The organism is Trinickia dinghuensis (genome assembly GCF_003367175.1).
Taxonomy (GTDB): Bacteria; Pseudomonadota; Gammaproteobacteria; order Burkholderiales; family Burkholderiaceae; genus Trinickia; species Trinickia dinghuensis.
On sequence record NZ_QRGA01000012.1, the window covers coordinates 1 to 115,343 of the forward strand.

Genomic DNA, 115,343 nt, shown 5'->3' on the forward strand with positions numbered 1-115,343 from the left:
GCTAGGTGCTTCGAACTGCTAGGTGCTTCGAACTGCTAACTGCTTCGAACTGCCAGGTACTGCTGACTACTCGGTCCTGCCAACTGCTACAACGCACTGCCCGAACCCCGGTTTCGAGACCTTTCAGCGATTACCCTGGGTGCTGAGAGGAATTCCTGCAACTTCGATCCAGCTACTGCATCAACTTTTACAGACCACGTCGCTTCGCGAGGGCTCCGTGGATGGAGCTGATGTCTTGCTCCATGGAAAGCAGTGTAGACCCGCCCACCACGAACCAATTGGAGGAAAGGAGTGCGTTTTTGCACTCAATTCGTCCGATAGGGCAGCGCCAAAGCGGTTGCGGGTATTCGGAGGGCGGAGAGATCGACAGCGATGAGCCGAGGCTCATCGCCGATGAAATGAAAATGAAAGATTGAGGGGCGTGCGTTCATGCCGGCGCGCGGACGGAGCGGGCAGCGCGCCTCATCGGCATCAAAGATCTTCGCCGCGGTCGCTTTCGGGAAAAACCGCGCGGCCCTGTGTCAGATCGCGCAGGGCGTCGCGCCCGGCGTCCCGCTTTGTCGCGGGCATACGCAATACAAGGCGTACCGACATCTCATAGGCGCTGCCGACGAGTTCGGCCCCTTCCTGCTCGATCCATCGCCGGACCCGCGCCTCGTCCGCATAGTCGATTTCGATCGTGAGCGCCGCCAGAGCGATTCGCTCGATGCGCCGCGCCTCCTGAAGGGCGCTCGCGATCGCATCGGTATAGGCGCGCACAAGCCCGCCCGCGCCGAGTTTCACGCCGCCGTAGTACCGCACGACGGCTGCCAGCACGCCGTCCAGATCGTGATGGCGCAACACCTCGAGAATCGGCCGGCCGGCCGTGCCCGAGGGTTCGCCGTCGTCGGACATGCCCGATTGCCCGCCCGCGAGCAACGCCCAGCAGACGTGCGTGGCGCTCGGGTGCGCTTCGCGCAGAATGCGCAACGCCTGCATTGCGGCGTCGCGGTCCGCGACAGGGATCGCATGTCCGATGAAGCGGCTCTTGCGGATTTCAAGTTCGGCGGTAACAGGGCCGGCAAGCGTGAAGGTGGGCAAAACGAACTTATCCCCAGTTTATGTTGGCAAAGCTGTGAATAACTTGCTCGTAGGCTATGTAAGTGCTTGATACAAAAGCACCCGGCACTCAAGTTCGCATTTGCGGCACGCTCGTCGACGCGAGATAGCTCGGATCGCGCCGCCATGCGGTTGCCTGCTCGAACGCATAGCCGAGCGCAAGCAGCCGAGCTTCGCTCCAAGGCGCCCCCACGAACGACAGACCGATCGGCAGTCCGCGCACGAATCCGGAAGGCACGGTCAGATGCGGGTAGCCGGCCACGGCCGCGGGCGTCGAAAAGCCGTCGCCGGCGCTGTCGCCGTTGATGAAATCGGTGAGCCAAGCCGTGCCGCCGGTCGGAGCGACGATCGCGTCGAGCCGATGCTCGCGCATCACGCGATCGAGGCCATTGTCTCGCGATCCCTTGCGGCACGCATCGAGCGCGCGCAGATAAGCGTCGCTCGTCAAGCCGCCGAGCGCCTGCGCTTGCGTGAACAACTCCTGCCCGAAGTAGGGCATTTCTTTGTCGCGATGCGCTTCGTTGAAGGCAATCAGATCCGCCAGGTCGCGCACGGGAGCATGAGGGGCGAACGTGGCCAGCCACAGCGGCAAATCATGTTTGAACTCATGCAGCAACACGGCTTGTTCGGCATCGCCGTAATCGACCTTCGGCAAATCGATCGGATCGACCAGTTCGGCGCCGAGCACGATGAGCTGCGCGAGCGCGCGCTCGGTCTCCTGATCGATTTCGTCGTGGCCGGTGAAGAACGCGCGCGCGATCCCAATGCGGGCACCGCGCAACGCGTCTTTGTTCAAGGCGGCGACATAGTCTTCGGGCGGCGGCGCGCCGAGCGTGGCCGGATCGCGCGGGTCGGGGCCGGCCATCGCCGCCAGCAAACGCGCGGCGTCGAGCACGGTGCGGGCGATCGGCCCCGCCGTATCTTGTGTATGGGAAATCGGGACGATCCCGTCGCGGCTCACGCGGCCGACCGTCGGCTTGAGCCCGACCACGCCGTTGATCGACGAGGGCGAGACGATCGACCCGTCGGTTTCGGTCCCCACGGCCATCGGCACGAGTCCGGCCGCAACGGCGGCGGCCGAGCCCGAACTCGATCCGCTCGTATTGCGGTCGAGCGCATGAGGGTTGCGCGTGAGGCCGCCGCGTCCACTCCATCCGCTCGTTGCGCGGGTCGAGCGGATGTTGGCCCATTCGCTCAAGTTCGTTTTGCCGACGATGACGGCACCCGCTTCGCGCAGACGCCCGATCAGATGCGCATCGCGGGTCGCGTGCACGCTGTCGAGCGCCAGCGACCCGGCACTCGTCGACATCGCATCGCCCGTCGCGACATTGTCTTTGACGGCAACCAGCACGCCATGCAAGGGCCCGCGTGTTTTGCCCGCGCGGCGCTCCTCGTCGAGGCCGCGTGCGATCGCCGATGCATCGGGGTTCAATTCGATGATGCTGTTCAAGCGCGGACCCTTGCGATCGATCGCCTCGATGCGGGCGTGCGCGGCGCGTAGCGCATCGCTGGACGAATCGGCCGCGGCGGGTTCCGTGGGCATGAAAGGTTCGGGCTTGGATCTCCGGCTCGGCTTTCCGGGAGTGGTGGCGGAGATTGCCATCGCCCGCTGCGCGGAGGCAGCGGTGGCGAGCAAGCCAATCGAGGCAAAAAAGCGGCGACGTTGCATGGAACGGCCTTTTTAGTTGTGGTTTAGTTATCGTTGTGCGGCAGCCGTGCCGGGGATTCACCGGGCGATGCGGACATTCTCGATGGATGGCGATGCAGGGTGGCTGCGCGGGCCGAGCCCGCTCCGTATGAGGAAAGCGGCGCAAGGTGTGAGATTATCGGGCGCCAAAAGCGAAATTGGCAATTGCGGATTTCTTCAGCAAGATTCCCGTCCATCGTCGGCCGGACGATGGCATGATATGCGCCTGCGTTTCTCAGCCACGCCCCATTCATCTGTTTTGCCCTGAATATGTCCGATCTGATCGTCCATGGCGGCCTCCCGCTTCGCGGAGAGATCACGCCGTCCGCCAACAAGAACGCCGTTCTGCCGATTCTCTGCGCGACCCTGCTGACCGACCAGCCGCTGCGCCTAGTCGGCGTGCCCGAAATCACCGACGTCAAGAAAATTCTCGATATCTTTCGCGCGCTCGGCAGCGAGGTGTCGATGGATTTCTCGACAGGAATCCTCGATCTGCATCATCACGCCACCACGTTCGATCCGGTCAAGCATCATTTGCCCGAGGAGATGCGCTCGTCGATCATGCTCGTTCCGCCGCTGCTCGCCCGTTTCGGCGTGGCGAGGCTTGAAAACGACGTGAAAGGCTGCACACTCGGCGTGCGCGAGATCGATCCGCACGTCGAGGTATTCGAGCGTTTCGGCGCGCACGTCGAGCGCACGCCCGATTCCCTGATCGTGCGCGCGCGCAAGAGCATGGCGGCGAACGATCATTGGCTCGACTACGCGTCGGTCACCACCACCGAGAACTTCGTTTTGTGCGCGGCGAGCGCATCAGGCACCTCGACGCTCGTCAACGCCGCCTCGGAGCCGCACGTGCAGGAGTTTTGCCGCTTCATCGCGATGCTCGGCGTACCGGTGGAAGGCATTGGTACCTCGCGGCTCGTCGTCGAAGGGGGCCACCGGCTCGGCGGCGGCGAGTTCCGCTTCAGCGAAGACTTCCACGAGATCGCGACGTTCTTGGCATTGGGCGCGATCACGGGCGGCGACATCGCCGTCAAGAACAGCGCGCCGGAGCAGTTTCCGCTGATCGACCGCACGTTCGCGAAGTTCGGCGTCGACTTGGTCCATCGCGACGGCTGGTCGCGCGCGCATCGCGAAGGCCCGCTGCGTGTGCGCCGTCCGTTTACGCCGAACATCCTCACGAAGGTCGAGGCAGCGCCTTGGCCTTATCTGCCGGTCGATCTGCTGCCGATCTTCATCGCGCTCGGCGTGCGTGCCGAAGGCAGTGCGATGTTTTGGAACAAGGTGTACGACGGCGCGATGGGGTGGTCGGTCGAATTGTCGAAGTTCGGTGCGCACGTGTTCCTGTCGGATCCGCACCGGCTCATCACGTTCGGCGGCATTCCCTTGACTCCGGCCAAGGTCGAGAGCCCCTATATCATTCGCGTCGCCATCGCGCTGCTCATGGTGGCCTCGAGCATCGAAGGGCGTTCGGTCATCATGAACGCATTGCCGATCCGGCGAGCCCATCCGCGGTTCGTCGAGAACCTGCGCTCGGTCGGCGCGAACGTGGAGTGGACCAAGAGCGATTGACCGGCCACTAGCCGCCTATAGCACCGCACGTGCAGTGCGGTGCAGGCGCGCGAGCGGAGCGCAATCCACGCAGTGGGCGATAGCGGATTGATCGGCTCGGTCGCCCCAAACAAACGATCACTCGCGCGCGCCGAATCATTGCCTATAGCGGTCGAGTCTTTGTCGCCGATCATGAGCAGGGTCGGGGGGGCGATTCGGTCGAACTCGTTAGGGGTAGTCGAACCCTTCGAGCATCGGGCCCTAGCTCGGCGTTGGGTGTTCGATTCGACCGGCGGTTCGCCGGCATGGGCCATCGTGACCGTCGCTGGTGCGAGCGATAGCAGTATGAATGCTTGGGCGGCAGCCAAGTACCGCATCTTCAGCGGGCGCGATCGGGCGATCATCGCGCGTCCTAGTGGTGAGGTCCCGCGATTCTCGCCGATTCTCGCATTCGCCGCACGGCGCTTGCTGCAGCTGGCCGCAAGCGCCGCGATCACCCGCCTCTATATTCGGCCCAATACCACCAGAATGACCACGATGATGACGATGAGCCCGAGACCGCCGCTCGGCCCGTAACCCCAGCCGCGACTGTGCGGCCAAGCCGGGACTGCGCCGATCAGAAGCAGGATGAGGATGATGAGCAAGATGGTGCCTAACATGCCGCCCTCCCTGGGTATGTTTGAATATTCGCGGTTCGAGCCGCTTCCGGTTCGATTCGCAACTTGTATGCCTCGCGGGTTGGTGGCCGTCAGGTGCCCGAGCGGGCGAGGGTTTGGACCTTCGGGCAACGCGCCGCTATAGTCGCAGCTTCGTCGACATTACAAACGGAATACGTTGTGACGGTATATCGCAACATGTGGGATCTTCATTACGCTGCTTGGGCGGGGGACATGCCGTGAATGCGAGCAGTGCGCTTGTTTGGTTTCGCCGCGACTTGCGCTGCGACGATCATGCGGCCTTGAGCCGCGCCCTTGCGTCGGCCGACCGAGTCTGGTGCGCGTTCGTGTTCGATACGACGATCCTCGCCCCTCTGTTGCGGTGCAAACGCGCGGGGCGGCATAGCGGGACGCCCGCCGATCGCCGCATCGATTTCATTCTTGCTGCGCTCGTCGAACTCGATCGTGCGCTGCAAAAGCAGGGCGGTGGGCTGATCGTCATGCATGGCGATCCGACCGATTGCATTCCGCGATTGGCGGAACAGCTTGGTGTCGATACGGTGTTTGCCAATCGCGACTACGAGCCTGCGGCGATCGCGCGTGACGAGGCTGTCGGTCGAAAGCTGAAAGCGGCCGGGCGAGAGTTCGTCACGTTCAAAGATCAGGTGATATTCGAGCGTGACGAGATTCTTAATAAGCAGGGTGGCCCCTATACGGTCTTTACGCCTTATAAGCGCGCATGGTTGCTGCGCCTTGCGCCGGCCGACGTCGCGCCTTACGAGGTCGGCGCCCGGCGCGGCCAGCTTGGCGCGCCGCCGGATTCGATGCGGGCGCAACGGCCTAGCTTGAAGGATCTCGGCTTTGCGCCGAGCGATTTGCCGGCGCTGAAGTTGCCGACCGGCATGAGCGGTGCCGCGCGATTGCTCGACGATTTCATCGAGCGCATCGATCGCTATGACGAGCAGCGTAATTTCCCGTCCGTGAAGGGCCCCAGCTATCTATCGACGCACCTGCGCTTCGGGACGATCTCCATCCGCAGTCTCGTGCGGACGGCGCACGACTTGACGCTCCGGCCGCGCGGCGGCGGAGCAAGTACTTGGTTGTCCGAACTCATTTGGCGGGAATTCTTCTTCATGGTGCTCGCGATGAACCCGCAACTCGCGAGCGGGGCATCGTTCAAGCCCGAGTACGATGCGTTGCGATGGGAGACGGGGCCGCAAGCCGATGCGGATTTCGATGCGTGGCGTGAAGGAAGGACAGGGTATCCGCTTGTCGATGCGGGCATGCGCCAGCTCGTGCAGACCGGCTACATGCATAACCGCTTGCGGATGGTGACGGCCAGCTTCCTTGCAAAGGATCTCGGGATCGATTGGCGGCGCGGCGAAGCACACTTCGAGCAGTGGCTCAACGACTTCGACTTCGCCGCGAACAACGGCGGGTGGCAGTGGGCGGCCTCCACGGGATGCGATGCACAGCCGTGGTTTCGTATCTTCAACCCGGTGACGCAATCGAAGGAGTACGACCCGGAGGGGCGATTCATCAAGCGATATGTGCCTGAACTCGAGGCGGTGCCGGCGAAGTTCGTTCATGCGCCGTGGCTTGCCGCGCCCGAGCAATTGGCCGAGGTCGGCTTCGTGCTGGGGCGCGACTATCCGCCGCCGATCGTCGATCATGCGAAGGCTAGGGAGGTGACGCTCGCTCGGTACCGCGCTACGGGAGCGAGGGGGAAGTCCTAGGGGTGGTCGAGCGATCGGCGAAGAACTTTAAGTTTTAGATTCCAAATCCCCGATCACTGCCGCTAAAAACCTCGCGGCCTCGCCGCCTGTCACCACACGATGATCGAACGTCAAACTTAGCGGCAATATCGCGTGCACGGCCGGCTTTCCATCGCATGCGACAACGGCATCATGCACACGCCCGGCCCCTAAGATGGCCACCGTCGGCGGCACGACAATCGGCGCCGCATATTTACCGGCAATCATCCCAAAGTTTGAGAGCGTGATCGTATTGCCGCGCATTTCCTCGGGCGGAATCTTGCGCGCTTTCACGTCCGCACGCATCCGATCGAGTCCCGCACGTAAGTCGGCCGCGTCTCGATGAGCAACGTCGCGCAATACCGGCACGAACAACCCATCCGGCAAATCGACGGCAATGCCCACGTCGATCTTCATCAAAATGCGCCGTCTCGCGGTGCGCCCGTCGAACCACGAATTGAGCCCCGGCTGCGCGCGACAGCCCGCCACGAGTGCACGAATCAAGCGAACTGTCACGTCCCCGCCAGGCCCCCACGCATCGATGTCGGCGTCGTCGATGACCGTGGCCGCGGCCACTTCGCTTTGCGCTTGCGCCATGTTCTGTGCCATCGCGCGCCGCACGCCGCGCAGCGCCTCGGGCGGCCCAAGCTCCGCCAGCAGCTTTGCGGTGCGTTCGACGTCGCTGGACGTCACGATCCCATCGGGCCCCGTCGGCATCACCATCGTCACGTCGATGTCCAGCTTGCGGGCCAGCGCGCGCACGGCAGGTGTCGCCTTCACGGCCGTCGTGCCGACGCGGGACCCCGTGGGTGCGGCGAAGCTGGCCGCATCTTCACGCACGACATGCTCGCTCGTTTCCATGCGCCCAACCACCGTGCCCGTATCGGCCGCGCCGCCTTCGCCTTCGAAGCCGACCAGCGCCGCGCCCAAATGGACGATATCGCCTTTATTGCCGTAAAGCTTCGCGATGCGCCCCGTCTGCGGCGACGGAATATCGACGATCGCCTTCGCCGTTTCGACCGACACCAACGGTTGATCGGCGCCCACTTGATCGCCGGTCTTCACATGCCATTCGACGATCTCCGCCTCTTGCAGGCCTTCTCCGAGATCGGGCAGCTTGAAAATGTTCATGTTGACGCCTCAAGCGTTTTTCTAACGGCGCTCAAGATCCGCGCGACGCTCGGGATGTACTGTGCCTCGAGCCTAAATAGCGGGACGACCACGTCGTACCCGGTCACGCGCTCGATCGGCGCGAGTAGCGAATAGAGTCCGCGTTCGGCAATCGCGGCCGCGATCTCCGCGCCGAGGCCGCAAGTACGCGGCGCCTCGTGCACGATGACGCAACGGCCCGTCTTGGCGACGGACGCCAAGATCGTGTCGATGTCGAGCGGTTTGAGGGTGGCGACATCGATGACTTCGGCGGCGATGCCGTCCGCGGCCAATTGATCCGCGGCCCTCAGTACTTCCTGAATCATGGCGCCCCACGCAACGAGCGTGACGTCGGTGCCTTCGCGCAGCGTGAAGCACGTGTCGAGCGGCAGTGCTTCGCCGTTGTCTTCGACACTTTGTTTGAACAAACGGTAGAGCCGCGTCGGTTCGAGAAAGATCACCGGGTCGGGGTCGCGGATCGCTGCCAGCAACAACCCATAGGCTCGCGCGGGCGATGAAGGCATGACGACGCGCAGCCCCGGCATATGGGCGAACAGCGCCTCGGGGCTTTCCGAATGGTGTTCGGGCGCATGGATGCCCGCGCCGCAGGGCGAGCGAATCACGAGCGGGCACGTGAGCCGGCCGCGCGTGCGATGGCGCAAGCGCGCCGCGTGATTGAGCACCTGATCGACGATCGGATAGATGAAACCCGTAAATTGAATCTCGGCAACGGGATGCAGGCCCATTGCGGCCATGCCGATCGCCGTACCCGCGATGCCGGTTTCGGCAAGCGGCGTGTCGAGCACGCGCTGTGCACCGAAGCGCGCCTGTAGACCGAGCGTCGCGCGAAACACGCCGCCGTTCGCGCCGATGTCTTCGCCCAGCAGCACCACGGACGGATCGTGCTCGAGCGAATGGGCCAGCGCCAGATTGACGGCTTCGACCAGCGCGAGGTCAGCCATGCCCGTGCTCCTTATCGTTTCCGTGGTTCGCATGGTTTGCATGGTTCGCGAAATGCCGCGCCGTCTCCAACTGCTCGTTCATGGCATGCGGCAGGGACGCATAGAGATGGTCGAACATGGCCGACACATCGGGCGGGGCAACGGCCAGATAAGTTTGCACGGCCGCGTCGACTTTTCGTTGGCACTCCTGATTGAGCGCATCTTCACGCGCTTTGTCCCACGCGCCGAGCGACGCCAGATATTTGCGCAGACGCACGATCGGTTCCGCCAGCCACGCTTGGGCCACGAGTTCGGGATCGCGATAACGCGTCGCATCGTCGGCCGTCGTGTGGTCGCCGAGGCGGTAGCTCAACGCTTCGATCACGGTGGGGCCCTCGCCGCGGCGCGCTTTGTCGAGCGCCTCGCGCGCGGCTTCATGGACGGCGATCACGTCGTTGCCGTCGACTTGACGCCCTTCGATACCGGCCGCGATCGCCTTTTGCGCCAGGGTTTGCGCAGCCGTTTGCTTAGCGCGCGGCACCGAAATGGCCCACTGATTGTTGTTGACGAGGATGACCAGCGGCGCTTGCCAGCCGCCGGCCATGTTCATTGCTTCGTAGACGTCGCCCTTCGACGTACCGCCGTCGCCGACGATCGCGACCGCCGCGCGGGCTTCGCCGCGAAGCCGGAACGCAAAGGCGGCCCCGGCCGCATGGCAGAGCTGCGTGCCGATCGGAACGCAATTCGGAAAATCGTGCGGCGCCGCGGCGAAGCAGCTGCCTCGCTCGTCGCCGCCCCAATAGAGCAGGCTTTCCGCCATGGTGACGCCGCGCAGCAATTGCGCCGCATGATCGCGATAGGAGGGAAACAAAGCGTCCTCGGCCCGCATGGCCGACGCGAGCCCCACGCCGATCGCCTCTTGCCCCACGGAAGACGCAAACGTGCCGAGCTTGCCCGTGCGCTGTAGTGCAACGGCTTTCGCGTCGAACGCGCGCGTCAGCACCATCGCGCGATAGAACCCCGACAACAGGTTGGGGTCCTTGGCGAATTCCGGCAGGGGCTGCGTCGGTACGCCGTCAGCATCGAGAAATTGGGTGTACTCGATTTGAAAGCGGGCGACCGTCGTCATGATCGATATCCTCGATGAGCGTCTCGCATTCGGGCGCTACCTTTGTTCTCCCTCAAACGTTAGTACGTTTGCGATTGAAAACAAGTTGGGGTCATCGCCATGCGCGTGCATGCAGACGGATGCGGCCTCATGCATTGCCACGGGCACATCGGTGCAAGCGCCGGTCAAGCGTCCGCGGCCATGCCCTGCAAGCGCGCGTTGCCGGCATCGCGCGCGGCGGCGCTCGTGGAGTAGGTGTCGTCGGATACGAGCGAGCGTTTGACTTCGCGGGCGGCAAAATCGACGAGCGTGAGCACCCACACGTAGCCGCCCTGATGCTCGGCGGTTTGAACGAATGCGGTGACATCGCCGTTGGCTGTTTCTTTCATCGTTTTCTCCCGACAAGGCCCGCGCGAGCGCGAACGACATCCGATGCGACCAGGCGCGGCGCCCCAAGAATTAGGTAGGCAGCGGACATTCCGCCGAGGATTGCGTGCCGGCGCACGACTAGGATGCGGGACGCTCAATCGATTGTAGGCATCCGAGAGCAAAGCGCGAGACGATCTTTAAGGACCCGATCCGCGGTGCGGCTCAGGCGTCGGGCGCCGGTGCGCTTGGCGGCACACCGAGCAATTGCAATGCCCCCCCGGCCACCGCGGAAAACACCGGGCCTGCAACGGCGCCGCCGTAATACGATCGACTCGTCGGATCGTCGATCATCACGGCGACGATGAGGCGAGGCGCGTCGATCGGCGCGATGCCGACGAACAGCGAACGGTATCGGTTCTTGGCGTAGCCGGTTCCGGCATGCTTCCAAGCCGTGCCCGTCTTGCCGCCCACTCGATAGCCTTCGACGTGGGCGGCGCGTCCGGTGCCGCCCGCGAGGGTCGCGGCTTCCAGCATCGTGCGTAGCGCCGCGGCGCTGGATTCGGTCGTCGCGCGCGCGGCGCCGGTTGCCGATGTCGATGCCGGCGCAGCGTTCTCTTCTTGCGCGATCAGGGCGACGGGCCTCAGCGTGCCGTCGCCGGCCAACGCCGTATAGGCTTGTGCCATTTGCAGCAGCGACGTCGAAAGGCCGTAGCCATAGCCCATCGTCGCCTGCTCGACTGGCCGCCAGCGTTCCCACGGCCTCAGCTTTCCCGCGGCGGCGCCCGGAAACGGCAACGGCGGGGCGAGCCCGATGCCGTACTGGCGATAGGCACGCCAAAGTGTTTCGGCCGGCAGCGTCAAAGCAATCTTGGCTAGCGCGATGTTGCTCGATGTCGCGAGCGCCTGCGCCACGCTGACGGTGCCGTGGTTGGACGTGTCGTGTATCGTATTCGGCCCGATCCGGTAGCGGCCGGGGGCCGTGTCGACGAGCGTGCCGGGATGAACCTTTCCGGCATCGAGCGCAGTCGCGATAGCGAGCGGTTTGATCGTCGAACCGGGTTCGAATGTATCGACGACCGCGCGATTGCGCATCGTGTTTGGGGTGAGTCCCGCGCGGGCGTTCGGGTCGAACGACGGCGCATTGGCCAGCGCGAGTATCTCCCCCGTCCTAGCGTCGAGCACGACGACGCTGCCCGCCTGCGCGCGATGGCGTTCGAGCGCGGCTTTGAGCTGGGCGAACGCGAGTTGCTGGATGCGCCGATCGATCGTGAGCCGGACGGTTTGCCCGGGGTGCGCGGGCACGAGCGGACGCAGATCCGACACGACGCGCCCGAGCCGGTCGCGGATGACTTCCCGTTCGCCCGGTTCTCCGGTCAGCAGTTCGTTCGCGGCCAATTCGACGCCTTCTTGCCCGACGTCGTCGACATCGGTCAGCCCCACGACGTGCGCCGCCGATTCGCCCTCAGGGTAGAAGCGCTCCGACGATGCGACCTGCGTGATGCCCGCTACGCCGAGATCGGCAATCCGGGTCGCCGTTTGCGAATCGACGTGACGCTTCAGTAGAGCGTGGGTGCGTGCCGAATCGAGCCGCTCACGCAGTTGCGTGGGAGAAAGGGCAAGCGCTTTCGCCAGCGGCTCGACGGCTGCGGGATCGATCCGCTTGGGCTCGGCCCAAATTTCATACGTGGTCAGGCTGACGGCGAGCAGGGCGCCGTGACGGTCGACGATGGGCCCGCGTTTCGCTTCGAGTGCGAGCATTTGCCGATGCCGTTTTTCGCCCTGCGCGACGTGAAACTCGTGCTCGACGATTTGTACCCAACCGGCGCGCGCGATGAGACCGACGAAAGCGAGTGTCACCACCGCCATGACGCAGGCCGAACGCTTCGGATGCCAACGGGGGGCAATCAAGTCGTCGTCGGCAAGGGAGCGGGACGAATACGGAGTGGGGTGTCTCCGGTTCGATTCGGTCATTGAGCGGGCGTCGGTGAAGTAAAGCGCCTAACGGCGCGACGCCCGCATTGTAATCAATTGGTAAGAATCATTCCTTACGCCGGCAGCGAGAACCCCGAAATCGCCTCGCGCAGCACGCCCGCCTGATCCTTCAGCGATTGCGCGGCGGCCGCCGCTTCCTCGACGAGTGCCGCGTTCTGCTGCGTCACTTTATCCATCTCGCCCACGGCACGGTTCACCTGCTCGATGCCCGCGCTCTGCTCGCGCGACGCATGGCTGATTTCTTCGAGGATCTCGTTGACACGGCGCACCGATTGCACGATTTCACCCATCGTCGAGCCCGCGTTCGCCACGAGCGCGGCGCCTTGGTCGACCGTGTTCGTCGACGTTTCGATCAACGCCTTGATTTCCTTCGCGGCCGTGGCTGAACGCTGCGCCAGGCTGCGCACTTCCGATGCGACGACGGCGAAGCCGCGGCCCTGTTCGCCGGCTCGAGCGGCTTCCACGGCGGCATTGAGCGCGAGAATATTGGTTTGGAACGCGATGCCGTCGATCACGCCGATGATGTCGCCGATCTTTTGCGAACTCGACGTGATCTCGTGCATCGTGCGCACGACATCGTCGACGACGCTGCTCCCGCGCGTGGCGACGCCCGCGGCCTGTTCGGCGAGCTTCGCGGCCTGCGAAGCGCTGTCGGCGTTCATCTTCACGTTCGTCGTCATTTCATCCATGCTCGACGCCGTTTGGACGAGGGCAGCCGCTTGCTGTTCGGTGCGCTGCGACAAATCGGTATTGCCGGCGGCGATTTCGCTCGCGCCGACGTTGATGTTTTCCGTGCCTGTGCGTACACGCTGGACCGCATGCGCGAGGCCCGATTGCATGTGCGCGAGCATGGCCATCAGGCTCGTATCGTCATTATTCGTGACCGGGATGCGCGCGGTGAGGTCGCCTTCGGCGATGCGCCGAGCCGTGTCGACAGCCACCTCCAGATCGCCGCCGAGCCCGCGGCGCACGCTGCGCAGCACGAGCACCATCGCGGCGGTGGCAATCAGGCCGAGCACGCCGATGATGGCCACCCAACGTATCGTGTTCGAAATGAACGCGGCGTTGAGGTCGTCCATGTACATGCCGGTGAGAATGTCCCAATCCCACGGCGCGAACCGCAGCGTGTACGACAGCTTTGCCACCGGGACCTCGCTGCCTGGTTTGGACCACAGATAATGGACGAAGCCGCCGTTATCCTGCTCGGCCGCTTTGACGATGTCGAGGAACAGATGGTCGCCGGTTGGATCCGTGAAACCGGACAAGTCCTTGCCGATCAATTCGGGCTTGATCGGGTGCATGAGCATGACCGCCTGCGAATTGTTGACGGTGAAGTAGCCGTCCGTGCCGTAGCGCAGCATCGCGATCGCGGCGAGCGCTTGTTTTTTGGCGTCGTCTTCGCTCATCGCGTGCTGTTGAGCCGCATCGTAGTAGTGCTTCGCGACGCTGTCCGCTTGCTGCACGAGCGCGACGAGCTGACCCTTACGATCGTCCATCATCGACGTGCGGTTTTGCCAAACGCCGGCTATGCCGATGAGGATGAGCCCGGCCCATAGCACCGCGATCATCGATCCAAGCCGTTGATTCAGGGTCATTTTCTGCATTAAGTCGCTCTCGATAGGTCGGTCAGTGAGCGGCTTCGTATGACGATTTCTCAATTTCGCATTTTATCGAGGCGAAGCCGCGCGTTGCCGGTCTATCGACTGATGCGGTCAAGCGGCGCAGAGGGAGAAACCCTGATTACGGGCATTTCGTTGGCGTTATGGCAGCGCCATGCCCCGGACATCGGCAGTTTTCCAGCTGTTTTTCAGATGGCTTACCGTTATCGTTGCGACGGGTTCTTGTCCGGCGGGCCCTCCGGGCGTTGCGGCTCGTCGTTGTGGTGGCCGGGCGTGGGGGGAATCACCGGTTCGCCTTCGGGATCGCGCGTCGGGTCGGCGAGGGGATCGGGAATCGGCGCGGTATGCATGCGGTAGTCCATGGCGTATGCGTATCCGTAACAGGGGTGGGCACATCCGAGACGGCGTCGAGGCTTATTTCTTTTATACGCTATCCATCGGTGCCGCGTGCGCCATTTCGGTCCGCCCGCATTGAGATCAAAGGGTGGAGCCGTCTGCCGCACGGGCAGCCGCGGTAAGCATGCAGCGTGCCCGCACAGGCCGCCAAACGCGCGTGGTCTTTCCGCACGATCGCACTTTGCCCTTTGTCCGTTATCAGAGTTGCGCGCCCCTAGATCCCTTCGCCAATATGGGCGGCAGGCGTTCCGCGAGCATGTCGATGGCGACGCGCACGCGCGTAGGCAAATGCCGCGTGCGGCGCCAGGCAAGATGAATGTCGATGCGCGGCCCCGGCGTGTCCGCCAGCACGCGCACGAGCGATCCGCCGCGCACATCGTCCGCGACGAGCCAGCACGGGAGTCGTGCCAGGCCCGCGCCGGCTTTGACGGCAGCGACGATCGTTTCCAAATCGTCGAAGCGAAGCCTCGGTTTTATCGCGATCGTACGCATCGAAGCCGTGTGGTCGGTGAGCGGCCACACGGCTTCGCGCCTGCCCGCGGCATAAAGCACACCATGGTGCCCCGCAAGTTCGGCAACCGTTTGCGGCGTGCCGTGGCGCGCGAGATAGGCAGGACTGGCGCATAGCGTCATGGTCTGCTCGCCCAGCTTGCGGGCGACGAGGTCTGCCGGGGCCTGACGCAACGATCCGCTGCGTAGGACGAGATCGATGTTTTCGTTGACGAGATCGACCACCCGGTCCGTGAAGCTCATCTGCAATTCGAGCTTCGGATAGCGCGAGGCCAATTCGAGCAGGACCGGCGCGACGCAGCGGCGGCCGAACAGCACGGGGGCACTGACATGGAGACGACCCTGCGGCGAAACGCGCGCGGCACTCAGCGCTGCTTCGCCGGCGTCGAGTTCGGCCAGCGCGCGAACGCAGTGGTCGTAAAGCGCTTGCCCGTCGGCCGTCAAGGTTTGACGGCGCGTGGTGCGCAAGAAGAGCCGCGTGCCCATGCGTTCTTCGAGTCGCGCGATGCTCTTGCCGACGGCCGAGCGAGTCAGATGCAGCCGCTCGGCAGCCAGTGCGAAGCTGCCCGCTTCGGCAGCTTGGACAAAGGCGGAGATGCCGGCCAGTCGATCGGTCATGATCGTCCTTCTGCGTGATGAAAGGATATTGGATGTTGAATTGGTTCCTGAATATCTACAATCTAACGAAATTTTGCCGTCACTGAAGAAGTTTCGTCTCCTCTAAGCTTTTCCTCATCGAACCTTGAATGAGGAAGACGAACATGAATCGATCGGCGAATACCAATGAGAATGCGGCCACGGTCCCGGCCCCGACCCCGGCTTCAGCTTCAGCCATGAAGCAATGGACCGTGACCAGCCCCGGGATGCGGAACTTGATGCTGACGACCGCACCGATTCCGGCGCCTGGAGAACACGAGGTACTCGTGCGCGTCGAGGCCGTGTCGCTCAATTTCCGCGACATCGGCGTAATCGAGGGTGAAGAGGGCGCGGCGATGCCGTTCCCCTTGACGCCGGGCTCGGATCTCGCGGGCCGTGTCGTTGCGACAGGATCGCGCGTGACGCGTTTCCAAAAGTCGGATGTCGTGCTGGGCACGTTTTGGGCGGGGTGGCTCGACGGCGATTGGCCGGCCGAGGCGCGCGTGCTCGGCGGCTCGTTGCCCGGTGTGCTGGCGCAATATGTCGTGCTGCATGAGGATTGGCTCGTTCATGCGCCGCGCACGCTCGATGCCGTGCGGGCCAGCACGCTGCCATGCGCGGGGTTGACGGCCTGGTTCGCGCTGATCGAGAAGGGTGGTTTGCGGGCGGGGCAAACCGTACTGGTGCAAGGCACGGGCGGCGTCGCGCTGTTCGGGCTGCAGTTGGCACGCGCCCATGGCGCGCAAGTTATCGTGACGACCGGGAGCGACGAAAAGCGGCGTCGTGCGCTGGCACTCGGCGCATCCTGCGCGATCGATCGGACGGCTCATCCGAGGTGGGACATCCCAGCGCGCGAATATACGGGCGCCCGCGGCGTCGACCACATCCTCGAACTCGCCGGCGGCGACAATCTAGGCCGCTCGCTCGCGGCGCTGCGGCAGGGCGGTCGCATTTCGCTGATCGGCGTGCTGGGCGAGTATGCAATGACGTTTCCGAGCGTCCCGTCGTTTTTGACGAGACCGGTGATACAAGGCGTCGGCGTGGGACATCGGCGCGCGCTCGAAGAACTCGTGAGGGCGGTCGATTCCATCGAACTCGAGCCCGTCGTCGACGAGTGCTACGGCTTCGACCGGTTGCCCGAGGCGCTGGCGCACCTCAAGCGCGGCGCGTTCGGCAAGATCGTCGTCAAGGTGAGCTAGGCATTGCTGAACGCAAAGGCGCGATGCGCCGCGTGCATCGAAGGCGGGGCGCAGTTGAGGCCGAAGTCGAAGCGGAAGCTGAAACTGCGAGCTCGCTATCGTTGGCGGAGCAAGTCGGCATAGGTATCGATGTCGGCCAGCACGCCCGCGTCGTCGACGTCGATCAACGTGACATCCGCGGTTTCAAGGATGCGTCGCGCGCCGACGTCGCCGTCGAGCGACGACAGCGCCTCGCGATGCATGGCGCCGAAGCCGACCGGGTGTCCGCGCCGTCCGCGGTAGAGCGGTGCAACGACCGACGCGCCCGAATCGACGCGCCGTGCGATCTCCTCTATCGTGGCGGGCGCAATCCACGGCATGTCGGCCAGCGCGACGATCCATCCTTCCGCCTCTTCCGTGGCGCGCACGCCGGCGGCCAGGCTCGCACCCATCCCGCGTTCGGCGTCGGCCGAAAATACGACGTCGCATCCCGCGTCGTTGAGTGCGTGCGCGAGCGCCTCGGCACCGGGGCGCACCACGGCGGTGACGTGCGGCAGGATCGTCAGCAACGCGCGGGCGGAGGCGCACGCGACGGGCGTGCCGTCGGCGAGCGGCGCCAGCAGCTTGCTTTGAATGCCCGAGGGATCGAAGCGCGTACCGAGACCCGCGGCGAGCAGCAGTGCCGTGGTGGATGAGGCATAGGTCATAGTGGCGGCCCGTGCTGAGCGGAAACGAAAACGAAAGCGTGGTCGGATTGTGCAGTGCGTCTTCTCGGCGTTGCAAGCGGCATCCGCACATGCGCGTGGGCTGCGCCGCACTAGGCCCGCTCGTGCAACGCGCTCGAGCCGGACTAGGCTCGAGCGTTTGCGAACGATGTGTCGATTGCGAGTCAATCGACGCCGTGAAACACCGCGTCGTCCGGCCCGAGGTAGGCGGGCGGGCGCCAGGCCGCATCGCGCATCGAATGTTGCACGAGGTGATCGACGCCGAGCAGCACCGCGAAAATCGCCATCCGGACCGGAATCCCGTTGTCGGTTTGGCGGAAGATTGCCAGCCGCGGATCGTGATTGAGATCGGTGCTCAGATCGTTCGCGCCGGGACGGCTGTCGCGCGGCAGCGGGTGCATGATCAGCGTGTCGCGTCCGCACGTTGCATCGACGAGCGCCTCATTGATTTGAAAATCGGGCGTGTAGCCTTCGAACGATTCGTCGGTGAAGCGTTCTTTTTGAATGCGCGTGGCGTAGACGACGTCGGCGCCGCGCAGGCCTTTGTCCAGATCGCTCGACTGTTCCACGACGTGGCCGTTGCGGGAGATCTGATCGACGATGTAGGCGGGCATCTCGAGCGTGGGCGGCGAGATCAGCGTGAACTTGATGCCGCGATAGAGCGCGAGCAGTTTCACGAGCGAGTGCACCGTGCGGCCGTACTTGAGATCGCCGACGAGCGCGATATGCGCGCCGTCGACGATCTTGCCGAGCCGCGAAAACTCGCGCTGGATCGTATAGAGATCGAGCAGGGCCTGGCTCGGGTGCTCGCCGGGCCCGTCGCCCCCGTTGATTACGGGCAGATTGGTCGCGCGGGCGAATTCGGCCACCGATCCTTGCTCGGGATGCCGAACGACGAGCGCGTCGACATAGCCGCTCATGACACGGCTCGTGTCGTAGATCGATTCGCCTTTCGCCATCGACGAGAACGTGAAACCCGTCGTGTCGCACACCGATCCGCCGAGCCGGCAGAACGCCGCGCCGAACGAGACGCGCGTGCGCGTGCTCGCTTCGAAGAACAGATTGCCGAGCACCGCGCCTTCGAGCACGCGCGAAATCTTTTGCCGCCGCGCGATCGGCTGCATGACGTCGGCCACGCGAAAGAGCGCTTCTACCGATTCGCGCGAGAACTGATCGACCGACAGCAGCTGCGCCTTGCCTTCGAACAGGATCCGGCTTGCCAGCGGCGCGGAATCTACGCTTTGCGTATATCCTTCGTCGCGCGCGCTGTTGACGACGATCTCGGAGACGAAGCGTCCGACGATCTCGGGCATCGAGCGCGATTCTTGCGAATCTTCGGGCAGAAGCCATGTATCTAAAGCCCGGCGGCTCACGCCGATACGGTTGGCGAATGCTTCGCGCGTCATGTTCATGCGGCGCATCGCGTCGCGGAGGAAGGCTTGCTGGGGGACGGTCATGGGCGGGCCTCGGTCGGGTGGTATATGCGCGCTGCGTATAGTACTTCGCCCGAAGCAGAAGTCAAGAAATACCTGGAGAAACTGTTGGCGGCACGCGCATCGGCCCTGTACACTGCACCGAATGGAAACGAGCCCCGTTTATTTCGCGTTGGTTGCCGCACTGCTCGGTTTGCACAGTCTGTGCAGCCGGGGCGCCGCGCTTGCCGTTTCCAAAGAGAAAAAACAGCCGCACGTCTGACCGGTGCACTGTGCCCGTCGGACGCGCGACGGGACGGCAGCAGCCGCATTTCTTTTTATCTCCAGCCTCCCCGGCGCCTCCCTCGGATTCGATTCGGTCACGTTTCGAGGTGAAGTAATGTCGATTTTTTCCGGTATTTGGATTCCGCTCGTGACGCCGTTTCAGGCGGGCGCGGTCGATCATCGCGCGCTGGCCGCGCTCGTCGCCCGCTATCGCGACGCGGGCGTGGCCGGTTTCGCCGCGCTCGGTACGACGGGCGAGCCGGCGGCGATGTCGGACGAGGAGCAAGACGCCGTGCTTGCGACGATACTGCGAGCGGCGGAAGGCCTGCCCGTGATCGCGGGCGTGTCGGGCAACCAAACGGTTGCGGTGCGCGAGCGCGTCTCGTGGCTCGGCGATCGGCCGATCGACGGCGTGCTGATTGCCGCGCCGTATTACATCCGGCCGTCCCAAGCCGGCATCGCCGATTATTTTTCGACGCTGGCCGAGGCAAGCGCGAAGCCCATCGTCATCTACGACATTCCGTACCGGACCGGTGTGCGGATCGAACTCGACACGCTGCTCGCGCTCGCCGCTCATCCTCGCATCGAGGCGATCAAGGATTGCGCGTGCTCGCCCGAGACGACGCTGGCATTGATCCTCGACGGACGGCTCCGAGTCTTGGCGGGCAACGACGACGCGATGTTCACGTCGATGTGCATGGGGGGAGCCGGTGCAATTGCCGCGACGGCTCACGTGCGCACCGAGCGTTTCGTCGCGATGCATCGGGCACTGGCCCGCGGCGATCTCGAGCAAGGCCGCGCGATTTATCACGAACTGGCGCCGCTGCTGCGCGCGCTGGCGTCCGAACCGAACCCCGCGCCGGTGAAGGCTGCGCTGGCGGCGGAAGGCTGGATCGCCAACGAATTGCGTGCACCGATGATGCCCGCTAGCGAGGCGCTCTCTCGTGAGCTGGCCGCGTTGTTAACGGTGTGACCCATGCAGCGGGCGGGGGCGAGGGTGCCGCGTCGGCTTCGGTCGCCAGCGTGAAGCCTTCGTCCAGCCAGCCCGTGATACCGCCGATCATGATCTTCACGGGGCGGCCGAGCTTCGCCAAACGGATCGCGCCACGCGTCGCGCCGTTGCAGTGCGGTCCCGCGCAATACGTCACGAAGACGGTGTCGGGTGCGTATTGGGTGAGCTTGGAGGCGATGATCTTGCCGTGCGGCAAGTTGACCGCGCCCGGCACGTGCCCCGCGGCGAACAGCGACGGGCTGCGTACATCGAGTAGGACGAAATCGGCCAGGCCCTTGACGACGAGCGCGTCGTGGACGTCGGCGCAATCCGTTTCGAAACGCAGGCTCGACTCGAAGTGCGCGAGGGCGGCTTCGCTGGGCGCGGGTGCAACGGCGATGACGGACGATAGAGTACCCATGATTGCCTCTTTATTGGTGATGAGTTAGCGAGTCGCCGATCGTTCGGATCGCTGACCGTTCGTTTAGGGATCGTCGATGCGTATGGGCATTATTGCCATTCATCGTCACGGAAGGCAGTGGCGTAATCGACAACCTCCGGTAACATCGCGCCATGGACTCTCATCTCGTCGTAGCCGTCGCATACGATCGGCTTTGCACCTTTGAGTTCGGCTGCGTGGTCGAACTGTTCGCGCTGCCGCGTCCGGAACTGGGCGTGGAGTGGTATCGCTTCGCCGTGTGCGCCGCCGAGGACGGACCGATTCGTGCGGCCGGCGGAGTCACGCTGTCCGCGCCGCATACCCTCAAGCTGCTCGATCGTGCCGACACAATCGTCATCCCTGGCTGGCGCGATGCGGACGAGCCGCCCCCCGAGCCGCTGCTGCGCAAGCTGCGCGCGGCAGCGCGCCGTGGAGCGAGGCTTTGCTCTATTTGTTCGGGCGTGTTCGTTCTCGCCGCGGCCGGCGCACTCGACGGTAAGACCGTGACCACGCACTGGCGCTATGCACAGAAGCTGCAAGCGCGATATCCGGCGTTACACGTTGCACCCGATGCGCTCTACGTCGACGAAGGGGCGATAGTGACCTCGGCCGGATCCGCGGCCGGGCTCGACATGCTGCTGCATCTCGTGCGCCGCGATTATGGCGGGGCCGTGGCCAATCGCGTGGCGCAGCGGCTCGTCGTGCCGCCGCATCGCGACGGCGGGCAGGCGCAGTTCGTTCCGCGGCCGATGCCGCCCGAAAACGACGGAGGACGCCTGGCGCGCTTGATCGATTGGATGCGTGCGCACGCGGCGTCGGCGCATACCGTCGAATCGCTGGCGCAGCGCGCGTCGATGAGCGGGAGAACGTTGCAAAGGCGCTTTCGCGAGGCGACCGGATTCGGCCCCTACGAGTGGCTGATACGCGAACGCATCGCGCTGGCCAAAGACATGCTGGAAACGCGGCCGCGCTTGTCGATCGGCGTCATCGCGGAGCGGGCCGGGTTCGGCTCGGAGGAGTCGATGCGCCGGCATTTCCGGCGCATCGCCATGACGAGCCCGGCCGCGTATCGGCTGCAATTTGCGCGCCAGCACGGTGCGCTCAAAAGCGCTTGAATTCGTAAACAACGCCTAGGCAACTGACCGAGGGAAGATCACTCATGAAACCCACTCGCACTATTTCTACCGTTGAGGTTCATACCGGCGGCGAAGCGTTTCGTATCGTCACGAGCGGCTTGCCGCGTCTGCCCGGGGCGACGATCGTTCAGCGCCGCGCATGGCTCAAGGAAAACGCCGACCAGATTCGCCGCGCGCTCATGTTCGAGCCGCGCGGTCATGCGGATATGTACGGGGGGTATCTCACCGAGCCCGTGTCGCCCGGCGCCGATTTCGGCGTGATTTTCCTGCACAACGAGGGGTATAGCGATCATTGCGGGCACGGTGTCATTGCACTATCGACCGCAGCCGTCGAGCTGGGCTGGGTGCAACGGACGACGCCCGAAACGCGGGTCGGTATCGATGCGCCGTGTGGCTTCATCGAAGCGTTCGTGAAGTGGGACGGCGAGCATGCTGGCACCGTTCGCTTCGTGAACGTCCCGTCTTTCCTCTGGAAGCGCGACGTAACCGTCGAGACGCCGACTTTCGGAAAGGTCACGGGCGATATCGCTTACGGCGGCGCGTTCTATTTCTATGTGGACGGCGCTCCGTTCGGCCTGCCGGTTCGCGAATCGGCGGTAGAGCAGCTCATCCGCTTCGGCGCGGAGGTGAAGGAAGCCGCAAACAAGGCTTTCCCCGTACAGCACCCGGAAATTCCGGAGATCAACCATATCTACGGCACGATCATCGCGAACGAGCCGCGGCATCCCGGCTCCACCCAGGCGAACTGCTGCGTGTTCGCGGACCGCGAAGTCGATCGCTCGCCTACGGGATCGGGGACGGGAGGACGCGTCGCGCAGCTGTACCAGCGTGGCGAACTGAAGGCAGGCGAAACGCTAGTGAACGAATCGATCGTCGGCACGGTTTTCAAGGGCCGAGTGCTGAAAGAGACGTCAGTTCAGGGAATCCCCGCCGTAATTCCCGAGGTAGAGGGAGAAGCCTATATCTGCGGCTTTGCCCAATGGATCATCGACGAGCGCGATCCGCTGACGTACGGGTTCCTCGTGCGTTGAGGCTTCGGCGTCGATCGTTATAAGACTCGGGCGTCGATACCGGCCCGCTCGCTTCAGCGAGCGTCGCCGCCCGCTACGGTCGAGGCACGTGCGCCCAACGCAAGCGTGATCCTTTCGATCACGCTATCCCAATCGCCGAGCGTCGGCTGACGGAAAAGGCGCGCGCTCGGATACCAAGGGGTGTCCTCGCGCTCGAGCATCCAGCGCCAGCAGGTATCCAGCCGGTTCAAGATCCACACGGGCTTGTTCATCGCGCCGGCCAGGTGGGCCGTCGACGTATCGACGGAGATGATGAGATCCAGGTTGTCGACGAGCGCCGCCGTATCGGCGAAATCGGTAAGCTGCTCGGTCCAGTCGATCACATGCCGGCTTGCTTCATGGCGCTCGCGCATCGCGCTTAGTTGTTGCACGGCCTTCTCGCCTTTTTGCAGGCTGAAGAATTGCACGCCTGGCACTTCCATGATCGGTGCGAAGCGATCGACGCCGAGCGATCTGCGCGCATCGTTTTTGCGCAACTCCGGCACATGAGGGCGATGGCCGCCAGCCCAGACCAAGCCGACTTTCAGCGCGTTTCGCGGCACCGCTTCCTCGATACGGACCCGCCATTGCGCCGAGGCTTGCGCGTCGGCGAACAGGTACGGCGTATCGGCCGGGATCGTCGATGCGATCGTGCCCAGCGCGAGCGGCAAGCTCAAGAGCGGGCAATGAAAGTCGAACGCGGGCAGCGGCTCGCCGGCAGTCACGAGTTCGTCGACGCCCGCGAGCCCGGTGAGCAAGCGCTTCAATTCAGGCTGTACTTCGAGTACGACGCGAGCGCCTTGCTTCGCCACGAGCGCGGCATAGCGGCAGAACTGCAGCGTATCGCCAAGACCTTGCTCGGCGTGAAGCAGGATCGTTTTTCCCGCGAGCGGGGCGTCGCCGAGCCATAGCGGCACGTCGAACGCGCGCCGGCTTGGCGCGATACGCTTGCGCTGCCAACGCCACTCGTACTCGGCGAAGCCGGCCGCGAGATCGCCCGTTTGCAGCAAGCAGAGCGCACGATTCCAGTGGACCTCGGCGGAATCGGGCGTGAGCTTCATTGCGCGCTCGTAACACGCGAGCGCGTCGGCATGCCGATTCATATCGACGAACGTGAGGCCGAGGTTGTTCCAAGCATCGGCGAAGCCCGGCATTGCGGCCAAGGCGCGTTCGTAACTGGCCTGCGCATCGAGCGGGCGATTGAGATCGGACAGCGCGTTCGCGCGATTGCTCCAGGCCTCGGCGTAGTTCGGATGCAGGGCGAGCGCCCGGTCGCAACTGGCGAGGGCATCCTCGGGCAAGCCAAGGTCGCGCAACGCGCAACTGCGGTTGCTCCATGCCTCGGGGAAATCGGGCTTGGCAGCGAGCACTTTCTCGAAGCTGGCGAGCGCTTCGTCCGGGCGATTCAAACCCGCGAGCGCAATACCGCGATTGTTCTGGGCATCGACGAAACCGCTCTTGAGGGTCAGTGCGCGGTTGGCCGCGGCGAGCGCCGCGTCGTGTCGGCCAACAGCGTTCAGCGCGAACGCCAGATTCGAATGCACGGGGGCTTGCTTCCCGTCGATCTCGAGCGCTCGCATTAGGAACGAGACCCCTTCGTCATAGCGCTTCGCTTGCAGCGCCAACGCGCCCAGCAACTGCAGCGCATCGAAATGACGAGGACGAAGCGAGAGAATCTCGTGATAGACGGTTTCCGCTTCGGCGAGGGCGCCGTTTTGCTGAAGCTCGACGGCCTCGCGAAGCAGATTGTCGATGTGTCGTGGGCTGCCGGGCTTGATCATGCACCGATTATAGCGACCGGATGTCCGCGGTCGGCGTTTGCCCGAACGTGTCGGAGAGCAGGTAGTCCGCGAATTTACCTGCGGCTTCCTCGGGTGACGTCAACTGCCCCGAACGCTTCATTTCGGCGAAGCGCTCGCGCAGCGGGAATCGCGCCTCGTCGATCCCTCGGATTTGCCCTTGCATTTCCGTATCGACGACCCCCGGTGCGACGCTCGCCACGCGCAGTCCGCGCTCGGCATCGAGAGCGGCCGCACGGGCGTGATGATCGAGTGCTGCTTTCGTCGCGCAGTAGATGTTCCATCCCGGGTAGGGATTGCGCGCGGCGCCGCTCGACACGTGGGCGATGCGCCGGTCGGGCACGTTTGCCGTGACGGCCGAGAACGCGCCGGCCAGCATGAGCGGCGCGGCGACGTTCAACGCGACGGCGGAGGCAATATCGGCTGGCGGCTGCACGGCGCTCGGCCCAACGGGGCCGAGCGTTCCCGCATTGTTGACGAGCAGGGCGCGCTCGGCGCCGCTCAGGAACGCGGCGAGTGTGTGCCCGGCGAGCCACTGCGCGAGCTTGCCGCTGTCGGAGAGGTCGAGTTCGACTTCGTCGAAGCGGCCCGGCAATGCGGCCTGATTGGACGCATCGGCCGCCGCCGGTACTCGGCGGGACCTCGCGATGCCGAGCACGTCGATCCCGCGCGCGCGCAACGCATCGACGAGCGCGGCACCGATGCCGCGCGTGTGCCCGGTAACGATCGCCTTGGTGACGGGATGTGAAGTGCCAGCCATATTGGAGACCCTATATCAAGCGGTTTCGAGCGTGGGGTAGTCGACGTATCCCACGGGCCCCGCGGCGTAGTACGTCTCGGGGTTCGGTTTGTTCAACGGCGCATCGAGCTTGAAGCGCGTCGGCAAATCGGGGTTCGCGATGAAGAGCTGGCCCCAGGCGACGGCATCGGCTTCGCCTGCGTCGAGCGTTTGCTGCGCCGTGTCCTTCGTGAACTTTTCGTTCGCGATGTAGACGCCGCCGAATGCTTGCTTCAGCGACGGCCCGAGACGGTTCTCGCCGAGCGACTCGCGGGCCGCGATGAACGCGATGCGGCGCTTGCCGAGTTCGCGGGCCACGTACCCGAACGTTTCTGCCGGGTTCGAATCGCCCATCGTATGCGCATCGCCGCGCGGCGCCAAGTGAACGCCCACGCGTGCGGCGCCCCAAACCGCGATGCACTCGTCCACGACTTCGAGCAAGAGACGTGCGCGGTTCTCGAGCGAGCCGCCGTAGGCGTCGGCACGCAGGTTCGTGCTGTCTTGCAGGAACTGGTCGAGCAGGTAGCCGTTCGCGCCGTGCACCTCGACACCGTCGAAGCCGGCGGCCTTTGCGTTCTCCGCGCCCTTGCGGAATGCGGCGACGACGTGGCGGATTTCATCCAATTCGAGCGCGCGCGGCGTGACGAACGGACGCTGCGGACGCACGAGGCTCACATGGCCGTTCGGCGCGATCGCGCTGGGGGCCACGGGCAGTTCGCCGTTCAGGAAGATCGGATCGGAGATTCGGCCCACGTGCCAGAGCTGCAAGAAGATGCGGCCGCCCGCGGCGTGCACGGCATCGGTCACGATCTTCCATCCGGCCACTTGCTCGTCGGACCAGATGCCGGGCGTGGCGGCATAGCCGACGCCTTGCGGCGTGACCGACGTCGCTTCGCTGAGAATCAGGCCGGCCGAGGCGCGATCGGCGTAGTACTGGGCCATCATCGAGTTCGGCAGGCGTTCGTCGCCGGCGCGTTGCCGCGTGAGCGGGGCCATGATGACGCGGTTGGGCAGCGTCAGGTCGCCGACGACGAGCGGATCGAACAAAGTAGGCATGGCAAGTTTTCCTCATGTGCGCGGCACGCAAGGGCGTGGACCGCGGTACTGTGCAAACGTGAATGCAATCGATTGGACTGCTTGCGAACGTTCGGGCAGAGCGTGGCGTATGCCTTAGCGCTGCCTTAGAGTTCGGTGCGCAGCGATTCCAGAAACGCTTGAATGACGGCTTCGTCGCGCTTGAAAAAGCTCCACTGGCCGATCTTCTTCACCGTCACGAGCCCCGCGCTTTGCAGCGCGGCCAGGTGCGCCGATACCGTCGACTGCGATAAACCGCAGCGCGCGTTGATCTGGCCGACGCAGACGCCGCAATCGAGCGGCAGCTCTTGCTCGGGGAAGTAGGCGCCCGGCTCCTTGAGCCACGCTAGAATCTCGCGCCGCACGGGATTGGCCAGCGCCTTGTGGATGGCGTCGATATCTATCGTCACGGTCACTATCGTCATTGCAAGCGGTTCGGACGATCGGGCTTCGCGCGGGTTGCGGAGAAGCAGCGGATGTCGATCGTCGTTGGTGGAATCTTATATCGCTTTTTTACGATGCGCGTAAAGACCTTGATGGCTAAGGGGGCGATCGCGGAGTGGCACTCGATGGTCCCACGCTTTCTCAGAGGGCGAATGGCAACTCGTGCGCACGCTCGCCGACGGACTCGAGTACTCCAAGGGTTGGGCGCTTCCTGCGGCTCAGCGGCTGCGGTTTGTGCTGGACCTAGCCTATGCGACGGGCCTGCGCGCCAGTGAACTCGTGAACACCACGCTCCGCCATGTGGTCACTGACGAGCGCGGCGATCATTGGCTCAAGCTCATAGGGAAAGGGCACAAGGTTGGGAAAGTGGCGCTGCCGCCGCTCGCATGGGCAGCGCTGACCCGCCATCTTCTGGAGCGACGGCTTCCGGTGACCCCGTCGAGATGGCAGCCTGAAACGCCCCTGATAGCAACCCTGGACGAGGAGGGCGAAGTCGGCATCACAGCAGTTCGGCTATGGGGGATATTGCGGCGTTTTTTTCACGACGCGGCAAAAGCGATTGACAGCGACCATCCCGCGCTCGCAGGCAAGCTGCTGCGGGCCAGTCCGCACTGGATGAGGCACACCCACGCCACACATGCGCTCGCGCGCGGAGCAGAACTGACAACCGTTCACGACAACTTGCGGCACGCCTCGATCTCCACCACGTCGATTTACCTGCACAGCGACGAGGTGAAGCGTGCGCAGCAGATGGCGGGCGCTTTTGGCGCGGGTAAATGAATGCTTGGAAAGGAATCGAGCGCATGCGCCGCCAGGAAACTTTGTTGCTAGGAAATTTTCCCAGATTTCTAGTCTATCCGCCGCGCCACCGGGGGCTCGTCCTAACAAGGAACCGAGGTGCAGACTTTTGTGTGCGCCGACAATAGCTGTGGACTGAAGGAACGCCTCGCGGTCGAATGCGACTCGACGACTGATGCCGAAGAGGTGTCGGATGCGGATGTCGATGTTCAATAGGAAATCGGTTACCCGCGGAGAAATCGAAGGATCGATTCAGGACGTCATGCAGCGCGTGGAAGCGCGGGAGCGCTTGTTGGCGGACCGCGCGAAACTAGCTTTCGCGTAAGTAGGCAACGCGTAAGTTCCTCATGCGTAGGCTACACTGGCCTTGCAATTCGTGGCCGGCTTGGCTCGCGCACCGAAACAAACATTTCTTTTTCATCTGGTCATCATTTGTGGTTCACGCGGCGACGAGCCAACCTTTGTCCGTATCATGAAATACAAATTTTTCCTTTTCCTTCCGGTCAAGCTCCGCGATGCGCTCAAGGTACCCTTTCAGGCCCAAATTGCCGTCTTCCGCCTCGAGATAGATCGCGCACAGCAGACGGCCATCGGTTTCGGGGACATTTCCTTTTCGCTCCCACAGCGCTACAGCCTGTTCGGTCTTCCCTATTAGCGTAGCAAAACGTGCCTGCGACAGTCCGAGCCTTTTCCTAAGAAATCGGAATTCAGCGCCGGTCAAATGTCCTTTTAGCGCGAGCGTGCGGCCGATGACCTTGAAAAGGCCGTCAACGTCCTGCACTGCTGTTGCGACGCCGTAAGGTGTACGCCTCTTGGTATATCCATTTTCGAGCCAGATGTTATCGAGCCCGCTTTCTGTGTAGTGGTACACAATAACCTCTCATCAAAAAACAGTTATCACGACGACCCAATCGCCGTTCTCTGTTCGGTCAAGCGCTGCTGCAACGGAAATTTCGTCCCCTGCATTCAAACGCGTCAGCGTGCATTGCCAATTGCCATGTAAATTCGTATGTGCCGACTCCGATACCACGCCATTTCGCAAACAATCGAACACTTGATCCGCATCGATTTTCCGCTGTCGCATCCGTAGCTTCGAGTGCGGCGTAAAAAAGACGCAGTTCGCGTCATTCGCCGTCTCGCTAATCAGGCGGCGCAAATTCCTGTCGTTCAGGGCAAGCGGTGTAGGTTCATCGGACATACTCAGATCGGCTCAGTGTGAGCCCCATAATATTTACTGGTCGATGCGGAAAAGTCAAGTAAGAAGCCACGTTCATCGCATACGGCGACCCAGGTTCCTCCGGCTATCGCACCGGTGGCACCGTGCCGTGCCGCCGCTTCCCGGGGGAGCGGTTATTTGACCGCGACGATGCGGTTGCAAGTGCCACGATTTCATGTGGCCCGGAGGGACTGTGTATCTTCCTGTTCCACCTTGGAAGCCCAGCCGGACTTGGCGGTTCGCAACAGAATCTTTTGTTTCGTCGCGCGCTCGATCGCATTGATCCGCTCAACAGCGGACGCGATCGGTGCACTCCCCCCCTCATCACACCTCCGTCATTCGAAACTTTGCGATACAGGCGTGGCCGAAATCGCAACGCCAACGTGCGCGACGTGTTTGAACATAGCAACCCGTCGCCGCCTGGCAGCTTGCCATCGGCGCTGTGCCGCAGTTCAGTCGATGCGAAAAATCAGACGATGCCCGAGTTGAGGTCGTTGAGCGACGCGGTACGGCCATGCCAGGGGTGTAAACGTTCTCTTTTCGCATTCGATCTTTCTCGATTTTGATCTTTCCCGATAAATTGGTAAGCTCCAGCGGCGGTGCTTTCAGCAACTGCAGTGCTGAAAGTTTTCACGGGGCCGCTAATGCCGAATAGGTAGACACCTTACGGAACCATGCCCTATGAAGGCAGCGCGGGCTTTGCAACGCGATGGAGACATTCCGAGGAAAAGATGGAGAAGAAGAAAAACGTCATTCCCCCATGCTTTACCAAGCGCAATGAGAGCGCGAATCGCCTGACCGAACTATTCGTGGACGTTGCGCAAGAGCGCCGCATTAAGAACGGCCAACGGCCGGCGGAGCGCGCGGTATTCCGCAAATTGCACGGGGTCGCTCACGGGCGCCTCGAAATGCTCGAGCAGATTCCCAAGGAGTTGAAGGTCGGTGTCTTCGCGCATGACCGCCTCGACGCGTGGGTTCGCTTCTCCAGCGACACTGCGCCCAATTTGCCGGATCTGGCGTCGACGCTCGGCGTCGGCATCAAGTTGTTCGGCGTTCCGGGCCCCAAGGCACTGGGCGAGGACGGCGACACGTGCGACTTCATCATGCAGAACCACCCGGTGTTTTTCGTCGACACCGCGGAGGAAATGGTGGCTTTCACCTACGCGGGCGTCGTCGCGAACGATTATCCGGGCTATCTGAAGGAGCACCCTGAAACAAATCGGATTTTGAAGGCGATGGCCAAGGTAGAGGGGAGCGTGCTCACCGCTAGCTACTGGGCCATTCTGCCGTTCCACGCAGGCGAAAAGCAGTACGTGAAGTACCGGCTGGAGCCGGAAACGCCGCCGGAGAACGTGGCCAATAACGAAAGCGATTATCTGGCGACAGACATGCGCCGGCGTCTTGAGGAGCGCGAGTACCGCTTTCGCTTCATGGTCCAGGTGCGGACGAATGCGAAGTCGATGCCGCTCGACAAGGCAACCGTGGAATGGCCCGAATCGCAAAGTCCGTTTGTCCAAGTGGGCACGCTCGTCCTGCCGCGTCAGGATATTTGCGTCCGCGGGCAGGCGGAATACGGCCAAGCGTTGAGTTTCAATATTTGGCGAGTCCCGGAATCGCAGCGGCCCGTCGGCTCGATCGCCGAGGCCCGTAAAGTCGTCTATGCGGCGGGGGCGCGTGCTCGGCATGAAGCGAATGGCCAGCCGCTCGAGGATCCTTCCGCACCGCGTCCCGCATCCGCATCATCCGCGCCGCTCGACACCTGCATCGTCAAGGCGGTGATCTATCCGTCGATCGGCGTGGCCCGTGTCGGGACCAGCCCCGACGAGTGGTTCGTCGGGCCCGAGGTGCCGAATCCGCTTCCGCATCCGCCCGGCTTTTATCGCGACAAGAAGAAGCGGCTCAAGCGCGAGGCGGCGCGCTTTCGCGTCTACGGCGTCAATGCAAAGGGCGAAATCGTCAAAGAGCTCGATGCGTCCAACGCCAAGATCGAATGGCATGTGCAACTCGCGAACACGAAAGCTGCCTGGTATGGCTTTCAATTGGCCCAGGACATTCCCGAGGCTGCCTCCGCGCCGCCCACGACGCTCCGCAATCCGGGCGTGCAGGGCCGTGCTTCGCTCGCCATCACGCCGAAAGCCTGCAAGGTCAAGGGTGCGTCCGCCAAGCCTCAGTGCTTCGACGACGGCCAATTCATGGGCAAACGCGTCTATCTCGGCGAGATCCGCACGGACGAGCAGGGGAATCTGCTCGTGCTCGGCGGTCATGGCGTATCGGCGTCTTATGACGGGAGCCGGGCGATCACGTTTGCCAACAACGAAGGGTGGCACGACGATGTCTCCGACGGCCCGGTCACGGCAAGCGTCGAATACGACGGGCAATCGCTGATGGTGACCCCCTCGTGGGTCGTGGTCGCGCCACCGAACTACGGTCCGCAACGCAAGTCGGTGCGCACAATGTGGGACCTGATGCGTGACGTCGCCATCACGAACGGCTTGCTGCCCATGCCCGACAGGCCCAGCTTCACAAAGGAGATTCTGCCTATTTTCGAGCGGCTCAACGGATTGCAGTGGGTCAACGCGGGCTTTGCCGCGGGATTCGGCTGGAAGGGCGCGGTGGATTTGACGAGCCCCGAAACGCTGGCCCGCCTCTCGAGCGCGAGCGGCGCGTATGTCGAGCTGCGGCGCACCGTGGCTTTGCAGTTCCGCAACTATGAGGTCGACGCCTGGTCGCCCAAGCCTTGGCCTTGGCTGTATGGGGATGCCATGGCGATACCGGCCGCTAAAACGCCGCGACAAAACTCGATGCTGACGGAAACGCAGCTTGCGATGCTGGAGGAGTGGGCCGAAGGCAATTTCATCGAGGACTACGATCCGAACTCGCGCCCGCCCGCGGATCTGTCCGAAGTGCCGCTCGCGCAGCGCGGCGATGTGCTGACGCAAGCAGCACTCGAATTCTGTCTGGCCGATGCGTTTCATCCCGGCTGCGAGATGACTTGGCCGGTCAGGTCGGCGCGCATGTACATGGCGCCGTTTCGCTTCCTTCATGCGCCCGAGGGATGGATCGCCCCGAATCCGAGCGAGGTCTTCACGAGCGATAGCTTAGGCCTTCCCAACGGCCCCTTGGCCGGCCAACAGGCGGGTGGCATCACCCGCTGGATGGCCGTGCCGTGGCAAACCGACACGGCGAGTTGCCGATCCGGTTACGACAAATCCTACGATCCGTACGTCCCGGCGTTCTGGCCGGCACGGGTGCCGAATCAGGTGCTCACGAAGCAGAACTACGAGATAGTGATGGACGAGAAACGGCCGCTGGGCGAACGGCTCGCCGCGTTCGCCAATCGGGCCGCGTGGGTCGAGCCGCTCGGTTCGACGAGCTACACGCAGCAGATCAACAACATGATCGCCCACTTCGATCGCCTCGGCGTCGTGGAAGTGCGTGAGGGGCCGTCGGATCGAGCGCATTTTCCGGCGGTTGTCGAAGTGGAAGATCAGCACGTTCCCATTCACGACGTCGATCTGGCAGGCCACGTCGCTCACCACGACCGTCATCTGCTTGAAACAGCGGTTCAGGTCGGAACGATGCCGCATGCCAGTGCGGAGTCGGTCGACATCATGACGATTGAGAAAGTGCGCCGTTTCCCTCGCGGGCTGCTAAGTTGAGTGTTCAGCCCGAGCTTACGGCGGATGTGGTGGTGATCGGCGCCGGCCCCGCCGGTTCGATCGCCGCCCTCAACCTTGCGCCGTTCATGCGTGTGCTCGTCGTCGACAAAGGCGGCGAGCACGCCGAGCGTATCGGCGAGAACTTGCCGGCCGCGGCTAATCGTCTGTTGCACGACATGGGGTTGTATGAGGACTTCGTCGCACAAGGTCATCTGCTGTCCCGGCATATGCGCAGCGCCTGGGGCGATTCGGCTATTTGGGAGACGGACGCGATACGCAATCTCGATGGTCCCGGCTGGCACTTGGATCGTTGCCGGTTCGACGCTTGGTTGCGCGCGGCGGCTCGCCGGCGCGGGGCAGCGATCGTCGACGATACGGCCGTGCGAGGCATCGACCGGCGCGATGAGCAGCACGATGCGTGGCGTCTCGAACTGATGCGAGGCGGCCGTGAGCTCACGGCCGACGCACGATGGGTCATCGACGCCAGCGGGCGGCGTGCAGTGCTGGCTCGCCGATTCGGCGGCGGGCGCGAACCGCGCGATCGTCTGGTGTGTGGCTGGATATTCGGGAAGGACACGGCCGAGGTTTCGGAAGAGGGCGACGCGAACGAGTTGCATGCGGAGCGCGGGGGCTGGTGGTACACGTCTTCCCTGCCGGATCGCGGCCGTGTGCTCGCCTTTTATACCGACGCGGATCTTCCGGATGCGTCCAGCGCGCATTCGCGCGATGGGTTGCTGGCGCGGGTCCAGAGCGTTCCCGAGCTTGCCGGTCGTCTTGCCTATTGCGGTTTTCAGCCGAACGAGCGCTACGGATTTTGCGCGGCCCATACGGCGACGCAGGACGCGGTTGCCGGTCCCGGCTGGCTCGCCGTGGGCGATGCCGCGCTGGCGTTCGACCCGTTATCGTCGCAGGGTTTGTTCAATGCCCTCTATACCGGGCTTGCCGGCGCAGACGCAGTCTATCGGCGCTCGGTCGAAGCCAGTGCCTCTGCATTCGATGAGTACCGGCGGCAAATCGAAGGGATTCGGGAGGCATACGTCAAGAATCTGCTCGCCTGCTATCAACTCGAATCCCGATGGGGCGACATGCCGTTTTGGCGGCGCAGGAGAGCGGGGTAGTGGTCGGATGGGCTTCCCCGTCTGCATCGGCGTGTGAAGCCTGGCGCGCCCTTGCTGCCGTAGCGGTAACCGGAGGCGGTATGACGCGGAGTGCGCGGCGCATCCCGTGTCGCTGTAGAGATCTGCTCGCAAGGGGCGAAAGCTTCGCATTCGAAACGACTTTGGCGGGGTGCCATGAGATCGAAGTGATGCGGCAGGCGGCTGCTCGCAGCTAAAAGGTCAATCTCGTCTTCATTGCCCTTGGCACCCAGGATCTGTCGATTGGCCGTATTGTTCAGCGCGTGCTGGGCGGCGGACACAACATCCCCTCGGCGGACGTCAAACGCAGGTACGAGCGTAGTTTGGCGAGCCTCCCCGTGGCCTTGCGCCTGGGCTGATAGGGCATTCCTGATCGATAACGCCCTGGCGCGGCCACGCGTGTTGGTGTCCATCGAGGCAAACAAGCTCAAACGCGTCGCCCGCGATTTGACTGTATGGGCGCGATCGGCGATATCGCCATATGTCGAACGCCCGATCGAGTCCGTGGGTCCCCTGCGGGACTAGATCGACCAGACCCCGTCCGCCGGTCTTGCGCCTGAATGCCGCCGTTTGGGCGCGTCGTACGTGATCGGCAAAAGGCGAGTATCCTGCCCGGTCCGGCCCGTCTCGAGCCATGCTCGCCGACGGCCGTGCGTGTGACGGCTGCTTGCCCGCCCTGCGGGAAGCGCGCTTTTTTCGCTGAAAGTAGGGGACTGAAGATGACAGACGTGACTTACACGAATACGCAACTGCTGATCGACGGCGAATGGTGCGACGCGATCGGCGGCAAGACGATCGACGTGGTCAACCCGGCCACCGGCAAGGTGATCGGCAAGGTCGCGCATGCGGGCATCGCGGATCTCGACCGTGCACTGGCCGCCGCGCAGCGCGGCTTCGAAACCTGGCGCAAGGTACCCGCGCACGAACGCGCGGCCACGATGCGCAAGGCCGCGGCGCTCGTGCGCGAGCGCGCCGCGACGATCGCGCAATGGATGACCCAGGAGCAAGGCAAGCCGCTCGTCGAAGCACGCGTGGAAGTGCTCTCGGCCGCGGACATCATCGAATGGTTCGCCGACGAAGGGCGGCGGGTCTACGGCCGGATCGTGCCGCCGCGCAATCTCGGCGCTCAGCAGATGGTGGTGCGCGAGCCGGTCGGCCCGGTCGCCGCGTTCACGCCGTGGAATTTCCCCGTCAACCAAGTCGTGCGCAAGCTTAGCGCCGCGCTAGCGACGGGCTGCTCGTTCCTGGTGAAGGCCCCCGAGGAAACGCCGGCATCGCCGGCCGCGCTGCTGCGTGCATTCGTCGACGCCGGCGTGCCGGCGGGCGTGATCGGTCTCGTGTTCGGCAACCCGGCCGAAATTTCCTCGTACCTGATCCCGCATCCGGTGATCCGCAAGGTGACGTTCACGGGCTCCACGCCCGTCGGCAAGCAATTGGCCGCGATGGCCGGTCTGCACATGAAGCGCGCGACGATGGAGCTAGGCGGACACGCGCCCGTCATCGTCGCCGAGGATGCCGACGTCGAACTCGCCGTGAAAGCGGCCGGCGGCGCCAAATTCCGCAACGCGGGCCAGGTCTGCATTTCGCCGACACGCTTCCTCGTTCACAACAGCGTTCGCGAAGCATTCACGCGCGAACTCGTCAAACATGCGGAAGGGCTGAAGGTCGGCAACGGGCTGGAAGCCGGCACGACGCTCGGCGCGCTCGCGAATCCGCGCCGGCTCACGGCGATGGCCTCGGTGGTCGAAAACGCACGCGCAACCGGCGCCCGGATCGAGACGGGCGGCGAGCGGATCGGCGCCGAGGGCAATTTCTTCGCGCCGACCGTCATCTCGAACGTGCCGCTCGACGCCGACGTCTTCAACAACGAGCCGTTCGGGCCGGTCGCCGCGATTCGCGGATTCGATTCGCTGGACGAGGCGATCACGGAAGCGAATCGGCTTCCCTATGGCTTGGCGGGATATGCGTTCACGAAGTCGTTCGCGAACGTGCATCTGCTGACGCAGCGGCTCGAGGTCGGCATGCTCTGGATCAACCAGCCGGCCACGCCGTGGCCGGAAATGCCGTTCGGCGGCGTAAAGGACTCGGGCTACGGTTCCGAAGGCGGACCGGAGGCGCTCGAGCCGTACCTCGTGTCGAAGTCGGTGACGGTTACCGCCGTCTGATCGGTGTACTCGGCCGTTTAGCGCCGGTGACAGAGGCGCCCCGCGAGCCGGGGCGCCTTGTTCGCGCGCGATTCGCACGTGTGGTGCGTGCTCTCGCGTCGCGAGCAGGTTCAAATCAATTGGATGAAAGCCGCGTGATTCTCATCATGAAGAGCGGAATCCACCATCATTCGTCTAATTGCGCCACTAAATAGCCCGAAATCGCTCCACATCAAGCGGCAAAATATCACTTCCTAAACACGAAATGATATCGAGGCTGCCGTGATTTCCGCCGACTTGCTCATTGCCTACATCGTCGCGCTCATCGTCGTCTTTGCGATGCCGGGCCCCGACATGGCGTTGATTCTCCAAACGAGCATCGCGCAAGGCCCGCGCAGAGGGCTGACCGCGGCGGGCGGCCTGGGCGTATCACGGGCGACCCACGTGACGCTCTCCGCATGCGGTGTCGCAGCGCTCCTCAAGGAAGCGCCTTGGCTGTATGAAATCGTTCGCTACGGTGGCGCGGCCTACCTCGGCTATATCGCGATTCAAATCTTTCGTTCGCCCGTTTTCGCGGTGCAGGCGAACGGCGAGAGTGCAGCCTCGGCCGAGGCGGGCGGTGCGCTGCGCCAGACGTTCCTCAAAGGCTTGTTGACGAATCTGCTCAACCCCAAGGCGCTCTTGTTCTGTTCCGTTCTGTTGCCGCAATTCATCCGTCCGGCCGCCGGGCCCGTGGTGCTGCAAGTGACGCAACTGGGCATCCTCTTGGTGATCGTGGGAGCGTGCTTCGATGCACTCTACGCGCTCGGCGCCGCGCGCATCTCGACCGTGCTGCGCAAGTATCCGCTTGCGCAAACGCTGCAGCGCTGGACCTTCTCCGCCGCGTTGATCGGCTTCGCCCTGCGCCTTTCGTTCGATTGACGGCTAGCGTCCCGCCGGCTTGGCGGGGCGGGGCGGCGCGCGCCTCGACCCCGATGCCCCGCCGCCCGCGAGACGCCATTTCGGCTAGGCCATGTTTCGGCTAGGCCATCTTCCCCAAGTAATCGAATTTGCCGAGTTCGACACCGTTGTGACGCAGGATCGCGTAGGCGGTCGTCACGTGGAAGAAGAAGTTAGGCAGCGCGAAATGCAGTAGATAGACCTGTCCGACGAACTCGTGCTTGCCGCTCGGCACCGTCAGCGTCACCGTGCGCGATTCGCTGCCTTCCAGTTTCGCCGCATCGAACCCGTCCAAAAAGGCGATCGTCTTGTCGATGCGCGCGTACAGCTCGTCGAACGTCACTTCGACGTCCTCGAACTTCGGCGGCTCGACGCCCGCGAGCCGCGAGACGCAAAATTTTGCCGCATCGGACGCGATCTGCACTTGCCGGGTCAGCGGGTGCATGTCGGGATAAAGCCGGCTCGACAGCAGGACGGACGGCTCGAAGTGCTTCGTCAATGCATGGTCGTGCGCCTTTTGCAGCACGGCGCGCAGGTTCGTGAGGCCGCGCTTGAATACGGGTACTGAAGCATCGTAAATAGACAGAGACATTTCGCGAACTTCCTTCTTTTTTGTCCTTGGGTACTGGGCGTTTTCCGGCGGTCGGACCACGAACGACGGGCTCGGCGGCGCATCTACCGCTTGTTTGCCGCTGCGCGGGCCATGATATGCCGATGCGGCGATGTTTGCTGCAAGTGACCTCGCTTAGCGAGTCGAGCTAGTCCAACCAGTCGAGCTAGTCCAACCGGTCGAACGGTTCGCGCAAGGCGCCGCCGCGATCTTGGCCGAACGGCCGACGTCGCGCTTGCAAGCCCCGCGCACAGCCTTCGATGCACTACACTTTGTACCGTTGTCCGACGAATTCATTAGGGTCTCGCCGGCGATGTTCATTGTCTTGCGGCCGCGAGAACTACTAGGTGCAAGGAACTGCACGGTCCGGGCGGATGTCCGAGCTTTCCACGTATCCATTGCGCGAGGAGAGTCGTAGATGACCAAAGCGAGACAGCAGCTTGTGGGCAGCGAGCGTGCAGCCGTCAAGGATTCGAAGCGCCTAGGGCCGATCGACCCGGACGAAACGCTACGTGTCGTGGTTACATTGCGCCGGCGCGGCGCGCGCGAGTTGGAGGAGCTCGCGCGGCGCGCCGCGCATGGGCAGCAGGCCGAGCCGCTGTCGCGCGAAGCGTTCGCGCAACGCTTCGGTGCCGCGCCGGAAGACTTCGCCAAGCTCGAGGCGTTCGCGCGCGAATATCGGCTCGCCGTCGAGCAGCGGGATCCCGGCGCCGCGAAGGCCGTGCTGTCCGGCACGGTCGAACATTTCCAAGCGGCGTTCGGCGTCGAGCTTTTCCACTACGAGCATCCCACGCTCGGCCCATTTCGCGGGCGCACCGGTCCGATCACGATTCCGGCCGACATCTCCGGCGTCGTCACGGCCGTGCTGGGCCTCGACAACCGCCCGCAAGCGCGCGCGCATTTCCGCCTGCGCACGGGCACCGGAGACGGTCCGATCATGGCGCGCGCGGATTCGGCGCAGGCGTTTACGCCGGTGCAACTCGCGGCGCTCTACGATTTCCCCGATGGCGACGGAGCCGGTCAATGCATCGGCTTGATCGAACTGGGTGGGGGATACGAGAAGTCGGATCTGTCGGCTTACTTCGGCAGCCTCGGCGTGGCGGCGCCACAGGTCGTCTCGGTTTCCGTGGACGGGACGGACAACAGCCCGTCGGGAAACCCGAGCGGCCCGGACGGCGAAGTGACGCTCGACGTCGAGATTGCCGGCGCGATCGCGCCTAAAGCGACGATTGCCGTCTATTTCGCGCCGAACAGCGATGCGGGCTTCGTCGATGCCGTATCGCAAGCGCTGCACGATGCTACGAACAAGCCGTCGGTCTTGTCCATCAGTTGGGGCAGCCCGGAAAGCTCATGGACGGATCAGGCGATCGCTAGCTTCAACGACATGCTGCAGTCCGCTGTCGCGCTAGGCGTCACGATATGCGCGGCCGCAGGCGACAGCGGGTCGAGCGACGGGGCTTCCGACGGGGCCGATCACGTCGATTTTCCTGCGTCGAGCCCTTACGTGCTCGCGTGCGGCGGCACGCACATCACGGCCCGCGCGGGAAGCGCGGCGATTTCGAGCGAGGTTGTCTGGAACGACGGCGCGAGCGGCGGGGCGACGGGCGGCGGCGTGAGCGCCCGGTTCACCCTGCCTGCTTGGCAGGAAGGGCTCGCGGCGGCGCGCGTCGACGGGCCGCCCGTTTCGCTGGCCAACCGCGGCGTGCCCGATGTCGCCGCCGACGCTTCGCCCACTTCGGGCTACGAAGTGCTGATCGACGGCCAGTCGGTGCCGGTCGGTGGAACGAGCGCCGTAGCGCCGCTGTTTGCCGGCCTGATCGCACGCATCAACGCGCTATCGGGCAGGCCCGCGGGTTTCGTGAATCAGAAGCTCTACCAAGCGGCGAGTGCGTTCAACGACATTACGTCGGGAGACAACGGCACTTATGCGGCCGCCGCCGGATGGGACGCTTGCACGGGGCTCGGAAGCCCGAAGGGGCGCAATATCGCCACGGCGTTGGGCGTTTCCGCGTCATCGAGCGCTTAGGCACTTCGGCAGTTCGAACGTAGTGGGTGATCGCCAGCGCGCTTCGGGCGGGGCGCGCCGGCGCTTTAGCAGCAGTTCGTCAACGCAGCCGCGCGCGCTCGAACGCGCGCCGGCCATAACCGATGGAGCGATTACGATGAATTCCGATACGGGCAGCCCGCAATCGACTCACAACGCTCACGCCCCGTCGCCGGGCAGAGCCTCGATGCCGCATGTCTTCCTTCACCGGCGGAACGACCAGCCGTTCAATGACGACGTCGCCTACGGGATGGGCCCAGACGATTTTGTGGTCGACACGAGCGAGGCCGCGGCCGTCACTCACCATACGATCACGATCGGCGGCCGCAGGATCGACTACACCGCGACGGCCGGGCACCTCGTGACGGTGGACGAATCGAGTTCGAAGCCGAACGCGAAGATGTTCTATGTCGCGTTCACCGAAGACGATCAAAAGGAGGAGGCACGGCCCGTCACCTTCTTCTACAACGGCGGCCCGGGCTCGTCGTCCGTCTTCGTGCTGCTCGGCTCGTTCGCGCCCAAGCGCATCAAGACGTCGATGCCGGGCTTTACGCCGCCGGCGCCTTATTCGCTCGAGGACAACCCCGACAGCCTGCTCGACAAAAGCGATCTCGTTTTCATCAATCCGGTCGGAACCGGCTATTCTGCGGCGATTTCTCCGAACAAGAATCGCGATTTCTGGGGTGTCGACCAGGACGCCCGTTCGATCAAGCAATTCATCAAGCGTTTCCTGACGAAGAACGATCGCTGGAATTCGCCCAAGTACCTGTTCGGCGAATCGTACGGCACGGCCCGCAGCTGCGTGCTCGCCTACATGCTGCATGAAGACGGCATCGACTTGAACGGCGTCACGATACAGTCGTCGATTCTCGATTACACGCAAGCGGGCAATCCCGTGGGCGCGCTACCCACGGCGGCGGCCGATGCCTGGTACCACAAGCGTCTCGGCGTCGCGCCCACACCGACCGATCTAGGCACGTTCGTCGAGGAAGTCGCGCAGTTCGCGCGCACCGATTACATTGGGGCGCTGCGCAAATTTCCGCAAACAGACGACGCCGTCGTCGAAAAGCTGTCGCAGTACACGGGTATCGACAAGACGACGCTGCTCTCCTGGAGCCTCGATATCGCCGGCTACGACAGCCGCGGCAATTCGCTGTTTCTCACCACGCTGCTCAAATCGAAAGGCGTCGCGCTCGGCTCCTACGACGGGCGCGTCACCGCGATCGATACGGGTATCGCGGGGCAGATCGATCCGAATTCCGGCGGCAACGATCCGACCATGACGGCGGTGACCGGCGTCTATACGACGATGTGGAACGAGTATCTGAACGAGCAACTGAAGTACACGTCGACCTCCTCGTTCACGGACTTGAACGACCAGGCCTTCCAGAACTGGGACTTCAGCCACATCGACCCGACGGGGGCGCAAAAGGGCAAGGACGCGCAGGGGAACGTCATTCTGTATACGGCGGGCGACCTGGCGGCGGTCATGGCGCTGAACGTCGATCTGAAGGTGTTGTCGGCCAATGGGTTCTACGATTTCGTGACGCCGTTCTATCAAACGGTCCTCGATCTCCAGCAGATGCCGCTGATCGAGCAATCGGTGCGCAACAATTTGTCGGCGCGGTTCTACCCGTCCGGGCACATGGTGTATCTCGACGGCGGGTCGCGCACGGCGCTCAAAGCCGATCTCGCGAAGATGTACGACACGGTGGGCAACGACGAGCCGGCGATGGCGCGCGTTCGCATCTTGCAACAGCGGCATCGTGCATAGGGCGAAGTAAGTAGAAAGCAGAAAGTAGAAAGTAGAGGCAACTGGACTCGACGAGACCAACCAGACGCAACCGATAGAGCGGCAGCACCGAACGGTCTGCCGCTTTTTCATGTGCGCAATGGTAGCGATACTTAGCGCCATCACGGTTCCCTCCACGGACAAATTAAGTTAACGCGAGGTAGGCACGTGTATTGCTTCTGGTGTGCCCGCTATACCTCAGGGTCATGGCAGCCTCGGCGCGCAATGCGCCGTCGCTCATGCCGCGGCAGCGCGTCGCGGCATGAGCGACGGAACTGTCGCGCCTATGACAAACCGTTAGGAGGATTGAGTCCGTGGCGACGTACAAGGAATTACTGGAAAGAAAACAAGAGCTCGACGCCGAGATCGAGCAGGCGCGCAGGGCCGAGGCGGAAGCCGCTCTGGCAACCGTGCGCGAGACCATCGCCGCATTCGGGTTCAGCGCGGACGACCTGTTCGGCACGCGCCGCAAGTCGCGCGGCGCATCGAGCGGCGCACCGCGTTTTCGTCACCCGGAAACCGGTGAAACGTGGGGCGGTCGCGGGCCTCGGCCGCGGTGGCTGAAGGGCAAGGACCCCGAGCAATTTCGCGTGAGGGAGTAGCGGTTCGGGGCTGACTAACCGCGCGACGGACGGTAAAATTGCGCCTCGTTTCTCGTAAGTTTTTCCGGCCAGCGGTTGGCCGTCGATAACAAAATCAGACCTCGAGCCGTGCCGTCATGTCTCACTCCATCTTGCTTGTCGAGGACGACGCTCGTTTGTCCTCGCTCGTCGCAGGCTATCTGCGCAAACACGGCTACGAGGTCCGTACCGTGTTGCATGGAAACGAAGCAGTGCCGGCGATCGTCGAGTACTGCCCCGATCTCGTCGTTCTCGACATCAATCTGCCCGGCAAGGATGGCTTTGCCATTCTGCGCGAGGCGCGCGAGCGCTTCGACGGCGTGATCATCATGGTCACGGCCCGCGACGATCGCTTCGACGAAGTGCTCGGCCTCGAGTTCGGGGCCGATGATTACGTTCACAAACCCGTGGAGCCGCGCGTGCTGCTCGCTCGCGTGAAAGCGCAATTGCGCCGCTCACCTGGACGAGGCGGCGACGCGCACGATCAGCCGGAGTCGTATCGATTCGGCAAGTTCGAAATCAACCGCGCGACGCGCGCCGTCGCGCTGCCCGACGGCAGCGTGCCCGAATTGACGTCGGCCGAGTTCGATCTGCTGTGGGCGCTCGTGCGCAACGCGGGCGAGGTGGCGAGCCGCGACGATTTACTGCGCGAGTTGCGCGGCATCGGTTTCGATGGGCTTGACCGCACCGTGGACGGCTGCATTTCGCGGCTGCGGCGCAAGCTCGGCGACGATGCCGCCAATCCCCAACGCATCAAAACCGTACGCGGCAAGGGCTATCAGTTCAGCAAGGTGGCGTGGGAATGACGGCGATGCGCGAAGCCGCCCCCTTGTCGGCCTATCGCTACTGCAAATGGCGCTGGCTTCGCTTTCGCCGGTCGTGGACCGACACGCGCGCCGATCGCATCCCGAGCTGGTCCAAGCTTTATGTGCGCGCCTACCTGCATCTGCTCGGCCTCGTGACGGTCGTGCTCGCGGGCGCGCTGGTCGTGCTCGCATCCGCGCTCGGGCCGGGCGTGCTGCGCCATGCGATCGCTGCGTCGCCGGGCGGCATTTTGCCGATCGCGGGCATCGCTTGCGCCGTGACGGCCTATGCCGCGTATCGCTGGATTCGGCCGATCTGGCTCGACCTCGTGATGGTGCGCGAGCGCGCCATCGATTTCACGGGCGGGCGTTTCAACACGCGGGCGCGCGAATCGCACAGTGTCTTCATCGGCCCGCTCGCGCGCACCCTCAACGCGCTGGCCGCACGGATGGAGCGGCTCATTGCCGCGCAGCGCGATCTCACCAACGGAATCTCGCACGAATTGCGGACGCCGCTGGCGCGCACGCGCTTTGCGCTGGAAATCCTGCGCGACCCGGGTTCCGCGCTCGAATACGAAAGCGCGATCGCCAGCATCGAGCAGGACGTCACCGAACTCGACGAACTGATCGACATGAGCCTGACTTACGCGCGGCTCGAATACAGCTCGCTCCAATCGAATCTCGAGCCTACGCCGCTCGCCGCTTGGATCGAAGCCCAGGTGCGGGACTCGGCCGTGCTTTATGCCGACAAGGAGGTCGGTTTTACGATCGAGTTGGACGGGGAAGCGCGCGCGGCGATGGACAAGCGCCTCATGTCGTACGCCATGCGCAATCTATTGCGCAACGCCGGCAAATACGCGCACTCGCGCGTCGATATCACGCTGACGCTGTCTCACGGCAACGTCTCGATTGCCGTCGAAGACGACGGCCCAGGCGTGGCGGCCGCGGAGCGCGAACGGATTTTCGATCCGTTCGTGCGGCTGGACCGGCACACGGGCGGCTACGGCCTCGGGCTCGCGATTACGCGTCAGGTGTTGCATGCGCATCAAGGCCGTATCGTCGCCGCGGACCCACGGGTATTGCCGGGCGCGCGATTCGAATTGAGCTGGCCCGCCGGCAGTTAGACGTCGGCGGCAAGCGTCAGGCCGCGCACGACCTCGATCGCGCGTCGATACGTCACGTCGAAGCGCGCGCCCAGCCGCTCGAGCCCGCCGGTCTCGCCTTTCGACGCCGCGGCTTCGATTTCGGCGCAAAGGTCGCCGAGCGGGAGCGCGCCGATCGAGCGCGACGACGATTTCAGCTTGTGGGCGATGGCGCCCGCTTCGTGCGCGCGGCCTTCAGCCAGACGCGCACGCAGTTGATCGGCGAGCTCGGCCGAGCATTGCGCATACTCGACCAGGAGCGCTTGGACGGTTTCCATATCGTCGCCGACGATGTCCTTGAGGACGTTCAGGTCGACGATCGCTTCGACGGCGTCGTAGTCATTGTCATTGTCATTGTCGTTGCCGCTATCGTCGACGTCCTCGGTTTCGTCCACATCGACATCCACATCCATGCCTGCACCCGCGGTCGCATGTCTGCGTCGATCATCGCCGAACGAACCGGGTGCGCCTTTCGCGGCTGCCGGCGGGGCAACTGACCCGGCCCCCGCGGCGTGACTGCCGCGCCGCGACATCGTCCATTGCGCGAGCGCTTGGGCGAGCTGGTCCAGCTTGAGCGGCTTCGTGAGGTAATCGTCGATGCCGAGCGATTTGGCGCGGTTCGCCTCTCCCGTGATGGCGTTGGCCGTCAGCGCGACAATCGGCACACGTGTGTGAGCATCGCGTTCGTGGGCCTGATCCGCGCGAATCGCCTGAGCGAGTTCGTAGCCGTCGCGCCTGGGCATGTGCAAATCGGTGAGTACCAGCGTGTAGGGCTTCGTTCGCCACATTTCCAGCGCCTGCTCGCCGTCGACGGCCATGTCGGCGGCATAGCCGAGCAGCGCCAATTGCCTTGAAATCACGCGCCGGTTGATCTCGTCGTCTTCCGCGACGAGCAGCATGACGCCGTCGTCGGCCGGTGTCAGCGCGACAGCGTCGTGTCCGGGGTCCGCGGCGGCGAGCATCGCGCTGTCCGCGCGGCCGGCGGCGAGCGCGACGGCGTCGACGAGGACGCGTCGGCGCAGCGCCTGCGCGCCGATCGCGACGGTGTTGCCGGTGCGCGTCATCATCGAGAGGGGACGCGATGCTTCGATCAGCACGTCGCCCAAGACTTCGCCGCCGCCCTGGCGCGCGGTGCCTCCGTGCGGCGCGCCCGATGCGATCGTGTCGGCCAAGCAGCGCGCATCGTGCACGAGTATGCGCGGACCGCCGGCGCGCGAAAGGGCTTGCTGTGCGTCGTAGGCATCGGCGGCGATCTCGACGCGTGCGCCCGCGTGACGCAGATAGTCGGCCATATCGTCGCAGCGCCAGTCGGGCGAGGCAACGACGATACAGGCCAGCCCGCTCAAGTCCGTCGGCTTGCGCTGATCGGCGCCGTCCTCGGGATGAAGCGGCAGCTCGACCGTGAACGTCGACCCGCGGCCCGGCTCGCTTTGCACGGCCATGCGTCCGCCCATCAACGCGACGAGCCTGCGGCAAATCGCCAGGCCGAGGCCGGTGCCGCCAAAGCGGCGCGTCGTCGATGCCTCGGCCTGGCTGAACGGCTGAAACAGTTTCGCGAGGGTATCGGTGGTCATGCCGATGCCGTTGTCGCCGACCTCGAAGCGGACCTCTGGCACGGCGCCGTCGATCCGCATCGCCCGCAGCACGACATGACCTTGAACGCCCGCACGGCCCGCCGAGAACTTGATGGCGTTGCCGACGAGGTTGTAGAGAATCTCGCGCAAGCGCGTGTCGTCGAACATCGCGCTGGCCGGCAGCATCGGCGACACGTAAGTGCGCAGCGCGACGCCGCGCGCGTCGGCGACGGTGGCGAGCGACGACGCCAAACTGTCAACGATGTCTTCGATCGACGTCGGCACGCAATCGATCTGCAGCTTGCCCGCCTCGATTTTCGAAAAATCGAGAATGTCGTCGATGATCTTGAGCAGCGCCGAGGCGCAATCGCGAATCGTGCAGGCCATTTCTTTTTGATCGGCCGACAGCGACGAGCGCGTCAAGACCTCGGTCATGCCGATGACGCCGTTCATCGGCGTGCGGATCTCATGGCTCATGGTGGCAAGGAACGCGCTCTTGGCGCGCGACGCGCTTTCCGCGTCGGAGCGGGCCTGCTCGAGCTGCGCCGCCTTGGCGATTTCCCTGTCGTTGGCGGCGGCCAGAGTGACGAGCAGCGTCTTCGTGCGCCGCTCAGTGGCCACGATCAGTATCGTGAGGGCGACGGCGGCGGCCAGCAGCAACAAGCTGCGCGCGCGCCAAGCGGCCAGGTATTCGCTCGTCGAATAGCCGACCGCGACGGCCAGCGGATAGTCCTTCAGCGTGCGATAGCTGATGATGGTGTCGCGGCCGTCGATGAACGAAGCGGTGCGCAAATTGCCCGAACGCGCGTGGGCCAGCGCGCGCCGAAACGGATCGTTCGGCGGCACCGTGGCGCCGACGGCTTGATCGCGGCCCGAACGCAGCGCGCGAACGATATAGTCGTTCGTGCCGACCACGGCGACGACGCCGTTTTTGCCGATACGAAGGCCGTTATAGAGTTCGGTGAAATAGCTCGGATCCACCGAGACGACGACCACGCCTAGGAAGCGCCCGTCGAGCGAGCTGATTCTCTGCGAAAGCTGCAGCGACGCCTTGCCGCTCGCGCGGCCGATGACGGGCCTGCCGATCATCAACGCGGTGCTGGGATTGTGGACGTGAATGCGGAAGTGTTCGCGGTCGGCCAAATTGATCGGCGCGAAGCCGGTTAGCGTCGACGCGCGCAGATACCCTTGCGAATCGAGAACCGCGACCTGGACGAACACATCGAGTTTGAGCAGGCCCGAGCTCACGTAATAGGCGAGCGGAATCGACACGCCGTCGTTCTGCACTTGCCATGAAACGAGCGCGGCCACTTGTTCGGCTTCGCGCATCACGCGCACGGTATGCGCGGACAGCGCATCGGCGAGCGCGGCGGCTCCCGCGCGGGCGCTGCGAATTTCGACGTTCATGTCCCAAATCGTCAACACGCCGAGCGAGAGCCACAGCGACGCGATCAGCAGCACGGTCTGCAGCTTCACGTGTGCGAATCGGCGGCGCAGCGACTTAGGCGGCGAATCGATGGCCTGGGTCGGCGGAGGGTTCGAGGTGTCGAGCGGGGCGTCCATGTTCGATATTCGGAAAACGTGGAGGCAAAGCCGGGAAGCGGGCGATGCGCGCCCGAATGACGTTTATTACGGCGCCCGCCGCAAAAACTTCATACGGATTGTCACGGGTCGGCGTATTGGCTCATTGATATCGATCAAGGGAAAGCGGCGGCCGTTCGCACGGATATTGCAGACCGGCAGCGGTATCGCGTCTCGGCCGCCCCGCGGGGTATGCGCCGGCTTCGCCGCGCTCGCAGGCCTCAGGCCCACAGGCAAAATACTCGGCACTCTCACTCTCACTCTCAATACTCAGTACGTATGTCCGAGCTGGAAGTAGATATTGCGGCGCCCGCCCGGCGCAAGGGCAACGCCGAAATACAGGGGGCCGAACGAGCTCGTGACGCTCGTGAACAACGTCACGCTGCGTTTGAGCGCACCGCTGGCGAATCGGTCGCCTTGCTGCCAAACGTTGCCTGCTTCGAAGCTGACGCCCGCGTACAAGCCTTCGAGCGGCGCCGATTCGAACTGCATGAGTTGGTTCAAATACGTAAGCTGCGCGTAAAGCATCGAGTTGCCCGATAACTGATCGGCCGCGTAGGCGGACAGATGCTGAAAGCCGCCGAGCGTGAACCCGAGCGGGTTCGCCGCGTTCTGGCCGCCGATGTCGCCGCCCGCTTCGACGCTCGCGTTGAAACTGTGCCGGCCGAGGCTGACCGCCCCGATGGCCTTGCCGTAGAGCTCGATGAATGGGCTGCTTTGGCCGAAGACGGAGCGCTCGACGCGCAGTTCCGTGAAGTAGCCGGTACGGGGAAAGAGCGGATCGTCGAGCTGATCGATGACGAGCTTCGCCCGTGCCGAAACCTCGCGCCCGGAGACGTCGGGATACAGCAGCGAGCCGTCGTCGAGCGGGATGTTGTAGACGGCCGAACCGTACGCATGCGAGTAGGCCAGGCCGATGCGGAAATCCCCGAGCCGCGCGAGCGGAAGCCCGAAGTCGACCCCCACCCGCTCGCTTTGCAGGTGGTATTGGGTGAGGCGCACGCCCGTGTCGTCGTCGTAGATGCTCGCGAAACGCCGCTCGAATTCGGCGTACGGCGCGACGTAGTAGCCCATCGACGCCGAGAGCGGCTGACGCAGCTCGGTGTTGAACCGAAGCAGGTCGCTGCCGAGCGTGCTGTCGGCGCGCAGCTCGAGCCCGGACGGCGTCAGCCACGGGCGCCGGTAGCCGAGATTGAGCCTGAAACCGCCTTCGTCCTCCGAACTGCTCGATAGCCCGAGCCCGAACAGAAGAAAGTTGGGCCCCCAGGATTTTTCCTTGGCGTCGATGACGAGGCGGGGGCCATCTGGGTCGTCGATCAGCTGCTGCGTGGCGGTCTCGAAATCGCCCGAGGTGACGAGCGTCTGCAGATCGCGATTCACCTCGAGCGGGTCGTAGACCTCCCCGGGGTGCAAATCGAGGAACTTGCTGACGCGCTCGGCCGGGACGTCGCCGCGGGTATGGACGTCGATATGCGCAAGCCGAACGGGCTGGGGGCGGCGCGCAACGTGTGCCGCCCGATAGGCGGCATATTGTTCGGGCGTCAGGGCAAACCGCCGCAGTTGCGGCAATACGGCGCGCGCCGCGCTGGCGCCGGCTTCGATCGCCTCGTTCGCGCGGGCGAAATCGGAGAAGCTCAAGTTGCCGAGCGCCGGCTTGATCAGCACGTCGTTCGGCGTCAACTGGGCGCGATGCCGGCCGACGTTCTGGTGAATCAGGATGCCGAGCATCTGCTGCATGACGTCGGTCGGCGACGACAGCGCATCGAGCGGACGCAAGGGCGAGCTGATGTCGACGGCGATCAGGACCTGAGCGCCCATCGAGCGCGCGACGTCGGTAGGCAGGTTGTTGACGAGGCCGCCGTCGACGAGCGCGGCGCCGTCGAGTTCGGTCGGCGCGAACAGGCCCGGCATGGCCATGCTCGCGCGAATCGCGAGCGGCAGCGAGCCATGGTCCAGGACGACTTCGTCCCCCGTGCTCAGATTCGTCGCTATGGCCCGATAGGGAATCGGCAGGGTATCGAACGGCGCGTTCAGCGGCAGCGTGGAGGTCCATTCCTGCAGCAGCGCCTGCAGCCGGTTGCCTTGCACGAGGCCCGCGGGCAGTTTCACGCCGTCGGCGCCGAAGCCGACGCTGCCTACGTAAAGCCGCGAATCCTCGCGCTGCGATTGCGGCAAGTCGGCGCGCTTTTCGACGTCGAATGCGATGTCCGCGAGATTGACGTGCTCGAGCCGCGCTTGCATCGCGTCGGCGGTCATCCCGCTTGCGTACAGGCCGCCGACCACGGCCCCCATGCTCGTGCCGGCGATGCAGTCGACGGGGATGCGGCTTTCCTCGAGCACGCGCAGCACGCCCAAATGCGCGTAGCCGCGCGCCCCCCCGCCGGACAGGACGAGGCCGATCGACGGCCGCGAGCCGGGACCGCCTTGGGCGCGGCAAACCGCAGCTTGCGCGTGAGCGCAAACGCGGGCCGTCAGCAACGCAACGGCGACGAGCGCTAGCGTCGCGGTACGGCCGGTTCGTACCGCTCCCCGATTCGACAATGCTCGCCCCATGCCGCCCCAAAAAATACGAAATATTACACAGGTCGTCGCGACTTTCGAATGGGCCGGGCGGTTTTATTACAGCAGCCTTAGTGCCGCCTTAAGGCCGCCGCAATTCGGTTGCGCGTGCAAGACAAGCGTCTACAATCGCCGCATCGGCGTGCGCCCCCATCGACAAAGCGTTTTCATGACGACTGAACCACGGCACGAGAGGGCCAAGGCGTACCACCTCGCGGGAGACCTTCCCGCCGCGCGGCAGTTGTATACCGACATACTCACCGACGATCCGACCGACGACGATGCGTCGTTCCGGCTCGGCATTCTCGAATGGCAGAGCGGCAACGGCGATGCGGCGCTCGCGCGGGTACGAGCGGCCTTGGCCAAGCAGCCGGGGCAGTCGCGCTATCGCTTGGGCGAAGTGCAGATTCTGGTCTCGCTCGGGCGGCTCGATACTGCGGTGCAAGCGTGCCTGCGCCTGCTCGGCGACGAGCCGGATTCGGCCGACGGATGGTTCGCGCTGGCGCAGGCGCTCGAGGCGAGCCGACAGTGGAGCGACGCGGCACAGGCTTACGAAGCCCTGCTCGAACGCGAGCCGGCCCACGCCGATGCGCTCAACAACCTCGGCAATTGCCGGCGGCAACTCGGCCAGTGGCAGGCCGCGCAGGCCGCCTATCGGCTCGCGCTCGCGGCGCGCCCCGGCTTTGCGAGCGCCATGACGAACTTGGGCACGCTGCTGCAATCCCAGGGCTCGCTGGGCGACGCGATCGAACTGCTGCGCAAGGCGGTGGCCGTCGAGCCCCTCGCGGCTACGCACCATGCGAATCTCGGCGTTGCGCTGGCCGCGTGCCGGCGCTTCGGCGAGGCGGCCGACGTCTTGACGCGGGCTCGCGCGCTCGACGCGCTCAGCGCGGATATCGCCTACAACCTCGGTACCGTACTCCATGCCCTAGGCCGTCACGCCGACGCCGCCGCGCAGTACGAGGCGGCAGTGGCGCTCGCGCCCGCGCATGCGGATGCGCTCAACAACCTCGGCATCGTCCGTAAGGAACTCGGGGCATTCGCGGCCGCGGCGCAGGCATTCGAGACTGCGCTGCGGGCGAGGCCGACGTTCGTCGCCGCGCACAACAATGCGGGCAGCCTCGCGCGAACGCTAGGGCGCATGGACGAAGCCGAGACCCACTATCGAGCGGCGCTCGCGTTGCAGACGGATCGAGCGTGCGCCGAAGCGGGTATGGCCGCGCAGCGTTCGGCAACCTACAACAATCTCGGCAACGTGTTGAAGGACACCGGCGCGCTCGACGAGGCCGTCGAGTGCTACCGCCACGCCATCGCGTGCGATGCCGGCAATCTGGTCGCACACTGCAATCTGGCCTACGCGCTGACGTTTCAGCTCGACGACGGTTACGCGATTCTCGCCGAATGCCGCCGGCTGGCGGAGCACCACGAGGCGCCGTTCATCCGTGTCCCGGTGGCCCATGCCAACGCGCGCGTGCCGGATAAACGGCTGCGGATCGGCTACGTTTCGGCGGACTTTCGCGATCACTGCCAGTCTCTGTTCACGATGCCGCTGTTCGCGCATCACGATCACGATGCCTACGAGATCGTCTGCTACTCGAGCGTCGAGCGCGCCGACGCGATGACGGATCGATTGGCGGCCCATGCCGATCGATGGAGGAACGTGCGCGAGTTCGACGACGCGCGACTGGCCGAGGCGATCCGCGAGGACGGGATCGACGTGCTCGTCGACCTGACCATGCACATGGCCGATGGCCGGCCGCTGCTGTTCGCGCGGCGACCCGCGCCGGTTCAGGCCGCGTGGCTGGCGTACCCGGGCACGACGGGGAGCCGCGCGATCGGCTACCGTCTCACCGACCCCTGGCTCGATCCGATCGACGACACCGGCCAAGACGACCGCTACAGCGAGCGCTCGATCCGGCTGCCCGATTCGTTCTGGTGCTATGACCCGCTGTCGGACGAACCCGCCGCGATCGAATTGCCGGCGGCGCGAGCGGGGCGCCTGACGTTCGGCTGCCTGAACAATCCGTGCAAGCTGACGAATCGGACGATACGGCTGTGGGCGCGGGTGCTCGAGGCCACGCCCGGTAGCCGGCTTGCGCTGATGGCGCCGCAAGGCCGAGCGCGGGAGCGGCTGCTCGCCCGGCTGGCGGCCCAGGGCATCGATACGGCCCGTGTGGAGTGCGAGCCGTTCAGGCCGCGCGCGGAGTATCTTCGCACCTACCGCGAGATCGATCTGGCGCTCGATACGTTCCCGTACAACGGCCATACGACGAGTCTCGATGCGCTGTGGATGGGCGTGCCCGTCGTCACGCGCGTCGGTACGACGCCGGCCGGACGAGGCGGGCTCAGCCAGCTTTCGAACCTGGGCCTACAGGCGTTGGCCGCCCATACCGACGACGACTACGTGAACATTGCGACCGCGCTCGCGGCCGACCTCGATGCACTGGCCGCGCTGCGAGCCGAGTTGCGGCCGCGGATGCAATGCTCGCCGCTGATGGACGGCGAGCGGTTCGCCCGCCGCATCGAGCAAGCCTACCGTGCGATGTGGGGGGAGTGGTGCGCAACGCGTGCGCCAGGGGGCGATCCCGTTCAAACGTGTCCGGCCTGAAGCGTGCCGTGGGTGCGTGGATCGGCGGGCGCGTCGGGGACGATTTCCAGGCGGTAGCCATGCCCATAGACGGGCGCAAGCCGGACACCGTTGTCGGGCTTCAATTGCAGTTTCGAGCGAACGCGCGACATGTGCGTATCGAGCGTTCGAGAGATGGCGCTCTGCGGCTGGCCCCAGAGCGTCCCTCCGATATGCTCGCGCGACAGCACGCGGCCCACGTGTTGAAAGAGCAGCAAAACGAGATCGAATTCGCGCCCGGTCAGCTCGATCGGCGTTTCGCCCAAAAAGCAGGCGCGGCTGACCGGATTGATGCGGTAGCGGCCGACCTCGATGATCGACTGCGCGTCGGCATCCGACTCGGGATACGCGCGCCGGCCAAGCGCATCGATTCGAGCCAGCAGCTCGCTCGTGCGGATCGGCTTGATCATGTAATCGTCGGCGCCCGCGGCCAGTGCCGTCACGACATCGGCTTCGAGCGAGCGGCTCGTCATGAACAGGATCGGCACGCGCTCGCTGAGATTGGCGCGCGCCCAGATCGTGACCTGATGGCCCGTCACGCCGGGAACGCACCAATCGAGCAGAATCAAGTCGAATCGATCGCGTTTCAAGCGGCGAATCAACTGGCTGCCGTCGCGAAACAAGTCGCACTCGTGGCCCGCCGCGCGCAATACCTCGCCGATGTGTTCGGCCAGAACCTCATCGTCTTCCAAATAGGCGATCTTCATTTTCTTTCGGGTCTCGCACGCTTGCGTCCGATATGCGCCGGTTTCATGGCGGCATGTCCGACTGGAATTCATTTCGCTCGGATTGTACAGCCACCGCTCAAAAAAATGATTGAATGTAACTTGACAGCGTGCCTGTAATTGACACTTGTTTGCAATTTCACGCCCGCTTTGCGGGTCGGCTCGCTTCGGCTTGATTCGGCTAGATGCCGCAAAATAGCGGGTGAAAACGGAATGAAATGCGACAGAGTGCATTCATCGATGCACGATTGTCTGAAATTCGTTAAGCTCCCGGCTTCGGCGTCGCCGAACCGGTTCGCAGCGGGAAAACGCCGGTAAGAGACGCCGGCCTCATGCCGATACGGAATGCGGCTTTTGTCGCAGTCCTCGCCGCTTCATAAATAAATCGTGCATTCAAAGATACGACAATGCATACCCCATATGCCGTCGCCACGGCTTCGCGAGACGACTCGCTCGATTTTTCAAAAGCCGGGTGCGGCAATGAGGGGCGCGGTTCCGCAATGGCCGTTGTCGCGGCCATCGCCACCGCCGTTGCGTTATTCGGCACGTCATCCGCCGGCGCCCAAACACGATTCGATGCGCGCGCAACCGCGGCTTACGTCACGGTTGCCGGCGATACGCTCTACGAAGTCGCGCAGCGCTATTTGACCGACACAGGAGGCTGGCGCGCGCTGGCCCTGCTCAACCACGTCAGCGCGCCGCGGCGCTTGCCCGCGGGGATGACCCTGCGTTTGCCGCTCGCCTTGCTGCGCCGCGATTCGACCCCCGTCAGCATCGTCGCGTTGAGCGGGCTCGTGACCGCGCGGATGCGCGGCAGCTCGGCCGGCGCGGGCGCGTCGCCTTCCGTGCCGCTGCTGGCCGGGCGCATTCTTGGCGAGAACGACTCGATCAGCACCGGCTCGGACGGCTTCGCCACGCTCGAACTCGACGACGGATCGTATGTCAGCCTCGCGCCGAACAGCCGCATCATGTTGTCGATCTTGCGCAAGATGGCGCTCACCGGCATCGAGGATCACGTGATCGAGTTGCAGCGCGGCGAGGTGAGCAACGAAGTGACGCATGCCAAGCGGCCGGAAGACCGCTTCGAAGTTCGCACACCGTCGATCGTTGCCGGTGTGAGAGGCACGCGCTTTCGCGTCAACGAATTGCCGTCGATGACGGCCGTCGAAGTCCTCGACGGCACCGTGGCGGTCGGTACATCGGCAAAAGCCGGTCAAGACAAGGCGGCCGCCGACAGCGCCGCATCGCAATTCGTCAGTGCCGGCCGAGGCAGCGCCACGCCGAACGGCGGTGCGGTCGGTGTGCCTCAGCCGCTCCTGGCTGCGCCGCGCCTCGTCGATCCGGGGAAGGTGCAGGACGGGAAGGTCGTGACCTTCAATATCGAACCTGCGCCGAGTGCCGGCGGCTATCGCGTCCAGATCGCACGCGATGCCGATTTGCTCGACTTGATCCGCGATGCGCGAGTGCAGGCGCCGAGCGCGACGTTCTCCGACGTGCCGGACGGCACTTATTTCGTGCGCGTTTCGGCGATTGATGCCGGCGGCCTCGAAGGCCTCCCGCGCGTCTATGCGTTCGAACGCCGCGCGAACGAACTCAGCGCGAGTGCCGCCCATCGCGCGGGCTCGCACGAGTACCGTTTCGCCTGGCGTGCGTCGCGGGCCGATCCGGCGACCCGGTTCCGCCTCGTGCTGTCGCGCCATCGGGACCTTCGCGATCCGATCGTCGACGCGGTGGACTTGGCCGAGTCCTCGCTCGTCGTTTCCGACCTGCCGGCCGGAGAGTACTACTGGCGCGCCTTGTCCGAGCAATACGAGGGCGGCCGGTTCTACGAAACGATCGGGCCCGTGCATGCGTTCACCCTGGCCAAGTGAAAGGTGCGCGGATGACATCTGACGAGTCGCTCGCGCCGCCCCATCGAGCCGGCCCGACATGGAGACCGGCGCTGAGCGTCTGGCAACGCTTCATGTGGGAGTGGCTGGCGATCGGGTGCTTCGGCGTTGCCGCGGTGTTCTTCGTTGTCTTCTGGGGCATCGCCACGAACTTCAATCGGCTGGTCTACGATCGCATGCTGACGATGCGCTCTCAGCCCCTCGCGCCCGAGATCTCGGTCGTGCGCATCGATGACGACAGCGTGTCGGAACTCGGCCGCTGGCCGTGGCCGCGTACGCTGCAGGCTCGCTTGATCGATGCCGTTGCCAAGGCCGGAGCGGCCGCGATCGTCTACGACGTGCTGTTGACCGAGCCGTCGGAAGGCGATGACGCGCTGGCGCAGGCACTGCGCTCGGCGCCGACCTACTTGCCGCTGTTCGTCGATCCGCGTGCGCGCGGAGCGGTGGTTCGCCCCGTGCCCGAACTGGCAGCGGCGGCCGCCGGCATGGGCCACATCGACGTCGAGCCCGATTCCGACGGCATCGTGCGCGGCGTTGCCCTGCAGGAGCGCGCGGACGGTTCGAATTGGCCGTACCTCGTCATGCCGTTGCTCGATGACATTCGGAGCGGCAAGATCGCGCTCGCCGACGGGCGCTACCGAGCTCGCCCTATGAGCGCTGGCCCGGCGGCAGGCGCTTCGACGGGAAGCGCCATCGACGAAGCGCCGTCGCGCGTGCTCATTCCGTTTTCAGGCAGCGTGCCGAACGGCGCCCAAGTCTCCGCGCGCGACTTGCTGGACGGCAACTTGCCGAGCGGCGCGCTCGCCGGGAAGATCGTGTTCGTCGGGCTGACGGCCTCGGGCCTGTTGACGCATTTGGCGACGCCGATCACGGGAACGTGGGGGCCGACCTCCGATACGCTGCTGCATGCGAACGCGCTCAGCGCACTGCTCAGAGGGCGGGAGATCCGTCCGGTACGGCAGCGCTGGCTGTTCGTCGTGTCGTTGGCGCCGCTCGCGGCGCTGCTCGCCGGGCTGCTGTTCCTATCGCCTTGGCGTACCTTGCTGCTCACGATCGGCCTAGGCATCTTTTCGCTCGTGCTCAGCGCGGTGCTGCTCGACAGCGCCTGCATCTGGCTCTCGCCGGTGCCGGCGCTGATCGCGCTGGCGGTGGTCTACCCGCTATGGAGCTGGCGCCGGCTGGAAATGACGATGTCGCGTCTGCAGGGCGAACTGCAGCGGCTCGCGGACGACCCCGACGACATGCCGATCATCCCGGTCCGCCCGCGCAACGTGCGCGGCGATGCGCTCGAGCGGCACATCGCGCTCGTCGAGCAAGCGGCCGATCGAATGCAGGACATGAAGCGGTTCGTCTGGGACTGTCTGAACAGCCTGCCCGAACCGATACTGGTTGCCGATCGGCAAGGGCTCATCTGTGTCGCGAACAAAGCCGCGCGCGAATGCTTCGCCCCCTTGAGCGCCCGGCCGCTGGAAGGTCGTCTGTTGACCGAAATGCTCGGCGAGATGACCTTCATCAAGACGATCGCGCCCGAGCCCGTTTCCGATGCGGAGTTGATCGCGCGCTGGCCCGAAGTCCTCGATCCTACCGATCTGGACCGCGTCTGGATCGTCAAGCGCGGGATCGAGGTCCGCGATCATGCCGAACGCGACTATCTTTTGCGCTACGCGCGCTGCCGCAACGCGCGCGGGGAAGCCTCGGGGTACTGGGTCGTGGGCCTCGCCGACGTCACCGCGCTGCATGCCGCGGAACAAGCGAGGGAGGATGCGTTAAGGCTGCTGTCGCACGATATGCGCTCGCCGCACGCCTCCGTGCTGGCGCTGATCGAGGACGAAATGGCCATCTCGCGCTCCGAGCGCGTGCGTACGCTGCTCGAACACATCGAGCGCTATACGCGGCGCGCACTGACGCTCGCCGACGACTTCGTGCAGCTCACACGCGCGGAGTCGCAGGCTTATGTCTTCGAACCCGTGAATCTTGCCGACGTCGTGCTCGATGCGAGCGACGAGATCTGGCCGCAGGCACGCGCCAAAGGCATCTTCGTCGAAACGCATTTCGAAGGCGACGGCCATTGGATTCATGCCGACAGGTCGCTGATGACGCGAGCCGTGACGAACCTGCTGAACAATGCCGTGAAGTACAGCCCGGCCGAGACCATCGTCCACGTGTCGGTGACGAACGGGACGAACGATCGGATTCACTGCCGGATCGCCGATCAAGGCTACGGCATGACGGAAGACGCCCAGGCCCACCTGTTCGAGCGCTTTCGCCGTTTCCGGACGCCGGGGCAGCCGCATTCGCAAGGCGCCGGTCTCGGCATGGCGCTCGTGAAGACGGTGGTGACCCGCCACGAGGGCGAAGTCACGGTGGCCAGCGAACCGGGACGCGGGACGACGGTGACCGTGTCGGTACCGCGCTGGGATGGCGAGGCTTGACGGCCGCGCGGCGTTTCCGGCTCCCTCGCCGACACATCACGACACATGACGATATGACGACATGACGAGCGCTTCAAAATGAAAAAGATCTTGCTGCTCGCCGCCTGTGCGGCCGCGTTGACCGGGTGTGCGGGGACTCGAACCGCCGTGCGGGCGAGTTCGGGGGACGCGTTCGGCAACGGCGCGCGCACCTATGCGCTCGCGAGCGATTCCGCCGCCTCGGATGACGAAAGCCGGCGCTATGCATCGGCGATCGAGCGCCGCTTGACCGAACTCGGCTTCGCGGCCGAGCCGGAGAAGACGGCACGCTATCGTGTCGAGCTGGCGCACGAGACGCGCCCCGCATCCGTCGGCATCGGCTATACCCACTGTGCCGACGATGTTCCGTGCGGAGCCGCGGTGCTGCCGGCCGGCTTCGAATGGCCCGGCACGACGACGTACGTGCATTCGCTGACCCTACGGTTCTTCGACCATGCGGATGGACGCGAGACCTACAAGGTCAGCGCGACGAAACGCGATCGGGATCCCGGTGCGGCGCGCGACATCGACGATCTCGTCGCGAGCGCGCTGGCACGGCTCCCGTTTGCCCCGACCGGCGCCCGCAACGGCCCCACCGATTGGAAGGTGACGCTGCGCCAAGCCGGAACCGACGCCGTCCCTCGCGTCATGGGCATCGCTCCGCTGAAATAGCGGGCTTCGCCTGCGCTCGTACTGGCGGCCATTCTTCCGTAGAATGCGCGATGCGAACCTCCGCGCTCCGCCGGTTCCAGGAGACTAACAATGACTACGACAACGACCACGGTCGGCGATCCCCCGCAAGCCGTGCGGCGTATCACCGGCTGGTATGCCGCGCTTCTGCGCACGGCATTCGCGCTGCTTCCGGCTTATCTGATTGCGTATCTGTACTACTTTCAAGATCCGCATCTGCTGTTCGAAAGCCACGTATTTCACGAAATCGCCATTGCGGCCGCGACGCTCGAGGGCGTGTTCGTCAGCTACGTGACGTGGCAATGCTATCGCCTGTCCGGCGAACCGATCCTGCGCTGGCTGACGCTCGGCTTCTCCGGCTTCGTGCTGATCTATATGCTGCACGGCGCGTTCACACCGCTCGCGCATCACCACATGTGGCTCTTTTTGCTGTACGGCCCTGCGTCGCGTCTGGCGATGGCGATCCTGCTTTTCGTCGGACTGTTGTCCTACGCGGCGCAGGCCGATGCGGTCGAGCGCCGCACGGACCGCTGGCAGTGGGGCATGTGGTTCGCCGCGTTCGCCGTGATCGACCTGCTCGTGGCCGTGCTCTCGAATTCGTCGATGGCCGGCATCCAGGTCGCGCGGCTGCTCGAAGGCGCCGCATTGGCGATTTCGCTGCTGAACGTCGCCTGCCTCATCGTGCGCCGGATCCGTTCGCCGCTGATGCAGATCTTCGGGATCTCGGTCATGGCGTTCGCGCTGTCCTCGCTCGCATTCCTGCTCGGCAAGCCATGGAATCACATGTGGTGGCTGGCCCACGCGACCTTCGCCGGCGGTTTCTTCCTGCTCAGCTACGGCATCGTTCAAGCGTTTCATACGACGCGCTCGTTTTCGAAGATCTACAGCCAGGAAGAATTGATGGCCCAGCTGCGGCAGGAAATGGCGCGTACCGAAAGCGCGCTGCAGGAGTTGCAGCGTAGTAATCAAAAGCTCGAATCGCTCGCGGCGGTCGATCCGATGACGGGCGTGTCGAACCGGCGCACGTTCGTCGACCGCCTCGAGACGGAAGTCAGTTCGGCGAAACGGGGCGGGGCGCCGTTCTCGCTGCTGGCGGTCGATCTCGACAATCTGCAGCGTGTCAACGAGCGGTTCGGCGAGCAGACGGGCGACCGTATCCTGCGGTCCGTCGCCCAAGCCTGCACCGAGGCGATGCGCCCCTATCACGGCATCGCCCGGGTCGGCGGCGGCGAGTTCATGGCCGTGCTGCCGAGCGCGGCGCTCGATGCCGCGCTGATGATCGGCGAGCGGATCCGCGCTTCGATTCAGTCATTGCAATTCGAGGGCGGGCATGAGCATTTTTCGGTCACGGCCAGCATCGGCATCGCCCAATTCGGGCAGGACGGCACGACGTCCGACGCGATCATGCGCGCGGCCGGCGAGCGCTTGAAGCGCGCGAAAACGCACGGCCGCAACTGCGTCATTGCCGTCTGAGGCGACTTGAAGCTGCCGGAAGCTGGCCGAGGCACGCCGCACGCAGGCATTGGCCGGCCGGCGCCGGACGGCGCTCCGGCTCGGCGCCGCGCAAGACGCGCTCGTTTGGGGTAGCTTAAGGCTGCGTTAAGCCGCCCCGTGCCATCCTCGGCACGGTCAACCACCTCGAAACGAACGAATCATGCGCTTGCTGCTGGTCGAAGACGATCGAATGATCGCGGAGCCCGTACTCGATACCATGCGTCGCGCCGGCTATGCGATCGATTGGGCCGAGGACGGCCGTGCCGCCGATCTCTCGCTCGGCAACGATGTCTACGACTTGGTGCTGCTCGATCTGGGCCTGCCGAAAAAAGACGGAATCGCCGTGCTGCGCACCTATCGCGACGCGGGCGGCGCGGCGCCCGTCATCATCCTGACCGCGCGCGACGCGGTGGACGAGCGTATCAGGGGCCTCGATACGGGGGCCGACGACTACCTCGTCAAGCCGTTCGACCTGGACGAACTCGCGGCCCGCGTGCGGGCGCTGCTGCGACGGCGCACGGGGCAAAAGCAGCCGGTCTATACCCATGGCGAACTCGCGCTCGATCCCGCGGCGCACGAGGTGACGAAAAACGGCGCGCCGGTCGCGCTCGTGCCGCGCGAGTTCGCGCTGCTGCGCGCGCTGATCGAATCGCCGACACGCGTGCACACTAAGGCCGAACTCGAGGAAAAGCTGTACGGCTGGGGCGAGGAGATCGGCAGCAACGCCGTCGAAGTGCATGTGCACAGCTTGCGCCGCAAGCTCGGCGCGGAGCAGATCGTCACCGTGCGCGGCGTCGGTTATCGGTTGAAGCGGGCAGAATGACGTCGATTCGGCGCTGGCTGCTCGGGTGGCTGATCTTCGGATTCGCGGCGGCATCGGCTGTCGCGGGCTATGCGATTTTCCGTACCGCGCATGAGGAAGCGAGCGAACTCTTCGACTACGAGTTGCACGCCGTGGCCGTTTCGCTGCCGCCGAACATGGCGGCAACGAGCGCGTTGACGCAAGGCACCGCGATGCAGGACCTCTCCGACGATCGCATCGCGATCGAAGTCTGGGACGGCGAGGGGAAACTCGTCTATCGATCGGAACAGGCGCCGAGCATCGAGCGGCTCGCCGAAGGCTTCCGGACGATCGAGCGCGGCGAAAAGCATTGGCGCGTGTTCGGGTTGCGCCAGCCAGAGCGTTTCGTTCAAGTCGCCCAGCCCGTGTCGGTGCGCGAATCGCTCGCACTGCGCCTCGCATTCCGCACATTGTGGCCGCTCGGCCTTTTGCTGCCGTTGGCCGTCGCGCTCGTGCTCGTGGTCGTAACACGCGCGCTCGCGCCGATCCGCGCGCTGTCTCGCGGGCTTTCCACGCGCTCGCTCGACGTCCTCGAACCGGTGCACCTCGAAGGTCCGGTGCCCGTGGAAATCCTGCCTCTCGTCGAAGCGCTCAACGATTTGCTTGCGCGGCTCAATGCGGCTTCGAGCGCGCAGCGCACTTTCGTCGCCGACGCGGCGCACGAACTGCGCTCGCCGCTGACCGCGTTGAAGCTCCAATTGCAAGCCGGGGAACGTGACGGCACGCTAAAAGGAGAAGGGTCGACGCTCGAGCGCATCGAACTGCGGCTGGACCGCATCATTCGGCTCGTGCAGCAATTGCTGGCGCTCGCCCGCGAGGACGCGGAACCCATCGGCGCTGCTTTGACGCCGGTCACGCTGCGCCGGCTCGCCGAGCAGGCGGTCAGCGATTTTTCCCTGCTGGCGGAAGAGAAGTCTATCGATCTGGGCTTGGAAATCGCGCCGCCCGCAAGCGATGCGGATGCCTTCGAGGTATTCGGCGAGCCGCATTCCTTGGCGGTACTCCTAAATAATCTGCTCGACAACGCGATCAAGCACACGCCGGCCGGCGGCCGCGTCGACGTCGTGCTGCGCCGCGATCGGGAAACCGTGTCGTTCGAGGTCAGGGATACGGGCTCGGGTATCCCCGAAACGGAACTTGCGCGCGTGTGCGACCGGTTTTATCGCGGCACCGAAACCCAGGGGGAGGGCAGCGGGCTGGGCCTGGCCATTGCTACGCGCGTAGCACGACGTCATCGTGCCGGAGTCGTGCTGCGCAACAACACCGACGGGCGGGGACTGACGGTGACGGTAGTGCCGTTCAGGCCGGCTCGTGCCGATCCGGGCTAGGGCGCACCGCCATCCCGCCGTCCGCGGTAGTCGCTCGACATGCGACAGGGCCGGCGCGCGTTCGAGCGCGGCCGGCCCTGTCTTCATGCCACGGCTTTCTTAATACCGGTGGTCGGGATCGGGATGGTGATCGCGATCGGCGTGGTAGTCACGATCGTGGTGCGGATCATGGGCATGCGGGTGGCGGCGCATCCAGTCGTCGTGATCCCAGTAGCGGTGGCCGTCCCAGTAACGATCGCCGTGCCAGCCGAGCGAAATGCTGACGTCCACCGGGATCATGTGTGCCTGCGCGTAAGCAGGCTGCGTGGGCTCGGGCGCATACTGCGCGAATGCGCTGCTCGCACCGACGAGTGCGCTTGCGGCGACAATGGCGATGAGGATCGAACGCGGCTTGTTGTTGGCAGACTTCATGAGTGTTCTCCCTACTTGAGTTGCAACATGGGCATCGGCGCGAATCGTGTGGAGATTTTTGCCGTTTGCGTAAGACCCACCTTAGCAGCCCCATTTTTTAATAGTCGTGAGCACTTGTAAGCAAAGTTAGACGTCTGAAATTTGGTATTAAGATTCGGCGCCGGGTATATTTCCGGCTGCGCCGCGCGGAGCGCGAGGCGCGCACACCGATACCCACGTCTTCGCACCGTGCTATGACCCCAGGCAAGCGCCGCTTGTTAGTGTTGTTCCTGATCGTTCTGATCGGCATTTCACCTTTCATTTCGGTTTCAATCGCCGGGGCGATCGCCGATGGACGAAGCTGCGGACTCGACGAAGGCAGTATCCATCCGTGCATGTTTCTCGGGCACGATGTCGGCAACTTGCTGTATACGATGTTCGTGATGGGATGGGCCGGTTTGGTGACGATTCCGACAGCGCTGGGCCTGCTCGGCGTGTGGGGCGTCGTGGAGCTGGTGCTCGCCGGCAGGCGCAAAGCGCGCAGCTAGCACCCGCCGCGGCTTGTTTCCGTCGCGCCTGAATCCGGACGATCCACGATAAGCGCCATGCAGCGTCAATTCGGAGACCTCCTCCTCGGCAGCATCGAACTGTTCTGCCTTGCGGCGGAATCGGAAAGCTTTACGATCGCGGCGACCGCGGCCGGCGTCAATCCAGCGGCGGTCAGCCGCTCGGTCGCGCGCTTGGAGGCACGGCTCGGCGTGCGGCTGTTCGTCAGGACGACGCGACAGATCAGGCTGACCGACGCGGGGCGCCGCTACTTCGAGGAGTGCCGGCAGGCGCTGTCGCAATTGGCCGAGGCGGAGCGCGAAGCGACGGGCCAGCAGACGACGCCTTCCGGCGTGCTGCGCGTCAGCATGCCTACGCCTTATGGGCACTACCGCGTGCTGCCCGTGCTCGCGACGTTTCGGGCGCGCTATCCGAACGTGAGGATCGAAGCGCATTTGAGCAATCGCAACATCGATTTCGCCGAGGAAGGGTTCGACCTTGCAATCCGTGGGCGGGCGCCGCGCGATTCCAATCTGATCGCGAGAAAGCTCGAGGACGCCGAACTCGTCGTCATCGCCTCGCCCGACTATCTGAGTCGAGCCGGCCGGCTCGACACGCCGGACGATCTCGTTCACCACGACTGCATTCAGTTCGAGTTGCCGAGCAACGGACGTCACGTTCCATGGACCTTCAAGCAAGGCCACGAGACCGTCGAAATCGCGACGAGCGGCGCCTACACGACCTCGGGCGATGCGCTTGCGGGTGTCACGTTGGCACGCCATGGAGCGGGGCTCTTTCAAACCTATCGCTTTCTCGTCGAGCAGGACTTGGCCGACGGCACGTTGAAGGCGATGCTTCCCGGCTACGGCGGCTGCACGCGCCCGTTCATGCTGCTTTATCCGCACAACCGCCATTTATCGACACGCGTGCGCAGCTTCGTCGACTTCCTGGTCGAAGAGGTGCGCAGGTAGTGTAAGTGCGTGCAGCGCCTTCTTCCTCCAACCGCTGGCCTTTAACCGCTAGCGTCTAACCTTTCGCCGCTCGCTGCCTGCGAAACGCTTCGACGGGCATCCCACCCCAGCCCCAGTTTGCCAGCTCGACTTCCTCGATGACGACGAACGTCGATTCGAGCGGCTTAGCCAGAACGTCGAGCAGCACTCGGCTGACGCCGTCGATCAGGCGCGCCTTCTCTTCGGCTGTCACGGCATGGGCGCCGGGGCGAGTGCCTTCGCGCGTGACTTGAATGGTGACGATGGGCATGACGTTCTCCGTTTTGTTCGGTCGTTCGGTTGTTCGTTCGATGCGATGAACCGGGGTGGGCGCCGGCATAGACCGTCGGCGGCCCCCCTCGATCTTGCGCCGATTAGCGGCCGGCGCTCTGGCCGCCGTCGACGTGCAGAATTTCGCCGGTCACGAACGGCGCGTTGTCGAGGTAGAGGATTGCGTCGACGATGTCGCTCATCTCGCCCATGCGTCCGACCGGATGGAATGAGGCCAGCGTCGCGTGCGTTTCAGGCGCATGCATCGGCGATTTGATGATGCCGGGCGACACCGCGTTGACGCGAATGCCGGCCTTCGCATATTCGATCGCCAGCGATTTCGTCGCGGCGTTCAAGCCGCCTTTCGTCAGCGAGGCGAGCACGGACGGCACCTTGCTGTTCGCTTGCTCGGCGAGCGTCGTCGTGATCGTGACCACATGCCCGCCGCCGTGCTTTTCCATCTGAGCGATGGCTTGCTGCGTAATGTGAAAGAAGCCGTTCAAATTGACGCTGTTGAACCTGGCGTAGTCGTCGGCCGTGTATTGGGTGAAGGGCTTGGCGATGAAAATGCCGGCGTTGTTGACGAGCGTATCGATGCGGCCGAAGCGCCCGATGGCTTCTTCGACGATGCGCTTGGCCGTCTCGGGATGACCGATGTCGCCCGCGACGGTAACGAGATCGGCCTCGTCCGACGGCGCGATCGTGCGCGCATTGGCCACGACGCGATGGCCGGCCGCACGGAACGCTTTGACGGTCTGAAGGCCGATGCCTTGCGAGGCGCCGGTAACGATGATGACTTTGGACGTGTTCGACGTGTTCGACGTATTCATGTTGGGTCTCTCGATGAAGTATGAAATGCGATGAATGGATTCGGCTCGATCGCCGATCGAATCGACGGATCCGATGGCGCAAACTGTAGGCGCGCCGCCGCCCGCTTCGAAGACCCGGACAGGACAAATAGTCTTGCGCCGCAGGAACAAATCGCGTTTCGGTCGTCCGCGTCGAATGAGTCAAAAGTCCTTTGCCTTGCGCGGCGAGTCGTACCGAGCGTTCGTTTTTAAAATCCTGGCCATCGACTCATCGATTCGAAGGCAGGACGACATGGACACGACTCCCACGACCACCGGCACTTATCGCGGCGCGGCCGTCGCGCCGCAAGCGACGGCCGGCTATGCCGGGCGCAACGCGCGGCACTGGCGCATGAATTTGGCGGTCTGTGTCTTCGGATCGTTCACGACGCTCTTGAGCCTGAGCATGTTGCTGCCGTTTCTTCCGCTTTATGTGCGGCAACTCGGCGTAACGTCGACGTCGGCCGTCGTGCAATGGTCGGGCGTCGCGTTCGGCGTCACGTTCCTCGGCACGGCGCTCACGGCGCCGATCTGGGGGCAGCTCGCCGACCGCTACGGACGCAAGCCGATGCTCGTGCGCGCAGCCGTCGGCATGGCGCTCGTGATGTCGACGATCGGGCTCGCGCACAACGTCTACGAACTCGTCGCGCTGCGCTTCGCGGCCGGGCTCATCGGCGGGTACGCCTCGGCATCGATCGTCATGATCGGCACGCAGGCGCCGCCCGAACGCTCGGGCTGGGCGCTGGGCATCTTGTCGACGGGGGTGCTTGCGGGCAATCTCGTGGGGCCGCTCATCGGCGGGCTGTTGCCCAACTTGATCGGTATTCGCGGGTCCTTCTTCGCCGCGGGGGCCATGATCGCGGTCGCCGCCGTGTTGACGATTGCACTCGTGCGCGAGGACTTCAGCCGCGCGCCGAGGCCGGAGCCGATGCTGCGGCGCAGCGCGATGGCCGGCGTCCTGGGCGGTAAGCAGGGCTATGCGACGCTGGCCGCGCTGTTCCTGACCGCAATGATGGTCCTGCTGTCGAACATGTCGATCGAGCCCATCATCACGGTCTACATTGCTCAACTGAACGTGAGCACCCATCGGCTCGCCACCGTTGCCGGCATCGTGATGGCGTGCTCCGCGTTCGGGAGCATGCTGATGGCCGCGCGGCTCGGCGCGCTTGCCGATCGCATCGGAGGATGGAAGGTCGTGGTCGGCTGTCTGATCGCGACGTCGCTCGCGATGATTCCCCAGGCGTTCGTCACGCATTGGTGGCAATTGGCTGCATTGCGCGGCGTGATGGGCATGACGCTCGCGGGCCTGTTGCCGTCGATCACGAAACTCGTGCGCCATACGGTCGACGAGCGTTCGTCGGGCAAGATGCTCGGTTACCTGCAGTCGGCGCAATACGCCGGGCAGGTCGTCGGGCCGTTGCTCGGCGGCGCGATCGGCGTTCATTTCGGCCTGCGCTGGGTATTCTTCGCCACGGCCGCGCTCTTGCTCGCATGCGCCGCGTTCAACACCGTCATCCAACGCAATCGAGCGTAAAAGCCGCGCCGCACCCATCGGCGCATACTCTCCGGTACGATTGCCGCTCGATGCGGCTCGTCGAATCCGACACGGGGGTATGACGGCGATGGACGTAGCGCGCAGCATGAAGATCTTCGTCGCGGTAGCCGAAGCCGGCAGCTTCACCGCTGCCGCCTTGGAACTCGACGCCACGACCGGATACGTTTCGCGAGCGGTTTCGGACCTCGAGTCGCGCCTGCGCACACGGCTGCTCAATCGCACCACGCGCCGAATCGCGTTGACGCAGGCCGGCGAACGATACTTGACCCGCTGCCGCGACATCCTCGCCTCGATCGAGGCAGCCGAAGGCGAGGCGTCGCAGGCGCACGCGACGCCGTCGGGCACGCTGCGGGTTCACGCGATGGCCAGCATCGGCCAGAACTATGTCGTGCCTGCCGCCGCCGCGTATCAAAGGCTTTATCCCGACGTCGCCGTCGATCTGACGCTGTCGCAGGACGTGCCCGATTTGCTCGAAGACGGTTACGACGTCGTGCTGCGCGTGTCGCCCGACAGGCTGCCCGACTCCAATTACATTTGCCACGAACTGGGGACTGTACGCGGCATCCTGTGTGCCGCGCCGGCCTATCTCGCCGCGCACGGCACACCCGCCACGGTCGACGATCTCGCGCGGCATGCTCGCCTGCAGGTCGCCTTGTCGGTGTTCCCCTCCGATCGTTGGCGGCTGATCGGGCCGGACGGAGAGCACGACGTGCCGTTGCCCGAGCATCGCTTCAAGGTGAACGTGCCCGATGCGATGGCCGTCGCGTTGCACGAGGGGATGGGAATCGGCGCCTTGCCGACGCTGGCCGCGCGAACGTCGCTGCGCACGGGGATGCTCGTGAGAGTCTTGCCCGAGTATCACCTGCAAGCGCTCGACATCTACGCGATCTACGCGTCCCGTCAATACGTCGACGCCAAGATTCGGACCTGGGTGGAATGCGTTCGCGCGTCGATCGCCGATGCCTTGGCCGAGGACGCCCGGCTCGCCGGTAACTACGCTGAGCGGCGCACGGCGCAAAGCGACACGGCGGCGACGAGCGCGATGCCTGCGGCAACGAGGGGTTGATCGAACGAGTGCGTATGGGCGACGAGCCGATCCGACAAGAGCGGTCCGACAATTTGCCCGAGCCCGTATGCGGCCGTCAACGTCGCCATCAGATTGAACCTCACCGCGTGCGCCACGTGCTTCGCGGCGGGCATGATGATCGTCACGGTGCCGACGAAGGTGCCGCCGACGAGTACCGCGCTGCCGAAGAACGCGAGCGGGGTATGAGCGAGGGCCGGCAAAACGACGCCGATCGCTTGCAGCACTAAGTTCGCCACGATCGCCGCGCGGCTGCCCAGGCGTTCGTGCAATGCATGCCATGCGAAGCACGAGGGCACGGCGGCCAGCCCGAATGCGGCCCAGACCTGAACCGCATTGACTTGCGGCAGTGCGGTCTTGATGAGCAGCGGCAGATAGGTGGCCGTGACGATGTAGCCGAAGCCGGCCAAGCCGTACATGGCGACGAGCAGCCACGGTGCGATGGTCGATCCGGGGCGGCGCGCATGCTGAGCGTGATGCGCCGGCGCCTCGTACGGTGCCGAGGGGGGCGCGATCTTCGGCCAGGCGAGCGCGCAGAGGGCGGCCGAGGCGGCGGCCAGCAGCAGCCACAGCGTCGACGAGCCAAGCCCGCCCGCTTGACCGAACACGACGAATTCGGCGGAAATCGCGATCCCGGCGCCGACGCCCGCGTACAGAATCGGTGCGCCGTGGTGATGCCCCATCACATGAAGCAGCCATACGGAGGCCGCGACGAGCGAGACCGCACTCATGACGCCGGCGACGAATCGCGTCGCGACGAGCATCGATACGCTTGGATGAAACGCCAGAGCAGCCAGGCAGACCACCGTTCCAGCAATGGCGATCTTGCTCAATCGGGCCGAATGCCGCTCGCCGACCCAGCTCATGGCGAGCGCACCGAGCAGGTAGCCGGCGTAGTTCGCGGAGGCCGCGAGCGAGCCGACGGAAACGGTCATGACCGCCTCCTTCACCATGATGGGATACATGCCGGTGAAGGAGAACCGCCCGAACCCCATGCCGACGGCGAGAATCAGGGCGCCGGCCAGCGATTCGAGGATCGGGGCGCGGCGAACGCGTACGAAGGTGCTGTCCATTTTCATTCGATCGAACGTTTGAACCGTTCGACACCCTCTTAAGAAGATGATGAAGATGAACACATCGTGGCCGCGCGAGCGGGCGCGCACAATCGCCGGCCGGTAAACAGTCTTTTTACCGCTCGGCGCCTTCTTCGTGCCGCTTGTACTGCGCCGCGAGCTTATCCTGCTGACTCGGCGGCACGGGATCGTAGTGGCTCAACTCGATGCTGTAGTTGCCGTCGCCGCCGGCCATCGCGTTCAGCCTCGATTGATACTCGGCCAATTCCGACAACGGCACCTTGGCGACCACGGCCATCATGCTGCCGCCGAGCGCGCGCGAGCCTTGCACCTGCGCGCGCCTAGAGGAAAGGTCGCCCATGATGTCGCCCATCGACGATTCGGGTGCCGTCACCTCGAAATCGACGATCGGTTCGAGCAAGATCGGCTGTGCCTTGAGCACGGCATCGATAAACGCTTTACGCCCCGCGACGACGAATGCCACCTCTTTCGAATCGACGGGATGGTGCTTGCCGTCGTACACCGTGACGCGGACGTCCTGCATCGGAAAACTGGCGAGCGGCCCGCTTTCGATCACCTGAAGAATGCCTTTTTCGACGGCGGGCATGAATTGTCCCGGAATGGCGCCGCCCTTGACCGCATCCACGAACTCATAGCCGGCCCCGCGCGGCAGCGGTTCGACGCGCAGCATCACTTCGCCGAATTGCCCCGCGCCGCCGGTTTGCTTCTTGTGCCGATGATGTCCTTCGGCGGCCGAGCCGATCGTTTCGCGATACGCGATCTTCGGCGGCCGCGTGACCACGGCAAGCTTGTACTGGTCGGTCAGCCGCTCGAGCATGTGCCGAAGATGAAGCTCGCCGAGCCCGCGCACGACGGTTTCGTTCGTGCCCACGGGATGCTCGATGCGCAGGCACGGATCCTCGGCGGCCAGCTTCTGCAGGATTTCCCATAGACGCTGCTCGTTGCCGCGACGCTCGGGCTCGATCGCAAGCGCGTAGATCGGGTTCGGAAACTCGAGCGGGACGAGATGGATGTTGCCGTCTTCGGGGGCATCGTGCAGCACCGCGTCGTAGCCGATCTCGTCGACCTTGGCCGTCGCGCAGATATCGCCGGGACCCGCTCTGACGATGTCGACATGATCCTTTCCTTGCAAGCGCATCAGATGCGCCACGCGAAAGGGCTGGCGCGCGCTGCCGATATAGAGCTGGCTGTCGCGCCGCACGGTGCCCTGATGGACGCGAAACACGGCCATCTTGCCGATATACGGATCGACGACGATCTTGAACACATGGGCGAGCACGTGTTTGTCGGCATCGGGCTGCGCCTGCACCGTTTCTCGGCGGTCGTCGGCGTCGCAGTAGAACAAGGGCGGATTGCCCTCGAGCGGATTGGGCAGCAAGCGCACGAACACGTCGAGCAGTTCTTCGATGCCCGCGCCGGTCGCGGCGGACGTGAAGCAGATCGGGATCAGGTGTCCCTCCCGCAGCGCTTGTTCGAACGGCGCATGCAGCTGCTCGGGTTTGATCGCCTGGCCTTGCTCCAAGTAAATCTCCATCAAATCGGCGTCGAGTTCGATGACTTGATCGACCAAGGCATCGTGTGCCGACGCGACCGAGAGAAAGTCCGCTTCGCCGGCCGGGTTGAAGAAGCAATCGACGACGCCATGCGCCTGCCGCGCAGGCAGATTGATCGGCAAGCAGGTATTGCCGAAGGTTTCCTGGATTTGTCCGACGAGCGCGGGCAAGTCGACTTTCTCGCCGTCGATGCCGTTCACGACGAGAATCGTGCACAGCTTGCGTGCCTTGGCCCAGGCCATCATGCGGCGCGTGGTCATTTCGATGCCGGTGCGGGCATTGATCACGACGGCAACGGTTTCGACGGCGGACAACGCGCCGAGCGAAAGGCCGGAAAAATCGGGGTAGCCGGGCGTGTCGACGAGATAGACGCGCGTATCGCGGTAATCGAGGTGTGCGACGGCGGAGTTCAGTGAGTGGTGGTACTTGCGCTCGAGCGGATCGAAATCGCAGACCGTCGTGCCTCGCTCGATACTGCCGGAGGCGTGAATGGCACCGCTCGAGCACAGCAGCGCTTCGATCAGCGAGGTCTTGCCGCAACCGGCGTGGCCCACTAGCGCGATGGTCCGAATGGCTTCGGGTTGGTAGTCCACGGCCGCCCCCGTCCAGCGATCACGATTTGGGCATTATTGGCGAAAAAGACGCCAGCCGCCACCCGGCACGCTGCCGATTTGCGCGGTCGGATACGCCCCCGATTCTCACCTGGGGCCGGGCGGGTAAAGGGCGCGCGGGTCAAGTAAATATGAGCGGATTTAAGATAAAATCATGAGATCCAAGACCGTCAATCATGTTTAAATAAAAGATCCCTTCTGCGATAAATCGAACTTGGGTGATGTGCGCAAGCGCGCCTGGATCTCAATTAATACATAACAATTGTCAAAACCCGCGTCTCAGCATGCGCGAATCGATTGGCGGTGCGGTATTTTTTCGTCTCGGATGATCTGTTGAAATCGTCAATGCCGTTGGAATTTTTGTGCTGGAATGAGGTAATCATAAAATAGTGGAAAATGGGAGGCGAATTGCAGCTTTTCAGATGCAGCGCAGACCTTTTTCTTTTTCTTGACTTGCAATGCGTGGCTTACTAAATTCCGTTTCAACTTCCAATTTTCAAAACGAACATGCAAACCCGAATCGAAGCTTGGGTGAGACGAGCGGCGCCGATCTCGGGGGAGCACTGCTAAAAGTAAAATTGATTTTCCGAGTGCGAGTGGAGCAATACATTTCCGCCTTATGCGCTACTCGTCCTGATCGCACCGAGTTCGGATCGATTTGAGATTTTCGGCCGGAGAAGCCGAGATGGGCACGCGGCTTCAGCAGATTCGGCGTGGCATCAGTGCCCGTGAATACTGATCTGTCTACAGGCGTGACATCTGCACACGACTGCGAGCCGGACCCATCTGTTTATGAGCTTTCTTGCGACGCGGCCACAGGGTATCGACACGTTGACCATCTGGCAAAAAACCGAGGGCGAAATATGAACCGAGTTCGATATGGAGATCTCATCGTACTGGAGAATTGCGACAGCGACGACCATTTGTTCCTAGGAATCGTCCCGCGCAGCAAGGGGCGGCGTCATCCGTTGCAGCTGTCGACCGAAGTGGCCGAAGCCGACAAGCACCCGGGTTGCGACTATCAATGGCGTGTGCTGCCCTTGATCGGTTCAAAGCGAAAGTGGGGCGATCCGGTCGGCTTTGCCGATCGCATTCGCCTGCAGATGGTCGACGAGAAAAGCCAATCGCGAATGCTGGCAGTCAGCCATTTGGACGACCGGTCGATCATGGCCGAGCGGCGGCCTGCACGGGCCGAGTCGTGTAGCTGGTGGCTTTCATTTTCGAGGGAGTTGGCCATCGGCCGCGATGGGCGTGTGGCGCCGGTCGGCGACTTCGCGCCCTATCTGGAATACGGCGAAGTCAACTACGTCACGCTCGTCAACCGAGCTGGCTATCTCGCGGCGACCGACGATCCGTATCGGATCCTGCGCAAGCGCACCGTCTTGCTATGCGATCTGCCCGAACGGGGCAAGGCCGTGTGGTGGCGCATCCATCGGTCGACGTCGGACGTCGTGTCGGTCGCTCCGAACGCGTCACGCCCGGTCATGACGCGCGAGACGCCGGCGCGCTCGCTGTCGGCGGCTTAGGCTAGGCGTCACCCGGCAGCAAGGAAACCGGGAACGCTTGCTCCGAATGAAAGGGCCTCGCACGGCACGATCGGCACGATCAGTGCGGATACGCGACGACCTCACCGTCGACCGATAGCCGCACGCGAGTACCGACGGCGGGAGCGCGATAACCCGGCACTCGCGCATAGACGGCAAGGCCGCCCGCGAGAGCAGACGCCGGCGCGGCTTCGAGCCGTAGATTCAGGCGCGCATCGTGGCCGTAGAACGTCACTGCTTCGACATAGGCGGTGCACCGGTTGTCTTCGGCAAGCTCGGAGCGATCTCGATCCTCCACCGCGACTTGGATTTGCTCGGGGCGAATCATCACGTCGACGGGCCCGCTCGCGTGCGGATCCGAGAGCTTCAATCGCCCGAGATCGCAGCGCGCGCTGCCTTGCTCGGCGACGCCCGCGAGCATCAACGCTTCGCCGACGAACGAGGCCACCTCGCGCGAGACGGGGCGGCGGTACAGGACGTCGGGTGCCGCGATTTGAATCAAGCGTCCGTCCCACAGCACCGCCACTTCGTGCCCCATCGACAGCGCTTCGGATTGATCGTGCGTGACGAGCACGGCCGTGGCACCCGCGTGCGCGAGGGCATCGGCAACGGCTTGGCGCGTCTCCGCGCGCAGCGAGGCGTCGAGCGAGGAGAACGGTTCGTCGAGCATGACGAGCGACGGCGACGGCGCGAGCGCCCGCGCAAGGGCGACCCGCTGCTGTTGCCCGCCCGACAATTGATGCGGCGGCCGATCGCCGCACGAGAGCGGCAGACCGACGAGTTCCAGAAGTTCGTCGACTCGGTGGCGTGCGCGGCGCTGCTGGCTGGGAAGGCCGAACACGATGTTCTCGGCGACGGACAGATGCGGAAACAACGACCCTTCTTGCGACACGTAGCCGATGCGCCGCGCTTCCGCCCGCACGTAAATCTCGTCGCTCTCGACTTGCCGGCCGCCGATTTCGATCGTTCCCTGGCTGGCGCGCTCGAAGCCGCAGACGGTACGCAGCAATGTCGTCTTGCCGCTGCCGGATGGCCCCAGCAGCGCGAGCAAACTGCCGTTCTTGACCGAGAGATCGACGCCGCGCAGCACGACGTGATCGCCGAAGGCCTTGTGCAGACCTCGTAGGGTTAAATCGCTCATGGAAATGTCAGAGATCGGCGCGCGCCACGACGGACCGGCCCAGGAAGGTGAAGAGCAGAGCCGATGCCCCGAGCGAAATGCCGACGAGCAAGGCCGCGTACGGTGCCGCGGCCGCGAATGCGAGCGTGGCGGTGTCGCTCCAGACTTGCGTGGCGAGCGTTTGCGTATCGAGGGGCGAAAGCAGCAGGGTTGCGTTCAGCTCGGTGACGACGGAGATGAACACCATCGTCGCGGCGGCACCAAGGCCGGAACGGGCCAACGGCAGCAATACGCGGCCCAGAATCGGCAGCGTGCGCAGCCCCAGCGAGCGGGCCGCCTCCTCGAGCTTGGGCTGCACCTGAAGCAGGGAGGCGCGCACGCTCACGAGCGCGAGCGGGAGAAACAGCGCCGCATAGGCCGCGATCAGCAGGGTCGTTGTCTGATAAAGCGGGGTCGCCACGCGCACGGCCAGCGACACCAGCGCCAGAGCGATGACGAGCCCCGGCACGCCTTGCGCGAGCAAGACGACGCGCTCGAGCCACATCGCGAACCGCCCGGGATAGCGAACGAGCAGAAAGGCGAGCGGCAAGGCGAGGGCGGTGGTCACGACCGCGGCCTCGAGGCCCAGGGTAATGGAGGTTTCGGCGGCGGCGAGCAGCGACGCGGCCGAGACTTCGGTCGGCGTAATCGCCGCGGCGCCATGCTGAGTCAGCCAATAAGCGATCGTGGCGAGGGGCACGCCGAGCGTCACCACGCTGAGCAGTGCGAAGCCCGCGACGACGGGCCATCGCCAATGACCGAGGACATAGCGCGCCGCAGTTCGGCGCGTGCCGCGGTCGATGCGGGCATACCGCGCGTGACCGCGCACGCGGTGTTCAAAGGCGATGCAAGCGAGACCCGCAACGATCAGCACACACGCGAACATCGAGGCGCCTCCGCCGTCGAAGCTGGTGCGGTACTCCGCGAAAATCTCGGTCGTAAACGTCCGAAAACGCAGCAGCGCAAAGGCGCCGAACTCCGACATGACACCGAGCGCGACGAGGAGCATGCCGCCGAACAGCGCGGGACGAAGCTGCGGCAGGATCACCCGCATGACGATCGCACGCCGGCCGCAACCGAGCGAACGGGCAGTTTCCTCGAGCGCCGGGTCCATGCCGCGCAGCGCGGCTGCGACGGGCAGGTAGACGAGCGGGAAGTAGGTCGACGTGACAACCAGCAGTGCGCCGCCGAAGTCTTGCAGATTCAAGCTAAGCGAGACCCACGCATAGCTGGCGATGAACGGCGGCATGGCGAGCGGCGCGACCATCAACGCGGCCCAGAGGCGGCGCCCCGGAAGGGTGGTGCGTTCGACGAACCATGCCGCCGAGGTGCCGATGACGGCCGATGCGAGCGTGGCGGCCACCGTGATCATCACCGTGTTCGCAAACAACTCGCCCACGAGCGGGCGCAGCAGCAGATCGATCGTCTCGCCGATCCCGAAGGTGGCCGCCCGCCACGCCGTAAAGGCGATCGGCAGGAGCACGAGCAGCGCCCCCAGCATGGCCGCGATCGACAACGCACGGGGAGCACGCGAGCGTTCGCGTCCTCTGCGACTTCCCGGTGCTTTTCGTTGGCGTGCTCGCACTACCGCCGTACTCATTTACAGCAGGCCGGCTTCACGCAGCAGCTTCGCGGCTTGGCTGTCGTCACCGAGCTGCTCGACCGTCAGCGCGGGCGGCTGCAGCTCGTTGAAGGGCTTGAGCATCGGATCGGGGGCGACGCCGGCGTGCAACGGATATTCGTAGCCGATCTTGCCCGCCGCCATCAACGCTTGCGCGTGTTCGCCGACGAGGTACGCGAGGAAACGCTGAGCGCCGCTCGGGTTGTGCGCGTTCTTGAGCACCGCCGCGCCGGAGACATTGACGAGCGCGCCGATGTCGCCATGGCCGAAGTGATAGATCGCGCTGCGCATCTTGTCCTTACCGAGTTCCGTGTAGAGGCGGTCCCAGTAGTAGTTGTTGATGACGCCCGTTGCGACCGCGCCGCGATTGACGGCGGCGACGACACCTTCGTCGTCGTCGAAGACTTGCGAGTTGTCTTTGAGGCCCTTGAGCCAGGCGAGCGCTTGATCGTGCCCCTTGGCCGCCAGCACGCCGCTGACGAGCGGGAGGAAGTCCGAATCGCTCGGGGCGATGCCGACCTTACCCTTCCATTGCGGCTTCGCGAGGTCCATCAGCGAGGCGGGCAGTTGCGCCGGCGTCACTTGGGCCGTGTTGTAGGCCAATACGTTTTCGCGCGCGAACACGCCGACCCAGTTGCCCGTCGGCGAATTGAAGCGCGCGGGCACGATGGCGAGCGTCGATTTGTCGACCGTGCCGAGCAGGCCCTTTTCCTGAAGCAGCATCAACTCGGGGGAGTTCTCGGTGAAGTAGACGTCGGCCGGCGTAGCCGAGCCTTCGGCCACGAGCTGCGCCGCCAGAGCGGGGCCTTCGCCGCTGCGGATGCGCACCGTGATGCCGGTTTCCTTCGTGAATTCTTTCGCGAGCTGCCCCACCAATTGCTCGTGCTGCGCGTTGTACAGCGTGATGGACTCGGCGTGGGCGAAGCAGGGTGCGCCGCCGAACGCCGCGAGTGCGAGCGTGGCGACCATCATCTTCACGCGTTTGCCAAATCGGTATTGCGTCATGTTCTTGTCTTTCCTAGGCGAAATAGATCCATCGCGGCGTGTGTCCGACGCCGCGATTTTGCTCATATTGATCGAAGTGTCAAGCCTCGAACAAGCCGGCGCCGATGAACGAGCCTTGCTTCGCACCGGGCGGGCACGCAAAAATCGCGCTCCCGACGTGCGTCGTGAACTGGTTCATCATGTCGAACTTCGAGAGCTTCTCGTTGATCGGAACGAAAGCCGTGCGGGGATCGCGCTGATGCGCGATGAACAGCAAGCCGGCGTCGTATTCGGTTTCCTGACGCCACGGCGGCCAACGCTCGATGTAGAAATTCGTGTTGTCGTTGTAGGAATAGGCACGGCGTAAAAGCCGCTGGCCGTCGTTGTTTCCCGGGTTCGACAAACGCACGTGCGAATTGTCGGGAATGATCGGGTTGCCGTCCTTGTCGACGGCAGCGAGATCGACGGCATCGTGTTCGTTCTGCTTGCCGATCGGCGCGCCGCTGAGCTTATGCCGCCCGACCACCTGCTCTTGGAAACCGAGCTGCATCCGGTCCCAGTGCTCGAGCGTGATACGGATGCGGCGAACCACCGTATAGGTGCCGCTTTGCATCCAGGCGGGGCCTTCCGCGCCGGCCCAGACGAATTGCGACATCAGTGCGGGATCGGAAGGCGCCGGGTTATTGGTGCCGTCCTTGAAGCCCATCAGATTGCGCGCTGTTTTGCCGCGGGGGCCGGAAAGGAAGCCCGCCTGGCCCCAACGCATCTGGATCGCGCCGTATCCCATGCGCGCCAGTTGACGAACCGCATGGAAGGCGACTTGAGGGTCGTTGGCACAGGCCTGCACGTACAGATCGCCGCCCGATTTCGCGGGCACGAGCTGATCGCCGTTGAACCGCGGCAGATCGATCAGTGCGGCGGGGCGCCGTGCGGCCAAGCCGTAGCGGTCCTTGCCTTCGTGCGTGAACAGGCCCGGGCCGAAGCCGAACGTGATCGTGAGGCCGCACGGACCGAGATCGAGCGCTTCGCCCGAGTCGGCGGGCGGCGTATCGTCGCCGGTTTGCCCCGGCACCGCTGATTGGCCGCGCGTCATGCGGGCCGCCGCATCGGTCCATTCGCGCAGCAGGGCGATCACGTCGTCGCGCTTATCGGTCGTCAGATCGAATGCCGCGGCATAGGAATGCGTCTGCTGCGGCGTCACGATGCCGCCTTGATGCTCCCCGAAGAACGGCTCCATCGCCATCGTCGGATCCATCGCGGCATCGGCCTTATGGGCGTGCGCGGCGGCGTGAGCCGTGGTGGCCGCGCCGAGCGCGCCTGCCGCGGCCGTCGCGGCGCCCGCCTTCAGGAACGCGCGCCGAGCAACGCGTTTTGGGGTTGTGTCGTCTTGAGCCATGTCAGTGTCAATATCAATGTCACTTCGCCAATACGAGCGTGTTGACGTCGTCTTCGACGTAATAGAAGCCGTCGCCTTGCGGCGTCATCGCGATGCCGAACAAGTCGCCGCTACCGGGGGGCGATTGGGCCTTGTCGGTGTCGATCCAGCGCGCGTAGAGCTGCTTCGCGGCCGCCGGGTCGATCTCGACCACTTGCCCGTTCAACGCGTTCGTCACCAAGAGATGGCCGTTCGGTGCCGTCACCATCGCGAGGGGGCGATGCAGGAAGCCGTCGGCCGTCAGTTGGCGGCCGACGCCCGCGCTCGAGTCACGCGTCATCGGATCGTCGATGACGTTGACGCGGTTGCCGATCGCGTCGGAAACATAGAGCTGCTTTTGATCGGCGGATAGAGCGAGGCCCGTCGGGCCGACCAGGAACACGCCTTTGTCGGCTTGCGCCCCGAAGCCGCTCGCGACGACCGTTTGCTTTTTGACGACGGGCGCCTGGCCCGGCTTGATGTCCAGATCCAGCCGCAAGACCGTCGATTGCTTGAACACGGGCACTTCACCGTTGGGGCCGGCGACCGGCCCGCCGACGCCGAAACCGGCGTTGCTGACGAACAGCGTGGCGGTATCGCCGTTGTCGGCGACGGCCATGTTGCCCCACGGGTCGTTGATGTTCTCGCCCGTGATCGTCGAGACGATCTTGCCGCTGCTGTCGAGCACGATCAGGCAGCCGGCGCCTTTCGTCGTCGTGGTGCCGTCGTTGCTCGGCGTGCTGCCCACGATGACGTAGCCCGACTTGAGCATCGTCATTGCCGTGGAGAGGCCGATGCCGCCCGGGCATTCCTTCAAGTCGCGCGGAATCGTCGCGAACACCGACATCTGATTCGTGTCGGGGTGGTAATCGACGATCGTGCTGCCCGTGCCTTGCAGGTTTGCTGCGTTGTTGAAGTTGTCGACGAGTACGTCGCCGGCCTTGACCGTGCCGGCCGACACCGGCGCCACCGTGATCGCGTACGGGTTTTGATCGCCGTTGTCGGGCACCGTGTTGATGAGCGTCTTGTCCCGATGGATCGTTTCGAGGAAGCCTTGCGGTGCCGCGTACGACACGCTCGAAACGACGGCGAGCACGGCCGCCGCAGCGGTTGCTCGGGCAATGGCGATGGATTTCATGAAGGTGCCCCGTCGAAAATTAGAAGGTGATCGTCGTGCGCGCACCGACGACGAACGTGTTGCGCAGCGTCTGCGTCGGATTGCTGGGGTTTTGGCCGGCGCCGGCGTTGAATGTGTATTGCGCGTCGCCTTGCAGCACCCACCATGGGGTGACTTGATACTGGTAGGTGGCCTCGACCGCCGTTTCGCTGCCGCGCACGACGTTGCCGCTGTCGGCATCGAGCCCGGCGGCATGGCTGCCGACCTTGATGTAGGCGAGCGCCAAGCCGACGCTGTCGTTGTCGCGACCCTTGAACGGCGCCTTCATGACGACGCCGAGGTTCGCGCTGACACTGACGAGATTGCGATCGCCCGGCGCGCCCATGAGACGCGCGAACACGCCGATGCTGCGCGGTTCGTCGGGATTCGGGCGCCAGACCATTTGATCGGCCACGGCGTAGAAGCTGTAATCGCCTTTGTGCTGAGCGGCGACGCCCGACGAGGCGGGATTAGCCAGCGAGAGGCCCGTGTTGTCGATGCGCTGATCGGCGAACGACTCGTTGTTGTACCAGAAGCCGACCTTGTAGGTACCCGGCAGGCCGCCGAGCGGCTTGCCCGTGCCGTAGTCCATCTGGCCTTCGCTCGGCTGGTTGACGCCGTACTGCAGCTCGGCGATGTAGAGCGCGCCGTTGTGCAGATTGAAGTTCGTGCCGCTGCCGTTCAGCTTTTGCGGATCGCCTACGCCCGGTGCGGGATTGCCGTCGAAGACGCCGACGAGCGCCGTGAGCGACGGCGTGATCTGACCGCGCACACGCGCGCCGAGCGCCGACAGCGGATAGGCGGGGCCGCCCGACGGCATGTCGTAGGAGGGCAGGCCGGCCCAGCCGAACATCGTATTGATGAACGTGTTCGCGTACGTGCTGACCATGAATTCCTGGTCGAGGCTCTGCTGACCGACCTTGAAGTCGACGCGCCCGTTCAGAATCGACTGCTGATACCAGAGCTCCCACAAGCGCGTGGTGTCGTCGGCTTCGATGCCGCTGGCCGTATTCAGCGTGCCGAGGTTGTACTGGCTCAGGTTGCGGCCGTGAATCTGCATGCCGCTCACGTTGAAGGTGCCGCCGGGCAGCCCGAACGCCTTTTGCGTGTCGAGGCTCAGGGTGGCCGTCGTCAACCCGTCGTACGTCCCGCCATGGGCCAAGCCGCCGCGCAGGTTGTCGAGGTATTCGCTCGTCTCGGTCATCTGGAACGTCATGCCGTATTTCCCGATCCAGGGACGCAGGCCGCCCATGTCGCCCAGCAGATTCTGGCGCGTGGAGAGGCCCGTCCATTGGTTGGTCGGCTGAGCCTGAATGCTGAGGTCGGCCTCCGGAGCCTGCGGCAATGCATCGGGCGAACCCGCGGCGACAGCCGCGCACGAAGCGAAGGCGCTCCAGGCGAGCGCGGCGCAACGCGTCAAGGAGTGAGTGCCTTTACGCATGGCGCGCGGGACCGCTGGGCTGAACCTCATCGAAACTCCTGTTCTTGTTCGGCAAGATGGCGGACTCCGCCGGCCCGCACAGTTGACGGACGCACAATCTCGCAGCTGTTTATATGCGATACATCGAATGGGATCGGATTGTACTTAGTAAAAGTAGAAATGCAAATAGAAATGCGAACTGTTCGCATTGAGGTATTTGGTGTGAATATTGCAATTAGCTTTCATTGATCGCGGGAAAATACGGGGAAAGGCGAATCCGGTCGACGGTGTCAGATGGGAACGTGGCGGCGCGACGTGACATCTATCGCCATGAAGCCCACCCACCGGAGAACCCTCATGAGGACGATATGCCACACCGCCGCCGTGGCTATGCTTGCCATGCTGTCGGCCAGTGTCTATGCCCAGCAGCAAGCGGCACCCACCGACGCGCAGATCGCCGCGATCGTCGTGACCGCCAATCAAGTCGACATCGACGCCGGCAAGCTGGCGACCGGCCGTGCTCACGCAAAGGACGTCAAGCAATTCGCGAAGCTGATGGTGCAAGACCATACGAACGTCAACAAGGCTGCCGTCGCGCTCGCTCAGAAGTTGAACCTGACGCCCGAGGAGAACGATACGAGCAATGCCTTGAAGCAGGGCGGCGACGAAAACCTTGCCCATTTGAAGAAGCTGAAAGGCGAGGCATTCGACAAGGCTTATGTCGACCACGAGGTGGCCTACCATGAAGCCGTGCTGGACGCCGTCGACAAGACGTTGATTCCGTCCGCGCAGAACCCCGACCTCAAGGCGCTGCTCGTCAAGGCGCGACCCACATTCGAGGCTCACCTCGAACACGCGCGGCACCTTCAGAGCGAATTGAGCAATCATGGAGGCTGAGCGCGCTAGGTGGGCACGTTACAGGCCGATGCCGATATCGGCGTTCGCGGCGGCGTGCGCCGCCGCCTTCGCTCTGAGCGCATTGCCTGCTCATGCGGCAAAGCGAGTCATCGTGATCGAGAACATGCAGTTCGCCCCAGCAAACGTCACCGTAAAAGCGGGTGACGAGGTGACTTGGGACAACAAGGATCTGGTGGCGCATACGGCCACGGCCAAAGGCGCGTTCGATTCGCATTCGATCGCACCGGGCGGCTCTTGGACCTACATGGCGCGCACGCCCGGCCGCTACGCCTACGGCTGTTCGCTGCATCCGACGATGAAGGCAACGCTCGTCGTCGAGAAGGCGAAGGAGAGGAAACCGTGATCGCCGTATCTGTCGATAACGCCGCCGCGCGCGAAGGCGAGAACGTTCAGGAGGACGACGGCACGCTCGCCCGGCTCATCGCGGCGGGCGATCGCTCGGCGTTCGTGCGGATGATGCGCCGCTATAACCGGCGCCTTTATCGGCTCGCGCGAGCAACGTTGCGCGACGACGCGGAAGCCGAGGATGCCCTGCAGGACGCGTACTTGGCGGCATTCCGCTCGATCGGCGGATACCGGGAAGAGGCGGCGCTGGCGACCTGGCTTTCGCGGCTCGTGCTCAACGAATGCTTTGCGCGGCAGCGGCGCCAGGCGCGCCGCGACAACATCGCCCCGATGCACCGCATTTCCGAGCGCAACGAAGCGGAGCAGGACATGATCGACACGAGGCGCAGCGCATCGCCCGACGAGGCGGCGATGCGAGCCGAAATCCGCGCACTCCTCGAACGCAGGCTCGATGCCTTGCCGGAAGCATTTCGCCTCGTGTTCGTGCTGCGCTGCGTGGAAGAGCTCAGTGTGGAGGAAACGGCGCGCAGCCTCGGGATTCCCGAGGCGACCGTCCGGTCCCGGCATTTTCGCGCGCGCAGCTTGCTGCGCGAGTCGCTCGCCCAGGACATCGATTTGGCCGAGCGCGACGTTTTTTCGTTCGGCAACGAGCACTGCGACCGCCTCGTGGCAGGCGTGCTCGCGCGGCTCGACGAAGATCGGTGATGACGGGTTGCCAATCCACCGCCGCCGATTGCCGGCGGCCGATCGCTGCATCCTACCGACTATTTCCACAGATCCGGGTGGCCGCCGAGGTCGCCGCAGACGTCGACCGCGATCTCGTGCAGCTTATCCTCCGCGATCTCGCCGGACAGCGCGTAGGCAGTCTGGCCATTCGTCCAGTAGAACGTTCGGCGGTCGCCTTGCTGCAAGAGCCGCACGGCCGATTCGCGCTGAGGCGCCGGGCTCACGTACAGCGCGAGCCTTTGGCCCTTTGGGCCTTGATACATGAATTGGGCGGCGGGGCCCGGCAACAGGCGTCCGCCGAGGAACGCGTATCCGTATTCCTCGAGCGATGGGATGGAGAGCGGACGGTTCAGCCGCTTGGAGAGCCAACCGACGAGCGTTCCCTCGCTCGTGGCCGCGACCTCGACCACGTGACGCTGCTCGGGGGCGTACACGGCGTAAGCGAGATCGGCTTGCCGGGCGAACGCAGTCGTTTGCATGGACGGCGGCGCAACGAGCGACGAAACGGCGCCGGCAAACCATGCGAGCGCGGCGCCGGCCGCAAGCGAACCGAGAACCAGCGCGGCTTGGCGCCACCACGGCGGACGGACGCGCAGCACGACGAACGGACCGCTCGTTTGCGCCGCGGGATCGGCGAACAACGCGCGCAGCGCGGCCCGTTGAGCGCGATAGTGCGTCACGCGTTGCGCCGTTTGGGGATCGGCGGCGAGCCGCTCGGCGACGCACTGCCGGTCCGCTTCCGGCAGTTCGCCGTCGACGAATGCGGAAAGCCTGTCAAGGTCCCGTTCGGTGAAGCCTTCCGTGGGCGTATGGTCTCCCCGCTCTCGATCGTCGCTCATTTTGTGTTTCTCACCGCTTGCAAATTGGTGGGCCGACGCGGGGCTCCCTCCACCAGCATGGACCGCATCTGCTCGCGCGCGCGTGAAAGCCGCGACATGACCGTCCCGAGCGGCACGCCGAGCACCGACGCGGCCTCCTGGTAACTCAATTCCTCGACGCAGACGAGCAGCAGCACTTCGCGCTGCTCCAACGGCAGGCGGTAGAGCATGCGCTGCACGTCGCGCAAGACGAGCGAATCGACCTGCCCCGACGGCGCTTCGAGCGCCTGCCATGGCCCGTGCTCGTCATCGAGGGCGATCTCTCTGTGCGCGCGCAGCTGGTCGAGATAGATGTGCCGCAAGATCGTCAGAAGCCACGCCCGTAGATTGCTGTCGGGACGAAACGCACGCACGCGTGTCAGCGCACGCTCGGCTGTGTCTTGCACCAAGTCGTCGGCCCAAGCTGCGTCGCGCGTCAGGGCGCGCGCGTAACGCCGCAGTTGCGGGAGCCACGCAACCACGTCCGCTTCGAAACTCACGTCCCGCCGCCGTCAATGGATCGATCGGTCGACAGATCGGTAGGGCAGATCAGTGGCTCATTAGATCAGTAGATCAATAGCCGCCCGATCCCCCGCTGGTCCCGCTCGCGCCGCTATCGGTGGTGTTGGTCGAATGATCCGATGAACCCATACCGCCCGACATGCAGCCCGCCGACAGCACGAGCATGAGCGCCGCAAGTACGGCTGAAAGCATGCGCGTCGATTTCATCTCCGCCTCTCCTTTCCATGGTCGAAGGACATGGATAAAACGCCTCGCGAGGGCACTTTATTCCCGCTGGCTCCAAGAGAAGGATAGGTCGATTGCGATCGCTTTTAGCGGACGTCGATGCGTAACGTCGGGAACACGGCCGGAACGCGTCGGGAACGCCACGCGCCGGGAATAGAGGTGGGCGACAGGTACGTTTTCATCGGAAACGGGTAGACTGCACCGCCGCACGACCCACGCGCGAGACCGCGCCGAATTCCCTCACGAATTGCCTCATTTTCTAGGCGGATGCCATGCTGACGGTTCATCACTTGAACAACTCGCGGTCCCAACGCGTGCTCTGGATGCTGGAAGAACTCGGCATCGACTACGCGATCGAGCGCTACGAGCGCGATCCCGCAACGATGCTGGCGCCGCAGTCGCTGCGCGCCGTTCATCCGCTCGGCAAATCGCCGGTGATTACGGACGGCGGGGTGACGCTGGCGGAGTCGGGCGCCATTCTCGAATATCTGGCCGAGCAATACGGCGATGGGGCGTTGGCACCCGCGCCCGGATCGCCCGAGTATCGAAACTATCGATATTGGATGCACTATGCGGAGGGTTCGGCCATGCCGCCGCTGCTGCTCAAACTCGTCACCTCGCGTATCGCGAATGCGCGCATGCCGTTTTTTGCCAAGCCGATCGCCCGGAAGATCGCTGCTTCGCTGGACGCCGGGTTCGTCGATCCGCAATTGAGCCTGCATTTCGGCTATATCGCCGAGGCGCTTGAGCGCAGCGGCTGGTTCGTCGGCGATGCGTTCAGCGTGGCCGACATTCAGATGAGCTTTCCGCTCGAGGCGGGGGCGCAGCGGGGGCCCGCGGCGGCGCATCCGTCGATTCGCGCGTTTCTCGAACGCATTCATGCACGGCCGGCTTATCGGCGCGCGTTGGAGAAGGGCGGGCCGTACGCGTTTGCGGAGTAGCGCGGCGCTGGCCGCGTCCTTGCTGCTCCCCACACTCACCGCACTCGTCACATTCACTGCACTCGCCGCACGTCCGCGCACTCGCGAGACGCTCGCGGCCGACAAGATCGGTTCCCGTTAGCCTCGAGTTCGCCGGCGATTTCCACAGCGGATTTCGCCGCGCATCCCATCCCCACCCGGTCGAATCGAGCCCGGATCGAGTTCTCTCGATTTGGGCGTCATGTCGTTTGACAAATACATTTGACGTCTGGCAATGAATCTGACGATCGCTTGAACGTCCGCTTTCGCCAATCCTTCCATCGTTCGTCAGCTATGTCGCTCCTCGAATGCGCCAATCTGGCCACTAACCACGCACAGTATGGTCATCGGATGAAACTGTCCGTCAATATTGTCCGTCTCCAGCGATCGGAACCGTAAATAGATAGAAACACTGATCGCATTCAGTTGCTAGACAACTGACAATCCCGGGTAATTTGTAAGGCAACGTGGGCGCATCGAAAGAACGACCCAAACACTTGATCCCTGAGGAGACGGAATGTCTTTGACATCCATACGCTTGACAGCGCTGTTAGGCTCGATCGTCCTGTTTACCGCCGCTTGCAGTGGAGGCGGGAATTCCACCCCCTCGGCCGCCGCTGTTGCGGCGCCCGCATCGGCGCCGTTCCAGGTCGGCGTCACCGTCCAGGACGCGGCGCTCCCTGCTGCCCCGCAGCTCCCCACGTCCACGCAGCTCTGCGCGACCGTCTACGCGAACAACAATCTCGTGCGGCAGCCGACCGGCGCACTGACTCCGGAAATGGACAACGCGACGGGACAAACGGGTGCGGCGGCCCAAGCCATCCTGAACCCCGATCAGCAGCGCATTCAAGCCGCGCTCGACGCGTGCGGCGCGGCCGTGGACGCGCAAGTGGGCGCGGCGATCGCCACCCAAGACGCCTCGGATGCGGCGGCGCAAAAGGCCGCTAACCTGCCGAACACCAACATCGCCGGTTCGTCGGCGCAGACGTTGAATCAACCTCAGTTCCACGCCAAGCAATTCGCGGTGCGGCTGGCCGTGTCGAACACGGGTGCCGGCAATGCATTCATCACCGGCCCGCTGACGCTGCCCTCGGGCGTGACGTTATGGATCGACACGGGCGTGACCGTCTACGCCACGCGCGACGTGATGGCGTATCAATTGCCGACGGCCACGGCGGCCAAAGGGCCGTTCTGCGCGAACACCGCCGTGCCGACCACCGTGTCCTCGGGTGCCTCCGGCGGCATGAAGGCGGGCAGCTCGAGCAACTGCTCGGCGCTGATCACCGGGCAATATCTCGTGAACTCCGCGATCGTGGGCGGCGGCAGCATCGACAGCCGTGCCGCGTCGGAAATCGTCAGTTCGAATCCGCTCTATCCGCTGATGCGCGTGGACCTGACCTGTACCAACACGTACCAGGCCTACAGCACCGGCACGCAAGCCGCTGCCGGTGTCCCGTGCGACAACGGCGGCACCTTTGTCGATCTGACTTCACCGGCTCGCCACATGACCTGGTGGGATCTGGCCTGGCTCGGCAACATGGTCGACAACGGCACGACCGGCTTCGGTTCGCAATCGAACTTCCGCATGATGGTCTTCAACTATGCGAAGAACCTGACGCTAGCCGGGATCACGCTCAACAACAGCGCGAACTTCCACGTCGTGCCTAGCGGTATCGACGGCTTGACGGTCTGGGGGATCAAGATCCAAACGCCGTCGCTTTCGGCTTCGGCCAACCCGGCCGGCAACGGCAACCCGAACTACCTCGGGATGCTGCCGAGCGTCGATACGGCGAAGAACACGGACGGCGTGGATCCGGGCTCGGCGAGCAAGACGGCGAAGCAAGCTTTGACGACGGGCAGCACGACGACCTCGACGGCCGGCGCGATCACGTTTGACGGCTACATCAAGAACGCGGTCTTCGCATACAACTACATCAGCACCGGCGACGACGATATTTCGCCGAAGGGTTCGAACAATCCGAGCCCGGTGTCCACGATGTACGGTATCGACGGCAACCGTGGTCTGGCCACCGATCGTCAGTACGGCTTCGTCATCGCGCACAATCACATGTACGCAGGCCACGGCATCTCGATCGGCAGCGAAACGAATGCGAACGTCGAGAACATCCAGATCTACGACAACTCGTTCGACGGTGCCGAATCGTCGCTGCGGATCAAGTCGGACTGGGCGCGCGGCGGTCAGGTCAACAATATCAATTACAACGACATCTGTATCCGCAATAGCGCTTCGGCTCTGGTTTTCACGCCGTACTACAGCACCAAGGCGCTGCCGTCCAGCGGGCCGCTGTATCCGAATTTCCACGACATCACGATGTCGAACGTTCGGATCATCGGCACCTCGCAGGCTACGCTGCAGGGCTTCCAGGCGAATAACGGCGAGGGCTACTCGAACCCGCAGTTCCCGCTGACGATGACCATGAACAACGTGCTGGCCGATTCGCCGAACACGATCTCGGTGATCTCGTCGGATGCGAATCTCACGCTGAACAACGTGAACCTGCCGATCCTGCCGTCGACGGCTAACCGCGTGGTGGTGAACGGCGCTGCATCGCCGCTCGCAGCGACGAACAATACGGTCGATTGCAGCGCGGCTTATGTCGACTTCCCGGCGATCGGCGAGTCGTCGCCTGCAGGGGTGACCTGGCCGGGGCAGTTGCAGTAAGGCAGTTGGGGCCGCCGCGCGTGCCGTATAGCCGCGCGGCGGACATGGAAGACAATCCTCAAGCTTCGCCATCCCGATCGGGAATGGTGTCCAGTTCCGCCAACCAAGCAGCGGCAGTCGAATCGCTCGGCGCACGATAATCGCCGCGCGGCGACAGCGAGCCGCCTGAACCAACCTTGGGACCGTTCGGCATGCAGGTGCGCTTGAACTGCTGCCCACCGAAAAATCGCTTCAAAAAGAACCCCAACCAATGCTTGATCGCGCCGATCTCGTAGCTGTTGCGCTTGTGTTCCGGTAGATCGGGCCACGATCCCTCCGTGGCGTCGTGCCATGCAGACCAAGCGAGGAACGCAACCTTCGAAGGACGATAGCCGAAGCGCAGCAGGTAATAGAGGTTGAAGTCCTGCAATTCGTAAGGCCCGACCGTGTCCTCGGTTCTTTGAATCTCGCCCGCCTGGCCGCCCGGAATCAGCTCGGGGCTGATCTCGGTATCGAGCACGTCGAGCAAGACGTCGCTAGCTTCAGCGCTGAGCGTGCCCCATTGCGCGCTGCGGCGGATCAAGTATTGAATCAGCGTTTTCGGCACGCTCGCGTTCACGCCGTAGTGCGACATCTGATCGCCGACACCGTAGGTGCACCAGCCGAGCGCCAGTTCGCTGAGGTCGCCGGTACCCACCACCAGCGCGCCATATTGGTTCGCCATCCTAAACAAATGACTCGTCCGCTCGCCGGCCTGCACGTTCTCGAACGTGACGTCGTGGACGGGTTCGCCGTTCGCGTAGGGGTGGCCAATATCCTCGAGCATGCGCAGACAGCTTGGGCGGATGTCGATTTCGCGCGCTTCGCATCCGAGTGCCGCTACCAGGCGACGAGCTTGGCCGAGCGTGCGTTCACTCGTGCCGAAGCCGGGCAAGATGCAGGCGATGACGGCCGTGCTCGGCAAGTTCAACGCTGCCACGGCGCGCATGCAAACGAGCAGCGCTTGAGTCGAGTCGAGGCCACCCGATACGCCGATCACGAGCCGCGCGATCTTGGCCGAGCGCATCCGCGTAACGAGCCCTTGAACTTGGATGTCGTAGATCTCGCGGCAGCGCTCGTCTCGGCGTGCGGGATTCGACGGCACATAGGGGAAGCGCTCGTAGGTGCGCTCGAGCGGAAGACGAATCGTGCGCGGCAAGACCGCGGGCACGGCGATCGTGCGGAATCGCGCGCATTGAGCGCGATGGGCATCTGCCGAATCGCCGAACGTCGTTTGGCGCATGCGTTCGCTGATCAGACGGTCGAGATCGATGTCGGCCACGATGCATTGAGACGCGTCGAGAAAGCGCTTCGTCTCGGCAAGTGCATTGCCGTTCTCGTAGACGATGCCGTGGCCGTCCCAGGCTAGGTCCGTCGTCGATTCGCCATAGCCGGCCGCGCTGTAGGCGTAGGCGGCCAGACATCGCGCCGATTGGCCGCCGACGAGTTCGCGCCGGAAGTCAGCCTTGCCGACGGTGACGTTGGAGGCCGACAGGTTCAGCAGGACCGTCGCCCCGGCCAATGCCGCGAACGACGAAGGAGGGACGGGCACCCACAAGTCCTCACAGATTTCGACGTGAAACGTCAGCATCGGCTGCTGCTCGAAACGAAACAGCAATGCGCTGCCGCAGGGGATATCGGTTTGCCCCAGCAAGGAGATCGAATCCCGTATCAGCCGGTCGCCGCGGGCGAACTGCCTCGGCTCGTAAAACTCCCGGTAGTTCGGTAGATACGTCTTCGGCACGATGCCAAGTATCCGTCCGCGATGGACGACGGCCGCGCAATTGAAAAGCTGGCTGTCGATTTCGAGTGGCAAGCCCACGGCGCAGACCGATTCGACGTCGAGGGAAGCGGAGACCACATCGGCGAGGGCAGCTAAGCATGCGTCGAGCAGCGCGCGCTGATGGAAGAGATCGTCGCAGGCGTAGGCCGAAAGGCCCAGTTCGGGAAATACGGTCACCGCGGCGTGGCGCGAATCGGCCTCCCGCAGCAGGGCGATCGTTTCCTTGGCGTTCGACGCCGGATCGGCAACGTGCGTACGCGGCACGGCCACGGCGATGCGGGCGAAGTTGTGGCGGTACAAGTTGAAGAAGCTCGGCACATCGGTCATGACAATCATCCTCGGAGGGCGTTTTTTCGGACACGGCCGGTGCCCAATGCTGTATTCATACCAGATCGTCGCGCGAGCCATAGTGGAATTCGGGCGGCGGCCCGTGCGGAATGCTATTTCGAGAGGGGCAATTTTCGAGAGGGTCGATTTATCTGCACGGTGACAAAGTGAAGCGTGCGCAGCAGACGGCGAGCGCTTTCAGCGCAGCTGTATGTAAGGCGCCATCGGCGCCCACCCAGTCGCTTTATTTCTCCGATCGGAATTGGCGCTGGGAGACGTGCTTGGTACCCAAACGGATACGAAGCGCCCTTGGCCAGTGATCTTGGTTTAAATTCGTACCCGATCGGATACGAATCACTCGAAACGCGCCGACTTCCTCCTTCTTCGTACCCGTTCGGGACTTTTTCATCGGATACCCGCCGCCTTTCTGCTAGGATGTACCCGATCGGGTACGAACAGAAGGGCCACCTGTGGACCAATCGGATTTCCCCATATCGGACGTTGCGGCGCTTGGCAACATTGTTCGCGCTACACGCATCGCGCAGGGGCTCACGCGTGATGACCTAGTTAACGCCACGGGGCTGTCGCCCAAATTCATTACGCACGTGGAGTCTGGAAAGCCAACAGCCCAGATAGGCAAGGTGTTCGTCTTGCTCTCCGAGTTGGGCATCATGCTCCATGCTCAGACATCGGTCGCTATTTCGGCCAAGACAGCGGAGCAGGCCCGCCGCAAGCGTAGGAGCCCGAATGCCGATTAGGGAACTGGTAGCGTGGGCCAATGGCGAGCGCATGGGGGTAGTCGCAGACAACGACGACATCTGGTCGTTCACGTACGACCCGCAATGGCTCGCTTCCAAAAGCGCCTTCCCAATGTCGCCGGCTTTCCCGCTGCGGCAGGAGCCGTTTATCGACGGTTCGAGCAATCGTCCTGTGCAATGGTTCTTCGATAACCTGCTTCCCGAGGAGGGCATGCGCCAAGCGCTCGCACGCGAGGCGAAAATCGATGGGAGCGATGCCTGGGGCCTCCTCGGTTACTACGGTCGGGAATCGGCTGGCGCGCTCACGCTGCTCGCGCCCGACGAAAATGAACCTCCTGGCGCATTGCGGCCGCTGTCTTTTGCCGATCTTGAGACGCGGATCATCGAGATGCCGCACCGGCCTCTGACCGCTGACGCGCCCAAACGCATGTCGGCGGCAGGGGCACAGCCCAAGCTCCTCGTGACGATGCGTGGCCAGCCGCCCGTCTGCGAGCTCTTTGAACCGGAAGGCAGTGCACCCTCGATGCAACTGCTCAAGCCGGACTCACGCTCTGCAGGCTATCCCCACTCTGCGATAAACGAGTTCTTCTGTATGCGACTTGCGCGGGCCGTGGCATTGCCCGTACCCGCGACGCACTTCGTACGTGTCCCGACACCGTGCTACATCGTCGACCGATTCGACCGGGATACGACGGCGCAGCCAACCCGACGACTGCACGTCATTGATGCCGCGCAGTTGCTGAACTTCTCGAAGGACTACAAATACGACGGCGCCAACGCGCAGAGGCTACGAGAGGCCATAGACCGAACAAGTACCCGGGCAAACACCCGACTGGAGATTTTCCGGTGGGCCGTCTTCAACGTGCTTGTCGGTAACGGCGACGCGCACCTGAAGAATCTTTCGTTTTTCGTGACGCCGCTCGGCTATAGGCTGGCACCGTTCTACGACATCGTCAGCACGGTCGTGTACCACACCAGGACGTATCAGCCGGAGCGTGCAGACCAGTGGCCGAACTGTGAATTGACCATGCAGGTGGGCGCCGCTAGGCATTTTGCCGATATTTCAAGACAGAACATGTTGAAGCTGGCGGAAGAACTCGGGCTCCCAGGAAGGGGCGCCGAACGCCTCCTCGACGAGATGCTGGAAGTGTTCCGTGCACGCGTGGATGAGACATTCGAAGCGGTCGTGAACATTGCGACGCCAGACGCGGGAGAGATGCGCCTGCTGAACTCGATACGCGTAATGCCGATTGCTGAAATGTCTCGGGCGCTCACTCGCTGAGGCAAGAGGCACCTAGCGACATCAACCAGTACATCATCGGCTTCTACGAGTTACTCAGTCTTCGCATTCAGTACCGACGACTCCCTCACGACGAGTTGCGGTACGGGCGGCTCGACCGCTAGCTGTTCCGCCTTGCCTCCAAGGTGCGCGAACAACAGATCGACCGCAAGCGAGGACACATCATCGAGATGCAGGTCGACAGCGGTCAACGGTGGCCGGCAGCTACGCGCGCGAACGCCGTCGTAGCGCGTGACGATCTTCATGTCCTGCGGAATACGCAAACCACGCTCGCCGATCGCGCGAACCGCGCCGATGGCGAAGGCATCGACCGGTACACAGATCGCGTCCAGTTCCGGGTGCTGTGCGAGCAGGCGTAAACACGCGTCATAGGCAGCTTGCTCGCCACCCGCCTCGTCGACGTGCACCACGGCCGGATCGATCCCGTGTGCCGAGCAAAACGTCAGATAAGTTGCATGCGCATCGATGTATGAATTGCGCTGCTGCGCACCGATCATCAACGCGATGTGCCGCGCGCCTTGCGCGAGCAAATGTGCAAGCAAAAGTTGCGTCGTCGCCGGCGTGTGCAAGTCGATGTACGGCACCGCGTCGTCTCCCGGGGCGCGGCCGATACAGACGATCGGCAATCCTCGGCTTTGCAGCAACGCGACGTTCACGTCGTCTTGGGTCGGCTCGATCACGATCGCACCGTCGATATCGAGTTGCTCGAGCGGCAGCCGCGCGGTCGACATCGGCGGCACGAGCACGAGCGCGAGACCACGTACCAGCGCGGCAGACGCCGCGACCGCGGCAACCTCCATCAAAAACCCAAGCCGCGACGCGCCACCCGCGACTTCGAACGGCATCGACGAGATCAGCGCGATCGTTCGCGCTTCGCCGGTGCGCAGCCGCTGCGCGCGCACGTTCGGCCGGTAGCCGAGCTCGCGTGCAACGGCCTTCACGCGCTCCCGCGTCAGTGCATCGACATAGCCTTTGTCGTTGAGCGCATGCGATACGGTCGTGCGCGATACGCCGGCTTCGCGGGCGACATCGGCAATGGTCGCGCGACGGGGAATGGGGTGGGGCGTATCGATGGCGTGTGCTCCGGTGCGGGCGTGATCGAGGCGGTGTGCAAGACCGGCGCGCCCGTTTTGGCGAACGCGTCAGTGGTCAGCGTAATGATAATGGCTCGGCTTAGAGGGCGGCCAGGCGCAACCGTCTGAGGAAACATTCCTGCTGATCGGGGTAAACACCCTTGCACTAACCCTTGACGCCGCGATGTTAACAGAAGATTCTTGTCTCGAAAATCGATTTGGGAACGCACAAAATTTTTTTGCTCCTATCCCAAATCGATTTGGGACGATTGAGCGGCTTCGGAAAAAGCCGCCGCCTTTTCGCAACAACCCAGCAGCAGAGCGTCGCACCAGAGGAGATTGCCGTCATGTCGAGTCGTAGCAGCTGTGCCTCCCCCCATCCCGTCGACGAGCGCTTGCCGCTCGCGAAACTGATCTTGTTCGGCCTACAGCACGTGCTCGTCGTCGCGGCATCGCCCATCACGGCCGTGTTTCTCGTCTCGAAGGCCCTCGGCCTTTCGAGCGCGTTGACCGTCGATCTGATCAGCGCGACTTTTCTCGTCTGCGGGCTCGGCACGCTGGTTCAGTCGTTCGGCGTCTGGCGCTTCGGAGCACGCATGCCCTTCGTCATGGTGCCGGGCGGTGCGCCGGTCGTGATGTTCGTGATCATCGCGCAGCAAACGAATCTGCGGACGGCCGCCGGGGCCGTCCTGATGAGCGCGCTTTGCTATGTGCTGATCCTGCCGGTGTTCAAGCGCTGTCTGAAGTACTTCCCGCGCATCGTAATCGGCTCGATCCTGATCCTCGTCGCGGCGAATCTGATCAAGATCTACGGCACCGTCATCGTCGGCCAGCCGGGCACCCCCGGGTTCGGCAGTCAATTGAACGTCGGGCTCGCACTCGCCACGATCGCGTTCACCGTCGCGTTCGCGAAGATCTTCAAAGGGATGGCCGGCCAGCTCGCGGTGCTGCTCGGATTGCTGGCCGGGACGGTGCTCGGCGCCGTCATCGGCGTGATGAAGTTCGGCAGCGTCTTTCATGGCGCCGTGCTGGCCGTCCCCACGCCGCTGCCGTTCGGGATGCCGCACTTCGATATCGTCGCGGCGCTGCCGCTGATCATTTTCAGCATCACGTCGATGGCAGAAGCGACCGGGCAGACCATTGCGATCGCCGAGGTGGTCGGCCGCAAGATCGATGCGCACGATGCCGTTCCCCGTACGATTCGCGGCGACGCCCTGATGTCGTTCATCGGCGGGCTGTTCGGCACCTCGCTGATCATCACGAGCAGCGAGAACATCGGCATCGTCGAAGCAACGGGCGTCCGTTCCCGCTACGTGACGGCATCGGCCGGCGTGCTGCTCGTGCTCATTGCGCTCTGTGCGCCGCTCGCACGGCTGGCGGATGCCATTCCGGCGCCCGTCGTCGGCGGCACCGCGCTGATCGTGTTCTCGATCATCGGCGTAATGGGCATCAGTTTGCTGCACGACGTCGACCTGCGCTCGCGCGCAAACATGTACACGCTAGCGAGCGCGCTGACGATGGGGCTCCTGCCGGTGGTCGTGCCGGGCGTCTATGCGCACTTTCCCAAGACGCTGCAGATCGTGCTGAACAACGGTCTTGCAATGGGTGCGCTGACTGCCGTGCTCGTCAATATCGTGTTCCACCACCTGAACTTGCGCCGCCCGACGCGCAGCGTCGCATCGACGAAAGCGATCGAAGCAGGGCTTCGCACGACCGCCCACGACGACGAGGCGGCGCCCTCGGTTCGCTGAGCGCCGGGCCATATTCATCGGCAACGAACCAATCGAAGCAATCCGTTCACCGCTCATCAAGATCTAAGATCCCGACACGGAAACATCATGCCTTATCCGCTTCAGGCCTCGAACGGCCTACACGATCTCTCACCGGACGATTTCCCTCGCGGCCCGATGCTGCTCGCACCCGAGCACGTACTGCTGGCCGATGGGCCGGCGCGCGGCTATGGCGTTGTCGTTGAGAACGACAAATTCGCGTTCGTCGCGCCGCTCGACGCCGCGATGGCGGCCTATCCTCATCTGAAGCCCAAGCGCTTGCCGGGCAAGCTGCTCATGCCGGGCTTCATCGACACGCATCACCACCTGACCCAGTCGTTCGGCAAGGCGCTCGCGTTCGGCGAACCGTCCGAGATATTCAAGCGCATCTGGGTGCCGCTGGAACGTTGCCTTGACGAACGCTTGCTTTACATGAGCGCGAAGCTTGCCGCGCTCGAAGCATTGCGGGGCGGTTTCACGACTGTCTGCGATGCGGGCACGCGCGCGGACGACGGCGGTGCGGCAATCGCGGCCGCTGCCCATGAGACCGGCGTGCGCTGCGTGCTCGGGCTCATCTGCAACAACCTCGGCAGCAACGGTGCAATCGCAATCGACCGTGCACGGATCGAAGACCTGGCGAGCGCGCATCTTGCCCAGTGGGAACACGATGCACTCGTGTATCCGTCGCTCGCGGTTTCCGTGCCCGAGGCCGCATCCGACGACGTCCTGCATGCGGTCGCCTCCCTATGCGCCGAGAGCGGCAGCGTGTTCCAGACGCACGCGAACGAACATCTTGCATCGGTAGAGCGCTCGCTGGTTGCGCGCAAAATGCGCCCGATCGAGCATCTGCATCACGTCCGCGCGCTCAATGCACACACGCTGATCGCGCACGCGACGCTTGTCACGCCGCTTGAACTGAACATGCTGGCGAATACCGGCGCCGCGGTCGCGTACAACCCTGTGGCAAGCCAGTGGAAGGGAAATGCGGTCGCGCCCGCCTTGCAGATGAGCGCGCTCGGCATTCGTCTCGGGCTCGGGACCGACGGCACGCGCAGCGACGGGTTTCGTCTGATCGATGCCGCGGAAGCTTCGCAGCGGATCGCGTTCGGTCTGACGAGCGGCGATGCATCGTGCGGTGGCGGTGAGCTATGGTTGAAGCAGGCGTTCGCCGGTTCGGCCGACGTGCTTGGCCTGTCTGCCAAGATCGGGGCAATCGCGACCGGGTACGCGGCAGACTTCCTGCTTGTCGACGTGGACGTGCCCGAAATGAAGCCGTCCTGGAACCTCGGCTGGGAACTCGTCCGCCTCGCGAACCGCGACCAGATCGTTGCCGTGTTCGTCGGCGGCAGGCTGCGGCTGTGGCACGGCTGGCCGCTCGATTGGGATGCGCGCGGCTTCCTGCGCGAGATCGACGCGGCGGCCGCGGAAGCGGTTGCGCGTGCTCCGATCGTGCGCGTGCATCGCGACGAAGCCCAGCGGGCCTACGATGAGCAGCAGGCTCGCCCAGCGGCATCTGCCGCCGCGCTCGCAACGGAGGCGTTCGCCGTTGCGAATGCGAGCGGCGGCTTGCCCACAATCCATGCAGTTGCCGGTTCTAGCGGAGGAGCGCTGTGAGTCTTACGACATTTCTTTTGCTAGCGTTGGTCGTCGTCGTCGCATCGTTCGTTCAAGGGGCCGTCGGCGTCGGATTCGCGCTGATCGTCGCGCCGATCGCCAGTCTGGTTGCACCGGCCATGGTGCCCGTGTCGCTGCTCATTCTGATGGTGCCGCTGAACCTCTACGTCTCGTGGCGCGAGCGTCCCGCCGTCGATTCGGGCGGGACACTGTGGATCACGCTCGGGCGTATCGCCGGTGCCGTAGGCGGCGTTTGGATCTTGAGCCGGCTCTCCGCGCACAACCTGAATCTGCTGATCGGTATCTTCACGATCGTCGCGGCGGCCGCCACCCTGTATGCACCGTCGTTCACGCCGGGGCGCAACGTCTTCGTGCTCGCCGGCGCGGTGACCGGGATCACCGAGACCGCGACCGGCATCGGCGGACCGGCGCTCGCGATGGTGTTTCAACATCACAAACCGCCGGCACTGCGCTCGACGATCGCCCTGTGCTTTGCGATCGGAGAAGTCGTGTCGCTCGTGTTCTTCTGCTGGTCAGGGCGAGTGCGGATGACGACGGTCGAGCCCGCGCTCGCGCTGATTCCCGCCGTGGCGCTGGGTGTGCTGCTCAGCCGCGTCGTGCATCAGCACACCGAAGGCGGGCGGCTGCGTATCGCGGTGATGGTGTTCGCCATCGTGTCCGGCGCACTGATCTTGATCCAAACCCTCGCATAGCGCCGCGCGCGCAAGCGTCTTCGTTAGTCGTTGTTCTCTTCGTTCCATTGAGGAAGAAATGAAAATGAGACATGCAAACTGTCTCGTGGCGGCGCTTTGCGTCGTCGCGGGCACGGCACACGCACAAAGCAGCGTCACGCTGTACGGCAGCACGGATGCGGGGGTGGGGTACGCCAGCAACCTGCGCGGCCACAGCTCGTTTTTCGCGCAGCAGGGTACTTATCAAGCGGATCGGTGGGGGCTGACCGGCATCGAAGATCTCGGCGGTGGGCTGAAAACCGTCTTCAAACTCGAATCGGGCTTTTCGACGATCAACGGCAGCATGTCGAGCGCCGGCGTGCTTTTCAATCGCCAGGCGTTCGTCGGACTCTCGGATAATCGGTTCGGCACCTTGACGCTCGGCCGCATGACGGACTGGAACTTCGAAATGCTCGGGCCGTTCTCGACGGGGCAGTCGCTCGGTAATTTCTCGGCATTTCATCCGGCCAACATCGACGGGCTCGGCAACACGGTGCCTTCCGAATGGTCGAACGCCGTCAAGTTTCGGAGCCCTGCATATGGTGGTTTGAGCTTCGGCGCGATGTACGGATTTCCCGGCGCATCATCGAGCAGCACGGCGGGGCGCAGCTATAGCCTCGGCGTCAATTATGCGAACGGTCCGCTCAAACTGGCGGCCACCTATTCGGAGTATCACGATCGGACGCTGAACCTCAATTCCGGATTCGGATTGACGAACTTCGGAGGGATCAATCTTGCGAACGGCAATCCGTTTGTGGCCGATAGCGTCAAGGAACTAGGCGTCGGGGGGAGCTACGAAGTGGGCAAGGTGTTGCTGCACGCGGTCGCAACTCAGGTGAGAGTGGCAAAGAACGGCGCGTCGGAGAACTTCCGGGCGGTCGATGCCGGCGCTAACTTCCACCTGACTCCGGCCGAGGAAATCGACGTTGGGGGCTGGGGCGCGTCTTTCGACGGCGGGCACTGGGCGCAACTGACCGTAGCGAACGTGTATGCCTTGTCGAAGGCAACGCAAGTCTATGTCGACGTTTCGCTCGAGCGAGCCTCATCGAGCGCGATTGCCGACACGATCGGGGTTGGACCGTCGTCGACGAATAAGCAGATCGTCGTTTTGACGGGCATTCACCACCTGTTCTAAACGGACGGCGGACGAAAAAAAGGCCGAACGCGAAAGCTCGGCCGAACCGAAGGTCAGACAGGACCTCGGAGACACGTCACACCAGCAAACCAGCAGGGCGGCCGGGCGGTGATCCGCCCGGTACGCCGTTCAATAGGGATAGGTGCATTCGTTCCGACAATCTTCAACTTCAGCGCACGCGTGCGCTCCGCGACCGGCGGACGTGGTCGAAGAGCACCGCCAGCAACAGAATGCCGCCGCGGATCAGATACTGATAGAACGTCGGCACGTTGAGCAGGCTCATCGCATCTTGCACGGAGCCCATGATCAGCACGCCCACGAGCACACCCGAGATCGTGGCGACACCGCCGGTCAGCGACACGCCGCCCAGCACGCAAGCTGAAATCACGCCGAGTTCGAGACCGACCGATGTCTTCGGGTCGCCAAGGCTCATCCGCGATGCGAGCATGACGCCCGCGAAGCCCGTAACCAGACCTTGCAGCACGAACACCATGATCTTGATCCGCATCACGGGCAGGCCCGCGAGCAGGGCAGCCTCGCCATTGCCGCCCACGGCCAGCACGTTCTTGCCGAACACCGTCTTGCGCAGGATGAACCCGAACACCACGAAGCCGACGATGTTGCTCCAGATCGGATACGAGATCCCGAGGAACGAGCCGCCTCCCAGATCGAAGAAGCGCTCTTCGGAAATCATGACCGCGTCGCCGTTGGATACGATGAAGGCGAGGCCGCGCACGACTTCCATCATTGCAAGCGTCACGATCAGCGAGTTGATGCGATAGCGCGCGACCAGCACCCCGTTGAAGAGGCCGACGGCGCCGCCGGCGATGACCCCGGCCGTCACGCCGAGCAGCACGCTATGCGTCGCGGTGATCACCGTCGACGCCACGACGCCCGACAGCGCCACGATCGATGCGACGGACAGGTCCACCTCGCCGAGCGCCAGCACGAACATCATCGTCACGGCGATCGAGCCGATCAGCGTGACCGACAGCAGCAAGCCCTGCATGTTGCGGCTGGTCAGGAAGTCGGGCACGGTAAAACACAGCACGACGAACAAAATCGCGAACACCATGACGATGCCGGATTTGTTGAGCAACCGCCAAGTCTTGGCCGCATAGGCCGCCGGTCCGCTCGGTGCGGTTTGCGATAGGGTTTGAGGTTGTTGCATGGTCTCGTCTCTTTCGATGCCGTGCTCGCGCTTGTGCTGCTCGCCCGGCCAAACAATCAGTACTGCTTAGGAAGCGGAATCGGTAAGTTCACTGCGGCAGGGCCAGCTTGATCAGCTGATCGGGGCTTGCCTGGGCCTTGGGTAGATCGCCTACCACGCGGCCTTCCTTCATGACGATGATGCGATCCGAGACACCGATGACTTCGGCCAAATCGCTCGAGACCATCAGCACCGTGCGGCCCGCCTCGGCCAAGCCGTAGAGCAGGTCGTAAATCTGCGCCCGCGCGCCCACGTCGATGCCGCGCGTCGGTTCGTCCATCACGAACACGTCGATCTTCTCGGCGAGCCAGCGCGCCAGAATGACCTTCTGCTGATTGCCGCCCGACAGGGTGCCGATCGCCGTTTCGCCGTTGCGCGTCTTGATCGAGAGCTTTTCGATGTACTCGTCGGTCAGATCGCGTTCTTTCCGTTCGTTGAGCAGCCAGCTCGCGAAGCTCGAATGGCGCCGCGCGCTGATGTTCAAGTTGTCGGATACCGACGCAATCGCGACGATGCCTTCTTGCTTGCGGTCTTCGGGGCAGAGCGCAATGCCGGCGCGCACGGCGTCGCGCGGCGTCGAAAAGCGCATGCGGCGGCCGTCGAGCTCGATCTCGCCCTGGGCCGGCCGCACCGCGCCGCAGACGAGCTTCATCAACTCCGATCGCCCGGCGCCGACGAGCCCGAAGAATCCGAGGATTTCGCCTTTGCGCGCGCTGAACGAAACCGGCTCGGACAGCCCCGGTCCGAGCAGATCCTTCGCTTCGATCCGAACGTCGCCGACCGGCCGCGCCCGATATCCGTAGACGTCGCGGATCGAGCGGCCGACCATCGAACTGATCAAGCGATCGCGCTCCAGGCCGTCGACGGTTTCGAACGTCTCGATCGAGTGCCCGTCGCGGAACACGGTGACGCGGTCGCAAAGCTCGTAGACCTCGTCCATCCGGTGCGTGACGTAGACGATCGCGCGGCCTTCCTTTCGCAGGCCGTTGATGATCTTGAACAACTGCGTCGTTTCGCGGGCCGAGAGCGAACTCGTCGGCTCGTCGAAGGCGATGACGCGCGCATCGCGCATCAACGCCTTTCCGATCTCGATCATCTGACGCTGCCCGATCGAGAGGTTCTTCACTTGCTCGCGCGGATCGATGCGCTCGCCGAGACGCGCCAGCGTCTCGGTGGCCCGCTCGATCAGCGCGCGCTCGCTGAGCACGCCGAGGCGGCTCGGCAATTGGCCGAGCATGAGGTTCTCGGCCACGGTCAACTCGGGAACGAGATGCAGTTCCTGATAGATGATGGCGATGCCGGCTTCGATCGCAGCCTTCGTCCCGGAGAAATGCTGCTCGATGCCGCCGAGCGTCAACGTGCCCGACTGCGGCACGTTGACGCCCGACAGCACCTTCAGCAGCGTCGATTTCCCGGCACCGTTCTCGCCCATCAGGCCGTGCACTTCGCCGCCGCGCACCGCGAACGACACACGATCGAGCGCGAGCACGCCGGGAAAACTGACGGTGATGCCGTCCAACTGCAGGTACGGCGCAGGCGTGTCCGCATCGAGCACTACGTTGCTGTCGTTCGCGTCATGCATGACGTTTAAATCCCCAGTTCCTTACGCACGGCGAGCCAGTTGTCGCGCGTCATCAGTTCGCCCGTCGTTTGCGTATCGGCCGGCGGCTCCTTGCCCGCGCGGATCCAGTCGATCAGGTTCTGGGCGCTTTGCTTGCCGTGGTTCGTCGAGCTGACCGCGATCGTGCCGTAGAAGCCCGTCGGTTCCTTCTTCTGGAACTCGGCGAACGCTTCGCCGGCGCCGTTGATGCCGACACCGATCACGTCCTTCGACGGAATATGCAGCTGTTCCGTCGCGCGCACGCCGCCCAGCACCGATTCCTCGTTCAGTGCGAAGATCACCCACTTCTTGATGTTCGGGTGCTTCGACAGAACGGGCGAGGTGGCCACGAAGCCACCTTCGTCGTCGGTCGTCTTTTGCGGCGCGTCGAAGATGTTGTCCTTCTTGAAGCCGTTCTTGAGCAGCGTTTCCGTGGCGCCGTCGGTGCGCAGCTTGGCCGTCGGCAATTCATAGTCGGAGATGCGGATCGCGCCCACTTCGTCCGGGTTCCAGCCGCGGCGCTTCATCTCGTCGGAGATCGCTTGGCCCACTTGGTTGCCGATCTTGAACGCGGACATGCCGAGGTGCGGCACGCCGGCCAGCGGCTTGCCCGACGAATCGACGAGCTGATCGTCGACGGTCACGAACTTCATGTTGTACTTCTTGGCGCGGGCTTGAATGGCCGGTCCGAGGCGCACGTCGGGCGCGCAAATGACGAAGCCCTTCGCGCCCTGCGCGCCGAGGTTGTCGATCGCGCTCAGGACGCGCTCGCCGTCGGGCGTGCCGATATTGACGACGCTGACGTTGTCGGTCTTGCCGACGGCCGTAGCGGCCTTCTGCTCGTTGATGAACCATGCCTGCTCGGGCATCTTCACTAGAAAGCCGATCTTCAGGGGCTCTTCCGCATGGACTCCGAGCGGGGCCACGAGCGGTGCGGCCACGAGCGCGGCCATCATGGCACGCAAGGTGAAGCGGCGAAGCTTGCTGGTCATACTAGTCTCCTTCTTGTCGGCCTGTCGTAGGCCGTGTTGTAAAGCTAAAAACTAAACAAAGTAGATTAGGACTACTAAACGTTTAATGAAGTACCCCGCGATGGGGCGAGCAGACGACGGTAAATTGGATAGGTTGGAGGCGGCCCGCGCCCGTACCTAGATACGAGATCGGACCACCGGAACGCCGGGATTCACCTCATTTCGTTTCAATTCGACTCATTCTTCGAACGCTTCGACGATCTCCCGTTTCCCAAGCAGGAACGCATCGGCCACGAGACTCAGCGGCCGCGCATCGACATCGCGCTCGCCACGCAGAATCAGGTCGTGCCAGCGGCTATAGAGCGCCGGATACTCATGCACGAGGCCCAGCGCGACGTCGCGCTCGTCGATCTGCAGCCGATTGCCGCCCTGGGAGAGCAGCAGCGCGCCGTCGGCCGTGCGCACTTCGATCTCCCAAAGTTCCTCTGGGCCATGGCGCCAGTCGAATTCGACGCGCATCTTCACGCCGGTCGTGTCGGTCAACTCGAGATCGGCCGCGATCGGCATTTGCTTGTTCGCGGGAATGCTCAGCGTCGACGAAACGAGGGCGACTTCGCGCGGCAAGATCTGCGTGACGATCGACAGGGCGTTGATGCCGGGATCGAACACGCCGAGGCCGCCCGGTTCCCAAATCCACGCTTGGCCCGGATGCCAGCGGCGAACGTCTTCTTTCCAGCGAACATGCACGTGGCGAATGTCTTGCGTGGCGAGCCAAGTACGCGCGGCCTCGACGCCGAGCGCATGTCGCGAATGCCAGCTCGTGAAAATCGTCTTTCCCGTTGCGTAAGCCATCTCGTCGAGCGCGCGCACCTCGCTCAAGCACGCGCCGGGCGGCTTTTCGAGCATGACGTGCTTGCCGGCCGCGAGCGCGGCACGCGCCTGCTGGAAGCGGGGGATCGGAGGCGCGCACAGCGACACGGCTTCGACGCTAGGCTCGGCTTCGAGCAACGCCTCGAGCGTCGGATAATTGCGCACGCCGTCGACCACGGCGTTGCGGCTCGCGCAGGCGACGAGATCGAAGCGCGGATCGGCCGCGATGGCGGGCAAATGCTGGTCTCGGGCGATCTTGCCGATACCGATGAGAGCGATCGAAATCTTTTTCATCTCTGCCTCCGCCGGGCCGCCCCAAGGGGGGAGAGCGCCCCCTCGGGGGGCAGGGAGCGAAGCGAGCGTGGGGGTTGTCTCATTCTCTGCCTCGGCCGTTTATCAAAGGCCCCAGCGCAGCGCGAGCGGGTTCGCTTCGCGTGCGAGTTCGAGCAATTCGGCGCGCGTGGCCGGCGCCAGCGGTTCCAGCGGACGACGCACGGCGTCGCTCTTGATCACGCCGCCTTCCATCATGACCGTCTTGGTCGCGCGCAATCCGCATTGACGGTTTTCGTAGTTGATCAGCGGCAGGATGCGCGCATAGCCGGCCCGCGCTTCATCGCGGCGGCCCGCGCGGTGATCGTCGAATACCGTGCGGATCAGATCGGGCAGGAGGGCGCTCGACATCGTGCCGGTCGCGCCGGCATCGAGATCGGGCAGCAGCGTAATGGCTTCCTCGCCGTCGAACGGGCCTTCGATCGCGTCACCGCCCGCGGCGATCAGCGCGCGCAGCTTGGCCGCCGCTTGCGGCACTTCGATCTTGAAGTAGCGCACGAGCGGAAGCTCGCGCGCGACGCGGGTGAGGAACGGCACCGTCAGCGTCACGCCGGAGAGCGGCGCGTCCTGAATCATGACGGGCACGTTGGCCGAAGCCGCCACCTGGGCGAAGAAGTCGAACATCGCGGCTTCGTCGACACGCAGCGATGCCCCGTGATACGGCGGCATCACCATGATGATGCTGGCGCCGGCTTGCGCGGCGCGCTTCGCGCGGTCGGCTGCGATCTGCGTGCTGAAGTGGCTGCACGTCACCATGACCGGCACGCGGCCGGCCACGTGCGTCAAGCACAGATCGATGAGGACCTCGCGCTCGGCATCCGTCAGCAGAAACTGCTCGGAGTAGTTCGCGAGAATGCAGATGCCGTCCACGCGCTGGTCGATCATGCAATCGAGCACGCGGCGCTGGCCGTCGAGGTCGAGTTCGCCGGTTTCCGTGAACGGCGTCGGGGCGACGGGGAATAGGCCCGAGAAGGGGCGGGTCGATGCGGTCACTGTTCGAACTCCTAATAAACCTAATAAAGACTATCCAAGCATGCGGGGCCGGCGCGTCAGGCGTGCGCGCAACCCGAGAGAGGCGGTACCGTCGGCCTCGCCGCCGATACTGGACTTCTTGCCGTCGGTGGCCGGAGCGCTGCCGAGACCCGAGCCGTTCGACTTGCGGCGCGCCGCTTGCCGCTCGATCACGCGCTGCAGCAAACAGAAGATGCACAGCAGGGCGCCGATGACGATGCGCGTCCACCACGAACTGAGCGTGCCGTCGAAGGTGATCAGCGTTTGGATCGTGCCGAGCACGCCCACGCCGAACACCGAGCCGATGATGTAGCCTACACCGCCCGTCAGCAGCGTGCCGCCGATGACGCTCGCCGCGATCGCGTCGAGCTCCATGCCCTGGCCTTGCAGGCCGTATCCCGAGAGCACGTAAAGCGTGAAGACCAAGCCGCCGAGCGCCGAGAACACGCCGCCCAGCGCATACACGCCGATCTTCGTGCGGGCAACCGGCAAGCCCATCAGCAGCGCCGATTTTTCATTGCCGCCGAGCGCGTAGACGTTGCGCCCGAAGCGCGTGAAATGCGCGATGTAAATGGCGATCGCCAGCGTAACGAGCGCGATCAGCGCACCGGCATTCAATTGGCCGCTGCCGATCTGCAAGTTGTAGTCGGCCACCGCATGAAACGTAGGCTCGGTGATCGTGATCGATTGCGTCGTGACGAGGAAACAGGCGCCGCGTGCGAGGAACATACCCGCGAGCGTCACGATGAACGGCTGCAGCTTCAGGTAGTGGATCAACGCGCCCTGAGCCGCGCCGAAGGCGGCGCCGATCAGCAGAACGACGGGCACGACGGCATAGATCGGCCAGTGCCAATGCTCGGCGCAGACGGCGCAGACGATCGTCGTGAACGCCACGACCGCCCCAACCGACAGATCGATGCCGCCGGACAGAATCACGAACGTCGTGCCGATCGCGACGATCAGCAGGAACGAATTGTCGACGAGCAGCCCCAACAGAACCTGCAGCGAGCCGAAGCCCGTGTACATGAACGAGCCGAAGCCGAACAGCGCCGCGAACAGCGCGATCGTGACGACGATCGGCAGCGTACGCGGATCGAGAAGACGACGAATGAACGCGCTCATTGCACCTCCGCCTGCGCGCGAGTGGAAGAAGTGGACAGGCGCGTGGCCAGTCCGGCAAGCAGCTCGCGTGCACGGGCCGATTGGATCACGCTGACGACGATCACGACGAATGCCTTGACCACGAGCGTTGCTTCGGGCGGCACGCCGATCGAGTAGGTCGTGTACGTAAGCGTCTGAATGATGAGCGCGCCGAGCACCGTGCCGGCGAGCGAAAACCTCCCGCCCATCAGCGACGTGCCGCCCAGCGTCACGGCAAGGATCGCATCGAGTTCGAGCAGCAGGCCGGCGTTGTTGCCGTCGGCGCTGCGCACGTTCGAACTCGTCAGGATCCCGGCGATGGCCGCCGAGAAGCCGCAAAACACGTAGACGCCGAACGTGATCGCGGTCGAGCGCAGGCCGACGAGCCGCGCCGCCACCGGATTCACGCCGATCGAGCGCACCAGCAGCCCGAGCGCCGTGCGATTGACGAGCAGCGACGTGGCGATGAACACGGCAATCGCGATCCACACCGCGCAAGGCACCATTGCCAAGTAGCCGTCGCCGAGACGCAGATAACCGCGTGCGCCGATCGGAATGATCTGGCCGCCGGTCAACAATTGCGCGACACCGCGTCCGGCCACCATGAGAATCAGCGTCGCGATGATCGGCTGCATGCCGATCAGGGCCGCGAGCAGGCCGTTCCAAGCGCCGGCCAGCAGGCCGACACCGAGCGCCGCGGCCAGCGCGAGGCCCACCTGGTTCGGGTCGGCGGCCAGGATGATCGCGGCCGTCGCACCGGCGATGGCGACGATCGTGCCGACCGAGATGTCGATGCCGCGCGTCGCGATCACGAGCGTCATGCCGAGCGAGACGACGACGAGCGGTGCCGCGCGATTGAGAATGTCGATCGGCGCACCGAAGAAGTGGCCGTCGAGGACGGTAATCGCCAAGAAATCATGCCGATGCGCAACATCGAGCGCGAACAGCAGAAGCAGCGTGACGACGGGCCACAACAACGGATGGCGCGCGATCGCCTGCAGCGGGCGAGCGGTCATGCTTGGCCTCCGGCGATGAGTCGATAAACGGCCTGCTCGTCGAGCGCGTCGCCCGAGAGCTCGGCCACCTTGCGGCGGTCGCGCAGCACCGCTATGCGGTCGCTAATGCGCAATACCTCCGGAATTTCCGAGGAGATCAGCAAGATGCCGAGACCCTTCTCGCACAGCTTGCTGACGTAATCCATGATTTCGAACTTCGCGGCGACGTCGATGCCGCGGGTCGGCTCGTCGAGAATCAGCATCTTCGGATCGATGGCCAGCCAGCGCGCGAGCAGCGCCTTTTGCTGATTGCCGCCCGAAAGCAATTCGATCGGCTGCTCGATGTCGCGGGCGCGAATGCCGAGCGCCTTCACGTAGTGCTCGGCGATCCGCCTTTCTTTCGCGCGGCCGAGCGGCCGCCACCAGCCGCGCCGCGCCTGCAGCGCCAGCACGATGTTCTCGCGCACCGACAGCGCCCCGACGATGCCTTCCTTCTTGCGGTCTTCGGGGCAGTAGGCGATCCCGTGCCGCACGGCATGCCGCGGCGAGCCGAGCTTGATCGGCTTGCCGCCGGCGGTGATCGTGCCGGTATCCGCGCGGTCGGCGCCGAACAGCAGCCGCGCCGTCTCCGTGCGGCCCGAACCGAGCAGGCCCGCCAGGCCGACGATGCGGCCGGGCTCCAGCGTCAGATCCATCGGCTGCACAGCACCGCGCCGGCCCACGCCGCGCATGTCGAAGTTCGACGAAGCGGCAGAGCCGGCCGCGGCGGCTTGCCCCTTCGACGTCGAGCGCTCGCCGGCAACGGGGACGTTGCCGACCATCTTGTGCACGAGTACGTCGACGGGCAGATCCTTGGCCAGGTACTCGCCTTCGCGCTCCCCGTTGCGCATGACGGTGATGCGATCGGAGATTGCATACGTCTGCTCGAGAAAGTGCGTGACGAACAGAATCGCCATGCCCGCGGCTTTCAATCTGCGGATGACCTCGAACAATTTCGCCACTTCGGAATCGTCGAGGCTCGAAGTCGGTTCATCGAGAATCAGCACTCGCGCGTCGACGCTGACCGCACGCGCGATCGCCACCATTTGCTGGACGGCGATCGGGTACGTATCGAGCGACTGCGTGACGTCGAGCGAGATGTTCAATTGGTCGAGCGCCTTGCGGGCGCCCACGTTGATGGCCTTCCAATCGATCGCCCCGCGGCGGCGCGGCTGGCGCCCCGCGAAAATATTTTCGGCGACCGAGAGGTTGGGGCAGAGGTTGACTTCCTGATAGAGCGTGCGAATGCCGGCCGCCTCGGCTTCGAGCGGTGCAGCGAAGCGAACGGACTGGCCGTCGATGCGGATGTCGCCCGCATCGTGCGCATGGACGCCGGTCAGTACGTTGATCAACGTCGATTTGCCAGCGCCGTTCTGGCCCATCAACGTGTGCACTTCGCCGGCGTACAGACGGAAGTCGACACCCTTGAGCGCATGGACGCCAGGGAACGACTTCGTCAAGCCGAGCGTTTCGAGTACGAGGGGGCCGGTCATGGGCGTCGCTCGGTAAGTAGGTCTAGGTATTAGTACTTGCGCGACGGCAGGATTTGCGCCGCCACGTTTTGCGGGAACACCGTTTCCTTCGTGACGATGCGCTTGGGCAGCGTCTTGCCGGCCACGAGATCCTTGACCGCGCTCATCAACTGCGGCCCGAGCAGCGGGCTGCATTCGACGTCGACGTTGATCTTGCCCGCGATCATCGCTTGGAAGCCGCCCTTGGTCGCGTCGAACGAAACGACCTTGACGTCCGTGCCCGGCTTCATGCCGGCTTCTTCCATCGCTTGAATCGCGCCGAGCGCCATGTCGTCGTTATGCGCGTAGACGACGTTGATCTGCTTGCCGTAGGTCTTCGCGAACGCTTCCATCACTTGCTTGCCGCCGGCGAGCGTGAAGTCGCCGCTTTGCGAAGCGATGATCTTGAACTTCGGATCGTTCTTGATGATTTCCATCAGGCCGGCATGGCGGTCGTTCGCCGGCGCCGAGCCCACGGTGCCCTGCAGTTCGGCGATGTTGATCGGGCCGGGATTGTTCTTGTATTCCTCTTCGAGCCAGCGGCCCGCGCGACGGCCTTCTTCGAGGAAGTCCGAGCCGATCATCGTGGTGTACAGCGACTTGTCCTTCACGTCGATCGCGCGGTCGGTCAGGATCACGGGGATGCCGGCCTTCTTGGCTTCTTGCAGCACCGGCTCCCAGCCCGATTCGACCACGGGCGAGAACGCGATGACGTTCACTTTCTGCGCGATGTACGAGCGAATCGCGCGGATCTGATTCTCCTGCTTTTGCTGCGCGTCGGAGAACTTCAGGTTGATGCCTGCGTCTTTGGCGGCCTCCTTGACCGAAACCGTGTTCGCGGTGCGCCAAGCGCTTTCCGCTCCCACCTGCGCGAAACCGAGGGTGATCTGCTTGTCCTGCGCGTGGCCATCGACCACGAGCGACATGGCGAGTGCCGCTCCGAGAAATGCGTTCAGCGCCAACCGTACCGTACGTCCCATGCTTGTCTCCTTTGTCTTGGTGCGTGCTTGGTTTTGCTACTTAGAACGAACTACTTCGCTTCCCGCGCGCCGATACCCCTGTTGCTCGTTGTTGCTAGGCGCGCTGATTTCTAAATAGCCATACTATAGGCACCGTGAAGACCCGAATCGATTAGCGTTTTCCCCAGCTTCGCCGGTCCAATAGTCATGCTATTTCTATTTGGAATCTGGCAAGAAGCGGCCGGAAAGGCGTAAGATTGTGCCAACAGTTGGGAAATGGCCGGAATCGGCGGGACGGCAAAAGTCATCCCGCGCCGTTCGGCGCCCCTGGCGGCAACGACTTCAATCGTTTTACTATATCTGCCTAATACAGGCATCGAGCAATGACAGACAAACCCCGCAAGCTCCGCTCCGCCCAATGGTTCGGCACGGCCGACAAGAACGGCTTCATGTATCGCAGCTGGATGAAGAACCAGGGCATCCCCGATCATGAGTTCCAGGGCAAGCCGATCATCGGCATCTGCAACACCTGGTCCGAACTCACGCCGTGCAACGCGCACTTCCGCAAGCTGGCCGAGCATGTCAAACGCGGCGTGTTCGAGGCGGGCGGCTTCCCCGTGGAATTTCCCGTGTTCTCGAACGGGGAGTCGAACCTGCGCCCGACGGCGATGTTCACGCGCAATCTGGCGGCGATGGATGTCGAAGAGTCGATTCGAGGCAATCCGATCGATGCCGTCGTGCTGTTGGCCGGATGCGACAAGACCACGCCTGCGTTGCTGATGGGCGCGGCCAGCTGCGACGTCCCCGCGATCATGGTGAGCGGCGGGCCGATGCTCAACGGCAAACACGAAGGGCGCGACATCGGCTCGGGCACCGTCGTTTGGCAATTGAGCGAGCAGGTGAAGGCCGGCCACATCACGCTGCACCAATTCATGGCGGCCGAAGCCGGGATGTCGCGCTCGGCCGGTACCTGCAACACGATGGGCACGGCTTCGACGATGGCGTGCATGGCCGAGGCGCTCGGCGTGACGCTGCCGCACAACGCCGCGATCCCGGCCGTCGATTCACGCCGCTACGTGCTGGCGCATTTGTCCGGCATGCGTATCGTCGAAATGGCGCTGGAAGATCTGCGGCTCTCGAAGCTGCTCACGCGCGAAGCATTCGAGAACGCGATTCGCGCAAATGCGGCGATCGGCGGCTCGACCAACGCCGCGATTCACTTGAAGGCGATCGCCGGGCGCATCGGCGTGCCGCTCGAACTCGACGATTGGACGCGCATCGGGCGTGGCACGCCGACGGTCGTCGATCTGCAGCCGTCGGGGCGCTTCCTCATGGAAGAGTTCTATTACGCGGGCGGGCTGCCGGCCGTTTTGCGCCGCCTCGGCGAAGCGGGGCTGCTGCCGCATCCGGATGCGTTGACGGCCAATGGGCACTCGCTGTGGGAGAACAGCAAGGAAGCGCCGCTTTATAACGACGAAGTCATTCGTCCGCTCGACAAGCCGCTCGTGGCGGACGGCGGCCTATGCGTGCTGCGCGGCAATCTCGCGCCGCGCGGCGCGGTGCTCAAGCCGTCGGCGGCCACGGCGTCGCTGCTCAAGCATCGCGGCCGCGCAGTCGTGTTCGAGAATTTCGACGACTACAAGGCGCGTATCGCCGATCCCGAACTCGACGTCACGGCCGATTCGATCCTGGTGATGAAGAATTGCGGGCCGAAGGGTTACCCCGGGATGGCCGAAGTGGGCAACATGGGCCTGCCGCCGAAACTGCTCGCGCAAGGCGTGACGGACATGGTCCGTATTTCCGACGCGCGCATGAGCGGGACGGCATACGGAACCGTCGTCCTGCACGTGGCACCGGAAGCGCGCGCGGGCGGGCCGCTTGCCGTCGTGCGCAACGGCGACTGGATCGAACTCGATTGCGAATCGGGGCGGTTGCATCTCGACGTCAGCGAAGACGAACTGGCGCAGCGCTTGGAGACGTGGCGCGAGATGAATTCGAAGCGCAATCCGGCGGACGTCAGCGGCTATCGCAATCTCTACGTCGATCACGTCCTGCAGGCCGACGAAGGCTGCGACTTCGATTTCCTGGTGGGGTGCCGAGGCGCCGAGGTGCCGCCGCATTCGCATTGATTCATCTACGGGGGCCCGCGCATTGCCGCGGGCCTCGTCGAATCGCGGAATCGTGGAATCGTCGAATTGTCTGACGCTTAACGGTCGGCGCGCGCGCCGATGACGAGAATGGTCTCGGCATCGGCCTTTGCGTTTTCCAACTGGACGAGACTGGCCTGTCGTGCCCCTAGCGGATCGCGATGTTCGATCGCGGTCAGAATCGCCTTGTGCCGCGGCAGCGACAGCGCATGCGTATCGGGGTGGCGGCTCGTCAGCTTGATCGACTCGCTCAGTGCCATCGACATCATGTTGCCGATGAACGCGAGCATGTCGTTATGCGTCGCCGCCATCACCGCTCTGTGAAACTCGAGATCGGGTTCGAGCAGCGCATCGGACGTCCGGGCGTTCTCCATTTGCTCGTAGCAGCGGCGAATGCGCACGACATCCTCTTCGGTCGCGTTCGTGGCCGCCAGCGCCGCGGCAGCGGGCTCGATAATGCGCCGCACCGTCAGTAGAGAGCGAAAGAAATCGCCCTCGGGCGTGACGTTGATCGTCCAGAATAGAACATCCGGATCGAGCATGTGCCACTCTTCGCGCGGACGCACGACGCTGCCGACGCGCGGCTTCGAAACGACGAGCCCCTTCGCGACGAGCACGCGGGTGGCCTCGCGCAAAACAGGGCGGCTTACGCCATAAGATTCGCAAAGCGTGGGTTCGGGCGGCAGGCGATCGCCTGGTGCGAACTTGCCGCTGACGATCTCGATGCCGAGTTCCTGCACGATCCGCGCGTGCATGCTCTTACGGGTCTTGAGATGTCGATAGTCCATAGGGTGGGAGTCATGTCTGCCTCGCACCGGCGCGGGCCGTGCGAAGTGTCCGCCAGCATAGCACATGGCATGCATCGCACACGACCGGAACTAACCCTCGTTCGTCCATGTTCATGCCGCGCTCGACGCGAGCGAGCCGATTGCGAGCCGGTTGTTTTGGAGTCCTATTCTTTATGGTAGGCATACAATGGCTCGCTTGAGTTCGAGCGGTCGGAACGATGGTCAACCGATGCCGCGAAAGGAGACCCGCATGGCCGACGCATTTCGCTTTCAAACGGTCCCGACGCTCGTCGTCGAGTTCGGCGCCGCGCGGCGCCTTGGCGCGTTGTTGCGCGAACGCTACCCGGCGCTTGCCCAACTGTGTCTGGTGACCGACGGGTTCCTGCATCGCAGCGGTTTGCTCGCGCCGGCGCTCGCCGATCTATCGGCAAGCGGCTGGGCCGTGACGGTGCTCGACAACGTCGTGGCCGATCCGCCCGAACAGGTCGTGCTCGAAGCCGCGGCACGCGCTCGCGATGCGCAGGCTCAGATCGTCGTCGGGCTCGGCGGCGGATCGTCGATGGACGTCGCCAAGCTGCTCGCCGTCTTGCTCGCCTCGCAACAAACGCTTGGCGACATGTACGGCGTCAACCGCGTAGAAGGAGGGCGGTTGCCGCTCGTGCAAATTCCGACGACGGCGGGCACGGGCTCCGAGGTCACCGCCGTGTCGATCGTGACCGTAGGCGAAGCGACGAAGATGGGCGTCGTCGCCCCGCAACTGATCGCCGACCTTGCGATTCTCGATGCGGAACTGACCGTGGGGTTGCCGACCGCCGCCACGGCGGCAACGGGAATCGATGCGATGGTTCACGCGATCGAGGCCTATACGTCGGCGCGATTGAAAAATCCGATCTCGGACATGCTGGCCGTGCGCGCATTGCAACTGCTGTCGGAACATCTGCTGACGGCGTGCCGCAACGGACAGGACCGCAAAGCACGCGAAGCGATGCTGCTCGGCGCGACCTTCGCGGGGCAGGCATTTGCCAATGCGCCCGTCGCGGCCGTGCATGCGCTTGCCTATCCGATCGGCGGGATTTATCACGTGCCTCACGGCTTATCGAATGCGCTCGTCTTGCCGCACGTGTTGAAATTCAATGCACCCGCTGCCGCGCCGCTCTATGCGGAATTGGCCACCGCCATCTTGCCCACCGCAACCGGCGGTGCCGAAGCGAAGACGAGCGCATTGATCGCTCATATCGAGCACCTGATCGCCGAGACGGGCATCGCATCGACCTTGCGCGAGGTCGGGATCGAGCGTGACGGCCTCGAGCGAATGGCCAAAGACGCGATGCTGCAACAACGCCTGCTCATCAACAATCCGCGGCCCGTGACCGAAGCCGACGCGTTGGCCATCTATACCGCGGCGTTTTAACGCCGGTCCGCTGCGATAGGGGATCGATACCGCCCCGACCAGGGGCAACGAAGCCGTCGAACCTGTTATTAAACCTTCATATTGGCTGCATTCGATCTGTACTATCCTCGTTCGGCCGGTTCTACCTGCCAGTATCGGCGCTTGCCGGCACTTTCCGAAAAACGAACGAGGGTGCGATGGGTAACGTTTTCACCGCGACGGCTTCGTCGCGCGGATTCACCGTGAAGGCATATTCAGGCGATCGGTGCGCGATGCTCGCCTTCGATTTGGCGGATCACCTGACCGACAAACTCGCGGGCTTCGCCATTCGCCGCAAACCCGCAAGCGGTCCTGATTCGTCCTGGACTTGGCTCGGCAATCGTCTATCGTTCGACGGCGACTACACGAAAGCCGGCGGCAAATTCTTTCCGTCCAACGTCGCGCCGTTTCAGAAATTCTGGTGGCTCGATTTCCCCTCCGGCGATGTGCAGGGTACGTTCTGCTATGAAGTCGTCGTCAAGCGTTTCGTGCAAGACAAGTCGGGCCAGTTGCAAGACGACCAGACCGTGCAGGTGACAGTCGATGTCGGCCCGTTCGTGGAAGGCGGCATCGAAGTGGCGTTTACGCGCGGCTACCTCTCGTCGCAAGCTTATGCCGACGAGTTCGACAACAAGCCGTACGAGCCGAAAGTGCCGACGGGCCAGTGGAAATTCGATTGGACGCCTTACGAAGCGCAGTGGGCCTGGCTCGGTGCGCACGCGCGCGCGGCAATCGAAGGCTTTCTGACGGAATGCTATCAAGACCCGAATGCAACCGTGGATGCATTCGTCTATGACCTGAACGAGCCCGCGATCATCACCGCGTTCATCGAGTTGGCGGGCATGGGCAAGCTCCGAATGCTGGCCGACGACGCCAAACTGCATGCCGAAGGGACGGCCGCGGCAAAGGCGTTCGCCGACATTCAAGCGGCGGCTACGGATGCGACGCGCGACGGCTTCATGCGCGGCAAGTTCAAGCGATACCAGCACAACAAGGTGCTCATCAAGAAGATCGACGGCGTGGCGCAGAAGGTGCTGACCGGATCGACGAACTATTCGATCACGGGCCTTTATGTCAATGCGAACCACGTGCTGGTGTTCGACGACCAAGCGGTTGCGGCCAACTACGAAGAGGCGTTCGAAACCGCGCTGAACGACAAACTGCAAGCGGCCGACTTCTACGAGCAAGAGATCTCGACGCAGGAATTCCCGATCGATCGTCCGGGGATGCCGCCGATCGTCGTCTCGTTCGCGCCGCACCGTGATCCGCAGGTGGGTCTGAAGCGCCTCCTGAATGCGATCGACGACGCCGGCAGCTCGGTGATCTTCGCGGTCATGGACTTGAACGGCTCGGGCGAGGTGCTCAAAGCGCTGTCCCAATTGCATACGAATCAGAAGGTGTTTTCGTACGGGATTTCCGATTCGGTCAATCCCGAGGACGATACGGTCGACGGCACGACCGTCTTTACCCCGGCGACGAAAGGTGGCGAACTCGTTTATTCGAAGGCGAATCCGGAGAAATTTCCGCCGCCGTTCTCGATGGAGCGCGAAGTGCAGGGCCCGGCCGCGCACATCGTTCACCATAAGTTCGTGGTCGTGGATTTCAACGGAACGAACCCGGTCGTATTCGGCGGTTCGTCGAATTTGGCCGAAGGCGGCGAGCGTTCGAACGGCGACAATCTCGTGGCGATCTACGATCGCGCGATCGCCACCGCATTCGCGATCGAAGGGATTCGGCTCGTCGATCATTATGCGTTTGCCGCGGCACTGAAAAAGGCCGGAACGAGCGGGCAAGCGTTGAGATTGAAATTCGACGGCGAGAAATGGTGGTCGCGGTATTACACGGCGGGCGATATTCGCGAGAAAGAACGCATGCTCTTCAGCCGCTGACCGGCCGATTCGGGCGCTTCGACGATCGCTCCGGGGGCTGACGGCTAGGCGGCCGTCAATGTATGAACGATGTCGACGTACGAAGCGACCGCCTCGACGTCGCCCATCGTCGGCAGGCGACGGACCACGGCGAGCAGCGCCTCTCGCTGCTGCGCCGACTGTGCGGACGAAAAATATTCGACGCGGCTGCGTGCCTGCGCCTCCGTCGCCGCGTTTTCCGCTGCGTCCGCAGTCAATTTATTCTCGTTCAACAACACTTCGACGCGCCGCGCGATGGCCGAGCCCGTCTCGATCAAGTTGAATCGATTCCCGAATAAGCGCCGGATAGTAGGAACCAGCAGCGCGAAATGCGTCGATCCGAGGATGACGGTATCGGCGCCGGCACCCGCCATCGGCGTCAGATAGCGCAAGAGCAGATCGTCAACGATCGCGCCCGCGAGATTGCCTTGCTCGATCTGCTCCACGAGCCCGTGCCCCGCCTGACAAACGAATTGCGACCGCGCCTGATGCGCTGCGATCAGCGCGCGCAGCCGGTCGCTGCGCAGCGTCGCCGCGGTCGCCAACACGCCTACGACCCCGCTCGCGGTAGACAGGGCGGCCGGTTTGATGCCGGGCTCCACGCCGACGATGGGGATCGACTGGGTAGCGCGCAGATGACCGATCGCATGCGTCGTCGCCGTGTTGCAAGCGACGACGATCATCTTCGCGCCGCGTCCGACGAGCCAATCGGCGATGGCCTTGCTGCGCTCCCGGATGAACGCGTCCGTTTTTTCACCGTAGGGGGCGTACCCCGAGTCGGCGATATACACCATCGATTCGTTCGGCAGCCTCTCGCGCATCGCGTCGAGGACGGACAGGCCGCCAAGCCCTGAGTCGAAAACGCCGATCGGCGCATCGGGGGTGGTCATGTGGATTCCAAAGGGGGCATCGAGCACGTGCGTGCGCGGCACGGACGCAACGGTGGCGAAATGATACACAGAAGCGCGGCGGCTCGTGCAACCGCGCCGGTGCGTTCCCATCGCGATTCGATCGTCCTG

General features: G+C 64.0%; 92 protein-coding genes and 1 pseudogene. 42 read left to right on the forward strand and 51 right to left on the reverse strand.

The features are described 5' to 3' along the window. Positions 1-471 precede the first annotated feature (471 nt). Both DWV00_RS21190 and DWV00_RS21195 read right to left on the reverse strand, forming a co-directional pair. Positions 472-1,080 carry an IMPACT family protein gene (locus DWV00_RS21190; protein WP_115535584.1) on the reverse strand — a complete coding sequence of 203 codons (609 nt, stop codon included), beginning with the start codon at positions 1,078-1,080 and terminating at the stop codon, positions 472-474. 88 nt (positions 1,081-1,168) lie between these two features. Continuing rightward, the gene (locus DWV00_RS21195; protein ID WP_115535585.1) at positions 1,169-2,767 is read right to left on the reverse strand and encodes an amidase; all 1,599 of its coding nucleotides are present in this window, start codon (positions 2,765-2,767) and stop codon (positions 1,169-1,171) included. 288 nt (positions 2,768-3,055) lie between these two features. Here DWV00_RS21195 and DWV00_RS21200 point away from each other — a divergent pair, with 288 nt between their 5' ends. Continuing rightward, positions 3,056-4,357 carry a UDP-N-acetylglucosamine 1-carboxyvinyltransferase gene (locus DWV00_RS21200; RefSeq protein WP_115535586.1) on the forward strand — a complete coding sequence of 434 codons (1,302 nt, stop codon included), beginning with the start codon at positions 3,056-3,058 and terminating at the stop codon, positions 4,355-4,357. Between the two features lie 482 nt (positions 4,358-4,839). Here the strand turns inward: DWV00_RS21200 and DWV00_RS21205 are convergent, their stop codons facing one another. Next, positions 4,840-4,995 (reverse strand): DUF3309 family protein, encoded by a 156-nt coding sequence (locus DWV00_RS21205; protein ID WP_115535587.1) that lies wholly within the window; start codon positions 4,993-4,995, stop codon positions 4,840-4,842. A 218-nt stretch (positions 4,996-5,213) separates the two neighbouring features. Here DWV00_RS21205 and DWV00_RS21210 point away from each other — a divergent pair, with 218 nt between their 5' ends. Further along, positions 5,214-6,728, forward strand: coding sequence for a cryptochrome/photolyase family protein (locus DWV00_RS21210; protein WP_115535588.1), 1,515 nt, complete (start codon positions 5,214-5,216; stop codon positions 6,726-6,728). 27 nt (positions 6,729-6,755) lie between these two features. Here the strand turns inward: DWV00_RS21210 and DWV00_RS21215 are convergent, their stop codons facing one another. The 8 genes from DWV00_RS21215 to DWV00_RS21245 all read right to left on the reverse strand — a co-directional run bounded on the left by DWV00_RS21215 (position 6,756) and on the right by DWV00_RS21245 (position 15,448). After that, on the reverse strand, positions 6,756-7,877 hold the full coding sequence (locus DWV00_RS21215) for a dihydrolipoamide acetyltransferase family protein (protein ID WP_115535589.1): 1,122 nt from the start codon (positions 7,875-7,877) through the stop codon (positions 6,756-6,758). Beyond that, positions 7,874-8,857 (reverse strand): alpha-ketoacid dehydrogenase subunit beta, encoded by a 984-nt coding sequence (locus DWV00_RS21220; protein ID WP_115535590.1) that lies wholly within the window; start codon positions 8,855-8,857, stop codon positions 7,874-7,876. The genes DWV00_RS21215 and DWV00_RS21220 overlap by 4 nt, the downstream gene beginning before the upstream one ends. Then, the gene (pdhA, locus tag DWV00_RS21225) at positions 8,850-9,965 is read right to left on the reverse strand and encodes a pyruvate dehydrogenase (acetyl-transferring) E1 component subunit alpha (RefSeq protein ID WP_115535591.1); all 1,116 of its coding nucleotides are present in this window, start codon (positions 9,963-9,965) and stop codon (positions 8,850-8,852) included. Before pdhA ends, DWV00_RS21220 begins: the two co-directional genes overlap by 8 nt. A gap of 164 nt (positions 9,966-10,129) precedes the next feature. After that, positions 10,130-10,333 (reverse strand): hypothetical protein, encoded by a 204-nt coding sequence (locus DWV00_RS21230; protein WP_115535592.1) that lies wholly within the window; start codon positions 10,331-10,333, stop codon positions 10,130-10,132. Between the two features lie 202 nt (positions 10,334-10,535). Further along, on the reverse strand, positions 10,536-12,284 hold the full coding sequence (locus DWV00_RS21235) for a peptidoglycan D,D-transpeptidase FtsI family protein (RefSeq protein ID WP_115535593.1): 1,749 nt from the start codon (positions 12,282-12,284) through the stop codon (positions 10,536-10,538). Between the two features lie 74 nt (positions 12,285-12,358). Further along, positions 12,359-13,900 (reverse strand): methyl-accepting chemotaxis protein, encoded by a 1,542-nt coding sequence (locus DWV00_RS21240; RefSeq protein ID WP_115535681.1) that lies wholly within the window; start codon positions 13,898-13,900, stop codon positions 12,359-12,361. Positions 13,901-14,127: 227 nt separating this feature from the next. Continuing rightward, positions 14,128-14,286 (reverse strand): hypothetical protein, encoded by a 159-nt coding sequence (locus DWV00_RS34150; protein WP_181885548.1) that lies wholly within the window; start codon positions 14,284-14,286, stop codon positions 14,128-14,130. 232 nt (positions 14,287-14,518) lie between these two features. Next, the gene (locus DWV00_RS21245) at positions 14,519-15,448 is read right to left on the reverse strand and encodes a LysR family transcriptional regulator (protein ID WP_115535594.1); all 930 of its coding nucleotides are present in this window, start codon (positions 15,446-15,448) and stop codon (positions 14,519-14,521) included. A gap of 257 nt (positions 15,449-15,705) precedes the next feature. On the opposite strand from DWV00_RS21245, the gene DWV00_RS21250 reads away from it, so the two are divergent. Continuing rightward, entirely contained in the window at positions 15,706-16,665 is a 960-nt protein-coding gene (locus DWV00_RS21250; protein ID WP_245964971.1) for a zinc-dependent alcohol dehydrogenase family protein, read from the forward strand. A gap of 95 nt (positions 16,666-16,760) precedes the next feature. Here DWV00_RS21250 and DWV00_RS21255 read toward each other — a convergent pair whose 3' ends face one another. Continuing rightward, positions 16,761-17,351 (reverse strand): nucleotidyltransferase family protein, encoded by a 591-nt coding sequence (locus DWV00_RS21255; RefSeq protein WP_115535596.1) that lies wholly within the window; start codon positions 17,349-17,351, stop codon positions 16,761-16,763. 182 nt (positions 17,352-17,533) lie between these two features. Further along, positions 17,534-18,826 (reverse strand): aspartate carbamoyltransferase, encoded by a 1,293-nt coding sequence (locus DWV00_RS21260; RefSeq protein ID WP_115535597.1) that lies wholly within the window; start codon positions 18,824-18,826, stop codon positions 17,534-17,536. Positions 18,827-19,181: 355 nt separating this feature from the next. Between DWV00_RS21260 and dapA the strand changes: the two genes are divergently transcribed. Beyond that, positions 19,182-20,039: a 4-hydroxy-tetrahydrodipicolinate synthase gene (dapA, locus tag DWV00_RS21265; protein ID WP_115535598.1), complete on the forward strand. Its 858-nt coding sequence runs from the start codon at positions 19,182-19,184 to the stop codon at positions 20,037-20,039. On the opposite strand, the gene DWV00_RS21270 is transcribed toward dapA, so the two are convergent. Then, positions 19,993-20,478, reverse strand: a complete 486-nt coding sequence (locus DWV00_RS21270) for a rhodanese-like domain-containing protein (protein ID WP_115535599.1) — start codon at positions 20,476-20,478, stop codon at positions 19,993-19,995. The genes dapA and DWV00_RS21270 overlap by 47 nt on opposite strands. 152 nt (positions 20,479-20,630) lie before the next feature. Between DWV00_RS21270 and ftrA the strand changes: the two genes are divergently transcribed. Together ftrA and lhpH are read left to right on the forward strand one after the other, a co-directional pair. Then, complete coding sequence (gene ftrA / locus DWV00_RS21275) at positions 20,631-21,611, forward strand: transcriptional regulator FtrA (protein ID WP_115535600.1); 981 nt, start codon at positions 20,631-20,633, stop codon at positions 21,609-21,611. 44 nt (positions 21,612-21,655) lie between these two features. After that, the gene (lhpH, locus tag DWV00_RS21280) at positions 21,656-22,663 is read left to right on the forward strand and encodes a trans-3-hydroxy-L-proline dehydratase (RefSeq protein WP_115535601.1); all 1,008 of its coding nucleotides are present in this window, start codon (positions 21,656-21,658) and stop codon (positions 22,661-22,663) included. Between the two features lie 53 nt (positions 22,664-22,716). On the opposite strand, the gene DWV00_RS21285 is transcribed toward lhpH, so the two are convergent. The 4 genes from DWV00_RS21285 to DWV00_RS21300 all read right to left on the reverse strand — a co-directional run bounded on the left by DWV00_RS21285 (position 22,717) and on the right by DWV00_RS21300 (position 26,757). Beyond that, positions 22,717-24,462, reverse strand: coding sequence for a tetratricopeptide repeat protein (locus DWV00_RS21285; protein WP_115535602.1), 1,746 nt, complete (start codon positions 24,460-24,462; stop codon positions 22,717-22,719). A 7-nt stretch (positions 24,463-24,469) separates the two neighbouring features. Continuing rightward, a complete protein-coding gene (locus DWV00_RS21290) occupies positions 24,470-25,240 on the reverse strand; it encodes an SDR family oxidoreductase (RefSeq protein ID WP_115535603.1) in 771 nt (256 codons plus the stop codon). Between the two features lie 15 nt (positions 25,241-25,255). Further along, a complete protein-coding gene (locus DWV00_RS21295) occupies positions 25,256-26,314 on the reverse strand; it encodes an alkene reductase (RefSeq protein ID WP_115535604.1) in 1,059 nt (352 codons plus the stop codon). A gap of 125 nt (positions 26,315-26,439) precedes the next feature. Continuing rightward, complete coding sequence (locus DWV00_RS21300) at positions 26,440-26,757, reverse strand: ArsR/SmtB family transcription factor (protein ID WP_281272662.1); 318 nt, start codon at positions 26,755-26,757, stop codon at positions 26,440-26,442. Positions 26,758-26,905: 148 nt separating this feature from the next. Between DWV00_RS21300 and DWV00_RS21305 the strand changes: the two are divergent. Continuing rightward, positions 26,906-27,556: pseudogene (locus tag DWV00_RS21305) on the forward strand (tyrosine-type recombinase/integrase); the annotation flags it as partial. Positions 27,557-28,013: 457 nt separating this feature from the next. On the opposite strand, the gene DWV00_RS21310 reads toward DWV00_RS21305, so the two are convergent. Both DWV00_RS21310 and DWV00_RS21315 read right to left on the reverse strand, forming a co-directional pair. After that, complete coding sequence (locus DWV00_RS21310; RefSeq protein WP_115535606.1) at positions 28,014-28,445, reverse strand: helix-turn-helix domain-containing protein; 432 nt, start codon at positions 28,443-28,445, stop codon at positions 28,014-28,016. A 12-nt stretch (positions 28,446-28,457) separates the two neighbouring features. Beyond that, positions 28,458-28,772 (reverse strand): DUF4258 domain-containing protein, encoded by a 315-nt coding sequence (locus DWV00_RS21315; RefSeq protein ID WP_245964972.1) that lies wholly within the window; start codon positions 28,770-28,772, stop codon positions 28,458-28,460. Between the two features lie 749 nt (positions 28,773-29,521). Between DWV00_RS21315 and DWV00_RS21320 the strand changes: the two genes are divergently transcribed. From DWV00_RS21320 to DWV00_RS21335, 4 genes are all read left to right on the forward strand, one after another. Next, on the forward strand, positions 29,522-32,449 hold the full coding sequence (locus DWV00_RS21320) for a LodA/GoxA family CTQ-dependent oxidase (protein ID WP_115535608.1): 2,928 nt from the start codon (positions 29,522-29,524) through the stop codon (positions 32,447-32,449). Then, entirely contained in the window at positions 32,446-33,567 is a 1,122-nt protein-coding gene (locus DWV00_RS21325; protein ID WP_115535609.1) for an NAD(P)/FAD-dependent oxidoreductase, read from the forward strand. Before DWV00_RS21320 ends, DWV00_RS21325 begins: the two co-directional genes overlap by 4 nt. 737 nt (positions 33,568-34,304) lie before the next feature. After that, positions 34,305-35,750: an NAD-dependent succinate-semialdehyde dehydrogenase gene (locus tag DWV00_RS21330; protein ID WP_115535610.1), complete on the forward strand. Its 1,446-nt coding sequence runs from the start codon at positions 34,305-34,307 to the stop codon at positions 35,748-35,750. A gap of 261 nt (positions 35,751-36,011) precedes the next feature. After that, complete coding sequence (locus DWV00_RS21335) at positions 36,012-36,650, forward strand: LysE family translocator (RefSeq protein ID WP_115535611.1); 639 nt, start codon at positions 36,012-36,014, stop codon at positions 36,648-36,650. 100 nt (positions 36,651-36,750) lie between these two features. Here the strand turns inward: DWV00_RS21335 and DWV00_RS21340 are convergent, their stop codons facing one another. Further along, complete coding sequence (locus DWV00_RS21340; protein WP_115535612.1) at positions 36,751-37,260, reverse strand: DUF1993 domain-containing protein; 510 nt, start codon at positions 37,258-37,260, stop codon at positions 36,751-36,753. Between the two features lie 436 nt (positions 37,261-37,696). On the opposite strand from DWV00_RS21340, the gene DWV00_RS21345 reads away from it, so the two are divergent. The 5 genes from DWV00_RS21345 to DWV00_RS21365 all read left to right on the forward strand — a co-directional run bounded on the left by DWV00_RS21345 (position 37,697) and on the right by DWV00_RS21365 (position 43,661). Next, complete coding sequence (locus DWV00_RS21345) at positions 37,697-39,304, forward strand: S53 family peptidase (RefSeq protein WP_115535613.1); 1,608 nt, start codon at positions 37,697-37,699, stop codon at positions 39,302-39,304. Positions 39,305-39,440: 136 nt separating this feature from the next. After that, complete coding sequence (locus DWV00_RS21350) at positions 39,441-41,096, forward strand: S10 family peptidase (RefSeq protein ID WP_115535683.1); 1,656 nt, start codon at positions 39,441-39,443, stop codon at positions 41,094-41,096. Positions 41,097-41,428: 332 nt separating this feature from the next. Beyond that, entirely contained in the window at positions 41,429-41,716 is a 288-nt protein-coding gene (locus tag DWV00_RS21355) for an H-NS histone family protein (protein WP_245964973.1), read from the forward strand. 116 nt (positions 41,717-41,832) lie between these two features. Further along, positions 41,833-42,540, forward strand: a complete 708-nt coding sequence (locus DWV00_RS21360) for a winged helix-turn-helix domain-containing protein (protein WP_115535614.1) — start codon at positions 41,833-41,835, stop codon at positions 42,538-42,540. Between the two features lie 5 nt (positions 42,541-42,545). Then, on the forward strand, positions 42,546-43,661 hold the full coding sequence (locus tag DWV00_RS21365) for an ATP-binding protein (protein ID WP_425452814.1): 1,116 nt from the start codon (positions 42,546-42,548) through the stop codon (positions 43,659-43,661). Here the strand turns inward: DWV00_RS21365 and DWV00_RS21370 are convergent. Continuing rightward, entirely contained in the window at positions 43,658-46,816 is a 3,159-nt protein-coding gene (locus DWV00_RS21370; protein WP_115535616.1) for an ATP-binding protein, read from the reverse strand. The two genes, DWV00_RS21365 and DWV00_RS21370, sit on opposite strands and share 4 nt — an antisense overlap. A 288-nt stretch (positions 46,817-47,104) precedes the next feature. Continuing rightward, complete coding sequence (locus DWV00_RS21375; protein WP_115535617.1) at positions 47,105-49,387, reverse strand: patatin-like phospholipase family protein; 2,283 nt, start codon at positions 49,385-49,387, stop codon at positions 47,105-47,107. Between the two features lie 175 nt (positions 49,388-49,562). On the opposite strand from DWV00_RS21375, the gene DWV00_RS21380 reads away from it, so the two are divergent. Beyond that, entirely contained in the window at positions 49,563-52,001 is a 2,439-nt protein-coding gene (locus DWV00_RS21380) for an O-linked N-acetylglucosamine transferase family protein (protein WP_115535618.1), read from the forward strand. Here the strand turns inward: DWV00_RS21380 and DWV00_RS21385 are convergent. Then, positions 51,983-52,726 (reverse strand): response regulator transcription factor, encoded by a 744-nt coding sequence (locus tag DWV00_RS21385; RefSeq protein ID WP_115535619.1) that lies wholly within the window; start codon positions 52,724-52,726, stop codon positions 51,983-51,985. The two genes, DWV00_RS21380 and DWV00_RS21385, sit on opposite strands and share 19 nt — an antisense overlap. 425 nt (positions 52,727-53,151) lie before the next feature. Between DWV00_RS21385 and DWV00_RS21390 the strand changes: the two genes are divergently transcribed. The 6 genes from DWV00_RS21390 to DWV00_RS21415 all read left to right on the forward strand — a co-directional run bounded on the left by DWV00_RS21390 (position 53,152) and on the right by DWV00_RS21415 (position 61,436). Next, positions 53,152-54,615, forward strand: coding sequence for a FecR domain-containing protein (locus tag DWV00_RS21390; RefSeq protein WP_115535620.1), 1,464 nt, complete (start codon positions 53,152-53,154; stop codon positions 54,613-54,615). 11 nt (positions 54,616-54,626) lie between these two features. Continuing rightward, complete coding sequence (locus tag DWV00_RS21395) at positions 54,627-57,065, forward strand: CHASE2 domain-containing protein (RefSeq protein WP_115535685.1); 2,439 nt, start codon at positions 54,627-54,629, stop codon at positions 57,063-57,065. Between the two features lie 78 nt (positions 57,066-57,143). Next, on the forward strand, positions 57,144-57,755 hold the full coding sequence (locus tag DWV00_RS21400) for a DUF4136 domain-containing protein (RefSeq protein ID WP_115535621.1): 612 nt from the start codon (positions 57,144-57,146) through the stop codon (positions 57,753-57,755). Between the two features lie 90 nt (positions 57,756-57,845). Continuing rightward, positions 57,846-59,246 carry a GGDEF domain-containing protein gene (locus DWV00_RS21405; RefSeq protein WP_115535622.1) on the forward strand — a complete coding sequence of 467 codons (1,401 nt, stop codon included), beginning with the start codon at positions 57,846-57,848 and terminating at the stop codon, positions 59,244-59,246. A gap of 181 nt (positions 59,247-59,427) precedes the next feature. Further along, the gene (locus tag DWV00_RS21410; RefSeq protein WP_115535623.1) at positions 59,428-60,090 is read left to right on the forward strand and encodes a response regulator; all 663 of its coding nucleotides are present in this window, start codon (positions 59,428-59,430) and stop codon (positions 60,088-60,090) included. Beyond that, the gene (locus tag DWV00_RS21415; RefSeq protein ID WP_115535624.1) at positions 60,087-61,436 is read left to right on the forward strand and encodes a sensor histidine kinase; all 1,350 of its coding nucleotides are present in this window, start codon (positions 60,087-60,089) and stop codon (positions 61,434-61,436) included. The genes DWV00_RS21410 and DWV00_RS21415 overlap by 4 nt, the downstream gene beginning before the upstream one ends. A 99-nt stretch (positions 61,437-61,535) precedes the next feature. On the opposite strand, the gene DWV00_RS21420 is transcribed toward DWV00_RS21415, so the two are convergent. Continuing rightward, complete coding sequence (locus DWV00_RS21420; protein ID WP_115535625.1) at positions 61,536-61,847, reverse strand: hypothetical protein; 312 nt, start codon at positions 61,845-61,847, stop codon at positions 61,536-61,538. Between the two features lie 233 nt (positions 61,848-62,080). Here DWV00_RS21420 and DWV00_RS21425 point away from each other — a divergent pair, with 233 nt between their 5' ends. Both DWV00_RS21425 and DWV00_RS21430 read left to right on the forward strand, forming a co-directional pair. Further along, positions 62,081-62,374, forward strand: a complete 294-nt coding sequence (locus DWV00_RS21425; RefSeq protein ID WP_115535626.1) for a hypothetical protein — start codon at positions 62,081-62,083, stop codon at positions 62,372-62,374. Between the two features lie 57 nt (positions 62,375-62,431). Then, a complete protein-coding gene (locus DWV00_RS21430; protein ID WP_115535627.1) occupies positions 62,432-63,343 on the forward strand; it encodes a LysR family transcriptional regulator in 912 nt (303 codons plus the stop codon). A gap of 55 nt (positions 63,344-63,398) precedes the next feature. Here DWV00_RS21430 and DWV00_RS21435 read toward each other — a convergent pair whose 3' ends face one another. Further along, complete coding sequence (locus DWV00_RS21435) at positions 63,399-63,632, reverse strand: tautomerase family protein (RefSeq protein WP_115535686.1); 234 nt, start codon at positions 63,630-63,632, stop codon at positions 63,399-63,401. A 103-nt stretch (positions 63,633-63,735) separates the two neighbouring features. Further along, entirely contained in the window at positions 63,736-64,461 is a 726-nt protein-coding gene (locus tag DWV00_RS21440) for an SDR family NAD(P)-dependent oxidoreductase (RefSeq protein WP_115535687.1), read from the reverse strand. Between the two features lie 271 nt (positions 64,462-64,732). On the opposite strand from DWV00_RS21440, the gene DWV00_RS21445 reads away from it, so the two are divergent. Together DWV00_RS21445 and DWV00_RS21450 are read left to right on the forward strand one after the other, a co-directional pair. Continuing rightward, complete coding sequence (locus DWV00_RS21445) at positions 64,733-66,013, forward strand: MFS transporter (RefSeq protein ID WP_115535628.1); 1,281 nt, start codon at positions 64,733-64,735, stop codon at positions 66,011-66,013. 88 nt (positions 66,014-66,101) lie between these two features. After that, complete coding sequence (locus DWV00_RS21450) at positions 66,102-67,100, forward strand: LysR family transcriptional regulator (RefSeq protein ID WP_115535688.1); 999 nt, start codon at positions 66,102-66,104, stop codon at positions 67,098-67,100. On the opposite strand, the gene DWV00_RS21455 is transcribed toward DWV00_RS21450, so the two are convergent. Both DWV00_RS21455 and fusA read right to left on the reverse strand, forming a co-directional pair. Next, entirely contained in the window at positions 67,028-68,191 is a 1,164-nt protein-coding gene (locus DWV00_RS21455) for a YbfB/YjiJ family MFS transporter (protein WP_115535629.1), read from the reverse strand. The genes DWV00_RS21450 and DWV00_RS21455 overlap by 73 nt on opposite strands. A 115-nt stretch (positions 68,192-68,306) precedes the next feature. Continuing rightward, a complete protein-coding gene (gene fusA, locus DWV00_RS21460) occupies positions 68,307-70,358 on the reverse strand; it encodes an elongation factor G (RefSeq protein ID WP_115535630.1) in 2,052 nt (683 codons plus the stop codon). An 881-nt stretch (positions 70,359-71,239) separates the two neighbouring features. On the opposite strand from fusA, the gene DWV00_RS21465 reads away from it, so the two are divergent. Next, the gene (locus tag DWV00_RS21465; RefSeq protein ID WP_115535631.1) at positions 71,240-71,902 is read left to right on the forward strand and encodes a hypothetical protein; all 663 of its coding nucleotides are present in this window, start codon (positions 71,240-71,242) and stop codon (positions 71,900-71,902) included. Positions 71,903-71,981: 79 nt separating this feature from the next. Here the strand turns inward: DWV00_RS21465 and DWV00_RS21470 are convergent, their stop codons facing one another. From DWV00_RS21470 to DWV00_RS21495, 6 genes are all read right to left on the reverse strand, one after another. Beyond that, complete coding sequence (locus tag DWV00_RS21470; protein WP_115535632.1) at positions 71,982-73,061, reverse strand: ABC transporter ATP-binding protein; 1,080 nt, start codon at positions 73,059-73,061, stop codon at positions 71,982-71,984. Positions 73,062-73,068: 7 nt separating this feature from the next. After that, entirely contained in the window at positions 73,069-74,679 is a 1,611-nt protein-coding gene (locus DWV00_RS21475; protein ID WP_115535633.1) for an ABC transporter permease, read from the reverse strand. After that, positions 74,680-75,705, reverse strand: coding sequence for an iron ABC transporter substrate-binding protein (locus DWV00_RS21480; RefSeq protein WP_115535689.1), 1,026 nt, complete (start codon positions 75,703-75,705; stop codon positions 74,680-74,682). A 79-nt stretch (positions 75,706-75,784) separates the two neighbouring features. Beyond that, entirely contained in the window at positions 75,785-77,080 is a 1,296-nt protein-coding gene (gene efeB / locus DWV00_RS21485) for an iron uptake transporter deferrochelatase/peroxidase subunit (protein WP_115535634.1), read from the reverse strand. A gap of 19 nt (positions 77,081-77,099) precedes the next feature. Further along, positions 77,100-78,236, reverse strand: coding sequence for an NHL repeat-containing protein (locus DWV00_RS21490; protein ID WP_115535635.1), 1,137 nt, complete (start codon positions 78,234-78,236; stop codon positions 77,100-77,102). Between the two features lie 19 nt (positions 78,237-78,255). After that, a complete protein-coding gene (locus DWV00_RS21495) occupies positions 78,256-79,695 on the reverse strand; it encodes a carbohydrate porin (RefSeq protein ID WP_425452815.1) in 1,440 nt (479 codons plus the stop codon). Between the two features lie 336 nt (positions 79,696-80,031). Between DWV00_RS21495 and DWV00_RS21500 the strand changes: the two genes are divergently transcribed. The 3 genes from DWV00_RS21500 to DWV00_RS21510 are packed head-to-tail and all read left to right on the forward strand — an operon-like array spanning position 80,032 to position 81,642. Then, complete coding sequence (locus tag DWV00_RS21500) at positions 80,032-80,571, forward strand: DUF4142 domain-containing protein (protein ID WP_115535637.1); 540 nt, start codon at positions 80,032-80,034, stop codon at positions 80,569-80,571. 28 nt (positions 80,572-80,599) lie between these two features. After that, positions 80,600-80,935: a cupredoxin domain-containing protein gene (locus DWV00_RS21505; protein ID WP_115535638.1), complete on the forward strand. Its 336-nt coding sequence runs from the start codon at positions 80,600-80,602 to the stop codon at positions 80,933-80,935. After that, entirely contained in the window at positions 80,935-81,642 is a 708-nt protein-coding gene (locus tag DWV00_RS21510) for an RNA polymerase sigma factor (RefSeq protein ID WP_115535690.1), read from the forward strand. The genes DWV00_RS21505 and DWV00_RS21510 overlap by 1 nt, the downstream gene beginning before the upstream one ends. A gap of 59 nt (positions 81,643-81,701) precedes the next feature. Here the strand turns inward: DWV00_RS21510 and DWV00_RS21515 are convergent, their stop codons facing one another. The 3 genes from DWV00_RS21515 to DWV00_RS34155 all read right to left on the reverse strand — a co-directional run bounded on the left by DWV00_RS21515 (position 81,702) and on the right by DWV00_RS34155 (position 83,249). After that, the gene (locus DWV00_RS21515) at positions 81,702-82,502 is read right to left on the reverse strand and encodes an anti-sigma factor family protein (RefSeq protein WP_115535639.1); all 801 of its coding nucleotides are present in this window, start codon (positions 82,500-82,502) and stop codon (positions 81,702-81,704) included. After that, positions 82,499-83,020 carry a sigma-70 family RNA polymerase sigma factor gene (locus DWV00_RS21520; protein WP_115535640.1) on the reverse strand — a complete coding sequence of 174 codons (522 nt, stop codon included), beginning with the start codon at positions 83,018-83,020 and terminating at the stop codon, positions 82,499-82,501. The genes DWV00_RS21515 and DWV00_RS21520 overlap by 4 nt, the downstream gene beginning before the upstream one ends. A gap of 73 nt (positions 83,021-83,093) precedes the next feature. Next, positions 83,094-83,249, reverse strand: coding sequence for a hypothetical protein (locus DWV00_RS34155; RefSeq protein ID WP_181885549.1), 156 nt, complete (start codon positions 83,247-83,249; stop codon positions 83,094-83,096). Between the two features lie 290 nt (positions 83,250-83,539). Here DWV00_RS34155 and DWV00_RS21525 point away from each other — a divergent pair, with 290 nt between their 5' ends. Further along, positions 83,540-84,208: a glutathione S-transferase family protein gene (locus DWV00_RS21525; RefSeq protein WP_115535641.1), complete on the forward strand. Its 669-nt coding sequence runs from the start codon at positions 83,540-83,542 to the stop codon at positions 84,206-84,208. Positions 84,209-84,743: 535 nt separating this feature from the next. Further along, complete coding sequence (locus tag DWV00_RS21530; protein WP_115535642.1) at positions 84,744-86,909, forward strand: glycoside hydrolase family 28 protein; 2,166 nt, start codon at positions 84,744-84,746, stop codon at positions 86,907-86,909. Positions 86,910-86,967: 58 nt separating this feature from the next. Here the strand turns inward: DWV00_RS21530 and DWV00_RS21535 are convergent, their stop codons facing one another. Beyond that, on the reverse strand, positions 86,968-89,037 hold the full coding sequence (locus DWV00_RS21535; protein WP_115535691.1) for an NAD(+) synthase: 2,070 nt from the start codon (positions 89,035-89,037) through the stop codon (positions 86,968-86,970). A 470-nt stretch (positions 89,038-89,507) separates the two neighbouring features. Here DWV00_RS21535 and DWV00_RS21540 point away from each other — a divergent pair, with 470 nt between their 5' ends. Both DWV00_RS21540 and DWV00_RS21545 read left to right on the forward strand, forming a co-directional pair. Further along, complete coding sequence (locus DWV00_RS21540; protein ID WP_115535643.1) at positions 89,508-89,795, forward strand: helix-turn-helix domain-containing protein; 288 nt, start codon at positions 89,508-89,510, stop codon at positions 89,793-89,795. Next, positions 89,785-91,077 carry a HipA domain-containing protein gene (locus tag DWV00_RS21545; RefSeq protein ID WP_115535644.1) on the forward strand — a complete coding sequence of 431 codons (1,293 nt, stop codon included), beginning with the start codon at positions 89,785-89,787 and terminating at the stop codon, positions 91,075-91,077. The genes DWV00_RS21540 and DWV00_RS21545 overlap by 11 nt, the downstream gene beginning before the upstream one ends. Positions 91,078-91,127: 50 nt before the next feature. Here DWV00_RS21545 and DWV00_RS21550 read toward each other — a convergent pair whose 3' ends face one another. Next, positions 91,128-92,168: a substrate-binding domain-containing protein gene (locus DWV00_RS21550; RefSeq protein ID WP_181885550.1), complete on the reverse strand. Its 1,041-nt coding sequence runs from the start codon at positions 92,166-92,168 to the stop codon at positions 91,128-91,130. A gap of 347 nt (positions 92,169-92,515) precedes the next feature. Between DWV00_RS21550 and DWV00_RS21560 the strand changes: the two genes are divergently transcribed. From DWV00_RS21560 to DWV00_RS21575, 4 genes are all read left to right on the forward strand, one after another. Next, positions 92,516-93,919 carry a uracil-xanthine permease family protein gene (locus tag DWV00_RS21560; RefSeq protein ID WP_115535692.1) on the forward strand — a complete coding sequence of 468 codons (1,404 nt, stop codon included), beginning with the start codon at positions 92,516-92,518 and terminating at the stop codon, positions 93,917-93,919. Between the two features lie 87 nt (positions 93,920-94,006). Next, positions 94,007-95,551 (forward strand): amidohydrolase family protein, encoded by a 1,545-nt coding sequence (locus DWV00_RS21565; protein ID WP_115535647.1) that lies wholly within the window; start codon positions 94,007-94,009, stop codon positions 95,549-95,551. After that, positions 95,548-96,264, forward strand: a complete 717-nt coding sequence (locus DWV00_RS21570) for a sulfite exporter TauE/SafE family protein (protein ID WP_115535648.1) — start codon at positions 95,548-95,550, stop codon at positions 96,262-96,264. Before DWV00_RS21565 ends, DWV00_RS21570 begins: the two co-directional genes overlap by 4 nt. A 58-nt stretch (positions 96,265-96,322) precedes the next feature. Then, a complete protein-coding gene (locus tag DWV00_RS21575) occupies positions 96,323-97,417 on the forward strand; it encodes a porin (RefSeq protein ID WP_245964975.1) in 1,095 nt (364 codons plus the stop codon). Positions 97,418-97,586: 169 nt separating this feature from the next. Here DWV00_RS21575 and araH read toward each other — a convergent pair whose 3' ends face one another. The 9 genes from araH to DWV00_RS21620 all read right to left on the reverse strand — a co-directional run bounded on the left by araH (position 97,587) and on the right by DWV00_RS21620 (position 108,020). After that, positions 97,587-98,588, reverse strand: coding sequence for an L-arabinose ABC transporter permease AraH (gene araH / locus DWV00_RS21580; protein WP_115535649.1), 1,002 nt, complete (start codon positions 98,586-98,588; stop codon positions 97,587-97,589). Between the two features lie 88 nt (positions 98,589-98,676). Beyond that, the gene (gene araG, locus DWV00_RS21585) at positions 98,677-100,209 is read right to left on the reverse strand and encodes an L-arabinose ABC transporter ATP-binding protein AraG (protein ID WP_115535650.1); all 1,533 of its coding nucleotides are present in this window, start codon (positions 100,207-100,209) and stop codon (positions 98,677-98,679) included. A gap of 5 nt (positions 100,210-100,214) precedes the next feature. Further along, the gene (locus DWV00_RS21590; protein ID WP_115535651.1) at positions 100,215-101,219 is read right to left on the reverse strand and encodes an arabinose ABC transporter substrate-binding protein; all 1,005 of its coding nucleotides are present in this window, start codon (positions 101,217-101,219) and stop codon (positions 100,215-100,217) included. A 216-nt stretch (positions 101,220-101,435) separates the two neighbouring features. After that, the gene (locus tag DWV00_RS21595; RefSeq protein ID WP_115535652.1) at positions 101,436-102,362 is read right to left on the reverse strand and encodes a Gfo/Idh/MocA family protein; all 927 of its coding nucleotides are present in this window, start codon (positions 102,360-102,362) and stop codon (positions 101,436-101,438) included. Between the two features lie 102 nt (positions 102,363-102,464). Further along, positions 102,465-103,391 (reverse strand): dihydrodipicolinate synthase family protein, encoded by a 927-nt coding sequence (locus DWV00_RS21600; protein ID WP_115535653.1) that lies wholly within the window; start codon positions 103,389-103,391, stop codon positions 102,465-102,467. Between the two features lie 30 nt (positions 103,392-103,421). Beyond that, positions 103,422-104,531 (reverse strand): galactofuranose ABC transporter, permease protein YjfF, encoded by a 1,110-nt coding sequence (gene yjfF / locus DWV00_RS21605; protein ID WP_115535654.1) that lies wholly within the window; start codon positions 104,529-104,531, stop codon positions 103,422-103,424. Then, positions 104,528-105,565, reverse strand: a complete 1,038-nt coding sequence (locus DWV00_RS21610) for an ABC transporter permease (protein WP_115535655.1) — start codon at positions 105,563-105,565, stop codon at positions 104,528-104,530. The genes yjfF and DWV00_RS21610 overlap by 4 nt, the downstream gene beginning before the upstream one ends. Then, a complete protein-coding gene (locus DWV00_RS21615; protein WP_115535656.1) occupies positions 105,562-107,076 on the reverse strand; it encodes a sugar ABC transporter ATP-binding protein in 1,515 nt (504 codons plus the stop codon). Before DWV00_RS21615 ends, DWV00_RS21610 begins: the two co-directional genes overlap by 4 nt. Before the next feature lie 29 nt (positions 107,077-107,105). Beyond that, complete coding sequence (locus DWV00_RS21620; RefSeq protein ID WP_245964979.1) at positions 107,106-108,020, reverse strand: ABC transporter substrate-binding protein; 915 nt, start codon at positions 108,018-108,020, stop codon at positions 107,106-107,108. Positions 108,021-108,436: 416 nt separating this feature from the next. Here DWV00_RS21620 and DWV00_RS21625 point away from each other — a divergent pair, with 416 nt between their 5' ends. Beyond that, positions 108,437-110,182, forward strand: a complete 1,746-nt coding sequence (locus tag DWV00_RS21625; protein WP_115535658.1) for an IlvD/Edd family dehydratase — start codon at positions 108,437-108,439, stop codon at positions 110,180-110,182. Between the two features lie 77 nt (positions 110,183-110,259). On the opposite strand, the gene DWV00_RS21630 is transcribed toward DWV00_RS21625, so the two are convergent. After that, positions 110,260-110,988: a FadR/GntR family transcriptional regulator gene (locus DWV00_RS21630; protein ID WP_115535659.1), complete on the reverse strand. Its 729-nt coding sequence runs from the start codon at positions 110,986-110,988 to the stop codon at positions 110,260-110,262. Between the two features lie 250 nt (positions 110,989-111,238). On the opposite strand from DWV00_RS21630, the gene DWV00_RS21635 reads away from it, so the two are divergent. Beyond that, the gene (locus DWV00_RS21635) at positions 111,239-112,399 is read left to right on the forward strand and encodes an iron-containing alcohol dehydrogenase (RefSeq protein ID WP_115535660.1); all 1,161 of its coding nucleotides are present in this window, start codon (positions 111,239-111,241) and stop codon (positions 112,397-112,399) included. 176 nt (positions 112,400-112,575) lie between these two features. After that, positions 112,576-114,306 carry a phospholipase D-like domain-containing protein gene (locus DWV00_RS21640; RefSeq protein WP_115535661.1) on the forward strand — a complete coding sequence of 577 codons (1,731 nt, stop codon included), beginning with the start codon at positions 112,576-112,578 and terminating at the stop codon, positions 114,304-114,306. Between the two features lie 44 nt (positions 114,307-114,350). On the opposite strand, the gene murI is transcribed toward DWV00_RS21640, so the two are convergent. Next, positions 114,351-115,214, reverse strand: a complete 864-nt coding sequence (gene murI, locus DWV00_RS21645) for a glutamate racemase (protein WP_115535694.1) — start codon at positions 115,212-115,214, stop codon at positions 114,351-114,353. Between the last annotated feature and the right edge of the window lie 129 nt (positions 115,215-115,343).

Excerpts from the sequence above, each read along its gene's own strand:
- DWV00_RS21470 (WP_115535632.1), bottom strand. The coding sequence starts at position 73,061 with ATGAGCGATTTAACCCTACGAGGTCTGCACAAGGCCTTCGGCGATCAC.
- DWV00_RS21505 (WP_115535638.1), top strand. The coding sequence starts at position 80,600 with ATGCCGATATCGGCGTTCGCGGCGGCGTGCGCCGCCGCCTTCGCTCTG.
- DWV00_RS21285 (WP_115535602.1), bottom strand. The coding sequence starts at position 24,462 with ATGATCAAGCCCGGCAGCCCACGACACATCGACAATCTGCTTCGCGAG.
- DWV00_RS21240 (WP_115535681.1), bottom strand. The coding sequence starts at position 13,900 with ATGACCCTGAATCAACGGCTTGGATCGATGATCGCGGTGCTATGGGCC.
- DWV00_RS34155 (WP_181885549.1), bottom strand. The coding sequence starts at position 83,249 with ATGAAATCGACGCGCATGCTTTCAGCCGTACTTGCGGCGCTCATGCTC.
- DWV00_RS34150 (WP_181885548.1), bottom strand. The coding sequence starts at position 14,286 with ATGGACTACCGCATGCATACCGCGCCGATTCCCGATCCCCTCGCCGAC.
- DWV00_RS21430 (WP_115535627.1), top strand. The coding sequence starts at position 62,432 with ATGCAGCGTCAATTCGGAGACCTCCTCCTCGGCAGCATCGAACTGTTC.
- DWV00_RS21425 (WP_115535626.1), top strand. The coding sequence starts at position 62,081 with ATGACCCCAGGCAAGCGCCGCTTGTTAGTGTTGTTCCTGATCGTTCTG.
- DWV00_RS21435 (WP_115535686.1), bottom strand. The coding sequence starts at position 63,632 with ATGCCCATCGTCACCATTCAAGTCACGCGCGAAGGCACTCGCCCCGGC.
- DWV00_RS21560 (WP_115535692.1), top strand. The coding sequence starts at position 92,516 with ATGTCGAGTCGTAGCAGCTGTGCCTCCCCCCATCCCGTCGACGAGCGC.
- DWV00_RS21490 (WP_115535635.1), bottom strand. The coding sequence starts at position 78,236 with ATGAAATCCATCGCCATTGCCCGAGCAACCGCTGCGGCGGCCGTGCTC.
- DWV00_RS21395 (WP_115535685.1), top strand. The coding sequence starts at position 54,627 with ATGACATCTGACGAGTCGCTCGCGCCGCCCCATCGAGCCGGCCCGACA.
- DWV00_RS21245 (WP_115535594.1), bottom strand. The coding sequence starts at position 15,448 with ATGACCGATCGACTGGCCGGCATCTCCGCCTTTGTCCAAGCTGCCGAA.
- DWV00_RS21465 (WP_115535631.1), top strand. The coding sequence starts at position 71,240 with ATGAACCGAGTTCGATATGGAGATCTCATCGTACTGGAGAATTGCGAC.
- DWV00_RS21260 (WP_115535597.1), bottom strand. The coding sequence starts at position 18,826 with ATGACCGTCCCCCAGCAAGCCTTCCTCCGCGACGCGATGCGCCGCATG.
- DWV00_RS21360 (WP_115535614.1), top strand. The coding sequence starts at position 41,833 with ATGTCTCACTCCATCTTGCTTGTCGAGGACGACGCTCGTTTGTCCTCG.
- DWV00_RS21365 (WP_425452814.1), top strand. The coding sequence starts at position 42,546 with ATGCGCGAAGCCGCCCCCTTGTCGGCCTATCGCTACTGCAAATGGCGC.
- DWV00_RS21575 (WP_245964975.1), top strand. The coding sequence starts at position 96,323 with ATGAAAATGAGACATGCAAACTGTCTCGTGGCGGCGCTTTGCGTCGTC.
- DWV00_RS21295 (WP_115535604.1), bottom strand. The coding sequence starts at position 26,314 with ATGCCTACTTTGTTCGATCCGCTCGTCGTCGGCGACCTGACGCTGCCC.
- DWV00_RS21410 (WP_115535623.1), top strand. The coding sequence starts at position 59,428 with ATGCGCTTGCTGCTGGTCGAAGACGATCGAATGATCGCGGAGCCCGTA.
- DWV00_RS21255 (WP_115535596.1), bottom strand. The coding sequence starts at position 17,351 with ATGACCTATGCCTCATCCACCACGGCACTGCTGCTCGCCGCGGGTCTC.
- lhpH (WP_115535601.1), top strand. The coding sequence starts at position 21,656 with ATGAAACCCACTCGCACTATTTCTACCGTTGAGGTTCATACCGGCGGC.
- DWV00_RS21545 (WP_115535644.1), top strand. The coding sequence starts at position 89,785 with ATGCCGATTAGGGAACTGGTAGCGTGGGCCAATGGCGAGCGCATGGGG.
- DWV00_RS21635 (WP_115535660.1), top strand. The coding sequence starts at position 111,239 with ATGGCCGACGCATTTCGCTTTCAAACGGTCCCGACGCTCGTCGTCGAG.
- efeB (WP_115535634.1), bottom strand. The coding sequence starts at position 77,080 with ATGGCTCAAGACGACACAACCCCAAAACGCGTTGCTCGGCGCGCGTTC.
- DWV00_RS21330 (WP_115535610.1), top strand. The coding sequence starts at position 34,305 with ATGACAGACGTGACTTACACGAATACGCAACTGCTGATCGACGGCGAA.
- DWV00_RS21235 (WP_115535593.1), bottom strand. The coding sequence starts at position 12,284 with ATGACCGAATCGAACCGGAGACACCCCACTCCGTATTCGTCCCGCTCC.
- DWV00_RS21535 (WP_115535691.1), bottom strand. The coding sequence starts at position 89,037 with ATGACCGATGTGCCGAGCTTCTTCAACTTGTACCGCCACAACTTCGCC.
- DWV00_RS21610 (WP_115535655.1), bottom strand. The coding sequence starts at position 105,565 with ATGACCGCTCGCCCGCTGCAGGCGATCGCGCGCCATCCGTTGTTGTGG.
- pdhA (WP_115535591.1), bottom strand. The coding sequence starts at position 9,965 with ATGACGACGGTCGCCCGCTTTCAAATCGAGTACACCCAATTTCTCGAT.
- DWV00_RS21270 (WP_115535599.1), bottom strand. The coding sequence starts at position 20,478 with ATGGGTACTCTATCGTCCGTCATCGCCGTTGCACCCGCGCCCAGCGAA.
- DWV00_RS21500 (WP_115535637.1), top strand. The coding sequence starts at position 80,032 with ATGAGGACGATATGCCACACCGCCGCCGTGGCTATGCTTGCCATGCTG.
- DWV00_RS21215 (WP_115535589.1), bottom strand. The coding sequence starts at position 7,877 with ATGAACATTTTCAAGCTGCCCGATCTCGGAGAAGGCCTGCAAGAGGCG.
- DWV00_RS21380 (WP_115535618.1), top strand. The coding sequence starts at position 49,563 with ATGACGACTGAACCACGGCACGAGAGGGCCAAGGCGTACCACCTCGCG.
- DWV00_RS21565 (WP_115535647.1), top strand. The coding sequence starts at position 94,007 with ATGCCTTATCCGCTTCAGGCCTCGAACGGCCTACACGATCTCTCACCG.
- DWV00_RS21390 (WP_115535620.1), top strand. The coding sequence starts at position 53,152 with ATGCATACCCCATATGCCGTCGCCACGGCTTCGCGAGACGACTCGCTC.
- DWV00_RS21630 (WP_115535659.1), bottom strand. The coding sequence starts at position 110,988 with ATGGACTATCGACATCTCAAGACCCGTAAGAGCATGCACGCGCGGATC.
- DWV00_RS21475 (WP_115535633.1), bottom strand. The coding sequence starts at position 74,679 with ATGAGTACGGCGGTAGTGCGAGCACGCCAACGAAAAGCACCGGGAAGT.
- DWV00_RS21220 (WP_115535590.1), bottom strand. The coding sequence starts at position 8,857 with ATGGCTGACCTCGCGCTGGTCGAAGCCGTCAATCTGGCGCTGGCCCAT.
- DWV00_RS21195 (WP_115535585.1), bottom strand. The coding sequence starts at position 2,767 with ATGCAACGTCGCCGCTTTTTTGCCTCGATTGGCTTGCTCGCCACCGCT.
- DWV00_RS21615 (WP_115535656.1), bottom strand. The coding sequence starts at position 107,076 with ATGACCGGCCCCCTCGTACTCGAAACGCTCGGCTTGACGAAGTCGTTC.
- DWV00_RS21590 (WP_115535651.1), bottom strand. The coding sequence starts at position 101,219 with ATGACCAGCAAGCTTCGCCGCTTCACCTTGCGTGCCATGATGGCCGCG.
- araG (WP_115535650.1), bottom strand. The coding sequence starts at position 100,209 with ATGCATGACGCGAACGACAGCAACGTAGTGCTCGATGCGGACACGCCT.
- DWV00_RS21440 (WP_115535687.1), bottom strand. The coding sequence starts at position 64,461 with ATGAATACGTCGAACACGTCGAACACGTCCAAAGTCATCATCGTTACC.
- DWV00_RS21495 (WP_425452815.1), bottom strand. The coding sequence starts at position 79,695 with ATGCGTAAAGGCACTCACTCCTTGACGCGTTGCGCCGCGCTCGCCTGG.
- DWV00_RS21345 (WP_115535613.1), top strand. The coding sequence starts at position 37,697 with ATGACCAAAGCGAGACAGCAGCTTGTGGGCAGCGAGCGTGCAGCCGTC.
- dapA (WP_115535598.1), top strand. The coding sequence starts at position 19,182 with ATGTCGATTTTTTCCGGTATTTGGATTCCGCTCGTGACGCCGTTTCAG.
- DWV00_RS21375 (WP_115535617.1), bottom strand. The coding sequence starts at position 49,387 with ATGGGGCGAGCATTGTCGAATCGGGGAGCGGTACGAACCGGCCGTACC.
- DWV00_RS21400 (WP_115535621.1), top strand. The coding sequence starts at position 57,144 with ATGAAAAAGATCTTGCTGCTCGCCGCCTGTGCGGCCGCGTTGACCGGG.
- DWV00_RS21370 (WP_115535616.1), bottom strand. The coding sequence starts at position 46,816 with ATGGACGCCCCGCTCGACACCTCGAACCCTCCGCCGACCCAGGCCATC.
- araH (WP_115535649.1), bottom strand. The coding sequence starts at position 98,588 with ATGCAACAACCTCAAACCCTATCGCAAACCGCACCGAGCGGACCGGCG.
- DWV00_RS21640 (WP_115535661.1), top strand. The coding sequence starts at position 112,576 with ATGGGTAACGTTTTCACCGCGACGGCTTCGTCGCGCGGATTCACCGTG.
- DWV00_RS21530 (WP_115535642.1), top strand. The coding sequence starts at position 84,744 with ATGTCTTTGACATCCATACGCTTGACAGCGCTGTTAGGCTCGATCGTC.
- yjfF (WP_115535654.1), bottom strand. The coding sequence starts at position 104,531 with ATGAGCGCGTTCATTCGTCGTCTTCTCGATCCGCGTACGCTGCCGATC.
- DWV00_RS21620 (WP_245964979.1), bottom strand. The coding sequence starts at position 108,020 with ATGTCGCTCGTGGTCGATGGCCACGCGCAGGACAAGCAGATCACCCTC.
- DWV00_RS21420 (WP_115535625.1), bottom strand. The coding sequence starts at position 61,847 with ATGAAGTCTGCCAACAACAAGCCGCGTTCGATCCTCATCGCCATTGTC.
- DWV00_RS21445 (WP_115535628.1), top strand. The coding sequence starts at position 64,733 with ATGGACACGACTCCCACGACCACCGGCACTTATCGCGGCGCGGCCGTC.
- DWV00_RS21300 (WP_281272662.1), bottom strand. The coding sequence starts at position 26,757 with ATGACGATAGTGACCGTGACGATAGATATCGACGCCATCCACAAGGCG.
- DWV00_RS21290 (WP_115535603.1), bottom strand. The coding sequence starts at position 25,240 with ATGGCTGGCACTTCACATCCCGTCACCAAGGCGATCGTTACCGGGCAC.
- DWV00_RS21320 (WP_115535608.1), top strand. The coding sequence starts at position 29,522 with ATGGAGAAGAAGAAAAACGTCATTCCCCCATGCTTTACCAAGCGCAAT.
- DWV00_RS21415 (WP_115535624.1), top strand. The coding sequence starts at position 60,087 with ATGACGTCGATTCGGCGCTGGCTGCTCGGGTGGCTGATCTTCGGATTC.
- ftrA (WP_115535600.1), top strand. The coding sequence starts at position 20,631 with ATGGACTCTCATCTCGTCGTAGCCGTCGCATACGATCGGCTTTGCACC.
- DWV00_RS21515 (WP_115535639.1), bottom strand. The coding sequence starts at position 82,502 with ATGAGCGACGATCGAGAGCGGGGAGACCATACGCCCACGGAAGGCTTC.
- DWV00_RS21350 (WP_115535683.1), top strand. The coding sequence starts at position 39,441 with ATGAATTCCGATACGGGCAGCCCGCAATCGACTCACAACGCTCACGCC.
- DWV00_RS21625 (WP_115535658.1), top strand. The coding sequence starts at position 108,437 with ATGACAGACAAACCCCGCAAGCTCCGCTCCGCCCAATGGTTCGGCACG.
- DWV00_RS21315 (WP_245964972.1), bottom strand. The coding sequence starts at position 28,772 with ATGTCCGATGAACCTACACCGCTTGCCCTGAACGACAGGAATTTGCGC.
- DWV00_RS21405 (WP_115535622.1), top strand. The coding sequence starts at position 57,846 with ATGACTACGACAACGACCACGGTCGGCGATCCCCCGCAAGCCGTGCGG.
- DWV00_RS21385 (WP_115535619.1), bottom strand. The coding sequence starts at position 52,726 with ATGAAGATCGCCTATTTGGAAGACGATGAGGTTCTGGCCGAACACATC.
- DWV00_RS21340 (WP_115535612.1), bottom strand. The coding sequence starts at position 37,260 with ATGTCTCTGTCTATTTACGATGCTTCAGTACCCGTATTCAAGCGCGGC.
- DWV00_RS21230 (WP_115535592.1), bottom strand. The coding sequence starts at position 10,333 with ATGAAAGAAACAGCCAACGGCGATGTCACCGCATTCGTTCAAACCGCC.
- DWV00_RS21455 (WP_115535629.1), bottom strand. The coding sequence starts at position 68,191 with ATGGACAGCACCTTCGTACGCGTTCGCCGCGCCCCGATCCTCGAATCG.
- murI (WP_115535694.1), bottom strand. The coding sequence starts at position 115,214 with ATGACCACCCCCGATGCGCCGATCGGCGTTTTCGACTCAGGGCTTGGC.
- DWV00_RS21480 (WP_115535689.1), bottom strand. The coding sequence starts at position 75,705 with ATGACGCAATACCGATTTGGCAAACGCGTGAAGATGATGGTCGCCACG.
- DWV00_RS21250 (WP_245964971.1), top strand. The coding sequence starts at position 15,706 with ATGCTGACGACCGCACCGATTCCGGCGCCTGGAGAACACGAGGTACTC.
- DWV00_RS21450 (WP_115535688.1), top strand. The coding sequence starts at position 66,102 with ATGGACGTAGCGCGCAGCATGAAGATCTTCGTCGCGGTAGCCGAAGCC.
- DWV00_RS21595 (WP_115535652.1), bottom strand. The coding sequence starts at position 102,362 with ATGAAAAAGATTTCGATCGCTCTCATCGGTATCGGCAAGATCGCCCGA.
- DWV00_RS21200 (WP_115535586.1), top strand. The coding sequence starts at position 3,056 with ATGTCCGATCTGATCGTCCATGGCGGCCTCCCGCTTCGCGGAGAGATC.
- DWV00_RS21525 (WP_115535641.1), top strand. The coding sequence starts at position 83,540 with ATGCTGACGGTTCATCACTTGAACAACTCGCGGTCCCAACGCGTGCTC.
- DWV00_RS21205 (WP_115535587.1), bottom strand. The coding sequence starts at position 4,995 with ATGTTAGGCACCATCTTGCTCATCATCCTCATCCTGCTTCTGATCGGC.